A 105,521-nucleotide genomic window follows, 5' to 3' on the forward strand; every position below is an offset into this window, starting at 1 on the left:
ATGGGGACGAGCGGGAGAAGGCTGCTCGGGGAGGCTGAGGGGCCGTGCAGCGTGGTGTGCCTGACCAGGAGGTCGGCCAGCGCCGCGTCGAAGGCCTCCCGGTCCTCGGCGGCCAGGGCGCGCACCGTGCGCAGCGCCGTGCTGTCCGGCCGGTCCAGCAGCGGCTCGCCGGCCTCCTCGGCGCGGATACGGATCCGGTCCAGGGCCGCGTCGACGGCGGCGAGCTTGGCCTGCGCGCTCGGCGGGTAGTCCTCGTCGTCGCCGGTGTCGTCCAGGACCACGGCCGTCAGTCCTGTGGCGAGTTCGCCGACGGGCGTTCCCTGCGCCTGCTCGGCGAACTTCTGCCGGGCGAAGTGGAAGGCCTCGCCGTGCCACTTGGCCTTGTCCCTGAGGAGCGCCAGACACAGCGCGTCGATCCACTCCCCAGGCGTGACGCTCTCCTCGGGAGCATCCTCGCCCGGGTCGTAGCTCATGCCGAAGTTCACGTACTCCAGGAAGACCTGGAAGCTGCAGTGCGGGTGGTAGGCGGCGTAGGCGACGGCGCCGGCCGCGGCCTCGGAGGCGTCCTTGAGGGCGGCCTTGGCCTCCGGGGTGTCGAGGTCGGGTGCCTCGACGGAGAGGGCGCCCAGGTAGTCGAGGAACTCGTCGGCGATCGACTGCCACTCATAGGTGGCCATCCGGCCGGCCCGCGACATGGACCGCACCTGACCCCCGATTCGGTTCGTGAAGTCCTCTCGTGCCGCCGACACGACGGCCCCGCCCACGTGATGACGCTCTATCTGCACTGCCCTGCTCCTTGATCAAGTCCTGGGAACAGCTTAGGCGCCGGGTCTGACAGGGGGGTTCCTACTCGGCGGTGACGGGCTGGCATGGTGAGCGCCGCGCCCGGCCGGGAAGGGATGGGTGCGGCGTTGCGGGGACGATGACCACAAGGAGCTGGTCGCTGTCGAGGTCCATGACGACTCGGGCGTGGGTACGGCGGTTATCAGATGCCGCCGTTTAGCGCAGGTGTCGAACAGGTCACCGATCGCGTCGGGGTGGGTCGGCCTCGCCGACCCAAAGGCCGGAGGAGGTGAACGCCGGCACGGCGTCGCGGTGGGTGTTGAACACGACGACGTAGATGCCGTACCGGCCCAGCCCGAGGTCGTACGGCACGGGGGCCGGCGCGGCTCATGCGACCGCGTCCGCGAACTGGCCTCCAGGTCCGCGCGACCCACGAGGTCGAGGTCGTCGATGCCGTCGCCATGGAGAGTGCAGCCTGCCTGGGCGTACTCCAGTCGACGGGGCGGGCAGTGGGACGTCGAAGCGAAGTCGCCGTCGTCACGTGGCGGCAACGGGCTTTTCGGCAGCGCGATGCTGAAGCGCGGCTTCAAACAGCACACGTTGGCCGACGCGGTGAGCCCCATCTGATCGACAACATGCATGAGGCGCGGTCGGCGACCGCGGTCAGCGGGGCCTGTCCGATGGGTCACGTGAGGTGGCTCTTCTGTGGCCTAGTGTGTGGTGCCGAACGAGGGGGATCGCTTGTCGCGGTATACGGCTGAAGCCGACGCAGGCATGAAGGGGATCACCTTCCCTGCCTGGCAGGGAAGTCGCTATGTGACGCTCGCTGAGCTGCTGGTCCGGCTTGGCAGTTTCGGTCTGGGGCTGCGTTGGCGTGTTGAGTGCGATGAGAAGTGGGATCTCCCTGCGGAGTTGGAGCGCCTTTCCGCGGGCGACGGCATGGACACCCTGATGCTGCTCTCGTTGACAGCTCCTGATGTCCAGCTGATCGACGCTGAGGCCTGTGGGTTCGCTGAGGGCGTGCTGGTTGTGGTCCTGGCCGAGGTGGACAGTTCTTTGTGGGACGTCAGGGCCGCCGACGAGCGCGTGCTCAGCGAACTTCGGGGGCACTACCCGGGCGCTACGGACCTCTGAGCGGGGCCGTCACCCAGTACGGAGCCAGACGCGAGGAAGTGTTCAAGACTTGGGGACGAGGAGTGGTTGCCTGCTGGCAGGCGAAGGGACTTGAGTCTCCAGTAGGGGGAGACACAAAGGTGGGGGCATGGACGGTGACACGGCCCCGTCATTGTTGTGTCCGGACGCGCAGCCGCCCGCCCTCATATGTGTTGATCTCGGCTTCCAGCGCGACAGTGAGCATCCTGCGGGCGCGCTCGATGAAGGCGCCCTGCTCCGCGTTCATGCCGCTCGCGCAGTCGTCTGCACCGAGGTGGCGCCAGATCTCGCAGCAGCGCTCCATGGCGTCGGGGTCGGCGACGTGGCCGAAGGGGGTACCGGACCCTTGCCGCCTACGCGGACCGGCGACCACGATCGGTTCACCTCCGCTCATGGGGAGGGCACTTGGTGTGGGGCTCCTTCTCGGGTCGCTTCGGCAGCGCACGTTGAGTGAGTTGGTTTCTGGGCAGACGGAGACAAGCACCGTGGTCGGTGGAAGGAGAGACAGTGGCGCAGGATCCCTCACTGAGAGCTGTCGGGTGGGCTCGTTCGTTGCCGATCAGCAGCGGCGTGAAGACGGCAAGGGACTGGACGCGTGAGCATCTCGCGAAGCTCGGCTGGGAGCGGACCGCACCGGATCTGATGGACTCCGTCGTGCTGACCGTGTCCGAGCTGGTCACCAACGCCCATATCCACGCCCGCAGCGACGCCCAGCTCATTCTCACCTGGGACGAGGAATGCCTGCACGTGACCGTGCACGACGCGTCGCCGCAGGTGCCCGAACCACGCCACGCCGGTGAAGGAGCCACTGGGGGACGCGGAATGCTGCTCATCGACGCCCTCGCCGACGAATGGCAAACCTACCGCTGCCCCCGCGGCAAGGACGTCACGGCCTGCTTCCAACCACCTCCGCCCACCAGGGCCGACGGTTCGTAGGCTCGCCGTCGACCGCCCGGCGCGTATTCCACTCACTCGGGTACGGGGATCGCCCCCGTAAGGGCGCCCGTGCGGCGTCCTTACGGCTGTCCGCCCCGCCCCTGACAGGGCTGTGCGACCACGTGCGGTGTCCGCCGCTTGTCCGAGCCGGCGCCGACCTTCATACGCGGACGAAGGTGCCGTCGCCCGTGTCGAGGTGGAGTCAGAGGACCGGCGGTGTCGTGAAAGGACGATGTCCTCCCGGGCCAGGACGTGGACCAAGGTCAACAAGGCAGCGCGGGCATTGCCATCGGTGAAGGGGTGGAAGAACGCCACGTCGAGGTATACCCGGGCCGCCAGCGGGATGGCCGGGTCGGTCGTCTCGCGCAGGCAGGAAGCGAAGTCGGCCTGGGTGCGCGGTTCAGGCCGTAGCTCTCGCGGCCGGCCTTCGCGTAGGCGTCGTTCGCGCGGAACGGTACCTCTGCTTCTCCGAGGACCTCGCGCTGCCAGTCGGCCAGCAGGGCGAAGTTCAGTGGGGTGCGGCGTGCGGCATCGGCTCGGGTCAAGGTGTGGGCGGCGAGCAGACGCTCGGCGCGAACGGGGTCGCGCCGGCGCACCGGCCCTTCGCACCACGTCCGGAGCCCGTCGCTCGCAGGCGGAACCTTCCGGAGGACTGGTGCGTGTTGCCCGCAGGCCTCACGGCGCACGCGCAGCCAGATCGAAAGGCTGTCAGTAGCGGTCATGGAGATCCTCCAGGGCCACCCTCTCACGGTGGTCCCGGTAGGGGCGTGAAGGGTGAGGCCGACGGCGAGGTCCTCGCCGACGGATTCGATCAGCGTCCGTCCCGGGGTGACCCAGCTCTCGAACCGGCCGCCGATCGCGCTCTCCACTGCTCGCCCGGCTTCGGCTCGGTCCATCCGGTGGTGGTGAGGAACCAGCCCAGAACGATCGAGGCCTGCCCGTACCAGCCACCCTCCGCTCCCGAGTCCAGCGTGTGCGTCACGAGCCGGACGCAGGCCCGCTCCAGGTGCCAGCTGCGGTCCTCGGGTGAGGCGTCCGGCGGCGGCGCCAGCTCGACGAAGCGCTGAGCCGTCCGCTGCAACCACGCCCGCCACTCCAACAGCGCGGCTACGACGCGTGCTGCGGTTTCGTCAGGGGTCGTCACCGAGCTTGTCCCGCTGACCCAGCTACCGATGGGCCCGCCGTCGCGGTAGCACCAGTTCCATCCCCTGGCCCCGTTGCCGTATCGCTCCGGATGATGGCGTCCACCTGGCTTTCACACCAGCGTTCGCCCTGCCACCAGCCGGCCATACCGGAGAGCACCGGTGGCACCCACTCACGGACCAGCGAGCGGAGGTGGGACTCCTCGTCCTCGTCTCAGGCGAATGGGTGGCGGGTCGGGTCGAGTTCGTCCCAGTTCCGAATGCCGTCGTACGTGATGGGGGGCACGCGGTTCTGGGGGAAGGGCAGGACGTCACGGTTGTACGTCAGCGCTGGCCACTCTTCCTGTCCGATGTGATCGACCCACAAGTCTCGGCTCGAAGACCCCTGGGACGCGAACGGTTCTCCGGACCGCACCCGCACGGCGACGTCGATGACGGCGCGGGCGATGCCCTCCGCCGCGGCAGGCCCTGCCTGCGCCCAAGTCCGCAGGAGGTCACCAGGACACGCCCGAGGGCCTCCAGGGCGAAGGTGTCCTCGCACGGCTCGCCCGCGTCCGGGCCGGGCAGCGCGGTGACGGGGAGGACGATCCGTTCGGCGATGTCGATGAGCAGCTCGGGCATCCGCGGCTCGACGCCGGCAAACTCGCGGGCGGCGGCGGCGTCATCGATGTCGTCGGCTTTGACGGCTGGCTTCGGTCATCGGCGCCGACAGGCACCCGCACGGGACGGTGGACCGCATCATGCTCGAAACCGCGCCTTGCCCCGGCGCCCGTCCGGGCGCCGCTCGGGTCGTCTCGGACAACATCGATCACCGCACCTGACGAACCGCCCCCACCGTCGTACTCCTGCAGGCACGGCCGGACGGTGTAGTCACCGTTCACCATGGTGGTGTACGAGCGGTGGTTCGGCGCCGGAGGGGGCGCGGGACTCCCAAACGTCGCTCTTTACGTCGCCCGGCGTGGCCTTGCCCATGGAGTCATCGGCGGCCTTCTGTGCCTTCCTGGTGCTCATGATGGCGGTCGTCGGAATGATCCACGTCCGCGCATTCGTACGGCAGGCCGCCCGGTGGACCTGGCGTCCGTCAGGGGCGGCCAGCAGGTGCGACGCGACATACCGGCCCACAGGACGTCACCCTCGACGCTGCCTCCAAGGCCCTGAAGGCGCTCTCCGGCGGGCGCTCGGTCGCCCATGACCCCGCGACCGGCCGACTGACGGCGACCCGCCCGGTCCCGGGCGGCCGCAGCTTCGCCCGGCGCTTGGTGGTGCTGGTCTCCGGCGACACCACCCACTCCGTCGTCCACATCCGCAGCGCGCCCCGCTGGAACCTGTCGGCCTGGGACATGGGGCAGAGCACGACGAACGTCGAGGACTTCCTCACCAAGCTGGAGCGGAAGCTCCCCTGACAGACGTGCCCGAAGCGATGGAGGGTCGCCACCCGTGGCCGGGTGGCGGCCCTCCATTGTGGAGACTCCAGCCGCCGCTGGTTCAGCGACCTGTTCGTAGGCGGAGAATGCCCTTGGTGAAGGTCGGCGCCGGCGGGCCCGCCCCGTGTACGGTCGTCTGCTTTCGGCTCAGGGGCGGTGGAACCGCACCTCCGGGTGGGTCGGGTCCGGGCCGTCGAGGAGTGGTTGGTCCCTGTCCCGCAGGTGTTCGTCGAAGAAGGCGGCGACGTACGCGCGGGTGACGGCCACCGCGCGCTCGGCCGGGAGGTCACCGCCCGGGAGGCCGAAATGGCCCAGGATCACGGGCGCGTCGGAGAAGCCGAGGTGGTCGGCGCCGGCGACCGTCAGCCAATGCCTCTCACCGCTCAGGGCCGCCCACGTGGTGTCCCAGGAGGTGTCCTCGCCGCCCGGCCGGTGGAACTCGTCGGTGCCCAGCAGCAGGAACGGACGTCCGCCGAGCCTGTCGGCCGGCAGCGTGTCCCAGAACGTGCCGTCCATGTTCACTCCGGCGTCGATACGCCGGTCTGCGGCCATGGCGCTGACGGCGCTCGCGCCGCCGATCGAGTGGCCGGCCATGCCGATCCGCGTCCGGTCGATGGAGGACGCGTACCGCCAGGCGGGCCGCGGGCCGGTCAGCCGGTCCAGGACGAACCGGGTGTCGGCGGCCCGGGCCGCGGTCACCAGGTGGCCCTTGGACCAGTCGTTCTCCTCCATGACGGTGCAGGCCACGCAGGTCAGGGTGCGCCCGCCCGGCACCGACGTACCGGACGACTCGTAGGCGTGGTCGAGCGAGGCGACGACGTATCCGCGGGAGGCGAGGTCCACGGCGAGGCTGGTGAGGGTGAACCGCGGCATGCCGAAGCCGGGCGAGAGCACCACCAGCGGGTGCCGTCCCGGAGCAGGGCGTACATCCACCGTGCTGTGCGTACGGGCCCGCGCCACCTGCCGTACCGTCACCGGGTCCTCGATCGGCACGCCCTTCAGCAGCAGCCGGGCCTCCTCCTGGGTGGCGTACGGGGCGGGGCGGTCCGGCCTGTGCCGGGCGGTCGCGGGTCGGGCCGCGGGGTAGTGCAGGGTGACCATGAGTTCCCGGCCGTCGGCCTCGGGCACCCAGGGGTCGGTGCGGGAGCGGTCCACGAGGTGGAGGACGGAACTCCCCACCCCGTACGGCCCGGTGGGGGCCGGCAGCCTCATGCGTTCGGCCGGCCGGTCCGGAATGGTCGCGGAAGTGGCAGCGGAAGTTCCGGCTGCGCGGCCGCCACCGGACGCCCGTGACGAACTCCTGAGCCCACCCCTCTCCGGGGGCTCTCCTACGCCCGCTTCCGGGCCGCTTCGTCCGGGAATCGCGCCGCCCTTTTCTCGTATCACGTCGAAAGGCCCCGGGCCGTGCGTACCCACCTTCCCCTCTCCCTGCCCCACTCCCTGAACAGCGTCCGGAACCTGGGCATCCTCGCCCACGTCGACGCCGGCAAGACGACCGTCACCGAGCGGATGCTCTACCTCACCGGCGCCATCCACAAGCGCGGGGAGGTCCACGACGGCACGACCGTCACCGACTTCGACGCCCAGGAGCGCGACCGCGGCATCACCATCTTCGCCGCGGCGGTCAGCTGCGTCTGGGACGACCACCGGATCAACCTCATCGACACGCCCGGACACGTCGACTTCTCCGACGAGGTGGAGCGCTCGCTGCGCGTCCTCGACGGCGCCATCGCGGTCTTCGACGCGGTCGCGGGGGTCGAACCGCAGAGCGAGACGGTCTGGCGACAGGCCGACCGGCACCAGGTGCCGAGGATCGCGTTCGTCAACAAGATGGACCGCGCGGGCGCCGACCTCGACACCGCCGTGGCCTCGATCCGGGACCGCCTGCACACCGTGCCCCTCGTCGTCCAGCTGCCGATCGGTCAGGAGGACGGCTTCACCGGGGTGGTGGACCTCGTCCACCTGCGCGCGCAGGTCTGGGAGCCGGGCAGCGACACTCGTACGGAGGGCCCCGTGCCCGACGCCCTGGTGGAGGAGGCACGGCGGCGCCGCCGTGCCCTTGAAGAGGCGGTGGCCGAGCTCCATCCGGCCGCGCTGGAGGAGTTCTGCGAGCGGTCGGCGCTCGCCGCGCCGACGCTGACCGAGGCACTGCGTGATCTCACGCGGACCGGGGACGGCGTGGTCGTGCTGTGCGGATCGGCCTACCGCAACCGCGGGATGGAGCCGCTCCTCGACGCCGTCGTGTCCTACCTGCCCTCGCCGCTGGACGTACCGCCGGTCCACGGCGCCGTGGACGGCGGCGCGGTGGAGGAGCGGCCCGCCGACCCGGAGGCGCCGTTCGCCGCCCTGGTGTTCAAGGTGAACTCGACCGCCACCGGGCGGCTGACCTACCTGCGGGTGTACGCGGGGACCATCGGAAAGGGAGATGTCGTGCTCGACGTGGCCGCACGGCGCACCGAACGGATCGGGCGCATCCTGCGGGTGCAGGCCGACCGCAACACGGAGGTGGAGCGGGCCCGGGCCGGGGACATCGTCGCCGTCGTCGGCGTGAAGGACGCCCGGACCGGCGCCACCCTGTGCGCACCCTCGGCGCCCCTGCTGCTCGAACCGCCCACCGTCGCCGACCCGGTCGTCTCGGTGGCGGTCGAGGCCCGCAGGAGCCTCGACACCGACCGGCTGGCGTCCGCGCTGGCCCGGCTCGTCGAGGAGGACCCCTCGCTGACGGTCCGGACCGACCCCGAGACCGGCCAGACCGTGCTGTCCGGCATGGGCGAACTGCATCTGGAAGTCGCCGTGGAGAAGATCCGCCGGGCTCAGGGGCTGGACATCGGCGTCGGCAGGCCGCAGGTCGCCTACCGGGAGACCGTCGTCCGCGGCGTCTCGGGCCTGGTCCACCGCCACGTCAAACAGGAGGGAGGCGCGGGCCAGTTCGCCCATGTCGTCATCGACGTGGCGCCGCTGGACGCCGACACCGCTACGGCGGGCGAGTTCGTGTTCTCCTCCACCGTCACCGGTGGCCGCGTACCGCAGGAGTACATCCGCGCGGTCGAAGCCGGCTGCCGCGACGCCCTGGCCGAGGGCCCCCTGGGGGGCCACCCGGTGACCGGCGTGCGGGTGACGCTGACCGACGGCGCCACCCACTCCAAGGACTCCTCGGAGTTGGCGTTCCGTACGGCGGGGCGTCTCGCATTCCGCGAGGCACTGCGCGCCAGCGCGATGACGCTCCTGGAGCCGGTGGTCGAGGTCACGGTCACGGTGCCCGACAGCGCCGTGGGCGGCGTGCTCGGTGACCTGGCGGCACGGCGCGGCCGGGTCTCCGGCTCCACGGCACGGGCCGGTACGGCGGTGATCACCGCCACCGTGCCGCTGGCCGAGCTCTTCGGCTACGCGTCCCGGCTGCGCAGCCGCACCCAGGGCCGGGGCACGTTCACCACCCGGCCCACCGGGTACGCGCCGGTGCCGGCCGGCCTGGCCGCCGGTACGCCGTCCCGGTAGGCGCGCCCGACGGCCCGCCCTCCTCACGGGGGGCGGGCCCGTCCCGTACCCGTGCCTCGACGCGCACGTATCATCCGACGGACACGGAGGGGGAGACGTGACGTCATCGAGAGAGTCCCGGCAGGGCCGTCGCCGCAAGCGGCGCGAGAACGGGGACGAGGGCTGCTGCGCGGGCATGCTCGACACCTGCGTCGGATTCCGGCAGTGCTGCCCCGAGATGTGGCTGACCTTGCTACCGGCGCTGTTCCTGGCCCTGTTGCGCCCGTCGCCGGGCCCGCGCCGCGCGCCCGGCCGACCTCCGGCACCCGGTCGGCCGCCGGGGCGGATGGCCGGAGCGCTGTACACGGCCGTCCAGTACTACCGCGCCGAGATCAGCCCGAGCCGGCCGCCGTGTTGCCCGTACACCCCCAGCTGTTCCACGTACGCCGTGAAGGCGCTGGGCCGACACGGCGCGCTGCGGGGCGGGCGGCTGACGCTCGCTCGCCTGATGCGCTGCAGGCCGACGGCGGCCCGACGCCGGGGCTTCACGGACCCGGTACCGGACTGACCTCCGGATGGCTTCCGGACGACTCCCGGATGGCTTCCCGACGGCTTCCGGATGGCTTCCGGACGGCCTCCCCCGACGCCTCCGGACGCCCCGGACCGGTCTGCGGGCCGGCCAGGGCTGATGCCGGACCGGTCTCCCGACCACCTCGGGACCGATCCCCAGACGGTCTCCGGATCGACCTCCGGACTGGTCTCCGGGCTGGCCTCGGCGCTGTTCCCCGGGCCTGGTCCCGGACGGTCTCCGGATCGGCCTCGGGACTGGTCCCGGGCGGTCTCCGGATCGGCCTCGGGGCTGTTCCCCGGGCCTGGTCCCGGACGGTCTCCGGGCCGTCGGGACCGATCCCCCTCCCGACGGCCCCGCCGGCCGGCCCTCCGGCCGCGCGCCGTCGCCCCGTCGCCCGCGGTCAGCCGGCGTTCTCGCGCACGACGACGAACGCGCCGCGGCCACGGTCCCCGCCCGGACGCTCCCACTCGGCGGTGACCTCACCCCGGCTCCGCCCCCCGTCCTCCGCCGAGCCCTGCGCCCGGAGCACCCGCGTCACGGCGAGGGTCAGCGCGGCCCCGCCATCTGCCGTCCGCACCGCTAGTTCAGTCCCGTGCGGCCCGTCGGCGACGGCGTTCGGTCCGGACACGGGCGTGAGGCCGACCCCGTCGAACCGCCCGGTGACGGAGGGGTCCGGGGTGTCGGTCAGGCTCTGGGCCTGCGGCTCCGCACGACCTTCGAGCAGCGCCAGCAGCCGCTCCACGAAGACCGGGTCATGGATCCCGTCGTACACCCACCGCTTCCCGAGCACACCGTGCTCCGACGTCCCGACGAGGGCCTCATCGGCGCCGTCGAGCGGGGTACCGCGATAGGCCAGCGGCAGGTGGTACGAGACGGCCCGGTCACCGGAGCCGTCCGTGACGACCATGAACTCGATGCCCACCTCTCCCTGCGGATCGTCGAGCCGGAAGCCCCCGGCCTTCGCGAGCTCCGGCGCTCGCCCCGTGGCGACGTACCACGGTCGGGAGGGGAGCCAGGAGGTGAGCAGCTCCAGCTTGGTGGGGTTCATGGTGGTGCGATGAATGACAGCCATACCCCGTGAACTTTCCGCCTCGGTTCACGGTTCCCGTCACGGGAAACACACGGGCACCACCGGCGCCAGGCTCCCGTCGACCGGATACCGATACCCCTCGCGGCACGAGGATCCGGCGCGGACGGCACAATGAGGATCATGGTGCTGTCGTTCCAACCGGTCCTCGAGCGAATCGCCGAGGAGATCGAGGACCTCGTCGGCCGGGGCCGCCCCGCCGACTACATCCCGGCGCTCGCCGCCGGCGACCCGGGCCGGTTCGGGATGGCCGTCGCCGAACTCGACGGAACGGTGTACGGAGTGGGGGAGTGGCAACAGCCCTTCTCCACCCAGTCCGTCACCAAGGTGTTCACCCTCGCGCTCGCCCTCGCCCGGGAGGGCGAGACCCTCTGGGAGCACGTCGGCCGGGAGCCCTCGGGCAACCCCTTCAACTCGCTCGTGCAGCTGGAGTACGAGCACGGTATCCCCCGCAACCCGTTCATCAACGCCGGCGCCCTGGTCGTCACCGACCGGCTGCACAGCCTCACCGGCGACGCCTCGGGCCATCTGCTCGATCTCCTGCGCGCGGAGAGTGGCAACCAGGACCTCGACTTCGACCGGGATGTCGCCGCCTCGGAGACCGCGCACGGCGACCGCAACGCCGCGCTCGCCCACTTCATGGCCTCGTACGAGAACATCGCGAACCCTGTCCCGGTCCTCCTGCGCGAGTACTTCCGGCAGTGCTCGATCGAGGCGTCCTGCGCCGACCTCGCGCTCGCCACCGGCTTCCTGGCCCGCCACGGCATCCGCGCCGACGGCTCACGGCTGCTCACCCGCAGCCAGGCCAAGCAGGTCAACGCCGTCATGCTCACCTGCGGCACCTACGACGCGGCCGGGGACTTCGCCTACCGCGTGGGGCTGCCGGGCAAGAGCGGTGTCGGCGGAGGCATCATCGCCGTCGTCCCGGGTCGCTGCACCCTGTGCGTGTGGAGCCCCGGCCTCGACGCACGCGGAAACTCGGTCGCGGGCGTCGCCGCCCTCGACCGCTTCACCACCATCACCGGACTCTCGGTCTTCTGACCGGCTCGCCGACTCACCGGACTCACCGGCCTCTCCCTCCCTCGACCGGCGCGGCGAGCGGCCCGCGCGATAATGGGACGACACCGCGGGCTGTGAGGTGGGAGGTGCCTGGTGACCAGTACGGTCGGGCCGGCCAGTGTCACCGCGGGGATCGATGCCCTGCTCACGAAGGCGGTCCGACGCACCGGTGCCTCCATCGGCGCCGTCTACCTCCTCGATCGGGAGGCGCAGGTACTCCGCCTCGAGGCGCTCTGCGGGGCTCCGGCGGAATTCGCCGCCCCGTGGGCGAGGGTCTCGGCTGCCGCGCCGGCCCCGGTGGCCGAGGCCGTCCGCGAGGACCGGCTGGTCTGGGTCGGCAGCCAGCAGGAGATGGCCCGCTCCTACCCCCGTACCGCGGTGGCCCTCCCGTACCCCCTTGCCCTGGCAGCCGCCCCGATCACCGGCGCCCGCCCCTGGGGCTCGCTCCTCCTGCTCTGGCCGCCCTCCCGCCCGCCGCGGCTGACCCGGCGCGAGCGGGGCCGGATCACCTCCTGTTGCCGCCGTCTGGCCGAGCTGCTGGAACGGGCCGCCGAGGAGGGCAGACCCTTCTCCTACGCGGACGTGCCCCGCGTCCTTCCCGTGGACGTCCCACGCCCGCCCCCGAGCCCGGCGCAGGCGATCGCGGACTTCGCCGAGCGCCTGCCTGGCGGCAGCTGCGCGCTGGACCTGGACGGCCACATCACCTACCTGAGCTCCGGAGCCGCCGAACTTCTCGGCAGCGATGCCGAGGCCCTGCTGGGGACGCTGCCGTGGCTGTCCCTGCCCTGGCTCGACGACCCCACCTACGAGGACCGCTACCGCGCCGCCGTCATCAGCCGCGAGCCCGTCTCCTTCACGGCCTGCCGCCCGCCGGACCGGTGGCTGGACTTCCACCTCTACCCGGACGCCGGCGGTGTGAGCGTCCGGATCGTGCCCGTCGGCGGAGCGCCCCCCGCGGCCCCCGCCCCAGGGAACCGGACGGCCACCACCACCGCCCCGGCCCGCGCCGGTCAGCTCTACCAGCTCATGCACCTGGCCGCGGGCCTCACCGAGGTCGTCGGGGTGCAGGACGTCGTGGATCTGGTCGCCGACCAGATCATGCCCGCCTTCGGCGCGGAGGGCCTGACGCTGTCCACGGTCGACTCCGGACGCCTGCGGATCACCGGCCACCGCGGCTACCCCACCGAGGTCATCGAGCGCCTGGACGGCCTGCCCGTCGACACCACCTTCACCCCCGCCGGGCAAGCGCTCTCCAGCGGTATCCCCTCGTTCTTCGCCGACCCCGAGGAGATGCGGCGGATCTACCCCGAGGCGGCGCCCCTCAGCGGAAAGAAGGCGTGGGCGTTCCTGCCCCTGATCATCTCCGGCAGGCCCGTGGGCTGCTGCGTCCTGTCGTACAACCGGCCGCACACGTTCTCCGCCGAGGAACGCACCGTCATGACCTCGCTCGCCGGCCTCATCGCGCAGGCCCTCGACCGCGCCCGGCTCTACGACACCAAGCACCAGCTCGCCCACGGACTCCAGCAGGCGCTGCTGCCCCACCGCCTTCCGGCCGTGCCCGGCCTCGACGTCGCCGCCCGCTACCTGCCCGCCACACAGGGCATGGACATCGGCGGCGATTTCTACGACCTGATCCGGCTCGGCGACACGGCCGCCGCGGCCGTCATCGGCGACGTCCAGGGACACAACGTCGCCGCCGCCGCGCTGATGGGCCAGGTCCGCACCGGCGTGCACGCCCACGCGACCCTCGGCGAGCCCCCCGACCAGCTGCTCTCGGCCACCAACCGGCTGCTCACCGACCTGGACCCGGGCCTGTTCACCAGTTGCCTCTATGCCCAGTTCGACTTCGCCCGGCGCCGCGTGAGCCTCGCCAGCGCGGGCCATCCGCCGCCCCTGGTGCGCCACCCCGACGGCCGTACCGCACCGCTCGACGTGACGCCGGGTCCCCTCCTCGGCGTCGTCCCCGGAGCCGAATACCCGGTCACCGAGATTCCGCTCACCGCCGGACTGGTCCTCCTGCTCTACACCGACGGTCTCGTCGAGAGACCGGGCACCGACTTCGACGACTCCCTCGCCGAACTCGCGGGTCGACTCGCCGCGGCGGACGACGAGGACCTGGACCTCCTCCTCGACGCCCTCCTACGGCAGGCCCACCCGGCCGGGCAGCGTACGGACGACATCGCCCTGCTCGTCCTGAGGAGCCGTACCGAACCCGCGGCCTGAGCGAACCACCCGCCTGACCGGCACCCTGACCGCGCCCCTCACCGGCACCCCACCGGCACCCTGCCGACCGAACCCCGACCGGGCCCTGACCGTACCCCTCACCCTGCCCCTGACCCCGCCCCTGACCGGGCCCTGACCGTACCCCCGACCCCGCCCCTGACCGGGCCTTTCACCCGCCGTGGTGGGCCGGTCGGTCGACTCCGGATCCCCGACGAGCCGCGCCGTGAGGCGAGCGGACGGCGCGCGGGTCAGGATGGAACGGCCGTCACGACGAGGAGCCGCCATGTCCGATCGACCGACCCACCAGGACCCCGCCGCCCAGCCGGCCCGCGCACTCGGGGAGAGCGTGTTCCGGGAGAGCGAGGCCGACGCCTCGCCCGGCCAGGGGTACCCCGTCCGCTGCATGACCGCAGGGGACTACTGGTACGACCGCGGCCCGAACGGCGCGGGGTCCACCGCGCCGTTCGGACCGTACGCGCCGCAGGGCTCGGAGTAACCGCACGGTGGGCGTCACACGTGAGCTGCTGATCGGCGGGCGGGAGACGCCCGCCGCCTCCGGACGCACCACGGAGGACCGCGACCCCTACACCGGAGAGGTGTACGCGACCGTGGCCGCCGCCGGCCCCGAGGACGTCACCCGGGCGGTCGACGCCGCCCACGAGGCATTCCCCGCATGGGCGGCGCTCGCCCCCTTCGCCCGCCGCGCGATCTTCCTCAGGGCGGCCGACCTCCTCGACGCCAGGAGCGAGGAGGCCGCCACCCTGATGGCCCACGAGACCGGCGGCACGCGCGCGTGGGCGTACTTCAACGTGGCGCTCGCCGCGAACATCCTGCGCGAGGCCGCCGCCGCGGTCACCGCGCCCCGCGGCGAGGTGCTCAGCGCCCAGCAGGAGGGCACGCTCGGCCTCGCGGTACGCGAACCGCTCGGCGTCGTCGCCGCGTTCGCGCCCTGGAACGCGCCGCTCATCCTCGGCGTACGGGCCGTCGCCGCGCCCCTGGCCGCGGGCAACACGGTCGTGGCCAAACCGAGCGAGAACGCGCCCATCGCCGCCGGGTACTTCGTGGCCGACGTGCTGCGTGAGGCCGGGCTGCCCGACGGCGTCCTCAACGTGGTGACCAACGCGGTCGAGGACGCGGCCGAGATCGCCGAGGCGCTGATCGCCGATCCCCGGGTACGCGCGGTCGACTTCACCGGCTCGACCCGCACGGGCCGTGTCATCGGCGAGCACGCCGCGCGGCACCTCAAGCCCGCGGTCCTCGAACTCGGCGGCAAGAACTCCGTGATCGTCCTCGACGACGCCGACGTGGACTACGCGGTCGAGGCGGCCGCGTTCGGCGTCTTCATGAACGCGGGCCAGATCTGTATGTCCGGCGACCGCGTCCTCGTCCACGAGCGCGTCGCCGAGGAGTTCACGCGACGGTTCACCGCCAAGGCGGCGGCGCTCCCGACCGGTGACCCGGGCCATCCGCACACCGTCGTCGGCCCGTTGGTGAGCACGGCCGCGGCCCGGCGGGTCGCCGCGCTCGTCCAGGACGCGGTCGCCGCGGGCGCCACCGTGCTCACCGGGGGAGGGGAGCCGCGGGGCGCGGTGCACCCGCCGACCGTACTGAGCGGTGTGACCCGGGAGATGGAGCTCTACCACACCGAGATCTTCGGACCCGTGTGCGTGATCGCCACCTTCGCCGACGACGCCACGGCCGTCGCCCTGGCCAACGACACCGAGAACGGCCTGACCTGCGGCATCATCACCGAGAACGCCACTCACGGACTGGCGGTCGCCCGCCGTGTCCACTCCGGCATCGTGCACGTCAACAACCAGTCCGTCGCGGACGAGCCCCACGCGCCCTTCGGTGGCGTCAAGGCATCCGGCTACGGCCGCTTCGGCGGGCGCTGGGGCATCGAGTCCTTCTCCAACACCCGCTGGGTCACCATCGCCGACCGGCAGGCCCGTTACCCCTTCTGAGGGGGCGCGACGAGCGCCTCGGACTGGTGCGCGCGCCGCAGCGCGTCGGCGACGAACCCGCCGGCCTTCAGCTCCTCGACGAGGTCCGACAGGAACCGGACCGTCTCCGGCCGCCGGGACAGAGTCGTTCCCACGGCCTGCCGGATCTCCATGAACCGCTCGTCGATCAGCCGGAGCCCGGGATCGGACGCGACGTACGCCGTCATGGGCTGCCTGATGCCGGCCGCGACCTCCAGGCCCTCAGAGCGGAAGACGTCGACGCCCTCCTCCCCGCGTACGACGGACGCGTGGCGCAGGGTGCGTGAGAGGAAGAGGTCGTAGGCGGACCCTTTCTTCACACCGATCCGGACACCCTCATGGTCGATGTCGGCGACCGTGGTGAAGGCCGAGTCCCGGGGCACCGCGAACACCCCCTCGATCACCACGTACGGCGGGGTGAAGGCGACCTCGGCCTCCCGCGCGGGGTCGACGGCCAGGAAGCAGAGGTCGGCCCGGCCCGTCGCCATCGCCTCGTACGACCTGCGTGCCGCGTCGAAGCAGACGAGCTCGACCGGCACTCCCAGCCGCGCGCCGATCTCCCGCGCGAGGTCGACCGTGACCCCGGCCGGGGAGTCGGGGGTGCCCTGCGCCAGGACCGGATTGCCCAGGTTGACCGACGCCCGCAGTACGCCGGTGGGAGCCAGGTCCTCGGTGATGTCAGCCGTCGCGCTCGTCATGCAGCGGAGTCTAGGTCGTGTCCGGGACGGCTCGCGGCGAGGGCTCGCCCGTCCTTCATCGCCCGGCCATGGCGGCGTCTTCCACGGTTCGCAGGGGTACGACATGACTGATCTGGGCATGTCAATCGCGTCGCCCATCGCGTTACCCCGTTGCCCTGTGTGGCGGTCCGTCAGGAGGACACAAGTGAAGACGAGTTCGCGCATCCGCAGGGTCGCGCTCACTCTGGGCAGCAGCATCGCGCTGGTCGTCGCCGTTCCGGGCAGCGCCCTCGCCGCGCCGCCCACGGCGCTGCCCGCGTCGGCGGACGGGCTGGAGCAGACCTTCCAGCCCGCCTACGACTACGACACCGACGGCTGCTACCCCACGCCGGCCATCGGTTCGGACGGGACGATCAACGGCGGCCTCAACCCGTCCGGGGCCCTCAACGGCCAGTGCCGGGACTCCTGGGACCTGGACAACACCAACGGGTACGCGCGGGCGAAGTGCAACAACGGCTGGTGTGCCGTCCTGTACGGCCTCTACTTCGAGAAGGACCAGGCCGTGGCGGGCAGCGGGCTCGGCGGCCACCGCCACGACTGGGAGCACGTCGTGGTGTGGGTGCAGAACAACGAGGCCCGGTACGTCTCCACCTCCGCGCACGGAAACTTCGACGTCCACGGCCGGGACCGCATCCGGTGGGACGGGACGCATCCCAAGATCGTCTATCACAAGGACGGTCTGGGTACGCACTGCTTCCGGCCCGCCAACTCCCAGGACGAGCCGCCGGAGAACCACGACCGCCAGTGGCAGTTCCCGGCCCTGGTCGGCTGGAACGGATATCCCGGCGGGCTCCGCGACAAGCTCAGTCAGGCCGACTTCGGCAGCGCCGTCTTCGGCCTGAAGGACGGCAACTTCGCCGCCCATCTGCAGAAGGCGAAGCCGGCGGGCATTCCGTTCGACCCCTACGCCTGACCGGCGCCTGCCGCCCGGCACCCGCCGCCCGGCGGAAGGTCATGGCACGGGGACGGCGCGCGCGGGTACGTCGTGGGTCTGGTGGCCGCCACTGGCCAGTATCCGCACATGGCCCTGCTCGTCGATCTCGGCCTGCACGATGCCGGTCTCGTCGGCGTACACGGGGTGCCCGCCGGCGCCCTTGCGGTCCGTACGGGCGACCACGATGGAGTCGCCCGACACCGGGAATGTCAGCTCGTAGCGTTCGACGCTTTCCATGCGCCCTTTATAGGGGAACCGCACGTCCGTCAGCTGTTCCGACACCTCCCACAGGCGGCGGCCGGTCCCGGCGTCCGTCGCCCCGGAGGACAGCCGCACCCGCGTCGGCCCTCCGCGCAGTTCACCGGGGCCGTCGGGTCCGATGAACGCGCCGCCCTCCACGCTCGGGTCGGTCGCCGCGTACAGCTGCGGCAGCGCGCCTCGGTCGGGGTGCTGGGCGAGCGGCTTGAGCAGGCGGCCGAAGACCAGTCGCACCAGCCCGACCGGCACGCTCGTCTGCAGCCCCGTGGCCGTGTAGCCGGGATGGGCGAGCACGCTCCGCACGGGGCTGCCCGCCTCGCCCAGCCGTCGGTGGAGCTCGTGGCCGAAGACGGCGTTGGCGAGCTTCGACTGGTCGTAGAAGGACATGGGCGAGTAGCCGCGCTCGCCGGCCAGGTCGTCGAAGCGGATGCGGGCCTTGCGGTGGTTGACGGAGCTCACCGTCACCACCCGGGGATCGTCGCCGAGGGCCAGCAGGTCGAGCAGCAGTCCGGTCAGCGCGAAGTGGCCGAGGTGGTTGGACGCGAACTGCAGCTCGTGCCCCTGGGCGCTCAGGGTCCGCGGCGGCGCCATCACGCCGGCGTTGTTGACGAGCACGTCCAGACGGGGATGGTCGCCGCGCAGCCGGGTGGCGAACGCGCGGACCGAGTCGAGGTCGGCGAGGTCGAGGCGGCGCACCTCCAGACGCGCGCCCGGATGCTCGGCGGTGATCTCCGCGACCGCCCGGTGGCCCTTCGTCTCGTCCCGTACGCCCAGGATCACATGCCCGCCACGCCGTGCGAGGGCTCGCGTGGTCGCCAGACCGAGGCCGCTGTTGGCTCCGGTGACGAGGAAGACCCGCCCGGTCTGGTCCGGGATCCGGTCGGCGGTCCAGTGCTGATGATCTGTCATACGGCACACGCTGCCTCGTGTGGCACCAAGTGTCAAGACGCGCCTGAGTGTCATGAAGGTCATCGGGTTACCATGGCCGGGTGAGTACCCGCCCTGAAGTGAGCCTGGCCCAGCGCAAACGGCAGCTCGTCGCCGACGAGTTGACCGAAGCGGCACTCCAACTGCTGGCGGTGAAGGGGTTCGACGCGGTGACCGTCGACGAGATCGTCGCCACGGCCGGAGTGTCCAAGCGGACCTTCTTCCGCTACTTCGCGTCCAAAGAGGACGTGGTCGTCCAGTTCCTGGCCGAGATGGGCACCGGCATCCGCACCGAACTGGCCGCCCGCCCCGCCGACGAACCCGCCTCCATCGCCCTCCGGCACGCGGTCTCGGTCCCCGTCCTCGCCTGCACCGACCACCCCGACCACACCGAGCGCGCCCTGCGCGTGGTCCGGCTGATCCTCCGCACCCCCGCCCTGCACGGACGCTTCCTGGAGCGCCGGTCGCAGTGGGCCGACGACCTGACGGAGGAACTGGCCAAGCGCCTGGGGCGCGACCCTGACGCCGACCTCTACCCCCGGCTCGCCGCCGGGATGGCACTCACGGCCTTCGACGTCACCCTCCGCAGATGGAGCGCCGGAGACGACGCCGACGAACCCGCCGAGAACCCCACGGACCTGCTCGACCACGCCTTCGCACTCATCGCCCCCGCATTGGACGCGAAGAAGCCTTGATCGGCTACGGCGCTGGACGCTGGGACGCGCCGTCGCCGGCCAGAGCCGCGACCTGGTCGGTGATCAGGTCCAGGATCGTCGCCGAGGTCTCCGGGTCGTGGCCCAGCACGAGGAAGTTCAGGGTCAGTCCGTCGGTCACGGCGGCCAGGTAGCGGGCCAGGACCGGGACCGGGACCCGGAGTTCGAGGCCCATGACGGCGCTGACCTCCTCGATGAGGCCGTGGTAGATCTCGGCGTACCGCTCGTGCTGACGGCGCGCCAGGGGCTCGAACCCGGGGGTGCGCAGGGCGTACTGGGTGAGTTCGTACGTGAGCATGTGCTCACCGGGGTGGGCGCGGACGTGGTCCCAGTAGGCGTCGAAGCCGGCCCGGATCGTCTCCCGGAACGTGTCCCGCGGGCGCAGCGCCTCCTTCACGACCCCCACGTAATGGTCCGTGATCGTCGTGATCACGGACTCGAGCAGCGCCTGCTTGGAGTCGAAGCAGTAGTGGAACACGCTCAACGACACGCCCGCCTCGGCGGCGATGGACCGGGTCGTCGTCCTCGGGACGCCGTCCCGCGTCATCGCGCGGATCGCGGCCTCGGTCAGCTGCCGGCGCCGTTCGGCGAGCGGCCTGCGGGACATACGGTGCATCCTTTCGGTTCTCCGGTCGGTCGCCCCGGGGGAGCGGCGCGCGGGCCGGGCGGGGTGGATCCGATCGGATCCACCCCGCCCGGCCCGAAGAACGGCCCTGCCTCGTCCGCCGCGTCTCAGCCGCTGTAGACGCCCACCTCGCGGAGCGAGTACCCCCAGTCCGTGGCGCGCTGCACCCCATGGATCCGGACGTACCGGGCGGTGGTGCCGGAGAACCGGGCCGTGTCGAGGCCGCCGTCACCGGCCTCGGTGGACCAGACGGTACGCCACGCGGCGCCGTCGTCGGACACCTCGATGCGGTACGCCCTGCCGTACGCCCGCTCCCAGTCGAGCGTGACCCGCTTGAACAGCCGCGGCGCCCCGAGGTCGATCCGCAGCCACTGTCCCTCCTTCCACTCACTCGCCCAGCGGGTGCCCTGGTCGCCGTCCACCGCCCGGCCGGGCGCGTAGGTGACGAACGGGTTCCACCACTCCGTGGTGGAGGCGGAGGCCGCCGCACCCGAGGCCAGATTCACCCCGGCGCGGTGCCGCTCGGAGGCGCCCCAGGTGTCGAGGTAGGACTCGGCGCCGCGGAACAGGTCGTCCACCACGTCCTGCCCGCCGACCAGCCGGATGTCCTCGATCCAGTCCGGTACGAGGCCGTTGTGCGCCGCGCCGTCGGTGTTGAGGTCCCAGGTCCGCTGCCCCGTCGTCTGCCGGTCGACGACGGAGCCTCCGTCGGCCGTGCGGAACGGGTACCGCACCGGGTTGGGGGTGTCCGTGCCGCGCGGTCCCGGCCAGCCGCCGACGCCGTTCATGTCGGTGCCGTAGCCGTATCCGACGCCGTACTTCTCGCGCAGAGCGTCCGTCCGCCGCGCCTCCGCGCTGAACCCCTCGGCGCCGTGCATGTACTGGGCGATGAACCCGCCGAGCCCGTAGACCCGCTCGGTCCAGTTCAGGTCCATCCAGCTGTGCGAGGAGAGCACGCCCGGGTACGACTCGGACTCCAGGATGTCCAGCGCCCGGCCCGTGGCCTTGACACTCATGTGGTCGATCTCGAGCATCATCTTGCGCTGCATCATGCCGCGCACGGCGTACTCACCGAGTTCGGTGAGCCCCCGGGTGTTGCACCGCGCGTCGGAGGCGTACGCCGGAACCGTCACGCCCGCCGGAAGCTCCTTCTCCGCCGTGGGCGCCGCCGCGAGCCCGATCGGGTTGTCGTGCTGCGGGCCGGTGCACTTCTCCGTCTTCCAGAAGGTCCCGGTCGACAGGAACTGGCCCACGTTGATGGCCGTGCCCAGCGCCCCCTCGTCGAAGCGGACGCCGCACAGGGCGTTGTCGAACTTGTGGCAGAGGAACATGCTGCGGACACCCAGCCGGTGGAGTTCGTCCAGGCCGCGGTCGATGTCGGCCCGGTCGCACTGCGCGACGTCCAGGATCTGCTTGCAGCCGAAGGGCTCCGAGGTCTCGACGCCGAGGACGACGGCCAGCTTGCCCTGCTCGATGACCTCGCGGGCCTGCCCGGCGTCGGTGACGATCCGGAACCAGCCCTTGCCCGGCCCGCCGAACATCGTGTCGATGTAGTCCTGCATCTCGTATGTCTTGCGGGCCTGCAGACGGATGGACGTCATCTCGTCGCAGCCGCGGTCCTTGAAGAAGTAGACCGAGCAGATGACGCCGTTGGTGACCAGGTCGTTCACGAGCACCCGCTGGCCGCCGCGCCAGGCCCGCTCCACCCAGGCGTAGTAGTTCTGCTGGTGGGTCAGCGAGTCATGGGCGGGCCAGTCCTCGAACGTCGGCCAGCCGTCCGGGTCGTGCCGGCCGTCGCCGCCCTTGGTGATGAAGTCGAAAACCGCGAGCGAGCCGTCGGGGTAGTGCTCGGGGCAGTCCTTGAGGGCGTCGGCGATGCCCAGCTCGGAGAAGGTCTTGCCACAGATCAGCCGGCCACCGAAGGCCTCGTTCGACATCAGGTGGTTGTGCGCGTCGACGAAACCGCGCACCTCGCCCCGGGCGTTCGTGCCCTTGAAGGGTTCGCCCGTGACGTTGATCGCGGAGTCGGGCTGTGGTCGGGCGACGGGATTCCACCAACTGTCGTCGGCGGCGGATCCGGGCGCGGGGCCGAGCAGCACGGCCATCGTGGCGAGGAGCAGCGACAGCACGGCCAGGGCCCTGCGCCTGCGAGGTGGGGAGCTGTGTGGGGGGCGCGTCTGGGACATCACTCACGTCCTCGGTCGGCTCGGGCGGCTCGGTGGACTCGGCGGCGAACGGTGTGCCCGCTACTTGTCATGTACCGCACTCAAGGTGTCTCGAGAATCCCGACTGCGGCGAGTGGAGTCAAGAGTCCGGGACACCTGACCTGATGGCTCGTCGGACCGGCGCCCGTCACGCGCCGCCGCGCCGGACCTGACGAATCCGTGACGTCGGCGCGCGCGACCGCACCGGGCGCCGCACGCTCCGTACGGGGGGCGGCATGCGTGTACTTGTGACGGGCGGCGCGGGCTTCATCGAATCGCACATCGTCGAGGCCCTCGTGGCCAGCGGCCATGAACCCGTCGTCCTGGACGGCCTCCTGCCCACCGCCCACGACGGCCCCACCGCCTACGACCGTCCCACCGCCCGGCCCATCGTGGCTGGAGCCGGAGCGGAGTTCCTGCGCGGAGACGTACGGGACGGCCCGGCGGTACGGCGCGCGCTGCGCGGGGTGCGCGCCGTGTGTCACCAGGCATCCATGGTCGGTCTCGGCAAGGACTTCGCCCACACACACCCGGCCGGTTCGGCGCGATGATCCGCGCGGGGAAACCATGGTCGAGGGAGAGTACCTGCCCGTTCAGACGGAGAGCGAGCAGGGTCAGCGGATCCTCCGCGTACGTCGCGCCCATCTCCATCACCCGGTAGGCACCCTCCCGCTCCAGGGACACCACCCGTACCCGCGACCGCGGCGGCGCCCCGGCACGCTCCAGCAGATCCCGGATCCGTACGCCGGTCCAGCGGGCCTCCACGCTCCAGCCCTCCACACAGGCGATCGGCAGCCGCACCTCGACCTGTGGCAGCGCGTGCAGTTCCGCCGGCATCAGCTCGTACGGCTTCGGCCCGGCCACCGTGAGCCGCGCGGCGCGCGCGGACCGCGTGGTCACACCGGCGGCCGCCGCCGTACGGTTGACGGGCAGTCCCTGAACGCCGTGGTCCGGGTGACGCGGCGCCAGCAGGTCGAGTTCCTTCAGCGGCGTGAACGACTGGCCGACCGTGGTCAGGGTGACCGCCCCGACCCCGGCCGCGATGCCCGTGAGCAGGGACCGCCGGTCCGGCTCGTCCTCGGCCGGCAGTTCCAGCGTCCCGGCCGACCGGCGCCCCAGTGGGAGCGGATCTCGGGCCACTTGACGGTGATGTGGAGCAGGAGCGCCCCGATCAGGAGCCAGGCCACGGCGAAGTGCACGGGCACGAAGGAGAACGGCCACGGGTACCACTCGGCGGTGTTCAGCAGCCCGGTGAAGAGCTGGAAGACACCGGCCCCGACGAGGACCGCCACGGAGAGGCGCTCCAGCGCGTGCCGTACCGACCGCAGGGCCGGAGAGACGAACAGCCTCGGGTAGACGGACCACAACTTCGCCATCAGCAGCGGGATCGCCGCGATGCCGCTCGCCACGTGCAGCCCCTGGGTGAGGCGGTAGCCCCAGGTCGGCCGGCTCGGCAGCACATCGACGAGCCAGTCCGGTGACGCTGCAGATAGTGGCTGATCACCCCGGTGACGAAGCAGATCGCGACGGCGAGTCCGAGCCGGCGGCCGATCGAGGTCGCCGTCCTCGCGTCGTGGAGGCGGCCGCGGAAGGAGGGGAGGGGAGGCGGCGCGATGCGCGGTGTCATGCCTCCCATCACACCGCTCGCGGGGCCGCGACGGGTGGAACGACTCCTTACGGAACACGGACGGCCGCCGCGCCGGACCGACGACCGGCCCGGACGGCTGCCACCCTGCGGGATGTGATCAGTCCTCGCACCGCGCTCGCCGGCGGGCTCCTGGCCGCGCTCACCACGGTTCTGGCGGGCACCGTCCGCCACGACGCCGCCGGGCTGTCCTGGTGGTACGCCGCTTCCTGGGCGCTGTTCGCCGCCGCGGCCCTTGCGCTGCGGAAGGTGCCGGGCCGTCAGGTGACGGTCCTGCTCCTCGCGGGCTCCGCCGCGGTCGCGGCCACCGGCCTGGTGGCACCGCCGCGCACCAGCACGGACGCGTACCGGTACGCGTGGGACGGCCGGGTTCAGGCGGCGGGCATCTCGCCCTACGACCACGCGCCCGCCGACCCGGAACTCGCCCCGCTGCGCGTCGACTGGCTGTTCCCGCACGGCGCGACCTGCCAGGACCCGGACCTGACGCGCCTCCCGGCCGCGACACACAGCCCGCTCCCCGCGCGTCCCAGCCGCGATGCACGGCTCGCACTCGACGCGCCTCCCGGCCACATCACACGGCCCGCACTCGGCACCCCGCCCACCACGCCTTCCGCCTCCCTTCCCGGCACGCCTCCCGGACGGTGCAGACCCCCCGCACCCGACCGAGTCGGCGCCCGCGCACGGCCACGCCCCCTGCACCCGGCTCAACCGCCCCGCCGTGCACACCATCTATCCCCCGCTCGCGGAGTCGTACTTCCACGGCGTGTACCTGCTCGCCCCCGAGGGCACGCGCCTGAAGCCGTTTCAGATCGGCGGAGCCCTGCTTTCCGTCGCCGTCACCGCCGCCCTGCTGCTGATCCTGCGCCGCCGCGGCGACCCCCGGACGGCCGTCTGGTGGGCCTGGTGCCCCGCCGTCCCCGTCGAAGCGGTGAACAACGCCCATGCCGACGTGCTCGGCGTCCTGTTCGCCGTCGCCGGACTCGGCCTCGTCGTGCGCCGGCGGGCGGGCGGGAGGCGCGCTCCTCGGCGCCGCCGTCGCCGTCAAACTCATGCCCGCGATCGTGCTCCCCGGAGCGCTCGCGGGCGGCGGTCCTGGTGCCGGCCGCCGCGGTCGTCGCGCTGGCCTATCTCCCGTACATCCTGGACTCGGACGGCTCCGTCCTCGGCTACCTCGGCGGATACGTGGACGAGGAGGGCTACGGCGACGCCGGCTCGGGCAGCCGCTACGCGCTGCTCCGCCTCGTGCTGCCCGGCTCCGGGGCGCTTCCCGTACTCCTCGTCGTACTCCTCGGCGTCTGCGTGTACGTCATCGCGCGAGGCGATCCCGAACGCCCGTGGAGCGGCGCCCTCCTGGTGACCGGCACGGCCTTTCTGCTGCTGACCCCCGGCTATTCCTGGTACGCGCTGCTGCTCGTCGCGCTGGTCGCTCTGGACGGGCGCGGGGAGTGGTTGCTCGCCGCGGCGGCGGTCCTGACCGGAGCGTTGCTGCGCCGTCGAAAATCCTCGGTTCCGGCGGCAACCTCCGGCCCGGCGGCGGCGACAGAGGGGGGCAAGGAATCGAACAGACCCCCCACACCGAAAGCATGGGATTCATGAGCAGACACAAGCGACGGCCCAGGCGCGTCGTCGTCCTCTCCACGCTCGCCGCCACGTTCGGCCTGAGCGCCGCCGTCCTGGCGACCACCCTGATGAGCCCCGCGAGCGCGGCCGGCGCCTGGCCCAAGGCGAAGGGCGACAAGCCCGTCACCGCGACGATCGAGGTCTCGGGGACGTACGACGGCAAGCTGCAGCGCTTCTACGGGAGCGGCGCTCTCGGCGGCGGCGGGCAGGACGAAGGGCAGGCACCGCTCTTCAAGCTGAAGGACGGCGCGGTTCTCAAGAACGTCGTGCTCGGCTCGCCGGCCGCCGACGGCGTCCACTGCATGGGCAGCTGCACGATCCAGAACGTCTGGTGGGAGGACGTCGGCGAGGACGCCGCCACCTTCAAGGGCACCTCCGCGAACTCCGTGTACACGGTGTACGGCGGCGGCGCCCGCAAGGCATCCGACAAGGTCTTCCAGTTCAACGGCGCCGGCAAGCTGGTCGTCACCAAGTTCCAGGTCTCCGAGTTCGGCAAACTGGTGCGCACCTGCGGCAACTGCTCGAAGCAGTACCGCCGCTCGGTCATCGTCGACGACGTGGACGTGACCGCGCCCGGGAAGTCGCTCGTCGGCATCAACGCGAACTACGGGGACACCGCCGCGCTGCGCAACATCCGCGTGCACGGCGACAGCGGCAAGAAGATCAAGCCGTGCGTCCGCTTCCAGGGGAACAACACGGGCAAGGAGCCCGTCGAGCTGGGCAGCGGGCCCGACGGCACGCACTGCAAGTACACCGCTTCGGACGTCAGTTACGACTGAGTGGGGTGCTGCCGCCACCGGCGCTCGCCGCGCCGGTGGCGGCACCGGCAGCCCTGCCGACGTCGCCATCGCGGTCGGCTCAGCATCCCCCGCGGAGAGGGATGTCCGGTCCGCTCGCCCGCGGCGCTTTCACGTCCGCTCCAGCGGGCGCGCACGAGAGGTCAGGCCGGCGATACGTCTCCACCCGCGTTGCGGATCATGCGCTGCAGGGCCTCGTGCACCGGCCGCGCCCCTGCTACAGACGGACCCGGCGCGGGATGCCGTACGGGGGAGGGGCGGGAGAAGTCGGCGCTCGGCGTGTACGGGAGCGGGTCGGCGGCGTCACACCGGTGCTCCGGGGGCCGGGCGTCGGAGCTCGGGTGGGCACGTGCTTGCTTATTGGTCGCGCACTCAATAGCATCGTCGGTATGTCGTCAAACGTCCCGCGCAAACGAGTTCGCAAGTCCCCGGAGGCCCGGCGGGCGGAGATCGTCGAGGCCGCCGCAGGTGTCGCCCTGACCGAGGGACTGGAGTGCGTCACCCTGCGGCGGATCGCCGAGGAACTCGACGTCCGGCCGGGGCTGATCAGCCATTACTTCCCCTCGGTCGAGGATCTGGTCGCCGAGGCGTTCAGTACGGCCGCCACCGGCGAGCTCGACGCGCTCCTGCCTGCCGACAGGTCCGACGGGACCCCCACGCAGTACCTCGCACGTTACTTCGCTCTCTCGGCGGGAGAGGCGTACGACGACATCAGCCGCCTCTGGATCAACGCCCGGCACCTCAGCCGCTACCGCCCCCTGTTGCGCGACCGGGTCGCCGAGCAGGAGCTCGCCTCCGACGACAGACTTGAGGCACTCATTCGGGACGGCGTCGGGACGGGGGAGTTCCGAACGGACGACCCCCGCGCGACGGCCATCCAGATCCTGGTCGTGCTCGACGGCCTCGGCGCCCACGCGAACACGGACCGCAGCAACCGCCCGGACGTCGTGACCCGGATGGCCGTCACGACCGCGGAGCGCGAACTCGGCCTGCCGAGCGGCGCCCTCGACAGCGCCCCCGCACTCCCGGATCCGACGGCCACCGCACCCTCCGACGACGCTTCCCCCGCCGCGGCCGACGGCACCCCCGCCCCCCACTGACCCTGCCCCTCCCTCCCGCTTCTTCCTGGAGCCCCCGTGCGCACCTCTCTCGTCCTGCTCTCCGCCCGCCTGCTCGACCCGGCCACCGGCCACCTCCTCCCGGAGAGCGCCCTGGCCGTGGCCGGAGGGCGCATCTCCGCCCTGGGGGACGACCGCGAGATACGCGCGCTCGCCGACTCCTCGACGACCGTCATCGACCTCAAGGGAGCCGTCGTCACCCCCGGTCTGACCGACGGCCACCTCCACCCCGTCTCCGGCGCCGAACTCACCCACGGCCTCGACCTGTCCGTCTGCACCGACCTCCACTCCGTGCGAGAGGCCCTCGCCCGCGAGGTCAGGTCGCTCGAACCCGGCGCCTGGCTGTTCGGCTGGGGCCTGGACCCCAACGTGTTCGGCGACCGGCCCGTCGAGTCGTCCGCACTCGCACCCGTACTGGACGGCGTTCCGGCCCTCCTCCAGCTGTTCGACGCGCACTCCATGCTCGCCAGCCCCCGCGCCCTCGAACTCGCCGGCGTCGACGGCCCCCGGACCTTCGACCAGGCCGCCGAGGTCGTCTGCGACGACGCGGGCCGGCCCACCGGCCTGCTCCTCGAGGACGCGGCCTGCGAGCTCGTCGAGCGCGCCGCGCCGCAGCCCACGCACGCCGAACGCCGCGACCGGCTCGCCGCCGCCCTGCGCGCCATGGCGGCCGCCGGGCTCACGGGCGGGCACGCCATGGACGCCAACGGCGAGAGCCTCGCCCTCTACGCCGAACTCGACGAGGCCGGGGAGCTTCCCCTGCGCCTGCGCGTCGCCCCCTGGTGCCAGCCGGGTACCGACGCGGACGGACTGCGCGCCCTCATCGAGCAGCAGGGCACCGGCGGCGCGCTCTGGCGGACCGCCGGCGTCAAGCTCTTCATGGACGGCACGATCGACAACGGAACCGCCTGGCTGGAACACCCCGACTGCCACGGCGAGTCCACCCACGCCTTCTGGCCCGACCCCGCCGCCTACACCCACGTCATCGGCGAACTGCACCGTGCGGGCGTGCCCACCGCCACCCACGCCATCGGCGACGCGGCCGTCCGCCACGTCCTCGACTCGGTCGAGAAGGCCCAGGCCGGCGTACGAAGCGGGGTACGGCACCGCATCGAGCACATCGAGAGCGTGCCGGACGACACGCTGCGCCGCTTCGCCGAGCTCGGGGTCATCGCCTCCATGCAGCCCACGCACTGCTGCGACTTCACCCGCGCCGACCACACCGACAACTGGTCCCGCCGGCTCGGCGAGGAGCGCGCCTCCCGCGCTTGGCGCTGCCGCGACCTGCGGGACTCCGGAGCGTCGGTCGTCCTCGGCTCCGACTGGCCCATCGCGCCCTTCCCGCCGCTGGGCGTGATGGCGGGTGCCCGGCACCGCCGCCCGAGCCGCGACCTCACCCAGCCGCCGCACGGCCCCGAGCAGGCGCTCACCGCGCTGGAAGCGCTCCAGGGCATGACCCTGGGCCCCGCGTTCGCGGCGGGCGAGGAGCACGAGGCGGGCCGGCCGGCCGTCGGTCACCGCGCCGACCTCACGGTCCTCGCCGACAACCCGCTCACCACGGCCGCCACCGAACTGTCGGACCTGCCCGTCCTGCTCACGGTGCTCGACGGTCGTCCCACCCACCGCGACGCGAGCCTGTGAGCGGGTGACCAAGTGTCCTGGTGAGCCGTTGGTCGTGACGCGTCGGTGAGCTGCCCTGCCCCGCCACCCAGGCCCGCCCCGCCACCGAGCCCTGCCCCGCCACCGAGGCCCGCCCCGCCCACCGACCGCGCGCCGGCCGAAGACGGAGGGACCACGGCTGGTCAGTCCTCGAAGACGCACCGGCCGCCGACGTACGTGGCCTCCACGCGCAGCTCCGCCAGTTCCCCGGCGGACACCGCGTACGGGTCACGGTCGAGGACGACCAGGTCGGCGAGGTGCCCCGGGCGCAGCGTCCCGGTGCCGTCCAGTCCGTTGACGTACGCGGATCCGGCCGTGTAGGCGGTGAGCGCCGTGGTGAGATCGAGCCGCTGGTTCGGCAGGAAGATACGCCCGGGGTCACCGCCCGGCTCCACCCGGTTGACCGCGACGTGAATGCCCTCCAGGGGAGCGGCGGAGCTGACGGGCCAGTCGCTGCCCGCCGCCAGCCGCGCGCCGCTGCGGTGCAGATCCTGGAAGGGGTACTGCCAGGCCGCACGCTCGGGACCGAGGAACGGAATGGTCAGCTCGTCCATCTGCGGTTCGTGCGCGGCCCACAGAGGCTGCAGATTGGCGACCGCGCCGAGCTGCGCGAAGCGGCCGATGTCGTCGGGGTGCACGACCTGGAGATGGGCGAGGTGATGGCGGTTGCCGCGCTGCCCGTTGGCCTTCCCCGCGGCCTCCACGGCGTCGAGGGCCTCACGGACGGCGCGGTCCCCCAGGGCGTGGAAGTGCACCTGGAAGTCGAGGGCGTCGAGGCGCGTGACGTGCTCGCGCAGTGCGACGGGATCGACGAAGCTCAGGCCGCTGTTGCCCGTGGCGCAGCCGCAGGAGTCGAGGTACGGAGCCGTCATGGCGGCCGTGAAGTTCTCGGCGACGCCGTCCTGCATGATCTTCACCGAGTCGGCGCGGAACCGGCCGTGGCGCAGCGCCTCACGACGCTCCACGAGAGAGGGGATCTGCTCGGCGCCGGCGTCCCGGTCCCACCACAGGGCGCCGTTGACGCGGGCCGTCAGCAGACCGCGTTCGGCGGCTGTCAGATAGACCCCGGAGACGTCAGGATGTCCTCCGTACGAGCCGAGGATGGCGTCCTGCCAGGCGGTGATGCCGTACGAGTGCAGCAGCCGCTGCGCCCGTTCGAGTCCGGCCAGCAGGTCCTGGCCGGTGGGCTCGGGCACCACCCGCCCGACCAGGACGACCGCGCCCTCCTGCAACATCCCCGACGGCGTGCCGTCCGGCTCGCGTTCGATGCGCCCGTCGGCCGGGTCGGGCGTCGAGGCCGTCACGCCCGCCAGCTCCAGGGCCCGGGTGTTGGCCCAGGCGCCGTGGTGGTCCCGGTTGGTCAGCAGAACCGGACGGTCCGGCACCAGTTCGTCGAGCATCTGCCGGGTCGGCAGGCCGCCGGGGAAGCTCTCCATCGACCAGCCGGCGCCGGTGATCCACGGCCGGTCGGGACGGGCGGCGGCGTAGGCGGAGATCAGCCGGCGGTACTCGCCCAGCTCCGTGGTCCCCGAGAGGTCGCAGGCCCCCAACTCCAGCCCCGCGTACACCGGATGCACATGCGCGTCCTGGAAACCGGGCAGCAGCGCGCGCCCGGCCAGGTCCACCACCCGCGTGCCCGGACCGACCAGTTCCCGCACCTCCTCCTCCCCGCCGACCGCGACGATCCGCGCCCCGGAGACCGCCAGGGCCGTGGCACGAGGGGACGAAGGATCCATGGTGAGGACGGCGCCTGAGGTGAAGACGAGATCCGCGTGACGCATCGGGAATGACTCCTTGGAGTGGTCGTTCAGAGGGAAGGGGCGCAGAGGTGATGCACGGCCGGGCGAAGGACGTTCACGGCAGGGCGAAGGACGGTCACGGCCGGGTGAAGTACGCGGCCCGACGTCCGTACTTCGCCCACAGCGCAGCCGGAACACCGGTGATCAGGATGACCACTGGTACGAGTGTCAGGAAGCGGCCGTTGTCGGCGGCGAACGCGAAGTGGTCGGAGGAGGTCCACAGGCTGTAGATCATGTAGCTCCCGAGTCCGAGCAGGGCGAGCCCGCACAGCAGGGGCGTCACCACCGTGATCAGCAGCATGGCGGCGCTCCGCCGGGCCTCCGCGGCGAAGGTGATCGCACAGGCCAGGGCGGCGAAGGCGTAGAAGAGGGAGATCAGGATGCCGACGGAGGTGACCGAGCCGACGACGATGTCCTGCAGACTGCCGAGCCCGGCGGACAGCAGGGCCAGGACGGCGGCGAGCGCCGCGATCCGCAGCGTCGACAGGTGAGGGGTGCGCCGGCGGGGGTGGAGGGCCGCCCAGCCGGAGCCGAGGACGCCGTCCCGGCCCATGGCGAGCGTCTGGCGGGCGGTGCCGATCAGCACGGACTGCGCACAGGCGATGATCGAGAACAGCAGGACGACGGTGGTGACGGCCTGACCGACGTTCCCGGCGGCCAGCTGTCCGAGATACGGCAGGCCCCGCTCGCCGTTGGCCGCGAGCTCCTCCGGCGTCAGCGCCCGCTGGAAGGCGACGGACGCGAACAGGAACAGGCCCGCGACGGCGGCGAGCGACCACATGCCGGCTCGCCCGGAGGTGCGTGCGTCGGTGTTCTCCTCCGTCACCGAGAACGCCGATTCCCACCCCCAGTACATGAAGACCGCCAGCAGGATGCCCATCGCCATCACCGAGGGGGAGGAGAAGACGGTCGGCGAGAACCAGCCGAGGGAGAAGGAGGCCGCGTCGCCCGCCACGACCGCCCACACACAGACCGCCAGCACGACCGCGAACTCGAGGACCAGCAGCACGAGCTGGAAGCGTGCGGCGGCTTCGACCCCGAGGACCGCCAGGGCGGCGAGTCCGGCGAGCAGGAGCAGGCCGATCGCCAGCGAGACGAGGACGGGGGCCTCGGCCAGACGTACGCCGGCCACCTGGCGCAGACCCAGCGAGTCCAGCGACAGCAGCGTGTACTGGCCGGCCAGCGGGACCGCGTACGCCAGGAACAGGACCTGGGTGACGACCGTGACCCAGCCGATCAGGTAGCCGGGCAGCGGCCCCACGGCCCTGCCGACCCATGCGTACGCCGCGCCACAGTTCGGCTCGCGCTGGTTCAGCTTCGTGTAGGCCAGCGCGATCCCCAGGATGGGCACCAAGCCCAGGAGGAAGGCGGCCGGGATGCCCAGGCCCACCGAGGCGCCGATGAGGCCGAGGCCGATGCCGATGCTGAAGGTGGGGCTGATGTTGGACAGCGAGATCACGACACCCTGTCGCACGCCGAGGACGCGGGGTAGGGCGTCGTACGGGGGCGAGGGCGGCGCGGAGGACGGCGACGACGTGGTGGAGGACGCGGGGAACGCGGACGGCTGATCGGGCATGGGTTCTCCTCGGGGGCGAGGGGCGAGGGGCGAGGGGGCGGGTGGCGGCAGCGTGGCAGCTCGCCGACTGTCGAGTCAACAGTGTTGACTACGCTGTTTACCGTGCTGGGGGACACCGGGGGAGACGAGACGGCACAATGAACCGGTCGACGAGGGGAGCAGACCGTGGCGTCACGGGCGGACAAAGGGGCCGCGGGCACGAAGGGAAGCGGAGGTGGCCGTCCGCGCCCGTCACTCAGCCCGCGGCTGATCGTCGAGGCGTGCCTGGAGCTGCTGGACGCCGAGGGCGGAGACGCCCTCACCTTCCGCAGGATCGGCACCCACCTCGGGGCGGACCCCACCGCGCTCTACCGGCACTTCCGCAACAAGGACGAGCTGCTCCTGGCCGTGGCCGACCGCCTGCTCGAGGAGAGCCTCGAGGGGTTCGAGCCCTCCGACGACTGGCGCGACACCTTGCGCGAACTCTTCGTCCGCAGTCACCGGGTCTACCTTGCCCACCCCCACGTCGCCGTCCTGGCCACCGCCCGCATCACCCGCCGCCCCGCGGAGATGCGCGTGATCGACATGATCCTCGGCGCCCTCGCCGACGCCGGCTTCCCGCCCGACGAGGCCGTCCACCACTACCGGGCCCTGGTCGACACCATGCTGGCCTGGTCCTGCATGGGCGCCACGTACATCGCCCTCGACGCGGACACCCGGCACAAGGACGAATCGGCCTGGACCGGTGTCTACGCCACGGCCCCGGCCACCACCCACCCCCACCTCGCGGCCGCGGCCCCCTATCTGGCGGCCGTCGACGACGAGGGAAACTTCCACTTCGCGCTCGACCTCATGCTCGAGGCCATCGCGAACCGAGCACCGTCCTCCGCCCTGCCCCGGCCGGCCGCCGACGAATAGCCGGCCTCCCGCTTCGGACGGACCGTCCCGCTCAGGCGACGGAACGCGCGACGCGGAAGCCCACGTCGTCGACCCGGAACGTCGGGTGGCTGCGGCGGCGCGCGGACGCCCGGCAGCTCCAGTGCTCGTCGAACCAGCCGCCGCCGCGCAGCACCCGGTACGACCCGTAGACCTCGGCGTCGTAGACGTCCCAGCACCAGTCCCAGACGTTGCCGAGCATGTCGTGGAGACCCCACGCGTTGGGCCGCCTGCCACCCACCTCGTGAAGGCGCTCGCCGGAGTTGCCGCGGTACCAGGCGATCTCGGCGAGCGGCCCGTAACGCGGTCCGGGCGAACCGGCCCGGCAGGCGTGTTCCCACTCGGCCTCGGTCGGCAGCCGGTACCCGTCGGCGGACGCGTCCCACACAATGCCGTCGCCGTCGCCGTCGATGCGGTAGGCGGGTGTGAGCCCTTCCCGTCCGGACAGGGCGTTGCAGAACCGGACCGCGTCCCACCAGGACACGCCTTCGACGGGCAGCCGCTCCCCGTGGGCCGTGCTCGGCCGCTGCCCGGTGACCTCCGCGTAGCACGCCTGCGTGACCGGGAACCGCGCGAGCTCGTACGCTGCGACCTCGACCGACCAGCGGCGCTGCGTCCGCCGGTCCGACAGCGTGATCTGCCCCGCCGGCACGGAGACCATCCCGATGCCTTCGCTCGCGTACGTCATGACAGGGTGTCGGCGATGACGGAAGCGGCCTCGGCGATCAGCTTGTTGTCGTGACGAGCCTCCCGATCAAGGCGGTTGGACATGACGGCCATGACGACGGGCGCCCTGCCGGGCGGCCATGCGACGGCGATGTCGTGACGCGTCCCGTACGTACTGCCCGCCCCGGACTTGTCCCCGATCACCCAGCTCTTCGGTGTCCCGGCCCGGATGAGCTCCGCGCCCGTGGTGCTGGTCCTCAGCCATGTCGTCAGCCGGGCCCGCTCGTCGGCGCCGAGGACGTCGCCCACGACCAGCGCACGAAGGTCCTGGGCGAGGGCCCTCGGGGTACTGGTGTCACGGGTGGCGCCCGGTGCCCACTCGTTCAGCTGCGGCTCGCGCCGCTCCATCCGCGTGACGCCGTCACCCCACTCGTCGAGCATCGCGTCGAGCCCCTTAGGACCGCCGAGTTGGTCGAGGAGGAGGTTCGCCGCGGTGTTGTCGCTGTGCCGCACGGCTGCCTCGCACAGGCCGTCCAGGCTCATCCCGGTGCCCACGTGCTTCTCGGTGACGGGGGAGTGGGGCACCAGATCGTCCGGGGAGTACGTGACCGTCCTGCCCATGCCGCTCGACGAGTAGGTGCGCAGCACGGCGCCGGCCGCGAGAGCCTTGAAGGTCGAGGCGTAGGGGAAGCGGGCGTTGTCGTTGTACGTGACCTCGCGACCGCTACCGGTGTCGACGGCGTACACCCCCAACCGCGCCTCGTACGCGCGCTCGAGCTCCTTCAGCCGTGCGTCCAGCGGCTGCGCCACCGCACCGCTCGCGGACGCTCGCGGTGGTGGCGGAGGCGACGACGACGGGGAGGCCGGGGTGCCGGCCCGGCCACAGGCCCCGAGCGGGACCAGCACGAGGACGGCGACCGCGCTGATCAAGCGGTGCCGGGCGCGGATTGACGTACGGGTCCGGACATGGGGCATGAACCCAACCTACCGATCATCCTCGCGGTACGGCTGAGACGGCTCGACACCCCCACGGCTCGACACCCCCACGACGGACGCGTCACCAGCACCAGCACCAGCTCACCAACTCACCGGCTCAGCGGCCGCACGCCATCCGCGCCGCCGACCGCGGCGATCACGCGGTGGCGGACGGAGTCCGGCACCACGGCCTGCATCCAGCCGACCCAGTCGGAAGGCTGCCGCGGGGACCAGTGCTCCACAGCCTCACTCCGCAGCTCGGTGAGGGCCTGCTCCCGGCGGATCGCCGGCGGTACGAACCGTCCGCCCGCGACCCGTACGTGCTCCTCCCAGTCGTCCTGCCAGAACTCGACCGTCCAGCCGGGCCACCGGGACGCCATCTCGCCGGCCACCGGGACGGCGCCGAGCAGCCACCAGCCGACGCGTCGCCGCGCCGGATCGACGTGGATGCCGGAATCCGCGGCAAGCGCGCACACTCCGTGGTCCGGCGCCTCGGCCAGCCGGTCGACGAGGGACGGTCCTTCGACGATCGGATGGTCGTTGACGGCGGAGAGCAGGTGGCAGCGTCCGGCGCCGCCGATCGTGACGACGCGCACCAATGGGTCACGGTCCGCCAGTTCCTCGTCGTCGAGGTCCAGAGCGGACTCCGAATAGATCGACGGAGGGCGGTAACGGACCTCTTCGGGGTCCAGGCCCAGGTACGAGGCGAGCTCGGCAGGCCCGTCGTACGTCCAGCGCAGTTCCCAGCCCGGCCAGGCACGGCGCAGGAGCTCCCAGGTGGCCGCCCGGTGCCGCATCTGCGTGATCGGGCCTTCCGAGGCGAAGAAGACGAGGGTCCTGCTCCGCAGATCGATCAGCGCGGCGGCCTCGCACATACCGTCGTCGCGCCAGCGTCCCCGCACCCGGTCGCGTGCGCGGATGAGCGGCACGACGACATCGGGCCCCGCGAGCAGATCGAGGTCGAGCCCCACCGCCCCGAAGCGCGCCTCGTACACCTCGTGCCCGCCGGAATCGCCGGAATCGCCAGCACCGTCAGAACCGCCGTCCTCCGGAATCACCACGTACGTCGCCCAGTCAGCCATGCCGGGCATGATCCTCCGCGGCTGAGCCCGGAAGCCAGCCCATATGACGACGCGCACGATGCTGGGCCGGCACGTGGCACGACGACCTGCGGCGCGTGATCGAGGAGCTGGATGAGGCGCTGGGTGGGCGACCGGTGGACGTGTTCGCGAGCAGCGGCGGCGCGGTCAACGCGCTCGCCCTGGTGGAGCGTCACGGCCATCTGGTGCGGACGCTCGTCGCGCACGAGCCTCCGACGGCGGGGGTCCTCCCGGACCGGGAAGCCGCACTGGCGGCCTGCGCGGACGTTCACGCCACCTACCTGCGTGAGGGGATGGGACCCGCGATGGCGAAGTTCTTCGCACTGGCGAGCCATCAGGGCCCCTTCCGGGCGGACTGGGCCGAAGGGCCCGCCCCTCCCCGTCCGATGTCGGACTGCCGACCGAGGACGACGGCTCGCGCGACGACCCGCTGCTGGGCCAGAACATGCGCGGCTGCACGAGCCACCGGCCCGATGCCGCCGCGCTTCGAGCCGCGCCGACGCGCATCGTCGTCGCGGCCGGCGAGGAGTCGGAGGGAGAGTTCCCCGCCCGCGCGGCGGCCGCGATCGCCAGCGCGCTCGGCACCGGGCTGACGCTGTTCCCGAGCCACCACGGCGGCTTCCTCGGCGGCGAGTTCGGGCAGCAGGGCGCGCCGGCCGAGTTCGCGAAGACCTTGCGCGAGGTACTCGACACCGACCGCTGAGCCGCTGTCACCGCGTGGGTCGTTCCCCGGACCGGTACCTGTCCGGGGAACGACCCACGCGCGCGGGCGGCCGGTCCGGGTCAGTTCACGAAGACCGGGGCGCCGGCCTGCGTGGTGTCCCGGACGGGACCGTACTTCGCCGAGAAGTAGCCGTTGGCCGGGCAGGTGCTCGGACCGCTGGCCTTGGTGAACAGCTGGTTCGCGAAGGTGAGCGAGTTGTCGGCGTTGGACAGAGAGGCGGTCAGGTTGCCGGCCCGGTAGACGCAGGTCGTCAGGCCCAGGATGGTGTTGATCTTCAGAGTGGTCTGGATCGGGCCGGCGCTGCCCGCGCTCACGGTGAGCGCGCCGCCGGAGGTGACGGACGTGGTGTACGGAAGGTTGTTGACCGTGATGCTCTGCACCCCGGTCGCGCCCGTGATGTTGGTCGTGCAGCTGCTCAACGTGTGGGAGTTGAGCGTCTCGGTGGCGGTGCCGGGCGCCGCCGGGTTGCTCGTGACGGTCGCCGAGAAGGCGGAGGCGTTGCAGGTGATGCCGGTGCTGCCGCCCGAGGTGGTGGCGATCTTCGCGGAGGTGCCGGAGGCCAGCGAGGCGGCGAGGACGTCGCCGACCGCGACGGCGGGGCCGGCCGAACTGCCGGTGGTCAGCACACTGCCGGCAGCCGGCACACCGCCGACGGCGGTGGCCGAGGACGTGGCCGCCAAGACCGCGGCGACGGCTGCGCCGGCGGTGGCTAAGAGGGCTCGCTTGTTCATGGTGGGGGTTCCTTTCGTCCAGCGGTGAGGGTGAGGAACTCGGTGCTGCCCGGAGGGGCGCCGTGACAGCGCCGAGTACGGCTCCCAGCGGCGTCCGCCGCTGGGGGTCGGCGGGCGTGGGTGAAGGGGAGCGGAGCGACGAACGGCGCGACCGCCGCCGGGCCGATCCGGCGCCACGGATCGGCGAAGCGGTGTCGCGGGACACGGAAGAGCGTGATACACGGAAGGGCGTGATACACGGAAGAGCGTGATGCACGGATGAGCGCGATACGCGGTGCCGTGTGCGGTGGAGACGTTCCCGTCCCTTGGAGCCCCTCCACCGGACACACGAGAGGAAAACCCATCAGGGTTGTAAACCTGTCGAGTATGTGACGTCAACAGCCCTGGGAGGATGTGGCCGATGAAGAGCGCTCGCCCGACCGAGGAGAGGCAGATCCTGCCCGGAGCCCGTACGGGCCGCGAACCGGAGCGCTCCCTGCGCCCGGGACCACGCCGGCTGACGCCCGAACAGGTCGCCTCCCGGCAACGCGACCGGTTGCTCGACGGCGTCGCCCGTACCGTCGCGGCCAACGGGTACGGAGGTGCCCGGATCAGCGACATCTGCGCCGCGGCCGGGGTGACCCGGCCGGTGTTCTACGCCCTGTTCACCGGCAAGGAGGACGCCGTCCTCGCCGCGTACCGCGGTGGCACGCGGGTGGTGGTACGGGCCATGCAGGAGGCGTACGACGAGGCGGGCGGCGCCCGGCAATGGCCGTCGGCCGTACGGGCCGGGCTGCGCGTGATGCTGGCACTGCTGGCGCAGACGCCCGCCTTCGCGAGGATGGTCGTCGAGATCGAGTCCACGGGGCCGGCCGGGCGCCGGGCACGCGCCGAACTTCTGGCCGGTTTCCGTCGCTTCTTCGTGGACGCGCCTCCCGCGCCGCCCGGAGTGGACCGGGACGAGCTGGTGGCCACGGTCGTCGGCGCCGTGCACGCGGCGGTGCACCGCGCGGTCGACGAGGGCAGGACCGGAGAGCTTCCGCGGCTGCTGGACATCCTGGTGCACGTCGTCGTGTCGCCGTTCACGCGCCCCTGAAGCCTCGACCGCCTCACCCGCACCGGTCTTTCGCACAGTAGTTGACTGGGTAGTAACGACGGGCGTACGGTCCGAGCGGTTCCCTGCGGCACGCCGCCTCGGCACGAGTCCGAGGAAGACCCAGGCAGGCTGGGGAACCGTCCGCGCCAGGACACCGCCGCCACCAGGTCTGTTTCCTCACTCATGTCAGGAGCACCTCATGGCTCTGTCCGAAGACCCCACCGAGGCCACTACCGCCTTATCCCCATCCCCGGGCGACAGCTCCGAGCGCCGCGGCAGGGTCCGCCTCCGGCGCGCCGCCCTGATGGGCGCACCCGCCTTCGCCCTCGCCGCCGGCCTCGTCGTCCTCACCGCACAGGGCGCGCTCGCCGCCCAGTTCGCGATCTCCGGAATGCCGTTCACCGTGACGGCCGACACCCTCCAGGGCACCGGCTTCGGCCAGTTCGGGGCACTGGACAACATGCCCGAGGGCAGCCCCAACGCCGGAGACACCGGCGGGCAGATACTGGTCATCGTCACCGCCATCCGCGAGGCGCAACTCACCAACCTCTGCCAGAGCGTGGAGCTCGGCGGCACGTACCTGCACATCACGGCGGGCAACAAGGGCACGCCGGTCAAGGCGTCGGGGCTGACGACCGACTCCACCGAGATCTCCGGCAAGCTCGCCGCGTTCGACAACATCGAGATCGGCGGAGACGCCAGCACCTTCGACAAACCCCCGGTCAAGGGCCCGCTCGGCGTCTTCGGCCAGCAGGCGGACACCGTCACCATCAAGGACGTCCGGCAGACGAACTACGCCACCACGGCGACCCGGTTCACTCTGCCCGACCTGCACATGAGCTTCAGCTCGAGGGGCTGCTGACCGTGACGCCCGGCACGGACGGCACCATCGAACACGCCGGCGCAGGCACAGGCGCGAGCGCAGGTACAGGCACAGGGCTGAGCGCAGGCACAGGGCTGAGCACCGGCACAGGCGCGAGCGCAGGCCTCGGCGCAGGTACGGGCACCGGCACCGGAGCCGACACCGGCACCGGCCCGTCGGCGCCGTCCAGCGGTCGACACCCCTGGCAGACGTTCCGCCGGTGGCGCCACCGGCGCCCCTTCGGAGCGGGCCTCGCCGTCGCCCTGGGCGGCGTCGAGATCCTGCTCACCCAGCAGGCGAGCATCTCCGTGATCCTGGCGGCGGGCGCCGACAGCCTCGTCGGCTACGTACTGCCGGTGATCATGATCGTGTGCGGGGTGCTCATCGTCCTCAATCCACGCCAGCGGCTGTTCTACTCGATCGTCGCCGTTCTGGCCTCGCTCGCCACCTGGGTCACCTCGAACCTCGGCGGCTTCTTCGTCGGCATGCTCCTCGGGCTCGTCGGCAGCTCACTCGCCTTCGGCTGGCTCCCGGACCAGCCCAGGCGCCGCCGGCGACGCGCGAGGGCGAGGGCCCGGAAACAGGGGTGACACCCCGTGGGGTGCACGACTCCGGCACCTGCCGGGCGCCGGGCACCGGCTCGTCGGAGCCGGTGCCCGGCGGCACGCCACCTTATGGTCGCTTCACCGGAAGGGGCCGAAGGCCAGGCCAGCGGGCCATCATCTGTCGGCGCATCGCGCCACTCAGACCGATCAGACCGCTCAGACCGCTCAGCCCGCTCGGAGAGGCGTGGCTGGCGGTGAGCCGGCTGACGGCTCCGAGCCGGTGGACGAGCCGCTGCCGGGCCGTCGCGGTGCCCCACTTCCAGTCCTGGTGCGGGATGCGGGCAAGGTGATCGACGCTCTCGCGGTGCGCCCTCTCCACCAGCGCGTCGCCGCGCAGCAGCCAGCCGGCGCAGGCATCGGCGAGATCGCCTTCCGTCTCCGATCCGGTCGCGCTGCGCCACTCCTCGCGATACGCCCTCTCGGCCCGTTCCAGCAGTGGCGCGGTCGCCGCGGTGACGCACCAGCAGGTAGGAAAACTCATGTGCAGATAGGCGAGCTCGGTCAACCCGTTCCCGAGTGACGCCTGTTCGAAGTCGACGAAGCGGATCCCCTCGGTCGTGTGGAGGTCATTGCCCGGGCAGGGATCCCCGTGCAGAAGCGCCTGCCGTCCGGGTGCGCGGCCGAGTCGCTCCACCAGGCGGTGGAGCTCGTCGGCCACACCGGAGGGAACGGGTACGTGGAGCGCGGCGGCCAGCCCGAGAAAGGAGTCGATGTCGGCCTCGCCCGGTCCCTGCCATCGAGGAAGCGACTGCGCGTCCTGGGGGCGGGCGGTGGCGTGCAGCCGGGCCAGCGCGGCGGCGTAGTCGACGATCCAGCTGCTGGGCGGGCGCCGGTGCTCGAGATGTTCCAGGACCAGGACCCGCTCGCGGGGGTCGGTGCCCAGCAATGCGGGCACCACAGGTGTCGGGGCACGGCCGGCGAGCCGTAACGCGGCCACCTCGCGCGCGAATCGGGCGTCGGCGTCGGGGCCACCGACGATCTGTTTCACGACCACCCACGCCTCGGGCAGCCGTACGCGCCACACCCGGGACCGAGGGCTGCTCCCCAGCCGCCGGGACCGCCCGGGCGCCCCGAGCTCGGCCCGTAACTCCTCCCCGAACGGCGGTCGCGACCACATGACGGCATCCTGTCATGCCCGGCGGTCGCGCGTCGGGCGGCGGATCATTTCGGGTGGTGCCGGGCGATCAGAGCGTCGAGGAGCCCGGGGAAGGCTTCTTCGATCTCGTCGCGGCGCAGCGCGTTCATGCGGGACGTGCCCGTGTAGTGCTGCCGGATGAGCCCGGCCTCGCGCAGCACGTGGAAGTGGTGGGTGGCGGTGGACTTGCTGACCGGCAGGTCGATCGTGCCGCAGGCGAGATCCTGGCCGGCGGCGTACAACTCGCCGACGATCCGGCGGCGTACGGGATCCACCAAGGCTTCGAGCACCTGCTGCAGGCCGATCGTGCCGATGTCCGGATGAGCGGGGATGCGCTCGTCCCGGCTCGCCTTTCGCGCTGTCGCCATCGACTGTCGAGCTCCCGTTCCGTATCCGTGTGCCGGTGTCGTACGACACTCCGGAAAGTACCACGCTCATCAAACTTTGACAGTCATCGAACTTTGCGTTTGGGTGGGGGTGCGGCGGAACGGCCGGTTGCCTCCGCCGTCGTCGATCGAAGGGGGATGCGTGATGACCGTGGCGGTGCGGTTCCATGAGTACGGCGGGCCCGAGGTGCTGCGCCTGGAGAGCGTGGAGGTCGGTGAACCGGGCCCCGGTGAGGTGCTGATCCGGGTGGACGCGATCGGCGTCAACCGCGCCGAGGTGTTGTTCCGCGGCGGTCACTACATCGAGCCGGTGAAGGAGTTCCCCGCCCGGCTCGGTCTGGAGGCCGCGGGCGTGGTCGAGGCGATCGGCGCGGGCGTGGCGGGCGTCGAGGTCGGCGGACGGGTCAGCGTCGTGCCCGCGTTCTCGATGAACGACTACGGCGTCTACGCGCAGCGGGCCATCGTCCCCGCGGCCGCGGTCGTGGATCGCCCCGAGGGTGTGGGTGCGGTCGAGGGCGCGGCGGTGTGGATGCCGTACGTGACGGCGTACGGAGCGCTGATCGAGGTGGGCGGGATGGGGGCGGGGGACACGGTCGTGCTCACCGCGGCCTCGAGCAGCGTCGGCCTGGCGGCGATTCAGGTCGCCCGGCGCGTAGGCGCCACACCCATCGCCACGACGCGCAGCCGGGCCAAGAGGGGCGCCTTGCTGGAGGCGGGGGCGGCGGAGGTGATCGTCACCGACGAGGAGGATGTGGCAGACCGCGTGCTCGCCCTGACGGCGGGCCGGGGTGCCGAGTTCGTGTTCGACGCCGTCGCCGGACCCGGCGTGGTGGACCTGGCGAGGGCGGTCGCCCCGGGCGGCACGCTGTTTCTGTACGGGGCGGTGAGCGGTCTGGCGACTCCCTTCCCGGGGTTCGACCTGGGGATGCCCGCGCTGAACATGCGTACGTACACGATGCACGAGACGACCAGGGACCCGGAACGCCTGCGCCGCGCCCAGGCGTTCGTCTCCTCCGGATTGCGTACGGGCGCCTTCCGCCCCGTCGTGGACCGCACCTTCGCCCTGGACGAGATCGCCGCGGCGCACCGGTACATGGAGGCGGGCGCTCAGGTGGGCAAGATCGTGGTCACGGTCGACCACTGACGGGAAACGCGGCGTCGTGATCGGGCGCACGCGAGGCGCGGGTCGTCCGATCACCGTCCGCGCGGCCGGTGGTCATCGTTCGGCATCGAGGAGCGCGGCGGCGCATTGCTCGGCGAGGTCCTCCGCGTACGGCGGCAGGGTGTCACCGGCGCGCAGATGCCGGCGGACGAGGGACAGCGGCAGTTCGACGACGGCCAGGGTGATGCGCTCCTGGTCCTGGGGCCCGGTCGAGCCGAGGGCCGCCGCGAGGTCGGCGAGGGAGCCGAAGACCCGGCGGTTGCCGCGGTCCGCGCGCTCCCTGTGTTCCGGGGACCAGTCGGAGCGGCCGAACTCCTCGGCGCCGTACAGGAGGAGTGAAGCTTCCCGGGTATGGCCGCGGCTCCACGCCACGACGTGCCGGGCGGCCGCGCGGGCCGCCCGGCGGGGGTCGGTGTCGCTGTGGAGCGCGTCGAAGTAGCCCTGCTGGAACCGTTCGACGGTACGCAGCCACACCTCGGCGAGCAGGGCCGACCGCCCGGGGAAGCGGTGGTACATCGAGCCGCTGGGGGCGCCGATCGCCTGGGCGACGGCGGACATGGTCACGCCGCCGGGCCCTGCGGCGCTCAGCCGGACGGCGGCGTCGAGGATCTGGTCGGTGTCGAAGCGGGGTGGTCTCGCCATGAATCAGAGAGTACCCTCCACATTATTAGAGAGTGCTCTCTAATAATCGTGAGGGGAGGACGCATGGGCGTCTACAACGTGCACGAACGACTGCTGGCGGCGAAGGAGAGCGAGGTCGGGGCTCGTTTGGACAGCCTGTCCGCCGGGCCGGCGGACAGGCTCTGGCCGCGCGGGGCTTGGCCGCCGATGACGCTCGATCAGGGTCTGAGCGTCGGCTCGGCCGGCGGACACGGCCCGATCGGCTACACGGTCGCGGCGTACGTGCCGGGCACCTGGGTCCGCTTCACCTTCACCGGCCCCCGCGGCTTCCGCGGCTTCCACGAGTTCGCCGTGCTGCCGGTCGACGAGGACCACACCGTCCTGCGTCACACTCTCGCGATGCGAACCCACGGCCTCGCACGCGTGAGCTGGCCACTCGCGTATCGCCGGCTCCACGACGCCTGCCTGGAGGACAGCCTGGACCGCGCGGAACGCGACTGCACGGGCACCCTCGCCCGCGGCTCCCGTTGGAGCCCGTACGTCCGCTTCCTCCACGCACTGATCCGCCTCGCCGGCCGCAGCTAGACCGCGTTCGAAAGGCCACCCTCCCGGCGACCATGCGGGGCGCCACCTCGGCGCGCCGGGAGGGGCGGGTTGATATTGGTCGGGGAGACCTCGAGGGCCCTACGCTGCGGACTGGCCGGACACCGACGTTCTGGTGATCTTCTCTCCCGAACCGCCTTCCGCCCGGGGCGGGGTGCTCGTCGTGAACGATTGCGGACCCGGCAAAGGCGATGCGTACGCCACCATCCTGGTCGACCTGGAGACTCGGCGTCCCGCTCGACGTGCTGCCCCGGGCGGGACGCGGCGCCGCTGACTGCCTGGCTTCGCGGCCACCCTGAAGTGGAGATCATCTGTCGGGACCGGGCCGGCGCATACGCGGAAGGCGCTCGGGCCCGCGCCCCTCAGGCCGCACAGGTCGCGGACGGATGGCATCTGTGGCGGAACCTCGCCGAGGCAGTGGAGCAGACGGTCGGCACCCGGCGCAGCTGCATCCGTGCAGCGCCCACGGCGCCTGGTGGCGGTTTGGGGAGCCATCAGCGACAGAGCCTGATATCCCAAGGGGACGTTTCCGCGAACAGGGCCGACCCAGTGAGCGTCTGCCGGACAGCCATCTCATCGGGCGTCAGCCCGGAAGCCACCGCCCAGCCGACGGCAGCAGCCGAGACTCTGGCCCGCCCGGGAGTTGCGTCCTGCAGGCGGATCACACCCATAACCCCTTCGCCGCCACCGGCGTCGTCCCATACAGTGCCGAAGGCATGACGGCACTCACATCCTTCACCTTCGTGCGCCACATCGACGGTCTCCGCTACCACTTCGAACGCGACGGCGAGCACAACGGCCGTCCCGCCTACCGTCGGACGGACGGAAACGTGCGGTGTGTCTGGTCGCCGACCGACGGCTGGCACTGCGAGATCGGTGACGGCCTCGTCACCGCCCATCCCGCCCATCCCCTCAACAACCACGCCGACGAACCCGAACCCCCGGCCACCGTCTGGCGCAGCTTCAAAGGCGACCGCTCCTACCTCTACGACCTCCGGGCGCACGAGCCGGAAGCCTGACCATCCGCCGGGCAGTGACTGGGTGGCTCACGTTCTGGAGCACCAGCCCCTTGGGCGATCCGGTGCGGGCCGCCGCGGACAGGCCGGTCAACGAGGGGCCGGCCGACGCCACCGGCGTCGACCACCAACGACCTCGAGTCGATCCCGGGCGACTGCCCGCCGAGAAGGCGACGATCGCCCCCTGTGTGCGGGAGCCGACGAGGGAGGGTCAAGATGGGCGGCTCTGCCTGTGCTGGAGGACGTGCGCCGGGTCGGCGTCGTCACCGGTCGCCAGTTCCTGCGGTTCCCGGACGAGTGGTCATCCGGTGGCAACCGGTGGAGAACGTCGGCAACCTCGGCGAGTTCTGCCGAAGCAGCGAGCCGCCGCCCCTGGGGCTCGCCCTCGTCCGGGCCGAGATCGGCGCCCTCCAGCGTCGATCCGGCGGGAAGCCCCGAAGGCCGTTGCTGTTCAGTCATCCCCTTGACCGACGGGAGCGGACGGTGTGCGCCGGGGGCTAGGGTGCGTTCTGTGCACGCTGCTGAACTCGACCGCCGGGCCCTTTCGTACGACGGCTGGATTCCTCCCCACCTCGTCTCCTGGCTCGTCGAGCACGGCCACCTCCACGAGGTGGAAGCCCAGGCGCGCGGCGGTGACTGGTTCTGCGCCCAGGAGCGGGTGCGCATCCTCGTCGAGCAGGACCGGCGGGACGAGGCCCTGGAGGCGCTCGCCCCGTATCTCGCCACAGGCTGGTGGAAGGCGGCCCGCAGCGTTGCCGAGCTGCTCGACACATGGGCACGCGTGGACGAGGCGATCGCCGTCTTCCGCTCGAACATGGCGGCCGACTGGCGGCTGGCCCTGAAGCACTTCGCGCTCCTGCTCGCCCGGCACGGTCGGGGCGACGAGCTGCGGGAGTACGCGGCCACCGAGGCCCTCGGGGCCGCTGCCCGTTGGCCTGGGCCGGGACGAGGAGGTCGCCGCACTGCTGGCTGCCCGCGTCCCGGCAGGGCGCCGGGGCGACGCTCGGCCTTCGGGGGCCGCCCGGGACTCCGAACCCGACGACGCCATCGACCTGTTGGCCACCGCGCGCGAGCGGCAGGGGCGGGTCGACGAGGCGATCGCCCTGCTACGGACGCGACAGATCACGTGCGTCAACGGCCGTGACCAACTGGCCGATCTGCTGGCCCGACATGACAGATCCTCGCGGAGCTCCTTGCCGACGCCGGGCGTCCGGAGGAGGCCGTCGCGATACTGGATCCGGCCATACCGGCCAACCGCAGCGCCCCCGCGCCCCCGGGCCCGTTCTCCGGCCCGGCGGGGCGACCGCGCGCCCCTCCCTTCCTCGACCAACAGGAGCTCCGCACTGTGTTCGCCCGTATCCCGCGTCCAGTCCGCAGTGCGCTGTCCGCCCTGGCCCTGACCGGCGTCCTCACGGTGGCGGCGGCCGGCTGCGGGGCGTCCGGTGGCCCGAGGGGCGGTGGCGACTCCGCACCTTCCTCCCAGCCCCCGTCGGGAACGGTGGTACGGCCCGAACCCCATGTCGGCTTCGACTACCAGATCGGCGGTCCGTATCCACCCCCGCCCGGTGTGGGGGCGGTCTCCCGCGACCGTACGGTGAAGCCGGCGCCGGGGCTGTACAACGTCTGCTACGTCAATGCCTTCCAGGCGCAGCCCGACGCCACCGACTGGTGGCAGTCCAACCACCCCCACCTCCTCCTCCGCCACGCCTCCGGTGCCGTGGTCATGGACAAGGACTGGGGTGAGGCTCTGCTGGACGTCTCCACGCCCGCCAAGCGCGAGCGGCTCGCCGTGATCGTCGGCGAGTGGATCGCCGGGTGCGCTGCCGGCGGCTTCCAGGCGGTCGAGGCGGACAACCTCGATTCGTACGAGAGGTCCCAGGGCCTTCTCACAGCCGAGGACGACTTGGCGTTCGCGCGGCTCCTCGTGGCCCGCGCTCACGCGGCCGGGCTCGCGATCGGCCAGAAGAACGCCGTCGGCCTCGTGGAGAGAGGGCGGAGCCTGGGCTTCGACTTCGCGGTCGCCGAGGAGTGCGGGCAGTACGAGGAATGCGGCCCGTATGCGAGCGCCTTCGACGATCGCGTGTTCGTCATCGAGTACCAGGCGGCGGGTTTTCACGCGGCGTGCGAGGCCTGGGGTGACAGGCTCTCGATCGTCCTGCGGGACGAGGACGTGCTGCCGGCCGGGCGACCGGGTCACGTCCGCCGGACGTGCTGAGTCCCCCTTCCCTGTCCCCATCCCGTCGAGCCGTACGACGTGCTGCCGCTCGCCGGCGCACGGATCGGGCAGGGGCGGGCGCAGGTGTGTCAGGGGTGGGACCGAGTGTCCGCCGCCGCGGCGGTCCGGGCCCGGTAGCGCCCCGGCGTGGTGCCGAACTCGCGGCTGAAGGCGTGGGAGAGCGCGTACGGGGTTCCGTAGCCGACACGGCCGGCGATGACGGCCAGTGGCGCCTGGGTGTCACGCAGCATGGTGGCGGCCAGCGTGAGTCGCCACCAGGTGAGGTAGGCCATCGGAGGGCGGCCCACGAGGGCGGTGAAACGGCGGGCCAGGGTGGGCCGGGAGACGCCGGCTTCGGCGGCCAGGCGGGCGTTCGTCCACGGGGCGGCGGGCTCCGTGTGCAGCGCCCGTACCGCCGCTGCGGTGACCGCGTCGCCGAGCACGGCCGACCACGCGCCGGCGGTGTCCTGAGCCACCCACGAACGGATCATGTAGACGAGCAGAAGGTCGACGAGGCTGGGGACGGCGATGCCGGAGCCGGCCCGGTGCGCGCCCAGCTCGGTGCCGAGCAGGTCGATCGCGGCGCGCAGTTCGGGGTTGCTGCCGACGCGGTGCGGCAGGTGGACGAGGTGGGGAAGTTCCTCCATGAGGGGGTGCACCCGGCTGCGATCGAGACGGTACTTGCCGCACAGCATCTCCACCGGCCCACCGAGGCCCCCCCGTTCCGCTCCCGCTCCCGCCCCCGCCCCTGTGACCGTCGCTGTTGCCGTCGTGGGGGAGGGGCGGCGCGGCATGCCGGCCTCGGCCCATAGTTCGAAGGGAACTGCCCGAGTCAGGGTCGCCGCGTCGGCGGGGGAGTCGGCGATGACGTGCCCCGTGCCGTGCGGCAGCAGTACCGCATCCCCTGTGCCGAGTCGGATCGGTGAGCCGCCGTCGGGCAGCAGCCAGCAGGAACCCTCCAGGACCACGTGGAAGCCCGCACCGTCATAGGGGGCGAGCCGTGTGCACCACCTTCCGTCGACCCGCACCCGGTCGGAGGAGGGCTGCCCGATGCGTACGGTCGCGATGGCATCGCTCACTACGTCCACCCAGGCAGTGTATGTCCTCCTCTCGCGTGAGACGAACACGTATCCGATCGAGCAGGAGGAGCATTGAGAGACTCACCGCATCCTTCCTAGGATCGGGAGCATGAAGAATGAGAGCCCCCGGAGCATGATGCTCGGAGACGTCGAGGTCATCCGGATCGTGGAGTGGCAGGGCGCCTTCGCGCCCGCCCGCACCCTTGTTCCGCAGTCGGAAGCCGACGTGTGGAAAGCGAACGAAAACTGGCTGGCGCCGGACCACTGGGAGCCGGACACCGACCGGGCGGTGATGGCGCTCCAGACCTGGGTGCTGCGCAGCGGTGGACGGACCGTGCTCGTCGACACGGGCGTGGGCAAGGGGCGCGAGCGCCCCAACTCGCCGCAGTTCCACCACTGGCAGGGCGACTTCCTCGGCCTCCTGGCCGGGGTCGGCATCCAACCCGAAGACGTCGACATCGTGGTCAACACCCACCTCCACGCCGACCACGTCGGCTGGAACACCATCGACGCCGAGGGGGAGTGGATCCCGGCCTTCCCCAACGCCGAGTACCTCATCCCGGCCGCCGACGACTTCCACTTCGGCCCGGACAACGCGTACGGGAAGGGCCGGCAGGAGGACGACCGGCTGGTCTACGAGGACAGCGTCGCGCCCGTGCACCGTGCCGGGCAGTCCGTGCTCTGGGAGGGCGTCCATCGCATCGACGCCCACCTCACCCTGGAACCGGCGCCCGGCCACACACCGGGCTCCAGCGTGCTGCGCCTCGCCTCCGGAACCGACCGGGCGGTCTTCGTCGGCGACCTCCTGCACAGCCCCGTCCAGGTCCTCGACCCCTCGTGCAACAGCTGCTTCTGCCTCGACGCACAGGCGGCGGTGGCCAGTCGGCGCCGAATTCTCGAGCGGGCCTGCGTCGAAAGGGAGTTGGTCGTGCCCGCTCACTTCGGCGGTGAGGGCGTTGTGGAAGTCCGCCGGGAGGGCGGCGGCTTCGCGCTGCACCAACCGTGGAGGTGAACCCACCGGCGGGGTCCGGCAGACCAGCGGGCGGGCGGGCATGTCTAGGGTAGGCATCGAGAGACCACCGTCCACCGCCCACTGTTCGCTCCCGGAGGTGCCGTGACCCTGCAGATGAAGTTGAGCGCGATCACACTCGACTGCCCTGACCCTCTGGCTCTCGCCGCGTTCTACCAGCAGGTCACCGGTCTCGAACCCCACCCGAAATCGAGCGCCGACTTCGCCGGCCTTGACGGCGAGGGCGGACTCCTGATCGGCTTTCAACGGGTCGACGACCACCAGCCCCCGAGCTGGCCCGATCAAGCCGTTCCCCAGCAGCTCCACCTCTGTTTCGACGTCACGGACGTGGACCTGGACGAGGCCGAGGCGCGGCTCCTGGAGCTGGGCGCGGGCAAGCCGACTCAGCAGCCCCACGAGAACAGGTGGCGGGTCCTGACCGATCCGGCCGGCCATCCTTTCTGCGTGGTCGCACGCTGATCGCGCGTACGACGCCTACCGCCCGGCGGAAGGGCCCTCGTAGCCGCGTTTGTCGATCAGGAGCGGTTGTGGCTCGGGCCGCCGTCGAGGACGGCCACGAGGTCCTCCAGCTCGCGGCGCGGAACTGGTCACGCAGGTGGTATTCGGCATCGGTCTCGTCATCGTCGCCCGAGACAAGCCCGCGAACGGCAGAGGCGGCCCTCGCCCGAGCTCACCGCTTTCGCCGACCTCGGCGGCGAACCTCTGCTTGTTCGGTCGGTGGCGTTCGCTCGCACGCCGCCCGCACCGCAGACGTGCACGGCGGTGCATGGGAGCGACGGGCCATGTCACCTGCGCCCATCTGGCCCTCTGACAGGCGGTCAAGTCCGCTTCAGGACGAGTCTCCGTAGCGGGTGGCGATCGCGGCGGCGCGCTCGCGTAGGGAGGCGCGCAATGACTGCGGGGCCAGCGCTTCCGCGTCCATGCCCAGCTGCCACAGCGCCCATTCGGCGTGTCGGAAATCTTGGAAGGTCAACTCCAGCCGTAGCCGGCCGCCGTCCGCGTCGGGTTCTTCTGCGCGGACGGCCAGTGCGGTGTCCAGCAGCTCCTCCCGCCGTGCCGGGTTCACCCGTACCAGCACGGTGATGTGGTCGCCTCCGGAGAGAAACCGCGTGGAGCGCTCCCGCCAGATCCGGTCCAGATCGACCCGGTTCGGTCGCTGTGCCGTTTCGGGGAGCTCCTCGGCGGCCAGCACCCCGTGACAGCCGGTACGTGCGGTCCGCGCCAGATCTCGTGGCCAGCAAGTAGCCCCGGTCGCGTACGGTGACCAGGCCGATCGGGTCCACCGTGCGCCACTGTGGTTCCTGGCCTGTGGCCGCGTAGTGGATCCGCAGCTTGTGTCCAGCGAGCACCGCGCGCCTGACCACGATCATTGTGGTGTCGGGCACCTCCTTGGTGACCAGCCGGCGTGAGAGCAGGTCGGTCTCCGGGTCGACGAGAAATCGCCCGACCCCGTCGCTCGCGGAGGCCCGGTGACCTTCGGGCAGCGCGTCGACCACCTTCCGCATGGCCGAATCGAGCGCCGAGCCGAGGCCGAATACCTGCTCGCCGCGGCCCGACCCGGCGGTCAGCAGGGCAAGGGCCTCGTCGTGGTTCAGTCCGGTGAGCTCGGTCCGAAAACCGGGCAACAACGCGAAACCGCCGTGCCGGCCGCGTTCGGCGTAGACCGGGACGCCGGCCGCGGACAGCGCCTCGATGTCGCACAGCACGGTGCGGGTGGATACCTCCAGCTCGCGAGCCAGCGAGTCCGCTGTCAGCCGACCGCGCTGGCGCAGCAGTAGCACGAGTGAGACCAACCGGTCGGCGCGCATGCGAGAACGCTAACGGAATACATGACTGAGGGTGTCGTGATGTGTTGGGAGGCTCGTTGACGCGACGCCAAAGTCGACGGCTACCGAGTCGAAGCCGATGGACGTCCGTACCCGATGAATCGAATGGAGCTGATGTGGCAGTGGAACGAACGGCGGTCAACCCCGTGACGTGGTCGGAGGAGAGGGGATTCAACCAGGGCGAGGCCGTCTCGGGGCACTCACGGACTCTGTACATCTCGGGGCAGACGGCGATGAACGGCGACGGCAAGCCCCAGCATGACGGTGACATGGCGGCCGTCCTGCTCGGTCGCGGCGGGCAGCAGCGCCTCGTGCGAGGCCGGCGCGTTCTGCTCAAGCCATGAGGGTGATGCGCTGCCACGCCTCGGTCACCTGCCGTGCGGCGATCTGCTCCAGGCGCGGATCGGGGGCCTGGCCGTCGTCGGTATCGCTGGTGGCGGGGAGCGGTCCGATGGCTTCGACGTCACGGATCTGGAGCTGCCCCTCCGTCGTCAGGGGCGGGCCGTAGGCGTAGCGCACGGTCAGGGGGGGCAGTCATCGAAGGTGTCGCCGTCGATCGTCGCAGCGTACAGGCCGACCCTGCCGGTGCGCTTGCCCAGACGGGGGTCGTCGGCCAACTGCCGGGCGAGGACCTTGACCGCGTATGGGACACCGTCTCCGAGGTGGGCGCAGAGGTCGCGTATGTGGTCGGGTATGTCCACGGTCACGGTCACGGTTCCGTCTTCCCTCTGGGCCGTCGAGTGCTGTCTGACAGGATGCCAGCCGTAGGGGCGGCCCTACGAGCACGGCATCGACGAACATGAGGGCGGAGTGGGACGCCGTTCTTGAGCAGCGCGAGGCGGACAGTGGCGAGGTTTGTTCCTTCGCGGTCGGCGATGTCCTGGAGCACCCGCCTGGGGCAGTGGAGCACCTGGTACGAACAGGACCACATGTCGTCTGCTGTCCCAGCACCTCGTCGACTGCCCGGTGTCATCATCGGCGGCTGTGAGGCCGTAGGCGGGGGAAGCTCCCCGGAGCCGTACGCCCTTCTCGTCACCCCTTCGCCGACCTGGGTGTCCCCGCACTGCCGTGCCCGGCCGTGGACCTGCCCGGGGGCGGCGTGCCAGCATGACGCGGTGACGCAGATCATCAAGGGGGAGAACCTGCCGGTCCCCGGGCAGGCGTGGCGGATCGAGGTCGTCCGGCAGGCGCCCGGCGATGGGGTGCCGGAGGTGGCGGCCTCCGCGCTGCTCCTGGACGCCACCGGCAAGGCCGTCTGGCAACTGGTCCTCGAACGGGCCGGCGTCGTGGACGACCGGTTCGCGGACCGGCTGGACCTTGACACCGAAAGGTTCGGACCGGACATCCGGCGCATCGTGATCGTCGCCGTGGGCCAGAACGGCACGCTCGGGCAAGTGCCCGGCCTGTCGGTGCGGACGCTGAGCGCCGTGACCGGGGAGCAACTCGCCCTGTACGAGATCGACGACGCCACCACCGAAACGGCGCTCGTCCTCGGCGAGTACTACCGGCGCGACGGTGGCTGGAAGTTCCGTGCGGTGGGCGAGGGGTACGACGCGGGGCTCAGGGCGCTGGCGGAGGACTTCGGCATCTCGGTGCCGGCACCGGCCCCGGGCGGGCCGGTGCCGGTGGAGCTTCCACGCGGGGCCGTCGGCAAGTCCCCAGGGGCGGCTGCCGATACGGAGCGGAGGCAGGGAACGGGTTCGGCCCAGTGCCAGGGGCACGGTGGCGGCTCGGGACTGACGAAGGGCGAGGCCGAGGCGCTCGGCCCGGGCTCGCGTACACCGCATGCCCTCGCCCAGGCCCAGTCCGAGGCCCAGACCGGAGCCCAGGCCCAGTCCGGAGCGCAGGCCCAGTCCCGGAGCTCGACCCAGAGCTCGCTCCAGACCCCGTCCCGGCGGCCGGGAGCGATCCCGGTGGTCCCCTCGCCGGCCCCGTCACCCGAAGCGGTCGCCGCCGCCGCGACCCTCGGTGGGGAGTTCGAGGACATCGTGTACAGCGGGCGGGGCAGCGCCAAGTTCGCCATGGACACGACTCCACCGCCCGGCTACGTCCTGGTCGACTTCGCCCGGACCGGCAAGGGCTTCTTCGACCTGGACTCCATCGACTGGGACGGCAGGGAGGCCGTCGACCTCGGGAGCTCGGACACGTCCCACCGGTTCGAGCGGCGGGTGATGTGGTGCGACAACCTGTACCCGCTGCGCTTCCGCGTCGACTGCGGCGACAGCGACGAGTGGACGATCGTGATCCGGCCCGTGAGCACGGTGCGCGAGCTCGGCGAGGCGGCCACCGGCCGGGGCTCCGAGGTGCTGCTTCACACCGGGCCCGCCGGCGAGCTGGTCTCCCGTCTGCGTCCGACGGAGGCAACCGGGTCCGTGCGTGTCGAGGGGTACAAGCCCCGTCGCCCCGGTACCCCCGCCACGTACCCGGTCCCGCTGGCGAACGAGTCCGGCCGGAGCCCGAGGGACGCGCGAGTGCTGCCGGAGGGGCCGCTGCTCCTGGCGGTGGTCCAAGGAGCGGGCGACTGGTCACTGGAAGTCCGTCCCCCAAGGAGCGTCCCACCCCAGGAGAAGCGCTCCGGTTTCTGGCGCCGCATCGGCAGGTCCTAGGTCCAACGCCGTTCAGTCAGGGCCGGGGGCTGTTCGTCAAGGCTGGTGAACGAGGGAGCGGAGCTGATGGCTCCGAGGCGTTGCGGACCGCGATGACGGATGTCACCGACCCGTACCGGGCCAGCCCCTGCGACGGGGCGATGGGATAGGGACCCAGGTCTTGCGCCTTGGCTGGTCTTCGACGAAGAGGGGAAGGTCGTGCAGCCGGTCCGCAGGTTCCTTCGCCGGACCGGGACTCAGGCCGCCGCGGCGCGAAACGTGCTGGGGCTCAGGCCCTTGTGGCGTTTGAACGCGGCACTGAAGCCGAAAGCGTCGGCATAGCCGACCGACCTTCCGATCTGGGCGATGCCGAGGTCGGTGTCGGTCAGAAGCGCCTCGGCCTCGTTCATGCGGCATTCGGTGAGGTAAGCGAGGGGCGGGCGGCCCATCAGCTTGGTGAAGCGCTTGGCGAACAGCGCCCGGGAGACGCCGGCTCGCGCGGCCAGCGACGCCACCGTCCACGCCTCGGCCGGCCGGTCGTGGAAGGCCTGCAGGGCGGGGGCGAGGACGGGGTCGGCGAGGCCCCGATACCAGCTGGGCGCGTCGGCGCCGGCCTGGTCGAACCAGCTGCGCAACGTGCACACCAAGGCCCAGTCGAGAAGCCGGTCCATCAGCGCCTGTGAACCGGCCGAGAGTTGGGCGGCGTCGACGGCGGCCGTCTCCAGCCAGGCACAGACCTCGGCGTCCTCCTTGATCACCAAGACGGGCGGCAAGGCACGCAGGAGCCGTTCGTGGCGGTGGCCCGAGGCGCGATAGGCGCCCACGATCAGAGCGGTCGCCTGTTCCGAGTCGGTGCCCCAGTGGATACCGCCGAGTTCCTGGGCGGTGCACTCGGCGTCCGTGGTGAAGCAGGAGATCTCGTACGCGGCATGGGAGCCGTGGACAGTGGCGGGCTGGTCCACGAGATGGAACGGTGCAGGGCCGCTCACGATGGCTGTATCGCCCACGCCGACCGCTCGCTCGGTGCCGTCGGGCAGCATCAGAGTGCCCCCGCCGCGCAGCACGCTGATCATGGTGAGCGGTGCGTCGTCGGCGAAGCGGATGGTCCAGGGCGCCGTCAGTACGGCGTGGCTGACGACCGAGCCCTCGGCCCGGACGCCACTCAGTAGCGAACTCAAAGGATCCACGGAAACACCGTAGACGATCTCCTATGTTCCGGAGCGTTTCTCCCATGGATCATCTACGCCACCGCAGCTGTACTGGATTCATCGCATCGACCAGACCAGCCGGGAGACACCGTGACGCAGCACGACAGCAATGCCAGGACAGCCCTCGTAGTCGTCGCACACCACCGCACCGATTCCCTCACCGCGCACACGGCCCGCCGTGCTGCCGCCCGGCTCGAAGCCGCCGGATACCGCATCGACATGCTCGACCTGCACGCCGAGGGGTTCGACCCACGGATGAACATCTCGGACCAGCCGGACTGGGGCAACAGGGAAAAGCCGTATTCGGACGAAGCACACGCCCATATGCGGCGCATCCTCGACGCCGATGTCGTCGTCGCCGTCTTCCCGGTGTACTGGCAGAGCGTGCCCGCCATCCTCAAGGGCTGGATCGACCGCGTATGGAACTACGGTTTCGCCTACGGCCGCAGCAAGCCTCGCCTCGCCGGCAAGCGCATGCTGTGGCTGGGCCTGGCCGGCGCCACTGCCGACGATCCCGTCGTGCAGGGGATGCAAACCGTCCTCGAAACCAATCTGAGCGAAGGTATCGCCTACTACTGCGGGTTCTCCCATTCCACCGTCGGCCTGCTCACCGACGCGGAGGAGCGCCCGCAGCGCGTCGACGCCGAAGGCAACCTCCTGGTCGGCGCAGCGGTCGCGGGAGCTGAGCGAGAGGCGCAGTACGCGGATCTCGACCGGCGGGCGCGGGAGTTCGTGGAACGGTTCCTTGCCGAGGACCTTGTGGCTGCCTGACCGCCAGGGAGACATAGGCCGCGCGTTTTCCCGGAAGCTCTCCGGGGGCGCGGCGAGACTACCGTCAGGCAGCCGATGAAACTCGCGCCGGCCGACGCGGACCTCGGCCTGGTCCCGCTCGCGATCACGCCGGCCGGAGAGCCCGGCGCCGTGCCGCGCGACTCGGCGCCCACGCCGTACGGAACGGCTGGGCGGAACACCTGTGAACGCGAACGGGGGACGACAGCGGGGCCCGGCCGAGTCGGCCGGGCCCCGCTGTCGTAGGGGAGGTGCGTCATATCACCCGATGGCGAGCTTGTTCTTCCACCCCACGCCGTCGCTGTTGCTGATGATCTCGACCCCGCTGTGCGCCATCTCCCCTCGGGTGCCGGCATAGAAGCGCACCGCACCGTCCACCCGCAGCGTCCAGATGTCGGGGATGCCGTCGCCGTTGGCGTCCGGTGAGCCGTAGAACAGCCGGATGTTGCTGCGTCCCCAGCCCGAGGCGCCGTACTGGGCGTCCACCCCGGTCGCGGAGTTGGCGGCGGACGCCAGGGACATGATGTCCACCCCGCTGCCGTCGGCGTCCTTCTTGCCGGTGCGGAGCAGCAGCCTGGCCGACACGTCGGTGCGGTAGATCATGTCGGACACTCCGTCGCCGGTGATGTCCTGGACGGTGACGATGTCGCGCTCCAGCCAGGCCGAACTCGACAGCTGGACGGCCTTCTCGATGCTCGCGCCGTTGTAGCCGACGAGGGCCCACAGCGCGTCCCCGACCTTCAGGAAGAAGTCCGTCTTGCCGTCGCCGGTGGCGTCTCCCGCGGAGACGATCTGGGTGATGGTGTCCGGCGCCGGGGCGTTCGACGGCAGCAGGATCTCCTGCCGCTTGTCGATGTTCACGCCGCCGTACCCGTCGCCCGGGTACACCCACAGCTTGCCCTCACGGCGCGCGACGAGATCCTGGAGACCGTCCCCGCCGTAGACGTCGCCGAGGTGGGTGATCAGGGTGTCCTTCCAGTAGCCGGACGGTGCCGCGATGTACTGCGGAAGTCCGTCGTCGCCGTTCGGGTCCTTCGCGGGATTGCCGCGGTAGGAGCCCGACATGGAGTAGTCCAGGTCACCCGTGCCCTTCACCAGGTCGGTGGTGGCCTCCGACGGGTAGAGCCGCAGGTTGCCGTTGCCGTCCACCACCATCAGGTCGGGCAGCTTGTCACCGGTGAAGTCGCCGGGATGGTCCGCCTGGTCCCGAGGAGTCACGTAGAAGAGGTACTTCGTCGGCTGGGACGGGTGGCCCGCGTCGTCGACCGCCCGTACGTAGAGCACGTTCGGCCCCGCGAGCGGAGGCTTGACGTTGCTCACGGTGGTCGTCGTGGTGACGGGCGCGCCGTTCGTCCGGGCCACCGAGAACGGGTACGACGCCTGGTTGAAGCCGTACTCGAACTTCACCACGTCCGTCTGGGCCGCCTTGAAGCTGAAGGAACCGGGCGTGCCGAACTTCACCGTGCTCCACTTGGAGTCCTCGGAGTCGTTCCCGAAGCCGTTGTCCTTGGCGTCGGCGTCCGGGAACTGCGCCGAGGTGGCGGTCGGCGACGACGGCTTCGAGTTGTCGAAGACGAAGCGGCACGGGGTCTTCGTGTGCGAGTACGACGAGGTCGCGCCGAACTTGTCGACGGCCTTGGCCCGCCACGAGTAGGTGGTCCCGTTCTTCAGCCCGCTCGTGGAGAAGGGATCGGTGTGGACCTTCGCCGAGCCGGTCTGGCTGCCGACCGACACCTTGCCCTTGCTGCCGAGCAGGTTGGTGGTGCTGCCACCGGTCGGCCACAGTTCGAAGTGGATCGTCTGGAGGTTGCTGTCCTTGTCGGTGCTGTTCGCCCAGAGGGTGATGGCGGAGGCGCCCACGTTGAGGTACGGGGAGGTGGTGTCGCAGCGCACCCCGTTCGGGTCGAGGACCAGGCTGGTGGGGGTGGCCGGCCGACGGTTGTACGACAGATCGACGTACGGGTCGTGGCCGCCGTTCGCCTGGAACTTCTTCCAGGAGTACTGAGACCCCTCGTCCGAGGACTTGAAGCCGATGGTCATCGTCTTCCAGCCGCCGTCGACGGCCTTCTTCGCCGAGGACTTGACGTCGAACGCGACCCATTCGTCAGGGCAGGAGGAGGACTTCCAGCCGTGCGCGAAGCTGCCGCCGCCGATCTTGTTGCCGCTGTTCATGGACGGCGCGCTCTTCCAGTTCGTCTTCGAACTGATCGTGCCGGTCAGATGCACGGTCATGCTGCGCTTGCTGCACGACCACGAGTACGTCTCCAGGGCGCGCAGCTTGGCGCTGTGCACCGTGGAACCCTTCAGGTCGGGGTCCCAGTCGATGCTGAAGTACGACCGTGAGGTGCCCCAGGTGTCGGACTCGTAGCCGACGCGGGCCTCGTGCGTGCCGCCCTTGTTGAAGTTCTTGCCGTTGTAGAAGCTCGCGTTCGGGTGGCGGCTGTACGCCGTCGTCCAGTCGTTCGTGTGCTTCTTGACGGACGGGTCGACGAAGACCGGGTACACGGTGCCGGGGTCGTTCAAGAAGTCCTGGTCCGGGGTCATCACCCAGTCCGAGCCCTCCAGGTCCGTCCCCACCAGCGTGCCCTTGGAGTCGGGCTGAGGGCCGTTGACTCCGGGCAGCGACAGCGTCGCCGCCGCGCCGGTCTGCGACGGCTCGGGAGTCGGCTCCGCGGGCACGGGCGGCGCGGACCCCTCGATCTCACCGATCACGGACGGATCGGCGGCCTCGTCGGTCGCCTCCGGCAGCAGCTCGTTGAACGTGTCGCCCTGGTCACCGTCGTTCATGCCGTCCGTGGGCTCGGCCGACACGGTCGGCGACTCCTCGGGCTCACCGGACGGAACGGGTGACTCGGAGGGGATCACCTCAGGGACGGTGGGGGAGGCGCTGGTGCCGCCTTCGCCGTCGGTGAGTGTGGGCGTGCCCGAGCTGTCCCACATGAGCGGCGTGGGGGACTCGGCGATGTCCTGGCCTCCGGTGTCGGTGGCGGAGACGACGCCCGTGGTCGGGTCCAGCTTGAAGCTGAGGTCCGGCGAGGACAGGCCGTACGCGAGTCGGGCGACGCGCGGGTCGGCCGCGGCCTGACGGTTCTTCACCACCAGGAGCTGGGCGAAGCCTCCGTCATCGGCGGTGAGCACGAGGTCGGCGCCGGGCAGGATCTCCGGATAGAGCGCCCTGGGGCCGTCGATGATCGGGGTGGGCACGGCGTCGGGCCAGGTCACCACGATGTCGTGGCCGTTGACGGTGAGTGTGGCGAGAACGTTGCCCGTAGCGGCCGCGGTCGCCCTGGGGAGGCCGGCCACCGTTCCCGGCAGCAGCGAGACGCGCTGCGCGCCGGCTCGGGAGGCACGGTCGTCCCCCGCGCCCTGCGGGCCCTTGCCCTTCGAGCCGGCCGAGAAGACGACACCCACGTTGGTGGCCTTGGTCGCCCAGCCGGCGTCGACCCGCTTCAGATCGGTGTCGATGGCCTTCCAGACCCCGTCGACCTTGGCGCGGATCGGGCTGGCGTGGATCCGCCGCTGCATCAGGCCGTCCGGCCGGGCCCAGGTGGTCGAGTACGCCGTACGCATGGCGGTGGCCTCGACGGCCTTGCCGGTCTTCCGGGCCAGCGTGCCGGCATCGGACTCGCTCAGGGGAGCGCTGTTCCTGGTGCGCGGACCGGCCGCGTCCCGACGGTCCTCGGGACCGCTGTCGAGACCGACGTACGTGAGGCCGGAGGCCACGACGACGGCGGCCGCCACGGCCGCGACCGGTCGACGCCCGGACATGCGGCGCCATCTGCTCGTCATGAGCGAGGTTCCTTCCCCCTCGAGAACCGGCTTTCGGCAGACCGCCGACCGGGCTCCTGTGGCTGGTCACGCGGGCACGGCGGTTCACGCCTCACGTAACGGATGCCTGCAGATCATGACTTACGGGGGATCAGCCGTCACGCGGCGGCCACGAAACCTCCGCGGGGAGCCGGACGCCGTCTTCCGGGCCGGGCCGATCGGGCCGCCGCGGCAGGGGAGCGGTCGGCGGCAGACGAACCGGATGTTCCGTTTGCTATCGGGATGAAAAGCGCGCCGTATTGCCCTCATTGGGAAGGGATCACTCCCAGTCTGGCTGGCAACGCCGCTTTACCTCGTTTCCCTGGTGATTGAGGGGCACCTAGGTGGGTTGAGGTCGAGCCATGACCCATTCCACCGATGTATGGATGTGATCATCACCACGTGATCACTTTCTGTCTGGTCTTTACGCGCAACTCACACACAGAATTGCCACGTTCATGGCCTCACCTGCGGTCCGCCCAGGCGCCGCTTCTCGTCGTCCGGGGGGACCTCACCCGTGCCTGCCTTCTTGTCCGCGCGCCGAAAGCGCCTGCGTACCGCGGTGGTTCCGGCCGTCGGTGCCGCCCTGCTGCTCACGCTCCTCCCGACCCAGGCCGCCGCCCAGCCGCCCGATCCGGCCAGGGACGAAGTGCCCCGCGAGGAACTCGTCCTGGAGAACCTCCCCGAGGAGAAGCCGGTGGACGGGGCGACCCGCAACGCCGGCCTGGACGCGATCGCGGCCGAGCCTCCGGCCGACCAGGCCGAGGCTCCTGCGGGCACCGCGACGCCGCCGGCCGGCGGCACGGCCGCCGTGACCTTCGGCGACCCCGCCCCGCAGCAGGCCTCCTCCGCCTCCGGGACCACCGCCGTGCGACAGGCCTCGTTCACCACGGGCCGCGCCACCACGGGCCGTGCCGCCGCGGGCTCCACCGCCGTCCCGGCCGCGCTGGAGCCGGTCGGAACGCTTCCCGTGAAGCTCGGCCAGGCCCCCGGCGCCGCGACGCCCACCGGCACCTGGCAGGTCGGCGTCTACCCGCGCACCGCGCCGGAGGCCGACAGCGTCGACGGCGCGGTCGTCACCGTGACCGCGCCCACCACCGGTTCCGTCCCGGTCTCCGTGCAGCTCGACTACCAGGCGTACCAGAACCTCTACGGCGCCGACTGGGCCTCCCGGCTGACGTTCGTCCAGTTCCCGGAGTGCTACCTGACCACCCCGGACGTCGAGGAGTGCCGTACCTACGACGAGCTGGAGACGGTCAACGACACCACGTCCAAGACCATCACGGCGACGGTCGACACCGCCGCCGACGGCACCGTCACCCCGGCCGTCGCCCCGCGCACCACCACCCCGCCGTCCGGCATCTTCCAGGCCTCCTACGTCCGCTCCGCCGACGTCCGGCAGGTCGCCGACGGCGGTGACAGGGCCGTCGTCGGCGCCGTCGACTCCGGCATGGGCGAGGGCGGCTCCTTCCGGGCCACCCCCCTGATCTCCAACGGCAAGTGGGAGGCCGGAACCTCCTCCGGCGCGTTCACGTGGTCGTACCCCGTCGACGTGCCGTCGGCGCCGGCCGGCCCCACGCCGGAGATCTCCTTCAACTACAACTCCCAGGCGGTGGACGGCAGGACCGCCACCTCCTCCCCGCAGGCCTCCTGGATCGGCGAGGGCTGGGACTACGACCCCGGCCACATCGAGCGCCGCTACCGCACCTGCAAGGACGACCGCGAAGCGACCTCGGCCGGTGAGGCGAACAACACGGCCAAGAAGGCCAAGACCTCCGACCTGTGCTGGGTCTCGTACAACGCCGTCATGTCCCACGCCGGCCGGACCGTCGAACTGGTCCGGGAAGGCACCGGCAACACCTACCGCCCGCAGCACGACGACGGCACCCGCGTCGAGTTGAAGACCGGCGGCACCAACGGTGACAACAACGGCGAGTACTGGGTCGTCACCACGACCGACGGCACCAAGTACTTCTACGGCCTGAACAAGATCGGTGACGGTCACGCCGACACCCAGTCGGTCTTCACCGTGCCCGTCTTCGGCAACCACCCCGGTGAGCCGTGCCACGCCGCGACCTTCGCGGCCTCCCGCTGCAACGACGACGCCATGAAGCAGCAGGCCTGGCACTGGGGCCTGGACAAGGTGATCGACGTCCACGGCAACGTGATGATCGTCAACTGGCACAAGTCGACGAACTACTACGCCGTCAACAAGAAGTTCAAGACCCCGGAGAAGTACGACCGCGGCGGTCTCCCCGACTCCATCGAGTACGGTCTGCGCGAAGGCGCCCTGGGCGCGGAGCCGGCGGCCAAGATCGACTTCCTGCTGTGGCAGCGGTGCGTCCAGGACGACACGGTCTGCGCCTCCGAGAAGTTCGACGACACCAAGAACCCCGCCTCCTACCGCCCCTGGTGGGACAGCCCCGGCAACCTCAACTGCAAGTCCGGCTCGAAGCTGTGCCCGGGCTTCCCCTCCTTCTGGAACCGGCTGCGGCTCGGCGGAGTCACCACCTACGCCCACCGCCCCGGCACCACGGGCCTGGCCAAGGTGGACACCTACCGGCTCAACCACTCGTTCCCCCGCGACTGGTACGACACCGCGCCCGGCCTGTGGCTGAACTCCGTCACCCGCTACGGCCACAAGCCCGGCGACACCAGCGGAACCCTGCTGTCGAAGGCCGGCGTCAGCTTCAAGCCGTACGTCGTCGGCACCGGCGCCGCCCATCCGCTGAGCGGCTACCTGAAGGACAAGCAGCTCCCCAACCTCGTACCCCGCAGCAGCTCCGACGCGCGCCCCGGCTTCACCCGCCCGCGCATCGGCACGGTCTCCACCGAGCACGGCGGTGACGTCGAGGTCACGTACAAGGGCGGCTGCAAGATCCAGCCCACCGTCGCGCCCGAGGACAACCACGGCACCTGCTTCCCGCTGCGCTGGTCGCCCGACGGTGAGGTGGAGAAGCCGGCCCTCGCCTGGTTCAACAAGTACGTCGTGCACACGGTGACCGAGACCGACCGCATCACCGGTGTCTCCGACCGGATCACCCACCGCTACGACTACGCCGACGCGGCCTGGGCCAAGAGCGACGACGAGTTCACCAAGCCCGCCCTGCGCACCCACAGCGAATGGCGCGGCTACCGGCAGGTCTCCACGCTCAAGGGCAGCAAGAGCGTCCCCACCACGGGCAGCCCCCAGACACAGTCCCGCTCCGTCATGCGGTACTTCCGCGGCGCGGGCGGCGCGGTCAAGGACTCCACCGGCGCCGTCACCCTCGCGGCCGACGACGCCCCCCAGTACGCCGGCATGCCCGCCGAGACGATCGTGTACGACGGATCCGGCGGCCGCGTCGTCAAGCGCAGCCTGACGTACCCCTGGTCCACGGAGACCGCCTCGCGGACCCGCGACGGCGGCCTGTCCCCGCTCAAGGCGTACCGCGTCGGTGTGAAGCGTTCGGACGCGATCCAGACCGTCGGCACCAGCTGGCAGGCGGTCCGCACCGAGACGGAGGCGGATCCCGACTGGGGCATCCCCGTCCAGATGCAGACGGCCGTCGTCAAGCCGAACGGCACGGGCGAGACGCTCAGCGACTACACCTGCACCAAGACCACGCTGGCCCACAACACCACGGCCCACATCATCGGCGCTCCGACGTCGACCCGTAAGACGGCGACCTCCTGCGCGACCCAGGCGTCCGCCGACCCGAAGACCCAGCTGGTCAGCTCGGTCCGGATGTCGTACGACAACCAGGAGTGGGGAGCCGCCCCTGTCAAGGGCCTCGTCACCTCCACCGCCGAGATCGACGGCGCCGGTACCTCGCACTCCCTCGTCACCACGACGACGTACGACCCCCTGGGCCGGACCCGCAAGGTGACCGAGCCGGAGGTGGGCACCACCGAGACCCAGTACACCCCCGGCGACACGGGCGGTGCGGTGACCAGCGTCAAGGTCATCAACCCCAAGGGGCACGAGACCGTCCGCACCTTCGACCCCGGCCGCGGCTCGGAACTCACCGTCACCGACCCCAACGGCAAGGTCACACGGACCGAGTACGACGCCTTCGGGCGGCTCGTCAAGGGCTGGTCGACGGCCCGCTCCTCCGGTACCCAGACGCCTGATGTCATCATCGGCTACCAGATGGCCGAGAGCACGCCGACGGTGACCAGGCCGACCGCCGTGATCGCCCAGAGCATCAAGGACGACGGCAGCTACGCCAAGCAGATCACCGTCTACGACGGCCTGATGCGCGCCGTCCAGACCCAGCGCGAGGCCCACGGCCCCGGCCGGATCATCACCGACACGCGCTACAACGACCACGGCCTGGTCGCCGAGCAGACCGGTGCGTACGTCGCGAAGGGAGAGCCGGAGGCCGCCCAGTTCAAGCGGGTGTCCGACGCCCTCGTCCCGAGCCTGGTCCGCACGCGCTTCGACGGTCTGGAACGACCGGTCCGGGCGACGACCTACCACAGCGGCGACACCGCGTTCTGGTCGACGACCACCTACGGCGACACCAACACCTACAGCCGTCCCTCCGGCGGCGCCACCCCGGCCACCAACACCTGGACCGACGCCCGAGGCCGGATCACCCTGATCCAGCACTACACGAACACCGCCACCAGCCGCTGGCGCGACACCCGCTACGGCTACGACGCCCGCGGCAACCGCAACAAGGTCACCGACCCGGCGGGCAACGTCTGGACCTATACCCATGACGCCCGCGGCCGGATCACCTCCGCCACGGACCCGGACACCGGCGACATCGCCTACGGCTACGACAACGCCGACCGCCAGACCAGCGCCACCGACCTCCGAGGAGCGATCCACACCTCCTACGACCAGCTGGGCCGCATCGTCGCGGTCCGCGAGGGCACCGCGACCTCGGCGCCCGTCAAGGAGTACACCTACGACGACGTCACCGGCGGCATCGGCCGACGGACCTCGGCGATCCGCCACGACGCCGGCGGCGACTACATCAGCCGCATCACCGGTTTCGACGCGCGCTACCAGCCCACCGGCCGCCAGGTGGTGATCCCCGCCAACTCCATGACCACCGGAGTCTCCGGCACGTACGGCTACGCGTACAGCTACACACCGACGGGCAAGCCGCTGTCGGTGACCCTGCCGGCTGCGGGCGGTCTCGCCCAGGAGAAGGTCATCACCCGCTACAACAGCGACGGGATGGCCGAGTCCACCTCCGGGCACACCTGGTACACCTCCGACATCACCTACTCGCCGTACGGGGAGCCGCTGCGGACGGTCACCGGACCACAGCCCTACCGCGTGTGGACGACCAACTTCGTCGACCAGCACACCGGACGCCTTCAGCGCACGGTGGCCGACCGCGAGACCGCGAACTCCCACCGGATCGCCGACAGCACGTACGCGTACGACATCGCGGGCAATGTGACCGGCTACGCACGCAAGCTGACCGACGGCGCGACCACGACGAGGGACACCCAGTGCTTCACCTATGACGCGATGGGCGAGCTCACCCAGGCCTGGACCTCCAACATCACGCCGCAGGGCAACGGCACGGGCTGCAAGGCGGCGAACGGCGCCGCCTGGGGGCCGCGCACGGACGGCTGGCCCTCCAGCGGCCCGGTGGCCGAGGCCCCCGACCAGACGACCGACGGAGAGAGCCCGGACAGCGTGCTGACGGCCTCCCTCGCCGCCGGAGCGCCGGCCACCGGGACCGTCGACACCGGCACCACCTCCTACTGGCAGTCGTTCCGGTTCGACCTGATCGGCAACCGCGCCTCGCTGGTGGAGCACAACACCAACGACGCCACGAAGGACGTGACGTTCACCTACGGGTACGGCAAGACCGTCACGGGCAACGACACAAGCCCGTCGTACACGGCCCAGCCCCACACCCTGTCCTGGGTGTCGACGGCCCCGACCGGCGGCGGCAGCGCGTACACCAACGACGCGGCCGGCAACACCACCAAGCGCGACCTCGCCCACACCACCCAGGACCTGACGTGGACGCGCGAGAACAAGCTCGCGACGATCACCGAGAACGGTGTCACGACGAAGTACGTCTACGACGCCGACGGCAACCGCATCCTGGAGAACAGCCCCTCCGGCAGCGTGCTGAACGTGGACGGCACCGAACTGACCACCACGGCCGGGAAGATCACCCGCGCGACGCGGGGCTACGCCCAGCAGGGCGCGCCCACGGTCGTCCGGTCCACCGTGAACGGGGCCACCACCGGCCACAAGCTCACCGTGCTGCTCTCCGACCACCTCGGTACCGCCACGACGGCAGTCGAGCAGACCACCAACCAGCCCATCACCCGCAGGGCCTTCAAGCCCTACGGCGAGGTGCGCGGGCCGAAGCCGGCCTGGGTCGACCGACGGTCGTACCTGGGCGTCGGCATCGACGACCCGAGCGGCCTCACCCACATCGGAGCGCGTGAGTACGACGCGGCCACCGGCCGCTTCATCTCCGCGGACCCCGTGGTGGACCTGTCCGACCCGCTTCAGATGAACGGGTACGCGTACAGCAACAACAGCCCGATCACCAACAGCGACCCGACCGGCCTGTTCTTCTTCGGCCTCTTCACGAACATCACGAAGATGTTCATGCAGATCACCGGGATCGGCCTGCACGCCAACCCGGGTCTGAAGAAGCCGGTCGCCAAGCCTCCGGTGGTGAAGCACAAGAACTTCCAGAACATCCTGGACGCCATCTACCTCCGGGAGGTCAGGCCCGGAGCGAAGGTCACCGGTGACGGAAAGGCCGCCACGGCGTTCATCAACGAGCTGAACTACGGCAAGCCCGTCAACGGCAGGTGGCACGTCCCGAAGGTTCCCGACCTGATGACCCGTCTCACCGACCTCCTGGAGGAGGACCGCAAGGCGCGGATGGACGGCGGCAAGGGTGTGCTCACGGATTCCGAACTCAAGCTCGCGAAGGCCGAGTCGAAGGAACTCTGGCACGCCCTGAACCTCAGGGACATCGACGGAAAGATGACGGCGTACACGAAGGCGAACCCGGCGATCGAGAAGAACCTCATCGCCAGCCGCAAGAAAGCCGTGAACGCCGAGGCCCTGTCGGACATCACCGGTCAGAAATTCGAGGTCCATCCCAAGGACCGGTCGCCCAATCCGAAACCGCGAGCAACGGGCACACCGAGCAGACTGGGCGGCTTCTACAAGTCGTTCGGTATCGCCGGCGGCGCCGTGGGCGTGGCCGAGGCGCCCCGGAACATCCAGGAGCACGGAGTGAAGGACGGCCTGATGGAGACGTTCAAGGATATGATCGACCCCCTCGGGGTGGCGGACTCGCTGACCGCCGATCCGTGCGCCAACCCGCATGCCTGTATCGCGTAAGGGAATCGAGTACGTGGTGACGGAACCGATCGCATCGGACACCTTTCTCGGGGAGATGCTGGAGACCTTCCCCGAGATGCGGGAGCCGGTCGCGCAGAAGGTCCGCTCGGCCCTCGATCTCGACGACGATCCGGCGGACGCGGAGGCGGTCCGGACGGACGTGTACGGCCGGCTCTGGGACCTGTTCAACGAGGTGCTGCTCCCGGCGCTGGCGGCGGAGCCGGGCCCCGAGCGGTCGGAGGTGCTGCGGCGCTCCTTCTCCTTCCTGGAGAGGGTCGCCGCCTCACCCGAGCCGGTCGTCCGGGAGTACCTCGGGGGGCTGACCGGTGACTATCTGATCGGCAGGGACGGCCCGCTCTCCTACGCCCACGCAGGGCCGGGGGTCCGCGCCGTCATGGTCCGAGCCTGCGCGGACTGGGGCTTGCCGGTACCCGCGGACTGGACGACGTCGTAAGGTCGTAAGGAAGCCCGTGCCTTCCCCGGGCCACGGACAGCAGGAATGGCAAGGGCCCGCACCTTCACGAGGTGCGGGCCCTTCCCGCTGTTCACCGGTGGTACGCCCCGAGCGGGGGGTGCTCCGCTTCAACCGGTGCGGCGAGACGCCCTCAGCCATGTCACCGCCACGAGGTGGACAGGAGGTCGACGAGCGCGTCACCCCGGGTGGTGCGGGTGACCTGGACGTGCTGGCCGCGTCTTTCGCGGTGGACGAGCCCGGCGGCCTCCAGTTGGCCGCAGTGGTGGGTGACGGTGGAGGGAGCGCAGACGAGGGCCGCCGCGAGCTGGCCCATGGTGCGAGGGCGTGAGAGGCCGCGCAGGATGCGCGCTCTGAGGGTGCCGAGGACGAGTGTCAGGGCATCGCCGACGGTGGGTTCGGGGTACTGCCCGGCCCACAGGGTGCTCAGGCCGGGGACCGGGTAGCCGAACCAGACGGCGTCCGGGCGGTCGAAGCTGAAGACGGACGCGCCGTTGCCGGAGACCATCGGTACCAGCACCACGCGCCGGCCGGCCCGTTCGAACGTCTCCGGGTGGGGATCGGGCAGGCGCAGCGTCTGGCCGGACAGGCGGACGCGGGGGCCTATGCCCGCCAGTACCGGCTCCAGGGCGTCGCTGACCGCCGCGACGCCGATGCGTTCGGTCTCCCGTGCCAGCAGGGGACCGGCCAGGCTCCACGCCGGCGCGTAGCTGTCCCAGACGGCGCGGAGAATACCCGCGTAGGCGGTGATGAACGCTTGTGGCCGGTCCACCACGCTCTGCCACTGCCGGGGAACGGTACCGCGGAAGTCCGCCTCCAGCTCCGCCAGCAGCGCATCCGGCGACACCTCCTGCAGACGGTCGAGTTGGGCCGAGAGGTCGGTCTCCCACAGCGGGGCGGTGGGCGTCAGGCAGTCGGGGACCATGGAGTACTCGGGCGCGAACAGCGGATGCAGGACTCCTGCGGCGCCCGTCGGCACGGCCGCCCGTACGGCCCGTCTCCAGGCAGGGTGGACGCCCTGCGAGCGGCCGCCGAGAACATCGGCGACCAGCGACATCAGAGTGACACCCGGCTGCGGCAACACGGAGACGGCGACCGTCTCCAACGGCCCCAGATGCAGCTGTGAGTAGCCGGACACAGAAGAACCCCCGTTCATCAGTGACTGCGCCGACTGTAACCCCGCGGGTCGCCGATGCCGCTTTTCGAGACCCTTCGAAAAGCTGGAGGACCCCCGAGGCGCTGGGCGAGTCTGGCCTCAGTCCGTCCAACCAGGGGAGGAACTCAGCACCATGCGTCTGAAGATCGCAGGAGCACTCGGCGGGGCACTGGTCCTCGCGGCACTGACGGCCGGTTCGGCCCACGCCGGCTCATGGGGGGCAACGCCTGAGAACCGCGACATGTCCGTCAACGGCGGACCGTACACGTCACACAGCGTCAAGCTCGACGAGACGGCCGAGAACCGGGACATGTCCGTCAACGGCGGACCGTACGTGACCCACAGCGTCGCGCTCGACAATCCGACGCCGATCGGCTGACCCTGCCGTGGTCCGCCTGCCACGGGGGCAGGCGGACCACGCACTCCTCAGGACGCCGTGGACGCGAGCGGTGACGCGGATCCCGCGCCGCCGCACGGGGGCGTGGGCGACAGCCAGGTGCCGAGGGCGGCGGCCGCACGGGCGAGCGGTGTGGTCATGATGCCGGCGACGCTGGTGCGACCGGCGATGTAGTGGTCCAGGCTGCGCCACGCCGGGGGGAGGCGGGTGAGCGCGGTGTGGACGAGGCCGGGGTTGCGGGTGAAGAGGTCCATGAGGGTCCCGCTGGCGCGCATCTCGGTGCCGAGCGTGGCGTCGACCTGCCGTCCGTACCGGTCGATGGCCGCGTCGGCTTCCGCCTCGCCGGCGGCGGTGACGACACCGACCGCGGCAGAGCCCGCGAGCTCGCCGGAGCGCAGAGCGTAGGAAATCCCTTCGCGTGACCAGTGGTCGAGGAGTGCCGCCGCGTCGCCGGCGACCAGGACGCGCCCGCGTGCGAGGGGCGAGTCGGGGTGGCGGCAGCGGGTGAGGTGGCCGGTGTCGTGGAGGGGGCGGGGGCCGAGGAGTCCGTGGCGCTTGAGGAAGTCCTCCTTGTAGGCACGTAGGGCTTGTGGGTTGCCGCGGGCGGCGACCACGCCGGCGGTGCAGATGTCGCCTTTGGGGAAGACCCAGCCGAAGGAGCCGGGCAGGGGGCCCCACTCCATCAGCATGCGGCCCCGCCATCGGTCGGCTGTCCGTTCGTCGACCGGTACCTCGGCTTCCAGCGCCAGGTCGACCTGTGTGCACCGTACCCCTACGTGCCGGGCGACACGGCTGGCGCTGCCGTCGGCGCCGATGACGACGCGTGCGTGCAGGGTTTCGCCGCGGTTCGTCCGGACGGCGACGGTGTCGCCGTCCTGGTCCAGGCTGTTCAAGGCGGTCGAGTCCCGGACCTCTGCGCCCGCCGCGGCAGCGGCTTCGGTCAGCGCCTGGTCGAGTTCACTGCGGTAGACCATGACGCACGTCGGCGATGCGGAGGTGAGGGTGCGTTCCCTGCGTCCGTTGTGGGTGAAGGTGAACCGGCCCGCTGTGTCATAGGTGCGCAGGGGCAGGCCGGGGGGCAGAGCGGCGAGAGAGGCACCGATGAGGCCTCCGCCGCAGGTCTTGTAGCGGGGGATGGCCGCGCGCTCCAGGAGCAGGGTGCGCAGGCCGTGTTCTGCGGAGACGCGGGCGGCGGTGGCGCCGGCGGGGCCGGCACCGACGACGATCACGTCCCAGGCGCCTGGAGCGGGGAGGGGTGTTCGGGACATAGGAGGCTCACCTCGGCGTCGGTAGGGGTACGGGGGCGGGTCAGCCGCGGATGTCGGCGGAGGCGACCGGTGTCGCGCCGGGGAGGCGGTCGTCCTGATCCTGCTCCGGGTGGATACGGGCCAGGAGGTAGCGGGTGAGCGCGGAGGCCGTGGGATGGGTCCACATCACGGTCGTGGGGACGGCCAGGGCCAGATCGCGCTGAAGGCGGTTGCGCAGGGCCATGGCCATGAGGGAGTCCAGGCCGAGCGTGACGAGCGACGTGCCGGCGTCGAACCGGTCGGCCGGCAGGCGCAGGACCGTCGCGATGTGCTCGAGGACCCGGGACTCCAGGAGGTGGTGGCGCTGTCGGGGGCTGTCGGTCTCTCGCAGGGACCGCAGCAGGACGCTGCCGCTGTCGGCCTGGTCCGCCGCCCCGGTGTGCGCGGCGAGTTCGGCGAAGAAGGCCAGGCGGCCGGTGGCCGGGAACGACTCCAGCCAGCGCGGCACGTCGGCCGGGGTGTACGCGGTGCGGTCGCGGTCGTGGGCGAGGACGCGTTCCAGGGCGGCGATGCCTTCCTCGGGCGTGATCATGGCGTAACCGCGCTGCTCCATGACCGCGCCGCGGCCGACCTCCGCCCAGGGTCCCCAGTTGACGCAGGTGGCCGGGAGCCCCTGGGACCGGCGCCAGGAGGTGAACTCGTCGAGCCAGCCGTTGGCGGCCGCGTAGGCGCCCTGTCCGGGGTTGCCGAGGAGGGAGGCGGCGGAGGAGAAGGTGACCCACCAGTCCAACTCCTGGCCGCGCGTGGCGTCGTGCAGCTGCCAGGCCCCGGTCGCCTTGGGGCGCCAGACCTTCTCCAGGAGGGCCGGGGTGAGGTTGGCGACGGTGGCGTCCTCGACGACGGCCGCGGCGTGGACGATGCCGCGCAGCGGGTGGCCCGTGTCCAGGGCGGCCCGGACGAGGGTCTCGGCGACGCCCGGCTCGGCGAGATCCCCCCGCACGACCTCCACGCGGGTGCCGAAGTCGGCGGTGAGGGCGTCGAGAGCGGTGCGGGTGGCCGGGGTGGGAGCGCTGCGGGAGGTGAGCACGACGGCCGCGGCGCCTCGCTCGGCCAGCCACCGGGCCACCAGGAGCCCCAGTCCGCCGAGGCCGCCCGTGACCAGGTAACTGGCTTCGGAGCGTACGACGGGGACGTCCTCCGGTCGCACGGGCAGGGTGTCGGTGCCCTCGGCGGGCCAGGTGAGGACGAGTTTGCCCGTGTGCCGGGCGGAGGCCATGGTGTGGAAGGCCGACGACGCCTCGGTGACGGGGTGCTCGGTGACGGGCAGCAGCGGCAGGGTGCCGTCCGCGAGCATGCCGGACAGCTCGCGGTAGCCCTCGGCGAGGAGTTCCGGGTCCTCCCGCGTCATCATCAGCACGTCGACGCCGGCGAAGGTGACGTTGCGGCGGAAAGGCAGCAGTCCGAGCCGGGTGTTGGCGTAGATGTCCCTCTTGCCGAGTTCGAGGAACCGGCCCCGGTGCGCCAGCAGATCGAGGCTCGCGGACTGCGCCGGGCAGGTGAGGGAGTTGAGGACGACATCGACGCCGCGGCCCTGGGTGAGGTCGCGTACCTGGTCGGCGAAGTCGAGGCCGCGGGAGTCCATGACATGGTCGATGCCGAGGCCGCGCAGGTACTCCCGCTTGGCCTCGCTCCCGGCGGTGGCCAGGACCTCGGCTCCGCAGGCTCGGGCGAGGTTCACCGCGGCCAGGCCGGTGCCGCCGCTCGCCGAGTGGATGAGCACCTTCTCGGCCGGCTTGAGGCGGGCGAGGTGCCGCAGGGTGTACCAGGCGGTCAGGTAGGCGCACGGCAGGGCGGCGGCGTCCTGCGCGCTCACCCCGTCCGGCACGGGCAGAAGGCAGTCGGCCCGGACGGTCGCGAACGAGGACATGAGGGCTGTCTGCCGGGTGTCGACGAACATGGCGGCGACGCGGTCGCCCGGCCGCACGTTCCGCACCCCGTCCCCGACCGCTGTGACGACGCCGGCGCCGTCGAAGGCGGAGACCTCCGCGCTCTCCTCGCCGTCCGCGTCGAAGCGCTGGTAGACGCCCATGGCCTGGAGGACGTTGATGAAGTTGACGCTGGTCGCGTCGAGCCGGACCTCGACCTCGTCGGGTCCGGGCCCGCGGCGGGGCTGGGCGACGAGCTCGAAGGAGTCGAGGTCGCCGGGGCGGGCGAGGTGGAGGGCCACCCGGTCGTGTGCGTGGTCGACGGAGGCGCGGCGGCGCTCGCCCTCGGTGAGGGGGGTGTTGCGCAGCCGGGCGAGGTGGCGGGTGCCTTCGCGGTAGGCGATCTCGTCCTGTTCCGCGGGGCAGGACAGCAGTTCCGCCGCGATGTCCGCGACCGGGGTGCGGGAATCGGTGTCCAGGATGCCGGGGCGCAGTTCGGGGTGCTCGTAGCTCAGCACCCGTACGAGCCCGCGCAGTCCGGCCTGCGCGAGGTCGGGCCGGTCCGTCCCGGTGACGTACTGCGCCGTGGCGGTGACGGTCCACAGCCGTGGCCCGTTCCCGTCGGTGGCATCGTGCGCGAGGCTCCGGGCCGTCTCGGTCAGCCGGGCGACCTGCTGACGCGCCTGGCCGTCGGGCGACGCCGCGGTGGATCCGGTGCCGGAGGCCGGCAGGTACACCACGGCCTGCGGTGCCGGTGTCTGCGCCCCCGGCGCGGCGGGCGTCGCGGACGGAGTGGGTTCGGACGTCAGCGTACGGAGGCCGACCGTGGCGCCGTGCTCCTCCAGGGCTCGCCCGAGGTCGGCGGCGTACGTCTCGCGCCCGGGTTCGGCGAGGAGGATCCAGGTGCCGGGCACGGTGGCCGGCGCGGAGCGTTCGCTGGGCTCCCAGACGGCCCGGAGCAGCCGGTCGGCGAAGCGTTCCTCGGCGCTCTGGGCGGGCACATGGGTGAACTCCACGCCGGTGGCGTCGGCGGCCACCGCCCCGTCGTCGGCCCAGAGGCGGAAGTCGGCCGTGTAGCGGCCGTCGGCGATCTGCCGGAGCGTGACCTGGCAGTGGCCGCTGAGGGGGATGGGGCCGTAGAGGCGGAGCTCTTTGATACGCCGGGGCAGGATGCCTCCGTCAGGGACGTCTCCGGTGCGCAGGACGGCGGCCGCGACGGTCTGGAGGCACGCGTCCAGCATGACGGGGTGGCAGCGCAGGCTCCGCGCACCGGCGCGGCCCTCGTCCGGTACCCGCAGACGGGCCAGCAGGCGGGTGCCGGGTCGGTCCGGCGGTGTGCCGTCCGAGAACAGCGTCCGCAGGCCGCGGAAGGGCGGACCGTGGTGCACTCCGCGCTCGTCGCGCATCTGCCGGTAGACGTCCTCGGTGTCCACGGCGTGCGGGAACGCGGCGGTCAGCTGGGGATCGAGGCCTTGCGGGACGGGGTCGTCGTCGGGCGCGAGGTGCAGCTGCGCCTCCGCGTGCCGTACGGAGGTGCCGTCGCCGTTCGTGCTGGCCACGTGCCAGCGGGCGCTGTCCGGGCCGGTCGTCTCGGCGGTGGCGGTGACGCGGGTGCCGTCGGGGGCGGGCAGCAGGAGCCGTTGCAGGTCGACGCCGGTGAGGCGCACGCGCTGCGGGCCGCACCCGTACAGGTCGGTGGCGGCGGCGACCGCCATCTCGCACAGTGCGGCGCCGGGAACCACCGCGACGTCGTCGACCCGGTGAGTGTCCAGCCAGGGCAGGGTGGACGGGGTGAGGCGGCTCTGCCAGAGGTGGCGGCCCTCACCGTCCGGATCCGCGGTGTGCGGCCCGGTGAGGGGGTGGACGGCGACGGAGGAACGGGCTCCCGACGTCTGCCGCAAAGGGGAGGGGGGAAGGACGTGGCGAGTCCGCTCCCAGGTGGTGGGCGGGAGGTCGACCAGCGCGCCGTCACGGTAGCGGTCGGCCCAGTCGAGGGGGTGGCCCGCGCAGTGCAGCGCCGCGACCTGGGTGTGGAACGCCAGCATGTCGTCGGTGTCACGCAGCAGGGAGGGTACGACCGCGGTGCCGGTGTGGCCGTGGGCGGTGAGGGTCGCCTGCACCGGGTGGACCAGGACCGGGTGCGGGCCGAGCTCGACGAACAGCCGGTGGCCGTCCTCCGCGGCCGCGCGGACCGCGTCGGCGAAGCGGACGACGCGGCGGAGGTTGTCCGACCAGTAGCCGGCGTCGAGGGCGCCGTGGGCGCGGGGGTCGTCGGTGACGGTGCTGTAGAAGGCGGTGTGCGGTGCCCGGCCGGTGACGTCGGCGAGTGCGCGGCCGAGGTCGGGCAGGATCGGGTCCATGTGGGCGGTGTGCGAGGCGACGTCCACCTCGACCACGCGGATGCCGATACCGCTCGCGTCCCATTCCTCGGCGAGCCGGCGGATACGGTCCGCGTCGCCGCCGATGACGGTGTTGTCGGGTGAGGCGACGACCGCGACGGTCACTCCGGCGACGGCCTGCTCGGCGAGGAGCCGTTCCACCTCGGCCCGGCCGAGGGCCACCGACGCCATGAGGCCCTGGCCGGCGGCCCGCAGGATCAGCCGCGAGCGGCGGCAGATGACCCGTACCCCGTCGTGGACGCTGAGCGCGCCCGCGGTCACGGCGGCGGCGACCTCACCCATGGAGTGGCCGATCACGGCCGCCGGTTCGACGCCGTGGGACCGCCACATCGCCGCCAGGCCGAGCTGGACGGCGAAGATCACCGGCTGCACGCGGTCGAAGCCCGTCACCACCTCGGGGCACAACAGGGTCCGGCGCAGGGAGAAACCGGACTCCTCGGCGACGAGGGGTTCGAGCTCGTCGATGACCCGGGTGAACTCGGGATTCCGGTCCAGCAGGTGCCGGCACATGCCGGCCCACTGGGAGCCGTGTCCGGAGAAGACCCACACCACACGCTGCCCGGCCTCGGGCAGCGCCCGGCCGGTCGCCGTCCCGGCCGACGACGCGGTACCCGCCGCCAACTCCTCCAGGCGCGCGACGAGTTCGGAACGGTCGACGGCTACGACGGCGGCCCGTTCGCGGGCGGGCGAGCGGCGTACGGCCAGGGTGTGCGCGACATCTGCCAGCGGGGTCCGCGCTCCCTCCTCCTTCAGCCAGCGGGCCAGGCCGTCGGCGGCGGACCGCAGGGCGCCGGGTGTGCCGGCGGAGAGGGGGAAGACCCGCGGGATCTCCTCCTCGGCTCCTTCCCGGGCCGATCCGCGGGGCGGGGCTGGGCGGACGGCGCTCCGTGCGGGGGAGGACGTCGGCGGTTGTTCCAGGATGACGTGGACGTTGGTGCCGCTGATGCCGAAGGAGGACACAGCGGCCAGCCGGGCGCCGTCCCGGACCGGCCACTCGGTGGTGTCCGTGGGGACGAACAGCCGGGTGCCACGGGGGTCGATCTGCGGGTTCCAGTTGTTGAAGTGCAGGCTGGCGGGGACCAGACCGTGGCGCAGGGAGGCGATGGCCTTGAGCATGCCCGCCACGCCCGACACCGGTTCGGTGTGGCCGATGTTCGTCTTCACCGAGCCCAGGGCGCACCGGTCACGGCCTTTTCCGTAGACCGCGGCCACGGCGGCGAACTCGATCGGGTCGCCCACCGCCGTTCCCGGGCCATGGGCCTCGATCATGCCGACGTCGGCGGCTTCGACGCCCGCGCGACGCAGTGCCAGGTGGTACAGGTCGATCTGCGCCGGCTCGGAAGGGGCGCTCAGCCGGGTGCCGCGGCCGTTCTGGTTGACGGCGGTCCCGCGCACCACGGCCAGGACCCGGTCCCCGTCGCGTACGGCGTCGGAGAGACGCTTGAGGACGACCACGCCGCAGCCTTCTCCCCGGACGTAGCCGTCGGCGGCGGCGTCGAAGGCGTGACAGCGGCCGGTGGGGGAGAACACGCCCCACAGGGCGGGGGCGATGACGCCTTCGGGCCCCAGGGTCAGCATGGCGGCCCCGGCCAGGGCGACATCGGACTCGCCGGTACGCAGGCTCTGGCAGGCGGTGTGCACGGCGGCGAGCCCGGAGGCGCAGGCGGACTCCACGACCAGCTGAGGGCCCTTCAGGTCGAGCATGAACCCGACGCGGCCCGGCCCGATGCTGTCGAACCCGGTGTACATCGCATAGGCGTTGGTCTCCTCCAACGACCGCTGGACGCGCAGCATGTAGTCCTTCTGGTAGATCCCGAAGAACATGCCGGTGGCTGTCCCCGCCAGCCGCTGGGTGGGGATGCCGGAATGCTCGACGGCCTCCCAGACGACCTCGGAGAGCAGGCGGTGCTCAGGGTCCACCCAGGGGGCCTCCTGCGCGTTGATGCCGAAGAACTCCGGCTCGTAGGCGTAGACATCGTCGTCGAGGAAGCAGCCGTACCGCAGGCGGGCGGCGACCTCGGCGGGCAGACCTGCCAGTTCCGCTTGTCCCCACCGCTCCGCGGGCACCTCCCGCATCGTCTCCCGCCGTGCCAGCAGCAGCCGCCACAGCGAGGTGAGGGAGCGGACCTGACCGGGGAACCGGCAAGCGGCTCCGATGACGGCGATCGGTACGTCCTGTCCTGCTCCGGGATCCTCGACGGTGGGGTGTGCACGCATGCGCTGTCCGTTCTCTGCCGCGAGGGCGCGAGGCGGATGCCGGGTGCCGGCATGCCCTCCATGACGCCCTGAGTCGATCTTGGTTACACCGGCTATCTCGGCACACCGCGGGACGTTCTTCAGGGACAGGCAGGGGTGCACGGGAGCGCGTCGGTGGGTGAGCGCACCTCCCCACGCAGCGAGTTCAGCCGTACGGCCGGGCTCTTGAAAGATCATCGGACGCGCACGCCGTACGCGCCGGACCGGCGTCGCTGGGCATGGTCAACGGCACACACGCGACCTTCTGACGGGGCACGACGGCGTGGCCCGGACGGTCGGCCGTCCGGACCACGCCGTTCGGGCGTCTCGGGGCGCTCCCGATCACGTGGGGGCGCGGAGCCGCGCCGGTGCCCGCCGGATCCTCACACCGAGCCGCGCCACGCGCCCGTCTCCTGGCCGCCGCGCTCTTCGATGAACGACTTGAACCGCTTGAGATCGCCCCCCAGCCGCGCACCGGTGTGGCCCCCACGGCGGCGGGGGAGGTGATCCTGTACGTCGACGACGACGACGCACCGCCCGGTCCCATCCGGCCCTCTATCGGTTCGGGCCGCGGAAGAGGGCGAGTGTCTTCGTGAGGGTTTTCAGCGGTGAGGTGTCCTGCTCGGCCGCAGCCGGCGTGGGCGTCCGGGACGCGTCGTTGCCGCTGGTTGCCTCGGCGAGCGCGGCGAGCGCCGACTCGGCCGCCTCACGGTACAGGTCACAGGATGCCGTCATGGCCTCGAGCGCCTTGGCATACTTGGTGACCATGGCCCGTGCGTGGACAAGCTCCTCGTCCGGGGTGAGCAGGTGCCAGCCTTGGCGCAGCCGTGTCAGGACCTGCTCGGCGTCGGCCGGCAGAGGTCGCGGCAGTGAGGCGAACTCCGCGATCCTCTGGAGGAGTTCGGTCGGTTCCGTACCGTCCAGGAAGACATCGCGTACGGTGAAGCGCTCCGCGTCGTAGCCCGGGACCTGGGGCGTCGGGGGCAGGACGACGGCCCCACCGCGCGGCAGCCCCACGCCCAGCTCACGCTTCATCGCGAAGTCGGCGATCAGCGCCTGCTCGGGCGTGGCCCGGTGCTCGACCACCTGGTGCCGCAGGCTCGGCGGCAGGAACGCCGTGATCGGCCGCCGCCCCCGCGCGTCCGGCGTCATCGCCTCGTGCACCACGACATGGATGAACCAGCTCTGCCGGGCGCAGCCCCGCAGCAGGCGCCGCAACTCGCCGTCGTCCTTCGGCAGGTGGTTCGTCGTCCGCAGACGCACGCCTGGCACCGTCTCGTGATCCCAGGCGACCTGGTCGCTGTCGGGCCAGAACACGGTGGCGGGTGAGGGCCAGCTCGCTTCCCACGCCCGCTCCGCCTCGGCGGCGAGCACCCAGGTGACACCCTCGCTCTCGACGCGGCGGGACTCCGGCTCGTACGTGGTCAGTTGGGCGCGCACTGTGACACCGTCGGCCACGCGCCAGCGGGCCTCGAAGAGCCGGCGGGCAGACGGGCCGGGGTCGGCGGACTCATCCCGAGGGAAAAGATCGGTCGAGCGGGCCGCCTCGATCGGGTCGAGGTCCAGGAAACCGTCGATCACCCCGGCCGCCTTGAGGGCGATCAGGTTGCGCCGGACGTCCCGCTCGGCCGCGGGCCCGAGGTGACGCCCACGCCCGAGCCACACGGTGTCGGGGACAGTGGTCGATGAAGAGCTGCTCTTGGCCATGGAACCGTCCAGTGAGTGATCAGGGCTCAACCAGTATGGTCCGCGACCCGAGCGGCGGAGTCCATCCACCCTGTCCTGGACGCGGCCGAGGAGCCGCTTTCGCCGACCTGGGGGCGGGGACTGGCTCACCGACCACTACACCGAGGCGCTCGTCGAGCTCATCGCCGTGAAGGCCGAGCATCGGACGGCCGCCAAGAAAACCACGCGGAAGCGAGCGGCCCAGGCTCCGGCAGGCGGCTGGCCGGCCTACGCCTCCTACGGCCGGGGCTCGCGCACGCGTCAGGGGCCGGGCCTGCGGCCCTGCGGGCCGACTGCCACGGTGACCTCGGTTGACGATCATGTCGAGCCCCGGCCGGCACGCCGGGCGGGCCGTGCCGGCCGGGCAGGAACAGCCTGCCCTTCGCGGGCCCCCGTATCGACCGGGTCACACCTGGACCAGGCGGCCCACCCCTGGTCTTCCGGCCACCGGAGCGGGAGTTGTCGGCCGAGGAGGTGGTCGACCCGGCCCCGGGCAAGCGGAAGTAGCTCGAACACCCCGTATCAGCACTGTCACACCCCTACCGCCCGCACCCCGCCCAGGCAGACAATCGCTCATCCATCCACGCACACAAGGACAGCCCATGACGAACCCGTACCAGCAGCCGCAACAGCAGAGCCCGTACGTCACCGCGCCTGTCATGCCGACGATGCGGCCGCGCATGTTCAACTCCACGGTGGCGAAGGTGATCTGGACACTTGTCCCGATCATCACGATCAGCATCGGCTCGGCGATCCCGTTCGTCGTCGCCGCAGTGAAGGGTGTCGTCAAGCCGTGGGTGGCCGTCGTGTACGTCGTTGTCGAGGTGCTCATCCTGGGTATCTCGACCGCTGCGGCCCCGGAGGGCGAGAGCCCGTTCATCGGGCTGTTGCTGATCCTGCTGATCGCTACCTCGGCGACGCACACGGCGCTGCTCGACAGTGACAAGGTCACCATCGGTAAGTAGCAGCGAAGGACCGCTGTTCGTCACTGGCGCGCCCTGGCGTGGACGCATCCCATTCGCGCTTCATGGCTGCCGCGCGCTACCGGAACGGAGACCCCCGCCGACAAGCACGGCGGGGGTCTCGCGCGTTCGTGCCGGCTACGGCGCGCCGGCACAACGGCACGCACGCCCAGATCCGCTGCCTCGGCGAGCAGATCATGGCCATTCTGATGGGCCGGCGCCTCCTACGGAAGCTCCGCTGCAGCACCAACCGCATCACAGCGATCGTTCAGGCCGTCCTCGCCCTTCATCACGCGTCAGCGTTGCGGCAGGACCGGGTAAGACGGCGCCGCAAGATCGGGTTGTGGGCAGGGGCGGGGGTGTTCCTGGCCAGTGGGTTCGCGTTGTGGTTGTTCGACGTCACGGCTGGTGAGCGGCTTGCGAACGAGCCGTTCGCACCGGGGCTCCTTGAGGAGGCGTTGTGGCCCGACACCTGGCCACTCACCACCGGACTGCCTTTCCGGGGCTCTCCTGCGGCCGGCTGGGACAGGACCGACGTGGCGAGCAGCATGCTGCCCCCCGCCCTGGTCCGCCCCGTCGGCGGGCTCAGCGCAGATCAGGTCACCACCGGCTTGGACACGGTGCGCGACTTCGTGAGAGTGGCCAATGTCTCCGACGAGGTACTGACCGGCGAGCGAGCGCCCTGAGAGGGCTCTCGCTCTTCTCGCCCCCGGCGATCCCGCCCGCCGCGAACGGGAAGCCGCCCTCGCTCACCCTTCGCAGAGCCGCAGCCCCCTGGAGACGTTCACCCGCTTCGATCCCGGCGAGGTTCTCGTCCTGGAGGACACCAGGGCCCAGGGCTCGATGACCTACGAGGCCACGCCGGCCGGGGAACTTCTCGTGCATGCCGACTACCCTTTCGTCTACGCCGTCATCAAGACCGAGGGCGGCTGGGAGGTCCGCCCCGGCCGCGACGAAGTGTCCAGGGTGGTCGTACGGCGACAGCTGAGCGCGACGGTGCGGGACGGGAAGCTCGTACTGGGCCCCTCCAGGCACGTGATCGCCAACGATGCCTATGCCGCGCCGGAGGACGGCTTCATCCATCCGCTCTTCTCCAAGGAGGCGGCCAAGGTGAAGGGCGGCAAGCGGTTCGACCCGTACGCCGCCCATGCGTTTCTCGCCGGCGCGCCCCCTGGCACCTGTCTGACTCCCACCCGCACCTGACACCTCCCTTGCCTCGGACACCCCCGCATCCCCTCAGGGGCTCCTGACCCCCAGCGTTGAGCTTGGCCGTCCCCGGTGACCTGCCGGGGAGGCTTCTGCTTCACCTGATCGCGATGACCGACGGAAGCGCACCAACCAAGGCAGAAGGCCGTGCGCCGCTGGGAACACCTGGGCTCGCTCGCGTACCGCGGACGCCGTCACGCCTTCGGCTACCGCATCTTCGACTCCCCGGCAGGGAGTGTTGAATCCACGGTGTTCGTCCGCGCGCTGCTCGACATCGAGCCGGGCGACGCGACAGGGCTGGTCGCCGACGAGCTCGTGGCGAGCCCTCCGAGACCGGGCAACCCCAGGCCGCGCCTGGCCTGTCGGGTCAGTGGAGCTTGAGCCCGCACGCTCGGAAGACTGTACGAACCCGCGTGCCGTGGGACTGCTCCGGCGACGTCCCCGAAGGGCACCTCGAAGGCGCCTCCTCCCGGCGGTACGCCGAGCCACTCCCCGCGGCTGGTGCCGCGCAGAGTCCCCCATACGGCGATGACGTCGTTCCCGAGGGAGCACTCACGACGAAGCGGGATCACCGCCCGCGTCCGCCGCCGACTCCTCGCCTACCGAGCGATCGAGTTCTCGTCCACGCACCTCCTGGGCGACCCCGGCCCCGGCGAGGAATGCCTGCTCCTCGTCCACATCCGCCAGGTCGTCGGCCAGGTCCGCTACCGGATGTGCCCTGAGTGCGCCCAGGGCGTCATCACCGCCGTCACCATCGACGAGCGCTTCCACAGCACCGGTCTGGGCACCCGGGCGCTTTCTCACCTGCGTTCCCGCCACCCGGGAATCACCTGGCGCAGCACTCTGAGCAGGCGCGTCCCACGTGATCTCCTGCGCCGCATGCGCATTCCCGATCTGACCGGCCCGTCCGCCGCCCCGACGTGCTTGTGAAGCACCGTGGTTTACGCGAGAGCAAGGCGGCTGGAGGCGGCACAACTTCCAGACTCCGGTCATTGAACCCGGTGGGCTACCGGCGAACCGCCCCCTCACCGCCGCGCATCGGAGCACAAGGTCCGCGGGGTCCCATCCCTGCCCCCGCGCCCGCCCTTACAGATGAGACAGGGCGAACGCGGACAAGAATCCGACGACGGTGACCAGCCCGGTCAGCAGGTGCACCTTGCTGTAAGCCTCGGGAATCATCGTGTCCGCGATCATCGCCAGGATCGCGCCACCGGCTACGGCCGTGATCACCGCCATCACCGCCGCGGACGTCCCGCCCAGCAAGGCGTACCCGGCCAGCGCAGCCAGACCGCTGATCACAGCGATGCTTCCCCACAAAGCGAACACGTACCTGTGGCTGCGACCGGCACTGCGCATCCCGGCGGCACTGGCCAGGCCCTCGGGGAGGTTACTGATGAACACGGCCCCCACCGTCGCCACTCCCAACTGTCCGCCGCCCAGCAGACTGGTGCCGATGACCACGGACTCCGGGATCCCGTCCAGCAGTGCCCCCAGGGCGATGGCGTTGCCCGACCCCGGCGCCTCCGCCTCGGACGGCTGCTGATCCCCGGAGCGTTTCCGGTGCTGGGCACCGCGCCGCGCCAACAGGGCGTTGGCTCCCGAGTACACGGCCGCACCGCCGACCGCCCCGGCCACCACCGGCCACATCCCGGAGCGTTCGTACGCCTCGGCGATCAGCTCGAACGACACCGCGGCCATCAGCACACCGCTGCCGAAGGCCATGACCAGGGCGATCAGCCGGGGCGGGACCCGCACGAGCGAGCCGACAGTGGCCCCCACCAGCAGAGCCGCGCCCGCGAACAGGCCCCACCCACCCGCAACCAACGCTCCCGCCACAACCGCTCCTTCCCACGCCGCCGACAGATGCACCCCGCCTACCCGCCAGACAAGAGAACACCAAGGTGTCTTCGGACGGCTGCACGGGTGCGCTGGACGGTGGAGCTGTCGGCCATTCGCACCGCGAGTGTCACGCCGCGGTCGATCTGGCCGCGGATCCGGCCGGCGAGGGTGACGGCCAGGTCGAGGAGCGCGGCCAGGCACTTGTCGAGCTCTCCGCCTTTGTACGCCCCGGCGTTCTGCTTCTGCCAGCCGTCACCGCCCGGCGTGCTGTGGGCCCAGGCACCGGAACCACCAGTGAGGACCATGACACGCGGCTTGAGGGGTGCCCGCGGCTTCGTGCTGCCCCACGGTTGTTTCCGTCGATTTGGTACTGGGGGTGCCGATGAGTTTTGTGGCGCCTGGCTGTCTACCTCTTTGCAAGTTCGAGAAGCCCAGCAGCCGCCCCGGAAGGGTGAGGAAAATGAAGTACATGATCCAGATGAATGTGCCTGCCGACGAGTGGGACGCCATCATGTCGTCGTACTCCAAGGAGGACATGGAGGCCATGTTTGCCCACATGGGCGCTCTCAACGACGACCTCACTGCCGCTGGGGAATGGGTGGAGGGACAGGGCCTCGGCGGCCCCTCACTGGTCAAGACGGTACGGGCCGGAAGCGACGGGCGGCCGCAGGTCACCGACGGGCCGGCCCAGGCGGGACATATTCTGGCTGGGTATTGGGTGGTCGACGTCAAGAACGAGGACCGGGCCCTGGAGATCGCCGCACGGGCGTCGGCGTGCCCCGGCCCGGGCGGGAAGCCCGGCAGCGACCCGGTCGAAGTGCACCCGATCCCCGAGGACCCGACCCGGGCCTGAGCCGAGGAGGCCGTGTCCAGCTGGGGCGTCGTGACACCGGCGAAGCCCTCGACACGACCTTGGCGTGGCCCGGCCTTGTCGCGGAGATCGGCGACCGCGACGGGCCGGGACAGCATCTGCCGGCATCCGCTTGGCACGGGAGTGCCCCGCCCGCGTGGAGTGGCATCCCGGGGCCGGCCCACGGCGAGCCCCCGCCGGGGTGTGCTTGGCGGGGAACTGGGCGTTGCTGGCCCTGAGGTTCCCGCTCCCGATGCGACGACGCTCAAACGGGCTGCGGCGGCGGCCGCGGACGACCCCGGCCTACGGCCGCTCGTCGTCTCCGCCCGCATGGCGGTTTCCGCCCGGACGTCGAGGCCCGGCTCGCCCAGATCGACCGGGCCGCCACCCGGCACGTGCTCGCGAGGCGCCCGGAGAACACCAGCAAGTCGTACCGCGGCGACTGGAGTGTGTGGCTGCGGTATGCGCGGAGACCGCGCTGTTGCCGTTGTCAGCTACCCGTGTAGTCGCACCTCGCTTTTTGCGCCCGGTCCGGCCATGGTGACACCGAGGCCGACCGTCGGGATGGTGCGTTCGATGTTCCAGCGATGACGGCCGAACCGCTGTGAGGAGTCGACGCCCGCATCCCGGTGCCGTCCTGATCGCAGGTGGCCCGCAGCTGTTGGAGGTGGCCGCCGACCTGGTGGCTCTATAGACGACAAGTGACTCCAGCCGGAAGGTGACTTCTGACTCCACTTGGTGTGGGTGGAGTTCGTGTTGATGAGTTTCGACTCCAGTGGAGGGCTGGTGGTGGGAGGCAACGAACTCGTCGAAGCCGCCGATGAGAAACTCCTCGCCAAGACCATCGCCCGCTACGGCCGCGTCGACCTTCTCTGTATTGACGAGCTGGGCTACATGGAACTGGACCGGCGTGGTGCCGAACTCCTCTTCCAGGTTTTGACCGAGCGTGAGGAGAAGAGCTCTGTGGCGATAGCCTCCAACGAATCGTTTGGAGGCTGGACCAAGACCTTCACCGATCCCCGGCTCTGCGCGGCCATCGTGGACCGGCTCACCTTCGGCGGCAACATCATCGAGACCGGCACCGAGTCATACCGCCTCGCCCACACCAAGGCCCAGCAGCAGCTCAAGGCCATCTGAACCAGGGCCGCCAGCGTCAGCCGTTCGGGGCCTCGAACGTATTCACCGCAGTGCGGAAGGTTCCGTGACCGGGCTGAGCGGCGTTGATCAGCACCACAAAGTCCGGCAGGGCTCCCGGAACGGGCCGTCCCCCCTTGTCCTGGCTGCCAGCCTCAGCCTGCCAGTCGAGCAGGTGGACAACCACGGCACAGTTTCCCTCGGGAACGGGGTGCTCAAGCACGCCGTCCGAGACGTCGGCGCTGACGTTTTCGATGCCACCTACGAGTGCACGACCGCGGGAGACGAAAAGGTAAGGCTGAGAAGCAACCAGCTGGTGGGCTGTCTCTCGCCCGGTCAACTTGGCCGGCGCGGCCGCAGTGCCCGCACGGACCAGAACACCGAACGCGCCATCTCCGCCGACGTTGAGCGGAACAAGAGAACCCGCCTGGATATGGCCGGCGATGTCCTCGTCCTCCAGGAGCTCGTCCTCCCAGGTGTCGTAATCGACGACGGCCTCGAACCGCTGCGGATCCCACAAGACGAGCATTCCCGAGTCCGTGGCCACCGTCGCCGAAACCTCATGCAAGGGCTGCTGAGCAGTCACTCGCTCCTCCGGTCATCTCGCTCGCTGCATTCGAATCGGCTGATTCTCCCAGCAAAGAGCCACGACCTACCTGGCGGGGCCGCGTCACGCCAAAACCAGGGACCACTCCAGGTAGCCACCACCACCGGATACGGCGCCCGCCGGCGCCGCTTCGGACCGCCCAGCCGAGGCCGCCTCAAACCGTCACGGCCAACGGAATCCCGGTCTCCCCGCAGTGGCGAGGAGGACAGCAGACCCGAGATGCCTCAAATGTCCACTGAGGAGTCGCTGACTATGGAGTCATATCTCGCATGCAAAACTTGCTCTGGACGCCCCTAAACGGAGTCAGAACTGACCTACCACTGGAGTGGGTTGTCACTGACGCAGCCAACCTGGCGTGCGTGCCAGGCCGGCAGGACGGTTTCGACGTCGGAGAAGTACGTGTAGAGCGTGGCCCGCCCGATGCCGGTCTGCCCGGTGGTCAGCTCGATCTCATCCTTGCGTGTGGAGATCGCTGCTCTTCGGCGCCGCGATCGCGGCGCCGCGTGGGTACCCGGCGCTGTACGCCATCTGGTGGCTGTCGAGAGTGCATCCAGGGGGAGCTCCACCCGCCGCAGTCATGCTCGAGCACGGAAGTCAGAACGGCATGCGGCCTCGGGCGCGTCGGCCGGCGGAGCCGCTGTGGCCCACCGCCTTGGAGCTGCTGCGGAAGGGCTTGCTGAAGATCCGGCCCAGTATTCCGGGGGCTTTGCCGCCGGCCCGTGAACCGGCTCCCAGGGTGCGCTGGGTGCCGCGTTCGGGGTGCCGGGACAGGCGGGGCAGGAAGAAGCCAAGAACGGCCAGAACGATACAGACGGCAACGATGCCGACAACCATCATGAGGGACTCCCTGGGGTGAGGTGTGTGTGCCGCCTGCCCCGGCGACCAGAGCTCATGCGCCCGCACCTACGCCGGACAGCTTGTCGACTGGGCGAAGAAGTACCTGAACCTGACGCTGAAGACCGTCAGCCCACCGAAGAACGCGGTCGGGTTCGTCGTCCTGCCCCGCCGCTGGGTGGTCGAGAGGTCGATCGCCTGGGTAATGCGCGCCCGCAGACACTCCCGCGACTACGAACGTCTCATCCAGCACTCCGAATCCCTGATCACCTGGGCCGCTATCACCCCGATGACCAGACGAATCACCCGCCGACAGTCCCGCCGGGCCAGCCAGCCGCCCTCCCGCGAACACACACGGGACTGACCGCGCTCCACCTGTGGACCGCCAACTCCACTCCAGAACGTCTGTCATGCCGGCTCGGGAGCAGGCGCCCAGTACTTGGAGCTCAGACCCCATTGCCCCAACCGAAGGTGATGTTGTACGCGCGCTGGAGTGCGTGTCGGCCATGGTCCCCGTCGGCGTAGGCCCATGCGAGGGCTGCGGCGAACCAGAGCAGGAAGATTCCGCTGACGATACCTAGAGCGACCAGCTTGCCGTACCAGCTGAGGAGGACCACGGCGACGGTCACGATGACCGCGCCGACGTGGGCTCCCCACAGGTCGAGCGACGCAGCCTTGCGTGCCGCTCTGCTTTGGGCCCGTTCTGCGGCGAAGCGCTCCTCGCGAACAGACTGCGGTTCGCTTTCGTCGAAGTTCATCTATCCCCCCTGGTCCTGACGCTACCTGGACCCGGACCACGTCGGCAGAGAAGCACCGTAGGGATATGGATCAGGTACTCACCGTAGGGTCGGCAGGATGTGAATACCCCCGACTTCGTGCACTGGGACCGGGTCTCACGGCCCATACCGTTCCGGTACCTCCCGCCACGGGGCATCAAGCCGGGTCCGCCACCGGTATGCCGTCTATCAGCTGCCGCCGCGTCCACACCTGCGGCTGACCCGGCTTGATGCCCCGCGGCAGTAACGGCTCAAGCCGGGCCCACTGGCCATTCGTCAGATCTCCACGTCCCTCGAGACGCGATCATGAACGAACAAGATTCACTTTCACAGCCCCTGGGCCGACGGCGCCCGTCGGGCGACATGTGGCCGGCACTGCTTAATCGAGGGCAGTGCCGGCCGCCTCGTTTCCGCGTTCAGGACACGTGCAACTCCCGGTCCTGGACGGCTGCCGGCCGGTCCTCCTTCCGTGCCGCCAGCGCGATGAGCACTCCGGAGACGGCGCCGACGAAGAACGGGGACGGCACAAGAAGCACGCCGCCCAGCACGCACCACAGCGCGATGCCCAAGCCGGTCCAGGCCGGCACGCTCACCCCGCGGCCGGCGAAGTGCCATATCAGGCACCCCAGCAGAATCATGGGCACGGCGAAGCTCCCCGGACCCGCCCAGAAAGTGACGGAGTTCGTGAGGGACTCCACTGTCTGCGGCGCCCCCTCCGAGAGGTCGAGGGGGACAGCCGCCCACATCCCCCGCTCCACCCAGCCGGTGACGTCGTCCCAGGCGCCGAGCGCCAGCAGGATCAGGTGTCCCGCTCCCAGCACGAGCATGATCCCGCTCGCCCAACGGAGCAGTCGTTTCCTGGAGTTCAAGGGGGCCTCTCATGTATACGGTGCCGTACAGTTGGTGTGTACGGTAGCGTACAAATGAAACTGACAGCCAGTGACGGAAAAAGTCATGGACCCGGTCCCACGGCCCATACCGTTCCGGTACCTCCCGCCACGGGGCATCAAGCCGGGTCCGCCACCGGTATGCCATCTATCAGCTGCCGCCGCGTCCACACCTGCGGTCGACCCGGCTTGATGCCCCGCAGTAACGGTTCAAGCCGGGCCCACTGGCTATTCGTCAGATCTCCACGTTCCACGAGACGCGATCACGAACAAACAAGATCCACTTTCGCGACAGCCCCTAACGGCAACCTCAATGGCCGTCACGCGCACCCTGCTCCTCAACCCTCGGTTGGGCCGAACCGGGGGAGGTGCCCCTAATGTGTTTGGGCAAGTGCCAGGCCGACCACGCCCACGAGACCATGAACCGCTACGTCGGCCGAGAGGACACCGCCGCACCACACCCGATGCGCGACCAGCGCGCGCCGCCCGCAGCAGCTGGACCGACACCGCAGGCCAGAAGTCAGCCGCTGAGCGCACCAGTGGGGTGCACTCGATGTGGCCGATGCCCACCGACGATTCCGTGCACTCTCCGGACGGATGCACGACATCGTCCAGGAGCGCACGACATCGCCGGTGACTTCTCTGAAGGCGAAACGATGACGCCAGCGCCGCCAGACCCGACCCCACTCCCGCCCACGACCGTCCGGAACTGCCCGCCCTGCGACAAGCCCGTCCCATCGTCACCCTGCTGGCCACTCCCCAGGCCGCGCGACCCACCATCCCAGCAGCAAGCCGGGACGCGATCCCCATGCGCAGAAGCTGACACCATCCGACGGAAATCGGCAGGGCACGATCAGTCGCCGTTCACTACTGTCACATGGGAAAGGATGTGGACATGGCACTGGTCACAAAGGGATCGCGGCTCATCAACGTGGACGGCACCGCCTACCGGTGGCGACTTCGCGGAAGGCCGACCTATGACCTGGGACTGGCCCGATCACCCCTCGCCTACGCGGTCGAACACGCCGACACTCCCGGCACCACACTAATGATCAGCACCAACCAGCCGCATCCGAGCAACTGGTTCGGAACCCGAGGCAGCCCGATCCTGCCCGCTCAGGTCGCTGACAGCATCCGCGCCGCTCTCACCGACGGCTGGACGCACGAGAGCCCCGGTCACCATTCCACCTCGACGAGTCAGCGGGCTTCGTCTCGTCTCACTGACTCGCCACACGCTCAAGGGCTCACCGACCCAGCGATCGGTGAGCCCTTCTGCTTCCCACTCCCCACTTTCCCAGTTGGTTCACCTCGTGCACCAACTGGGGCGAAGAGCAGCAGTGGGGAATCGGGCTCTGGCCGGAGTTCCGTGAAATCCCAATGCAGGACGGACGGCTACGGGGTCGGCCACGGCTGGCCGTCAGGTGCCGTGGCTGGACGGCTGGCCACCACGTAGTCGACGTACTCGTCGCCTGACATGGACTGGTTTACCCAGTGTTCGCGTACGGCTAAGAGCGGCGTGCAGATAGACCTCGTAGGTCCCTCGAATCGGCCGTATCCCCACCCAGTGGATACCCAGCCGCTCGGGACTTCCAGACGGTCCGAGGAACTGATCGACACAACGGCCCCGCTTGAGGGCGCCAAGGATGAATGGTTCTGCCAGATAGCGCACGGCGGACGACTACGGCGTGATGAGGATTCGGGTCCGAAGGAGATCGAAGGAGGCCCTTCCGTACATCGTCCTCTTGAGGGTTTTGACTCTGTTGACGTGGCCTTCGACGATGCCTGAGCCGGTAGTGAAGGGTGAGTCCGGCAGTGACGGCATCGAGTCCTGTCGGAGGACGCCTGCGAAGCCGCCTGGGGCATCTCGGCCCCGATGAGGCTGAAGCCGGGGTCGGCGAACAGGCGCCCGGTGAGTACGGCCTCACCGCCGCCGCCGACAACGACGACGCGACGGCCGTCTCGTACCGCTGCGGCACACCCGCCCGCCGCTTCCGCCCGCCGGGCTCAGTGCTCGCGGGACGGGTCGAAGGAGTGCACCGGCACCCCGGGCGCGAGCTCCCCGTGCTCGAACTGCAGGCTGAAGTCCTCGGCCAGTTGGGAGATCGCCGTCCGGCCCTCCGTCAGCAGCAGCCACTGCGGCGGCAGTCGGACGTCACCCACCGCGGCGCCCAGCAGGTTCCCGCAGATCGAGCCGGTGGAGTCGCTGTCCCCGGAGTGGTTGACCGAGAGCAGCAGGGCGTCCGCCACCGAGGCGGTCGGGGCGAGGAAGCAGTGGACGGCGATGGCCAGCGCCTCCTCGGCGACCCAGCCGGCGCCCAGGGTCTCCACCCGTTCGGCGCTCGGCGCGCCAGGCTCGTCCGCCAGGTCCACGGCGGCGCGCAGCGCGGCCGTGGTCTCCTTGTGCCCGGTGTGCCGGCGCAGCAGCTCCATCGCCCGCAGCACCGCGCCCGTCCTGGACTCGCCCCGGAGCAGGTACGCCACGATCGCCGCGAACGCGCCGGAGGAGAGGGCGGCGGTCGGGTGGCCGTGCGTGATCCGGGACGCGGCGGCCGCCAGCGCGAACGCCCTGGACGGGCTCCCCCCGGTCAGCCCGAACGGCGCGGACCGCATCACCGTGCCGCACCCCTTGGACTGCGGGTTGACCGGCCCGGGCTCCCCCGGCGGGGCGCAGGGGTCGGGTACGTGCCCGGCGGTGACCCCGGTCAGGCAGGCGTTGCCGGGCGCGCGGCGGGCGTACAGCCAGGGCAGCGTGCGCAGCCAGCCGGTACGGACCGAGTCGCCGCGGGCGGGCGCGGGCGGCGACGGGTAGTTCTGGGTGTCGAGCCAGCGCTGGTACGCCTGCTGGACGCAGCCGACCTCCGCTCCACCGATGCCCTTGGCGAAGGCCCGGGCGTGCGCCCTCATCAGACCCTCAGCCGTGAACAGCGTCATCTGCGTGTCGTCGGTGACACGGCCGGTCACGCCTTCCTCGTCCGGCACCATGCCGGTGACGCCGAGGTCGCCGTACGTGCGCCGGATCGCGGCCAGGGAGAGGAACTCGATGGGGTTACCGAGCGCGTCGCCGATCGCGCCGCCCAGCAGGCAGCCGCGGATTCGGGAACGGCGTACCGCGATCTCCTGCCAGCCGGCTCCCTGCGTGTCCGCGTCCCGGCCGTTCATATGCGCCCCCATGTCGATGTCCGCCCAGCCCCTGTCGATCCGTCCCGGTGAACGGCGGCGGTGCGGGTGCATCCTCTGTAGGCCGAGGTGGCCTCGCGAGGAGATGCGACCGTCATGCGTACCGGGAATCAGCCCCGGACCGCACGCAGTCCCGTGCGGATGCGGTTCTGGCTGAGTCTATGGGGTCCGATCCGGGCCGGTCTCGGCACGGCCCTGTTCGCGGCGGCCGGCCGCCCGGGCTGGGCGGCGTCCTGCGGGGTGCTGTTCCTGGTGGTGGCCGCCGGCATGGTGATGGTTCTGCGCGATCTGCGGTAGGGCCCGCAGTACCAGCCGGGCCGTGACGTCCCGCCGTACGAGCCGGACCACGCACCTCATGCGGAGCCGCCGCCCATCTGCAGCGCCAGGAGGTAGTCGAAGCCCCGCTCCACCTGCTCGGGCGTCAGCGGTGTACGGACGGCATCAGGTACGGCATGGAGGTCTCCTCAACTGTCGGTCGCCGCGCGGATCACGACGACTCCCAGCAGTCTCGGGCGGTCGCCCGTGGACAGAGGCAAGAGATTTGGCCCTGCTCCATGGGATGGGGTGAACCGTGTGACATTGCCTCGTAGTTGGCCTCTTTGATCGCCAGTTGGCCAGTGACACCCGGTGACCAATCTCGCTTCGGGAGTCGGCACAGCACCTGACGGCCGCTCCGGCGAAGCCGGTCCTTGACCTGAACCTTGGTTGATGTACGAGAGTCGTGTCATCGAACGGCGAGACGAGGAGGTTCCGATGACACAGCCCAGGATCCTGGTGACCGGCGCGACAGGAAACGTCGGCGGCGCGGTGGTGACCCAACTGCACGCGGCGGGCGTGCCCGTGCGGGCGCTGGTGAGAGGGGAGGCGGACTTCCCGGAGGGTGTGCAGGCGGTACGCGGCGATCTCGCTGATCCCGCGTCGCTGGACACGGCTCTGGAGGGCGTCGATTCTGTCTTCCTGGTGTGGCCGTTCCTGACTGCCGAGGGCGCGTCGGACGTGATCGACGCGATCGGGAAGCGCGCCCGGCGGGTGGTGCACCTGTCATCCGCCGGGGTCGGGAGCGAGAAGGAGGAGCCGGGCGAGGCGATCACCATGTTCCACACCGAGCTGGAGCGGCTGATCGAGGCATCGGGTCTTGAGTGGACGGCGCTGCGGCCCACCGGGTTCGCGAGCAACACGCTGGGCTGGGCGGAGGAGGTCCGCACGACCGGTGCGGTGCGGGCGCCGCTGGCAAGACTGGCCCGCCCGCTGATCCATGAGGCGGACATAGCTGCCGTCGCCGTTCAGGCGCTGACGACCGACGCCCTACTCGGCGCCCGCCCTCTGATCACCGGCCTCGAACTGATCACCCAGGAACGGCAGGTGGCGCTGATCAGCGAGGCGATCGGGCGGCCAGTGCGGTTCGAGGAGGTTGCACTGGAGGAGGCCATCGAGCGGATGAAGGCCGCAGGCTACCCGGCAGAGCTGGTGGAGGCCGTGTTGCCGGCCCAGGCGGAGATGCTCGACAATCCGGAGCCGGTCAACGATGAGGTGGAGCGGATCACGGGCACCCCGGCCCGATCCTTCCGGGAGTGGGCGGTGGACCACGCGGCGGACTTCCGCTGAGAGGGACGCCAATGCACGTTGACATAGGCGTCCGAAGCACCGGATCTCGGCTCCGCAGCCCAGATGCTTGACGCAGAGGTGGGGCCGCCTGCTCAGGGAAGCCCCGAGTGGTTGAACCGAGCAGGTCGGGAGGCTATATCGCGGCAATGGCGTGCCGTCACTCAGAAGGATCCGCACCTTGACCGCGAAAGCACCCTGAGTGACCACACCGTCTCCGCGCTGGCCAACTACCCGTCAACGAAATGGCCAACTACGAAGCAGCGCCATCCCGTGAGTCGCTCTGTTCACCGGCCCCCTGGCCAACAATGCAAGCAAGTCACAAATCGGGCCGCAAGGGTCAAGCCTGGCCCCCTTGTCCAGCTGATGGCCCGAAGGCCGGCCCCGGCAGCCGACCCCTTGCCCGGGTGCGTCACCCGGCCGCGCACGCCACGTTTCTCCTTGACCTGCCTCGCTGGCGGCGGCCGTCAGACTGCGGTCAAGGTGTGCTCCTGCACGCTGCTCCTTCGAAACGACCGCCCCGACCGGGGCAGCGAAGGAGACGAGACGATGACGACCACCCACCCGAAGGCCGGCAGCCACAACGCTCGGGCCGATCACACCGGAAGGCCGGCCCGTGGCGGGCAAGCCGAAGTGGGCTCCTTGGGCGCCCACTGATTCTCACCGGGCAGGGCGAGCCTGTGAACGTGCGGGTGCCCGTCGGTGCCGTCGAAGCCGACATGCCGCTCCTCGTCTGACCGGTGAGGTTCCGGGGGAACCTGAGCCAGCCGGCACGGCCGCTCCGCTGACGGTCAGCGCCCACGGAGCGCGCTGCCGAAAGCGGCGAGGAACCCAACCGTGACGACGGTAACGATGAGTCCGAAATGGGCGCCGCTGGTACTCGTACGCAGCATCTCGTGCCTGATACGACGGTCTTCCGCGAGGACCCGCTCGTACGCGTTCCGTTCTCGCCCCTCACCGTCCTGCTTCTGCGGACCTGGCTCCACAAGTCCCCCACACAGGTCCCGGCCCAGGCTCTCATCCCCACAGACGGCAAGCCTCGCCGGACCATTGTCTTTCAGCGACTGAGGAACACGCTCTAGTCCACGCTGGGCGGCACGCGTGTGGCCTGGTGGTAGTACATCCGCCAGCCTGCGGCTCCGTCCCCTCGGCGCCAGATCGAACTGTGCCTGGTCTTGCGCTCACCGAGTAGGGTCTCGAACGTCAGATGCACCAGGCCTGGGGCGAGCAGCACACCCGACACGTCTGAGGGCTCGAAGCGGGGAGGGTCCAGCGAACTGCCTGGGCGATCGGGCAGTTCGGCGAGCATCGCCTCGTACGTCCACCGCCGCCCAGACCCGCCCACCTCCACGAATTCCGGGTCGAGGAGTTCCCCGGCGCGTTTCCGTGAGGCACGGACATGCGGATCCATGAGCTGCAATTCACCCGCGATCGCCTGGTTCACATCGTCTGTTGCATCGTCCATGAACGCATCCTCACTGAGCCCACCAGCCCCGCCGCAACCGAATTCACCTGCCGACACGTGGGGTCCGACGTCATCCAGAGGACACCCCTGTCTGTCACCGATACCTGGAGGCCGGACCTGAGGGTCGGCGGTCCCTCAAGAGTGCTCCTACTCCTCACCTCCCCACACCGTCCAAATCGGATCGAGTGAGGAAGAGAAGCAGCTCCGGTCGATTTCAAGGCTCTGGCCGCAGTTTCGTGAGCGGCCGTACTTGATGGGGCTGCCTGCGAGGCCTGCACGAGCTGACGGGATACCTGCCGCTCGAGACCGTCATCGGCGCCGCCAGCCACCTGCACGGGACCGTCGGCCGCATCATGCTGGAAACCGGCCTGGCCCACCTGCCCGAACTGGACCCTGACCGGGCGGGCCCCGCTGCGACAGAATTGACCGGGCGGGTTTGCCGGTTGAGTACGCTGAGCGCCCGCAGCGGCGGACGATGAGGTGGGCATGACGCCGAGACCGTCGGTGGACGAGGCCGTGGGACTGCTTGAGGACTGGTGGCCGGGCGGCGGGCGCTTGCTGACCTTGACACGGAAGACGTCTGGCTTGCCTACCTGCACGGCGCCACGCGCACGGCCAGACAGCCAGGTCGCCGCCTCGCTGGACCAGGTCGAAGGCCACGAAGTGCGCCGGCCACTCCCGCGCCGCCTGAGCGGCAGCTGCCCCGCGGCGGGCGAGCCGCTGCTGCAGCTGCTCGAACGCGAGCTGTCCCGCTCCCACGCCACCAGCTCGCCATCGATCGCGGTGCCCGCCGGCAGCTGCGCCAGGGCCGCTGCCCGGATCTAGAGCCTATCTCTTTGATGCTCTGAGGAGTGTGGCGCCTGGCTCGGCTGGGTGTTGAACAAGTGCCCCGCGGTCAGGCGTCCCAGGCACGAGGACGGTTCAGCTTTTCCCACTCGGGGCGGAGTAGCGAGAACACGGCGAGGTCGTGGCGGCGGCCGCGGTGGAGGCAGGCGGCGCGGCTGACTCCTTCCTGGGTGAAGCCGGACTTGGCAAGGACGGCGAGCGCGGGGGTGTTGTCGGTGTGCGTTTCCGCCGTGAGCCGATACATCGGAAGTTCGCCGAAGGCTAGGTCCACCACGGCGTCCAGAGCAGCGGTGCCGTGGCCTTGCCCGCGATGTCGAGCAGCGAGCATCAGCTCAACCTGGGCTGTGCCGTTGACGATGTTCTGGCTGGTCAGTGCGACATAGCCGACAGGGGTGCTGCCGGAAGGGTAGATGAGGAAGTCGTCGCGATCGTCGTCCTCGATGTCGCGCTCGATGCGCTCGCGCACAGCGGTGAGTGAGCGTGGCCAGATGCCTATGTGGTGGGCGGCTACGGGATCGGATCTCCAGCTGTGTATGAGCTCGGCGTCGTCGATGTCGAGCGCTACAAGGCCGACGGACTTGGCCCGCCAGGAAAGCTCCCTTTCGGCCTCTGCGTCATGCTCGTCGCCTGCAATCCTGATGTTTTCGGTCATAGGCGGATGCTATGGGTACCTTCGGGCCGGGACCACCGCGTTTCTCCGCTCAGTGGCGCGTCGTCATGCCTGGTCAGCGACGAGCCCAGATAAGGATGGCAGCCAGGTGGAGTGCAGCCTGATACGCGATGGCAAGCTTGTCGGTTCGCATAGCCAGGCCGCGCCACTGCTTGAGCCGGGCGATGCACCGTTCAACGGTGTTGCGCTCCTTGTACGTCTCGGCGTCGAAGCCAGGCGGGCGGCCTTCGGCGCGGCCTCGGCGTAAGCGGTGGCCGACCTGGTCCGCGGGCTGCGGAATGACGGCCCGAATACCTCGGCGACGGAGATGCCCACGGATCGCGCGGGAAGAAAAGGCGCGATCAGCGAGGACAACCGCGGGCCGGGTTCTTGGTCTGCCGGCCCCGCTTCGTGGAATCCGGATCCCGACCATGACCGCCTCGAAGGCCGGCGCGTCACCGGCCTGGCCCGCAGTGACATGGATGGACAGAGGTCGTGCCCGCGGCTGTCACTGGCCAGGTGGACCTTCGTGTTCAAGCCGCCACGTGAGCGTCCGAGGGCGTGGTCCTCGGGCTCGGACCGGCCAGGCGCCCCCTTTTCCTAGCACCGGCGGAATGCTGGTGGGCCCTGCAGACGGTGGAGTCCACCGAGACCGTCCAGCCCACCTCGTTATCGGCATCCGCCACTGCAAGTAACGCCGCCAGGACCCGTGCCCATGTGCCATCCATGGCCCACCTGATCAGGCGTTTGTGTGCAGTCTGAAAGGGGCCGAGCTCTTCTGGCAGGTCGCGCCAGGGTGAGCTGGTGCGGTACTTCCACGCGATGGCTTCCAGGTTCGGCGGTGGTTGGCCCACCGTCGTCCACGGACCGGATCGGCCGGCATCAGCGGCTCGATCCGGTCCCACATCGCATCAGTGATCACTAACCGTACGAACACATCCGATCAACTGATCAGTTGATCAAAGAGACACGCTCTAGGGGAACGCGGCCGTCACGTCCGTGCCGCGCCGTGAGCGCAGCAGCACCCGCCCGCCCGCGTACACGGCGAGCTGAGCGCGGTAGCCATCGCACTTCGGCTCACCCGCCCACCCCCCCCCGGCAGCAGCGCAGGGTCGGACACAGGGGCGACGAGCATCGGCTCCGGCAGTGTCCAGTCACAGCCCATGCCTTCCACCCAGCCCGCCCGTCGGCAAACCGAGTGCCCGTACGCACCCGACTACCGGCCCAACCACGGCAGGTCAGCGCACTACAACACCTCGCCGCGGGCTGTGTGCTGAGCTCCTTGCCTACGTCCAGGCAGCGCAGCCGGACAATGAGCTGCCCCGGATCCCGTGTCGTACGGTCCGACGTCGCGGTCGCCTACCGTCCGCAACGGATCTCACCGAATCCGGCGGTGCCGCCGGTTCGGCCGAAAGATCTGAACCAATACGGTGATTCAGGCCGCGACGAGCTCCTGCTCGCGGTCCAGCGTCTTGACCTTGGGCTTCTTGTTCGGCAGCGAGAGCCGGAAGACCTTGCGCCACGCGGAGAACACCTGCTTGGGCAGCGGCCCGGTGACGTACTCCAGCTCGTACTTTTCGAACAGCGCGCGCACCTTCACCGCGACCTCGGCGTACCGGTTGCTCGGCAGGTCCGGGAACAGGTGGTGCTCGATCTGGTGCGACAGGTTGCCGGTCATGAAGTGCATGGCCTTGCTGCCGCTGATGTTCGCCGAGCCCATCATCTGGCGCAGGTACCACTGGCCGCGCGTCTCGCCCTTGATCGACCGGCGCTCGAAGACCTGTACGCCCTCGGGGAAGTGCCCGCACATGATCACCGAGTGGGTCCAGATGTTGCGGACCAGGTTCGCGGTGAACGTGGCGGCGAGCGTGGTGAGGAATGACGGGCCCGACAGCAGCGGGTGGATCACGTAGTCCTTGAGCACCTGCTTGCGGATCTTGCGGCCCACGGCCTTGGCCCGCGCGCGGAACTCCGGGCTCGTGCGGCGGCGCTTGGACAGGTTCTTGCCGAGCTCCAGGTCGTACGCTGCGATGCCGTATTCGAAGAAGCAGGCGTTGATGAAGTTCCATAGCGGCTGGCCGAGGTGGAACGGGTGCCACTTCTGGTCCTCGTCGACGCGCATGATGCCGTAGCCGAGGTCGTTGTCCTTGCCGATCACGTTGGTGTACGTGTGGTGCAGCTCGTTGTGCGAGTGCTTCCACTGCTCGGACGGCGAGACGTGATCCCACTCCCAGGTGGTGGAGTGGATCTTCGGGTCCCGCATCCAGTCCCACTGGCCGTGCAGGACGTTGTGGCCGATCTCCATGTTGTCCATGATCTTCGCCACGGACAGACCGGCGGTGCCGAGCAGCCACGCCGGCGGGAAGATCGAGAACAGCAGCACACCCCTGCTGACCAGCTCGAGCTTGCGCTGCGCCGAGATGACCTTACGGATGTAGGCGGCGTCTTTTTCGCCGCGGCTGGCGATCACCTCGTCGCGGATCGCGTCCAGCTCGCGGCCAAGCTCCTCGATCTGCTCCGCGGTCAGGTGGGCGGTGGGGTCGATGGCGGTCAAGGTGCTCCTACCGTTCGATGTCGCAGGGGCCCGCCGCGGCGGACACGCAGGTCTGGATGAGGACGCCCGGCTCGGCCTCGGTGATCTCGCCGGTGCGCAGGTCGCGGACGGCGCCCGCCTTGAGCGGCGTGATGCAGCCGAAGCAGATGCCCATGCGGCACCCGGAGGGCATGAGCACGCCGGCCTCCTCGCCGATGTCCAGCAACGGCGTGGCGCCGTCCGCGTCGACGGTCTTGCCGCTGGCGCTGAACGTGACCTCGCCGCCGGCGCCGGCGACGACGATGCTGGGGCGGAAGCGTTCGGTGTGCAGGCGCTCTTGTACGCCGTAATCGGTCCAGTGCTCTTCGGCGGCGTCGAGCAGGCCCGCGGGCCCGCAAGCCCAGGTCTCGCGCTCGGCCCAGTCGGGCACGAGTTCGTCGAGACGGGCGATGTCGAGCATGCCGTCTGTGTCGGTGTGCACCTCGGTGAGCCGCAGCTTGTTGTCCGCGACCAGGTCGTGCAGTTCGTTGCGGAAGATCACGTCCTGCGGCTGTGGCGCGCAGTGGACCATGACGACGTCGTCGAACTCGATGTCGCGCAGCATGCCCATCACGGGCGTGATGCCGCTGCCGGCCGTCAGGTAGAGCACCTTGGCGGGCTTGGCCTGCGGCAGCACGAAGTCACCGGTCGGCTGGTCGAGCTGGATCAGCGTGCCCGGTTTCGCTCTGCGGACCAGGTGGTTGCTGACCTTGCCGTCCGGGATCGCCTTCACGGTGATCGTGACGCGGCCGTCCTGGCGGTTCGTCGGCGAGGTGATGGAGTAGGCACGCCACAGGCGCACCCCGTCGACGTCGACCCCGATCCGCACGTACTGACCGGCTGTGTGGCCGCGCCAGCCCCGTCCCGGCCTGATCACGATAGTCGCGGCGTCACCCGTCTCGGGGTGCACGGCCTCGATGCGCCCACGCAGGTCAGCGCCCGCGCGCAGCGGGCTGACCAGGTCGAGGTAGTCCGACGGCAGCAGCGGCGTCGTGACCATCTCCAGCAGTTTCCACGCCCTGCTGCGGAGGGCTGCACTCGTCATGACTCCAGCCTGCTACGCCTCAAGGGGTAAAGTCCTGACCGCAGGACGTAAATCTGGTCGGTTGAATTGTTCGCAGGGAACAAAACGTGAGCCATGCAATCCGGAGGGCCAGCGAACTGGCCCTGGATGAGACGACGGTCACCGCACTTCGGGCCGCGCTGAAGACCACCGCCGACGAGGTCGTCCAGGCGATCATCGATGAGGTCCCTTCCTACGCCAACGCCCTTTCGGGCCGCATGGGCGGCACCATCCGCCGAGCCGTCCGTACCGCCCTGGGGCACTACCTGGACCTCGCGAGCGGGAACGCCACAGCCGGCGACGCCGGAGACGCCGCCTACGAGCTGGGCCGCGGCGAGGTGCGCTCCGGCCGTTCGATGGATGCCCTTCTCAGCGCATACCGCGTCGGCGCCCGCGTGGCCTGGCGAGGCCTGGCAGCGGGTGCCGTACCCGCAGGTCTGCCCGCCGCCGAGGTCGCCAAGTTTGCCGAGCTGACCTTCGCCTACATCGACGAGCTCTCCGCCGCGAGCGCCGCGGGCCACGCCGACGAACTGGCCGCCCGGGGCAGGGCGCACGAGCGCCACCTGGAACACCTGGCCCGCGACCTCCTCGCCGGCGCGAGCCCGGACGTGCTGCTGGCCTCTGTTCAACGGGCCGGGTGGCAACCTCCGGTTTCGCTGACCGCGGTCCTGCTGCCCGCCGCCCAGGCCCGGCCTGCCTACCGCGCGCTCGACCCGAGCACCCTCGTCCTCGACGATCTGCCGGACGCCACCGGTGTGCTGCTCGTCCCCGATGCGGACCGATCACATCTCTTGCGGCAGCTGACCGGCCGCACCGCCGTGGTCGGCCCGGCCCGGCCATGGACTCGTGCGTCCGCCTCGTACGCACGAGCCGTACGCGCGCGCTCCCTCTCCTCTGATATCCGCGACACCGAGGACCACCTGCCCGAGCTCGTGCTGAGCGCCGACGCGGACGCGTTCGCAGACCTGCGTGCCCGAGCCCTCGCACCGCTGCGGACCTTGCCTGTGGCGACCGCACGGCGGCTGGAGGAGACGTTGCGCGCGTGGCTGCTGCACCAGGGCAGGCGGGACGAGGTGGCGGCGGCGTTGTTCGTCCATCCCCAGACGGTCCGGTACCGGATGTCGCAGCTGCGGGAGCTGTTTCCGGATCTCGCATCGCCACACCGGGTCCTTGAACTGACGCTGGCGGTCGGTCTTCGGGTCAGCTGACGAGTACTGCCTCATTCTCGGTGCCATCAGCTGACCGATGTGGCCCCGCCAGGCCGGCGGCCACGGGTACTTCGCGCACCGCTGGTTGGGCAGGTGTCGGGAGGGCGGGCTGAGAAGTGCGCCGGTCGGGATACACCGCCGTGTGAAGGAAACCGTTGATGATTCAGAGTGCGGAATCCGTGAGTGCGGGCCCATGACGTCGTCGACGTCGGTGGCCACAAGATCGGCGTGCTGGAGGCCGTCTACGTGGACACCAGCAGCGACGAGCCGGCCATGGCCACCGTCCAGGTCGGGATGCCCACGCGCCGCCACCTGGTTTTCGACCCGCTGACCGACGCGGCCCGGCCGGGGGGGGCGCGGGGCGGGTGTCTGTGCCGGGCTGTGTGGTTCCGGGATGCGGTCGTTCCCTGGGCGTGTGGTCGTTCCCCGGGCGCGGCCGCGCCTGGGGTGTGGTTGTTTGTGGGTGTCAGTGGAGGTCGCGGTGGTCGTCTTCGGTGACTGTGGGGGCGACTGGCGGTACGACCATCCGGCGGCGGCGCAGGATGCTGGTGTATACGGCTGTCCCGATGATCCCGACGGCCATCAGGATCAGCCCGACCAGGTCGAGGTTCACCCCGTCGAGCTGCCAGTCGGACGCGAAGGTGAGGATGGCTCCCACGGCGATCAGGATGATGCAGGCTCCCAGACCCATGAATTCCTCCTGGTGGGGTCGGATGGATCTCGCGTACCCCGCTGTCCGCCCGTCATCCCCTGTGCGGGGCAGGGAGCTGGGCCCCGCCCTGCCGGCCGGCGTCCCCTGCCGGCCGGCCCCGCCCCCTGCCTCGCTTCGTTCCGCCGCCTTGCAGGGTCTGCGGGCCCGGGTCCGGGGTCTCCGTGGGCAGAGCCCGCAGGAGTCGCTGCGACGGGTCTTCGGCGGGCAGGTCGCCGGCCAGGCCCTGGTGGCGGCCGGGCGCACCACGGGACACACACACCAGTGGCAGCGGCGAGAACAACCGCCGACACACACCGGCTTCAAGGCCTCACCGGCCGCACGGCCATCCCGCACCACCCGCTCCACCTGGCAGACGATCGGCACACCGGGCCGTCCCGGCCGCAGGAAGCAACGGTGGGTGTTGTCGTTGTTCGGCCGGTGCTGGGTGGTGGGGTGTGGGTGTGTCAGGGGTTAGCGTCGGACGCGGGCGAGGAGGAGGGCGACGTCGTCGTGGTCGCCGGGGTGGCGTAGTGCGGCCAGGAGGTGATCGCAGGTGTATTCCAGGCCGCGGTGTGGTCCGTCGAGCAGTGTGAGAAGGGCTTCCAGGCGTTGGTCGATGTCTTCGTCGCGGGTTTCGACCAGGCCGTCGGTGTAGAGGAGCAGTTGGTCGCCCGGGTCCAGGTCGACGGTGGTGGTGCGGAAGGGGACGCCGCCGACTCCGAGGGGGGCGCCGGTGGGCAGGTCGAGCAGTTCGGGTCGGTGTCCGGGCCGCATGCGTACGGGGGGCAGGTGTCCGGCGGTGGAGATGTGGCACTGTGCGCCGTGGGGGTCGTAGAGCACGTAGGTGCAGGTGGCGATGTAGGGGTCGAGTCCTGTGGTGATCCGGTCGAGGTTGCGCAGTACCTCCGCCGGTGCCATGTCCAGTCCGGCCAGGGTCTGGGTGGCGGTTCGCAGTCGTCCCATGGTGGTGGCGGCGTTGATGCCGCTGCCCATGACGTCACCGACCACGAGCGCGGTCCGGTCGCCGCTCAGCGGGAGGATGTCGTACCAGTCGCCGCCGACCTCGACCGCCGCGCCGGCGGGCTGGTACCGGGAGGCGACTTCGAGGCCGAAGGCGTGTGTGGGCGCGTCGGACAGCAGGCTGCGCTGGAGGGTGAGTGCGGTGTCGCGCTGGCGCTGGTACCAGCGGGCGTTGTCGATGCACACGGCGGCGCGGGCGGCCAGTTCACCGGCCAGGGTGGCGTCGTCGTCGGTGAAGGGCAGCGGGTTGCGGGCGCGTACGAGATCGAGCGCTCCGAGCACCTCACCGCGGGCGATCAGCGGGACGGCGAGGTAGGAGTGCACGCCCGCCCGGGCCAGCAGGGCCGCGGCTCTGGGGTCGCGGGCGATCAGCGACAGGTCCGCCTCGTCCACGTGGGGCACCATGACGGGCCGGCTGGTGTTCACGCACCGGGTGACCAGGCGGTCGGCCTCGTAGAGGGCCACCTGGCCGGGCGGGTCGGCCGCGGCGGTCGCCGCGCTGGGGTAGGCGGCGGCGACCGCCAGGGCCCTGAAGACCGCCGGCCCGTCGGCCGGGGCGGGGGTGCGGTGGCCGGCCAGGGCGGAGTCGAGGACGTCGACGGCGGCGATGTCGGCCAGTTCCGGCACGGCGACATCGGCCAGCTCGCGGGCGGTCTGCTCCAGGTCCATGGTGGTGCCGATGCGCACGGAGGCGTCGGCGACGACGGCGAGCCGGTGCCGGGCCCGGTCCGCGTCCGTGGCCGCCCGGTGCCGGTCGGTGACGTCCACCACGGAGATGGCCACCCCCAGTACCTTTCCGCCGGTGTCCTCCAGGCGGTAGAAGGACACCGACCAGGCGTGTTCGGTGTCCGGGTCGGCCTGCGTACGGCCCAGGGTGTACCGGTCGAGCAGCGGTGTGCCGGTGGCCAGGACCTGCCGCATCGCCGACTCGACGGCGCCGGTGTCGAGGAACGGCAGCATCTCCGCCACGCTCCGGCCCAGATGCTCCTCGGCGGGCACGCCGTTGATCCGCTCGAGGGCGGGGTTGACCCTGACGTACCGCAGATCGGTGTCCATGACGGCCAGCCCGATGGGGGACTGGTCCACCAGCCGTACCGACAGCGCCAGATCGCGCTCCACGCGCCGCAGGAGCGCCTGGTCGGTGGCCAGCCCCAGCGCGTACATGTCGCCGAGGTCGTCCTCCAGGCGCATGTTGCGGAACTCCAGCAGCCGCGTCCGGCCGTCCTTGTGCCGTACGGGGAAGGTGCCCGCCCAGCTGCCCTCCCCGCCCATCACCTCGGCGAACAGCCGCAGCACAAGACCGACGTGCTCCTCGGCGACCAGAAGCTGGGCGGCGTGCCGGCCCAGCGCCTCCGAGGCGCTGTAACCGATCAGCGCCTCGGCCTGCGGGCTCCAGAACACGATCCGTCCCTGCGCGTCCAGGACGATCGCCGCCACACCCAGCACGTCCAGCAGCCCGCCCCGCGGCCCCCCGCTCAGCTCCGCGCGCCCCGCATCGCCCAGATCGGCCTGAAACCCGTCCGTGTCCATCGACCAGCCGCTCCTCCCACCCCCCGGGGCACGGTCACGATCAGTTACTCCTCCATCCAGCAGGCGGCACCGTGACCACCATCGTCTCCCCGCGCCCTCGCTCCCGCAGCCGCTGAGCGACCGGGCCCTCGCTCCCGCAGCCGCTGAGCGACCGGGCCCTCGCTCCCGCAGCCGCTGAGCGACCGGGCCCTCGCTCCCGCAGCCGCTGAGCGAGCGGCATGCCGCCTGCGCCTCCCGCCGGGCCGGAACCGCGTCCTTGACCTCACCTTTGCTTGAGGTACGGCAGTCGGCGCATGACGATCACCAGCAGCGGCACCGTTGTCTTCCGCGACATCATGCGCATGACCGGCGGCCACCTCGGCGGCTTCCGGCACGCCATCGCGCAGGCGGTCGCCTTCGCCGAGGAACACGGCCCCCAGCTCATGGTGGACGTTTTTCATCGACGAGGAGCGGACCCCGCTGGCGCACAGCTTCCTGCTCTACCGCGACTGCGACGCCGTCCCTAACCCACTGGCGGCTCTCGGGCCGTACATCCGCGACGTGATGGAGTACTGCACCGTCCAGCACTTCGAGGTGTTCGGTGAACCGGACCACGACATCGTGGCGGCCCTGAAGACCCCCGGCGGCGCATCCTTCCGCTTCGTCGTCGTCCCCCGCCTCGCCGGCTTGCCCCGCCTCGAGCGGCCGGCGAGGTGAGGGGGCTTGCCACCTCCGGCGGCTCGGGACCAGGTGTCCGGCCGTCTGCCGGTCGATGCATGAGACGGTCGTGAGGGGAAAGCCGCCGGGCATGGCACGCACACCGAAACAACAGCCCGGTGACAACGGCGAGGCCGCCCCCGGTCCTGGTTCTGCCCCTGGCCCCGGCCCCGGCCCCGGCCCCGGTCCTGCCCCAGGCCCCGGTCCTGGTTCTGCCCCTGGCCCGGGCCCCGGTCCTGGTCCTGGTTCTGCCCCAGGCCCCGGTCCTGGTCCTGGTTCTGCCCCTGGCCCGGGTCCGGGCCCCGGCCCAGGCCCCGGTCCCGGCCCTGGTCCTGCCCCCGGCTCTGGCTCTGGCGGGGCCGGGGGGCCGGGTTTGGACGAGCAGGTGGAGGAGCGGGCGCCGGATCGGCTCTCGGACCTGCCGAAACGGTCGTGGAAGGCGGTGCTGCGCGGCACGCTGAAGGAGTTCAAGGACGACGAGCTGGCGGACCGGGCGGCGGCGCTGACCTACTACGGTGTGCTGGCGCTCTTCCCGGCTCTTCTGGTGCTGGTGTCGCTGCTGGGGATCGCGGGCGAGTCGGCGACCAGGCAGGTGCTGGACAACCTTCAGAAGCTGGCCCCCGGCTCGGCCCGCGATGTGATCAGCAATGCGGTCCAGCAGCTGCAGGGCAACGCCGGTATCGGCTCGCTCATGGCGATCGTGGGTCTGGCCGTCGCGATCTGGTCCGCCTCGGGGTATGTCGCCGCGTTCATCCGCACCTCCAACGCCGTCTACGACATGCCGGAGGGCCGCCCGGTGTGGAAGGTGCTGCCGCTGCGCCTGGCCCTGACCATCACGCTGATGGTCCTCGCGGTGGTCAGCGCGCTGATCGTGGTGTTCAGCGGCGGCCTGGCCCGGCAGGCCGGTACGGCGCTCGGGGTGGGTGACACGGCGCTGACGGTGTGGTCGATCGCGAAGTGGCCGGTCCTGGTCCTGCTCGTCATGGTCATGATCGCGATCCTGTACTGGGCCGCCCCCAACGCCAAGGGCCGCGGCTTCAGGTGGGTCACCCCCGGCAGTTTCCTGGCCCTGGTGATCTGGATGATCGCCTCGGCCGGCTTCGCGTTCTACGTCGCGAACTTCGGCTCCTACAACAAGACGTACGGCACCCTCGCCGGAGTGATCATCTTCCTGGTGTGGCTGTGGATCACGAACCTGGCCATCCTGCTGGGTCTGGAGTTCGACGCCGAGCTGGTCCGCCGGCGTGCCATCGCCGGTGGGCTCCCGCAGGACGAGGAGCCTTATGTGGAGCCCCGGGACACCCGTACGTGGAGTGACGAGGACCGCCGCCGCCTGGAATGACCCCCCGTCCCGCGCCGGCCTCCGTCCCGCGCCGGCCTCCGTCCCGCGCCGGCCTCCGTCCCGCGCCGGCCTCCGTCCCGCGCCGGCCTCCGTCCCGCGCCGGCCTCCGTCCCGCGCCG

At 70.9% G+C, this 105,521-nt stretch carries 85 protein-coding genes and 12 pseudogenes (1 of these 97 running past the window's edge); 51 read left to right on the forward strand and 46 right to left on the reverse strand.

What is annotated here, in order from left to right:
* On the reverse strand, window positions 1-764 hold the 5' portion of the coding sequence (locus ACFYV5_RS30730) for an immunity 49 family protein (RefSeq protein ID WP_389174012.1). The gene continues 973 nt to the left of window position 1, outside the view; only the first 764 of its 1,737 coding nucleotides appear in the window; it begins with the start codon at window positions 762-764; its stop codon lies beyond the left edge, outside the window.
* 256 nt (window positions 765-1,020) lie between these two features.
* A complete protein-coding gene (locus tag ACFYV5_RS30735; RefSeq protein ID WP_355112876.1) occupies window positions 1,021-1,155 on the reverse strand; it encodes a hypothetical protein in 135 nt (44 codons plus the stop codon).
* A gap of 444 nt (window positions 1,156-1,599) precedes the next feature.
* Here ACFYV5_RS30735 and ACFYV5_RS30740 point away from each other — a divergent pair, with 444 nt between their 5' ends.
* Window positions 1,600-1,917 (forward strand): hypothetical protein, encoded by a 318-nt coding sequence (locus ACFYV5_RS30740; protein ID WP_389173742.1) that lies wholly within the window; start codon window positions 1,600-1,602, stop codon window positions 1,915-1,917.
* Window positions 1,918-2,065: 148 nt separating this feature from the next.
* On the opposite strand, the gene ACFYV5_RS30745 is transcribed toward ACFYV5_RS30740, so the two are convergent.
* Window positions 2,066-2,329 carry a hypothetical protein gene (locus ACFYV5_RS30745; protein WP_389173743.1) on the reverse strand — a complete coding sequence of 88 codons (264 nt, stop codon included), beginning with the start codon at window positions 2,327-2,329 and terminating at the stop codon, window positions 2,066-2,068.
* A gap of 113 nt (window positions 2,330-2,442) precedes the next feature.
* Here ACFYV5_RS30745 and ACFYV5_RS30750 point away from each other — a divergent pair, with 113 nt between their 5' ends.
* Window positions 2,443-2,871, forward strand: coding sequence for an ATP-binding protein (locus tag ACFYV5_RS30750; RefSeq protein WP_389173744.1), 429 nt, complete (start codon window positions 2,443-2,445; stop codon window positions 2,869-2,871).
* Window positions 2,872-3,177: 306 nt separating this feature from the next.
* Here ACFYV5_RS30750 and ACFYV5_RS30755 read toward each other — a convergent pair.
* Both ACFYV5_RS30755 and ACFYV5_RS30760 read right to left on the reverse strand, forming a co-directional pair.
* Window positions 3,178-3,483 (reverse strand): annotated as a pseudogene (locus ACFYV5_RS30755) (hypothetical protein); the annotation flags it as partial.
* A gap of 199 nt (window positions 3,484-3,682) precedes the next feature.
* Window positions 3,683-4,015: a hypothetical protein gene (locus tag ACFYV5_RS30760; RefSeq protein WP_389173745.1), complete on the reverse strand. Its 333-nt coding sequence runs from the start codon at window positions 4,013-4,015 to the stop codon at window positions 3,683-3,685.
* 1,254 nt (window positions 4,016-5,269) lie between these two features.
* Here ACFYV5_RS30760 and ACFYV5_RS30765 point away from each other — a divergent pair.
* Complete coding sequence (locus ACFYV5_RS30765) at window positions 5,270-5,416, forward strand: hypothetical protein (RefSeq protein WP_389173747.1); 147 nt, start codon at window positions 5,270-5,272, stop codon at window positions 5,414-5,416.
* Between the two features lie 168 nt (window positions 5,417-5,584).
* On the opposite strand, the gene ACFYV5_RS30770 is transcribed toward ACFYV5_RS30765, so the two are convergent.
* Window positions 5,585-6,649 carry an alpha/beta hydrolase family protein gene (locus ACFYV5_RS30770; RefSeq protein ID WP_389173749.1) on the reverse strand — a complete coding sequence of 355 codons (1,065 nt, stop codon included), beginning with the start codon at window positions 6,647-6,649 and terminating at the stop codon, window positions 5,585-5,587.
* Between the two features lie 192 nt (window positions 6,650-6,841).
* Here ACFYV5_RS30770 and fusA point away from each other — a divergent pair, with 192 nt between their 5' ends.
* Both fusA and yidD read left to right on the forward strand, forming a co-directional pair.
* Entirely contained in the window at window positions 6,842-8,932 is a 2,091-nt protein-coding gene (gene fusA / locus ACFYV5_RS30775) for an elongation factor G (protein ID WP_389173751.1), read from the forward strand.
* A 97-nt stretch (window positions 8,933-9,029) separates the two neighbouring features.
* Window positions 9,030-9,479: a membrane protein insertion efficiency factor YidD gene (gene yidD / locus ACFYV5_RS30780; protein WP_389173753.1), complete on the forward strand. Its 450-nt coding sequence runs from the start codon at window positions 9,030-9,032 to the stop codon at window positions 9,477-9,479.
* A gap of 403 nt (window positions 9,480-9,882) precedes the next feature.
* On the opposite strand, the gene ACFYV5_RS30785 is transcribed toward yidD, so the two are convergent.
* Window positions 9,883-10,554 (reverse strand): 1,4-alpha-glucan branching protein, encoded by a 672-nt coding sequence (locus ACFYV5_RS30785; RefSeq protein ID WP_389173755.1) that lies wholly within the window; start codon window positions 10,552-10,554, stop codon window positions 9,883-9,885.
* A 129-nt stretch (window positions 10,555-10,683) separates the two neighbouring features.
* On the opposite strand from ACFYV5_RS30785, the gene ACFYV5_RS30790 reads away from it, so the two are divergent.
* The 4 genes from ACFYV5_RS30790 to ACFYV5_RS30805 all read left to right on the forward strand — a co-directional run bounded on the left by ACFYV5_RS30790 (window position 10,684) and on the right by ACFYV5_RS30805 (window position 15,815).
* Entirely contained in the window at window positions 10,684-11,610 is a 927-nt protein-coding gene (locus ACFYV5_RS30790; protein ID WP_355112889.1) for a glutaminase, read from the forward strand.
* A 111-nt stretch (window positions 11,611-11,721) separates the two neighbouring features.
* On the forward strand, window positions 11,722-13,851 hold the full coding sequence (locus ACFYV5_RS30795; RefSeq protein ID WP_389173758.1) for a SpoIIE family protein phosphatase: 2,130 nt from the start codon (window positions 11,722-11,724) through the stop codon (window positions 13,849-13,851).
* Window positions 13,852-14,134: 283 nt separating this feature from the next.
* Entirely contained in the window at window positions 14,135-14,347 is a 213-nt protein-coding gene (locus ACFYV5_RS30800; RefSeq protein ID WP_355112893.1) for a hypothetical protein, read from the forward strand.
* 7 nt (window positions 14,348-14,354) lie between these two features.
* Window positions 14,355-15,815 carry an aldehyde dehydrogenase family protein gene (locus ACFYV5_RS30805; protein WP_389173760.1) on the forward strand — a complete coding sequence of 487 codons (1,461 nt, stop codon included), beginning with the start codon at window positions 14,355-14,357 and terminating at the stop codon, window positions 15,813-15,815.
* On the opposite strand, the gene ACFYV5_RS30810 is transcribed toward ACFYV5_RS30805, so the two are convergent.
* Window positions 15,803-16,531 carry a transporter substrate-binding domain-containing protein gene (locus ACFYV5_RS30810; RefSeq protein WP_389173762.1) on the reverse strand — a complete coding sequence of 243 codons (729 nt, stop codon included), beginning with the start codon at window positions 16,529-16,531 and terminating at the stop codon, window positions 15,803-15,805. The two genes, ACFYV5_RS30805 and ACFYV5_RS30810, sit on opposite strands and share 13 nt — an antisense overlap.
* A 184-nt stretch (window positions 16,532-16,715) precedes the next feature.
* Here ACFYV5_RS30810 and ACFYV5_RS30815 point away from each other — a divergent pair, with 184 nt between their 5' ends.
* A complete protein-coding gene (locus ACFYV5_RS30815; RefSeq protein ID WP_389173764.1) occupies window positions 16,716-17,483 on the forward strand; it encodes an NPP1 family protein in 768 nt (255 codons plus the stop codon).
* A gap of 39 nt (window positions 17,484-17,522) precedes the next feature.
* On the opposite strand, the gene ACFYV5_RS30820 is transcribed toward ACFYV5_RS30815, so the two are convergent.
* Both ACFYV5_RS30820 and ACFYV5_RS30825 read right to left on the reverse strand, forming a co-directional pair.
* Window positions 17,523-17,741 (reverse strand): DUF6296 family protein, encoded by a 219-nt coding sequence (locus ACFYV5_RS30820; RefSeq protein ID WP_355113023.1) that lies wholly within the window; start codon window positions 17,739-17,741, stop codon window positions 17,523-17,525.
* 9 nt (window positions 17,742-17,750) lie between these two features.
* A pseudogene (locus ACFYV5_RS30825) lies at window positions 17,751-18,671 on the reverse strand (oxidoreductase); the annotation flags it as partial.
* Window positions 18,672-18,751: 80 nt separating this feature from the next.
* On the opposite strand from ACFYV5_RS30825, the gene ACFYV5_RS30830 reads away from it, so the two are divergent.
* A complete protein-coding gene (locus ACFYV5_RS30830) occupies window positions 18,752-19,384 on the forward strand; it encodes a TetR family transcriptional regulator (RefSeq protein WP_389173766.1) in 633 nt (210 codons plus the stop codon).
* Between the two features lie 4 nt (window positions 19,385-19,388).
* On the opposite strand, the gene ACFYV5_RS30835 is transcribed toward ACFYV5_RS30830, so the two are convergent.
* Entirely contained in the window at window positions 19,389-20,009 is a 621-nt protein-coding gene (locus tag ACFYV5_RS30835) for a TetR/AcrR family transcriptional regulator (protein WP_389173768.1), read from the reverse strand.
* Between the two features lie 125 nt (window positions 20,010-20,134).
* On the reverse strand, window positions 20,135-22,213 hold the full coding sequence (locus ACFYV5_RS30840) for a discoidin domain-containing protein (protein ID WP_389173770.1): 2,079 nt from the start codon (window positions 22,211-22,213) through the stop codon (window positions 20,135-20,137).
* Window positions 22,214-22,467: 254 nt separating this feature from the next.
* Here ACFYV5_RS30840 and ACFYV5_RS30845 point away from each other — a divergent pair.
* Window positions 22,468-22,752, forward strand: a pseudogene (locus tag ACFYV5_RS30845) (NAD-dependent epimerase/dehydratase family protein); the annotation flags it as partial.
* A gap of 4 nt (window positions 22,753-22,756) precedes the next feature.
* Here ACFYV5_RS30845 and ACFYV5_RS30850 read toward each other — a convergent pair.
* Window positions 22,757-23,867: pseudogene (locus ACFYV5_RS30850) on the reverse strand (molybdopterin-dependent oxidoreductase); the annotation flags it as partial.
* Window positions 23,868-24,971: 1,104 nt separating this feature from the next.
* Here ACFYV5_RS30850 and ACFYV5_RS30855 point away from each other — a divergent pair.
* From ACFYV5_RS30855 to ACFYV5_RS30870, 4 genes are all read left to right on the forward strand, one after another.
* Window positions 24,972-25,472, forward strand: a complete 501-nt coding sequence (locus tag ACFYV5_RS30855; RefSeq protein ID WP_389173772.1) for a hypothetical protein — start codon at window positions 24,972-24,974, stop codon at window positions 25,470-25,472.
* Window positions 25,469-26,275, forward strand: coding sequence for a pectate lyase (locus tag ACFYV5_RS30860; protein ID WP_389173774.1), 807 nt, complete (start codon window positions 25,469-25,471; stop codon window positions 26,273-26,275). Before ACFYV5_RS30855 ends, ACFYV5_RS30860 begins: the two co-directional genes overlap by 4 nt.
* A 407-nt stretch (window positions 26,276-26,682) precedes the next feature.
* Window positions 26,683-27,393, forward strand: coding sequence for a TetR/AcrR family transcriptional regulator (locus tag ACFYV5_RS30865; protein ID WP_389173776.1), 711 nt, complete (start codon window positions 26,683-26,685; stop codon window positions 27,391-27,393).
* Between the two features lie 36 nt (window positions 27,394-27,429).
* A complete protein-coding gene (locus tag ACFYV5_RS30870; RefSeq protein WP_389173779.1) occupies window positions 27,430-29,052 on the forward strand; it encodes an amidohydrolase in 1,623 nt (540 codons plus the stop codon).
* A gap of 161 nt (window positions 29,053-29,213) precedes the next feature.
* On the opposite strand, the gene ACFYV5_RS30875 is transcribed toward ACFYV5_RS30870, so the two are convergent.
* Window positions 29,214-30,851: an amidohydrolase gene (locus tag ACFYV5_RS30875; RefSeq protein WP_389173782.1), complete on the reverse strand. Its 1,638-nt coding sequence runs from the start codon at window positions 30,849-30,851 to the stop codon at window positions 29,214-29,216.
* Window positions 30,852-30,945: 94 nt separating this feature from the next.
* Window positions 30,946-32,445 carry an APC family permease gene (locus ACFYV5_RS30880; protein ID WP_389173785.1) on the reverse strand — a complete coding sequence of 500 codons (1,500 nt, stop codon included), beginning with the start codon at window positions 32,443-32,445 and terminating at the stop codon, window positions 30,946-30,948.
* A gap of 165 nt (window positions 32,446-32,610) precedes the next feature.
* Between ACFYV5_RS30880 and ACFYV5_RS30885 the strand changes: the two genes are divergently transcribed.
* Window positions 32,611-33,342 carry a TetR/AcrR family transcriptional regulator gene (locus ACFYV5_RS30885; protein WP_389173788.1) on the forward strand — a complete coding sequence of 244 codons (732 nt, stop codon included), beginning with the start codon at window positions 32,611-32,613 and terminating at the stop codon, window positions 33,340-33,342.
* A gap of 31 nt (window positions 33,343-33,373) precedes the next feature.
* Here ACFYV5_RS30885 and ACFYV5_RS30890 read toward each other — a convergent pair whose 3' ends face one another.
* From ACFYV5_RS30890 to ACFYV5_RS30900, 3 genes are all read right to left on the reverse strand, one after another.
* On the reverse strand, window positions 33,374-34,048 hold the full coding sequence (locus tag ACFYV5_RS30890; RefSeq protein WP_389173791.1) for a formylglycine-generating enzyme family protein: 675 nt from the start codon (window positions 34,046-34,048) through the stop codon (window positions 33,374-33,376).
* Window positions 34,045-35,001 carry a class A beta-lactamase gene (bla, locus tag ACFYV5_RS30895; RefSeq protein ID WP_389173794.1) on the reverse strand — a complete coding sequence of 319 codons (957 nt, stop codon included), beginning with the start codon at window positions 34,999-35,001 and terminating at the stop codon, window positions 34,045-34,047. Before bla ends, ACFYV5_RS30890 begins: the two co-directional genes overlap by 4 nt.
* 110 nt (window positions 35,002-35,111) lie before the next feature.
* Window positions 35,112-36,083: a hypothetical protein gene (locus tag ACFYV5_RS30900; RefSeq protein ID WP_389173796.1), complete on the reverse strand. Its 972-nt coding sequence runs from the start codon at window positions 36,081-36,083 to the stop codon at window positions 35,112-35,114.
* A 463-nt stretch (window positions 36,084-36,546) separates the two neighbouring features.
* Between ACFYV5_RS30900 and ACFYV5_RS30905 the strand changes: the two genes are divergently transcribed.
* Window positions 36,547-36,804, forward strand: coding sequence for a hypothetical protein (locus ACFYV5_RS30905; protein WP_389173799.1), 258 nt, complete (start codon window positions 36,547-36,549; stop codon window positions 36,802-36,804).
* A gap of 80 nt (window positions 36,805-36,884) precedes the next feature.
* Here the strand turns inward: ACFYV5_RS30905 and ACFYV5_RS30910 are convergent, their stop codons facing one another.
* The gene (locus ACFYV5_RS30910; RefSeq protein ID WP_389173802.1) at window positions 36,885-37,556 is read right to left on the reverse strand and encodes a Tat pathway signal sequence domain protein; all 672 of its coding nucleotides are present in this window, start codon (window positions 37,554-37,556) and stop codon (window positions 36,885-36,887) included.
* A 400-nt stretch (window positions 37,557-37,956) separates the two neighbouring features.
* Here ACFYV5_RS30910 and ACFYV5_RS30915 point away from each other — a divergent pair, with 400 nt between their 5' ends.
* The 3 genes from ACFYV5_RS30915 to ACFYV5_RS30925 all read left to right on the forward strand — a co-directional run bounded on the left by ACFYV5_RS30915 (window position 37,957) and on the right by ACFYV5_RS30925 (window position 40,083).
* Entirely contained in the window at window positions 37,957-38,631 is a 675-nt protein-coding gene (locus ACFYV5_RS30915) for a TetR/AcrR family transcriptional regulator (protein ID WP_355112927.1), read from the forward strand.
* Between the two features lie 199 nt (window positions 38,632-38,830).
* Window positions 38,831-39,493: a DUF6230 family protein gene (locus ACFYV5_RS30920; RefSeq protein WP_389173805.1), complete on the forward strand. Its 663-nt coding sequence runs from the start codon at window positions 38,831-38,833 to the stop codon at window positions 39,491-39,493.
* A gap of 2 nt (window positions 39,494-39,495) precedes the next feature.
* Window positions 39,496-40,083, forward strand: coding sequence for a DUF6114 domain-containing protein (locus tag ACFYV5_RS30925; RefSeq protein WP_389173808.1), 588 nt, complete (start codon window positions 39,496-39,498; stop codon window positions 40,081-40,083).
* Window positions 40,084-40,165: 82 nt separating this feature from the next.
* On the opposite strand, the gene ACFYV5_RS30930 is transcribed toward ACFYV5_RS30925, so the two are convergent.
* Entirely contained in the window at window positions 40,166-41,215 is a 1,050-nt protein-coding gene (locus ACFYV5_RS30930; protein WP_389173810.1) for a phosphotransferase family protein, read from the reverse strand.
* A 44-nt stretch (window positions 41,216-41,259) separates the two neighbouring features.
* On the reverse strand, window positions 41,260-41,601 hold the full coding sequence (locus tag ACFYV5_RS30935) for an ArsR/SmtB family transcription factor (protein ID WP_389173813.1): 342 nt from the start codon (window positions 41,599-41,601) through the stop codon (window positions 41,260-41,262).
* Window positions 41,602-41,764: 163 nt separating this feature from the next.
* Between ACFYV5_RS30935 and ACFYV5_RS30940 the strand changes: the two genes are divergently transcribed.
* A complete protein-coding gene (locus ACFYV5_RS30940) occupies window positions 41,765-42,763 on the forward strand; it encodes a zinc-dependent alcohol dehydrogenase family protein (protein WP_389173816.1) in 999 nt (332 codons plus the stop codon).
* Window positions 42,764-42,835: 72 nt separating this feature from the next.
* Here ACFYV5_RS30940 and ACFYV5_RS30945 read toward each other — a convergent pair whose 3' ends face one another.
* The gene (locus ACFYV5_RS30945; protein ID WP_355112936.1) at window positions 42,836-43,423 is read right to left on the reverse strand and encodes a TetR/AcrR family transcriptional regulator; all 588 of its coding nucleotides are present in this window, start codon (window positions 43,421-43,423) and stop codon (window positions 42,836-42,838) included.
* A gap of 63 nt (window positions 43,424-43,486) precedes the next feature.
* Here ACFYV5_RS30945 and ACFYV5_RS30950 point away from each other — a divergent pair, with 63 nt between their 5' ends.
* From ACFYV5_RS30950 to ACFYV5_RS30970, 5 genes are all read left to right on the forward strand, one after another.
* Complete coding sequence (locus ACFYV5_RS30950; RefSeq protein ID WP_389173820.1) at window positions 43,487-43,987, forward strand: SRPBCC family protein; 501 nt, start codon at window positions 43,487-43,489, stop codon at window positions 43,985-43,987.
* Window positions 43,988-44,176: 189 nt separating this feature from the next.
* Window positions 44,177-44,725 (forward strand): transposase, encoded by a 549-nt coding sequence (locus tag ACFYV5_RS30955; RefSeq protein ID WP_389173823.1) that lies wholly within the window; start codon window positions 44,177-44,179, stop codon window positions 44,723-44,725.
* Window positions 44,722-45,024, forward strand: a complete 303-nt coding sequence (locus tag ACFYV5_RS30960; protein WP_389173826.1) for a hypothetical protein — start codon at window positions 44,722-44,724, stop codon at window positions 45,022-45,024. Before ACFYV5_RS30955 ends, ACFYV5_RS30960 begins: the two co-directional genes overlap by 4 nt.
* 508 nt (window positions 45,025-45,532) lie before the next feature.
* The gene (locus ACFYV5_RS30965; protein WP_389173829.1) at window positions 45,533-46,165 is read left to right on the forward strand and encodes a hypothetical protein; all 633 of its coding nucleotides are present in this window, start codon (window positions 45,533-45,535) and stop codon (window positions 46,163-46,165) included.
* A 201-nt stretch (window positions 46,166-46,366) separates the two neighbouring features.
* Window positions 46,367-47,236: an endo alpha-1,4 polygalactosaminidase gene (locus ACFYV5_RS30970; protein WP_389173832.1), complete on the forward strand. Its 870-nt coding sequence runs from the start codon at window positions 46,367-46,369 to the stop codon at window positions 47,234-47,236.
* 89 nt (window positions 47,237-47,325) lie between these two features.
* Here ACFYV5_RS30970 and ACFYV5_RS30975 read toward each other — a convergent pair whose 3' ends face one another.
* Window positions 47,326-48,324: an AraC family transcriptional regulator gene (locus ACFYV5_RS30975; RefSeq protein ID WP_389173835.1), complete on the reverse strand. Its 999-nt coding sequence runs from the start codon at window positions 48,322-48,324 to the stop codon at window positions 47,326-47,328.
* Between the two features lie 100 nt (window positions 48,325-48,424).
* Here ACFYV5_RS30975 and ACFYV5_RS30980 point away from each other — a divergent pair, with 100 nt between their 5' ends.
* On the forward strand, window positions 48,425-49,327 hold the full coding sequence (locus ACFYV5_RS30980) for an MBL fold metallo-hydrolase (RefSeq protein ID WP_389173838.1): 903 nt from the start codon (window positions 48,425-48,427) through the stop codon (window positions 49,325-49,327).
* Window positions 49,328-49,429: 102 nt separating this feature from the next.
* Complete coding sequence (locus ACFYV5_RS30985) at window positions 49,430-49,804, forward strand: VOC family protein (protein ID WP_355112948.1); 375 nt, start codon at window positions 49,430-49,432, stop codon at window positions 49,802-49,804.
* A gap of 370 nt (window positions 49,805-50,174) precedes the next feature.
* Here the strand turns inward: ACFYV5_RS30985 and ACFYV5_RS30990 are convergent.
* Window positions 50,175-51,153, reverse strand: a pseudogene (locus tag ACFYV5_RS30990) (helix-turn-helix transcriptional regulator).
* Window positions 51,154-51,293: 140 nt separating this feature from the next.
* Between ACFYV5_RS30990 and ACFYV5_RS30995 the strand changes: the two are divergent.
* Window positions 51,294-51,449: pseudogene (locus ACFYV5_RS30995) on the forward strand (RidA family protein); the annotation flags it as partial.
* A 55-nt stretch (window positions 51,450-51,504) separates the two neighbouring features.
* Here the strand turns inward: ACFYV5_RS30995 and ACFYV5_RS31000 are convergent.
* The gene (locus tag ACFYV5_RS31000; RefSeq protein ID WP_389173842.1) at window positions 51,505-51,690 is read right to left on the reverse strand and encodes a hypothetical protein; all 186 of its coding nucleotides are present in this window, start codon (window positions 51,688-51,690) and stop codon (window positions 51,505-51,507) included.
* A 2-nt stretch (window positions 51,691-51,692) separates the two neighbouring features.
* The gene (locus ACFYV5_RS31005; protein WP_389173845.1) at window positions 51,693-51,884 is read right to left on the reverse strand and encodes a hypothetical protein; all 192 of its coding nucleotides are present in this window, start codon (window positions 51,882-51,884) and stop codon (window positions 51,693-51,695) included.
* Between the two features lie 402 nt (window positions 51,885-52,286).
* On the opposite strand from ACFYV5_RS31005, the gene ACFYV5_RS31010 reads away from it, so the two are divergent.
* Window positions 52,287-53,777, forward strand: coding sequence for a TerD family protein (locus ACFYV5_RS31010; RefSeq protein ID WP_389173848.1), 1,491 nt, complete (start codon window positions 52,287-52,289; stop codon window positions 53,775-53,777).
* Between the two features lie 236 nt (window positions 53,778-54,013).
* On the opposite strand, the gene ACFYV5_RS31015 is transcribed toward ACFYV5_RS31010, so the two are convergent.
* Complete coding sequence (locus ACFYV5_RS31015; protein WP_389173851.1) at window positions 54,014-54,943, reverse strand: AraC family transcriptional regulator; 930 nt, start codon at window positions 54,941-54,943, stop codon at window positions 54,014-54,016.
* A gap of 111 nt (window positions 54,944-55,054) precedes the next feature.
* Between ACFYV5_RS31015 and ACFYV5_RS31020 the strand changes: the two genes are divergently transcribed.
* Complete coding sequence (locus ACFYV5_RS31020; RefSeq protein WP_389173854.1) at window positions 55,055-55,735, forward strand: NAD(P)H oxidoreductase; 681 nt, start codon at window positions 55,055-55,057, stop codon at window positions 55,733-55,735.
* 279 nt (window positions 55,736-56,014) lie between these two features.
* Here the strand turns inward: ACFYV5_RS31020 and ACFYV5_RS31025 are convergent, their stop codons facing one another.
* Window positions 56,015-59,542 carry a DNRLRE domain-containing protein gene (locus ACFYV5_RS31025; RefSeq protein WP_389173857.1) on the reverse strand — a complete coding sequence of 1,176 codons (3,528 nt, stop codon included), beginning with the start codon at window positions 59,540-59,542 and terminating at the stop codon, window positions 56,015-56,017.
* A 547-nt stretch (window positions 59,543-60,089) separates the two neighbouring features.
* Between ACFYV5_RS31025 and ACFYV5_RS31030 the strand changes: the two genes are divergently transcribed.
* Both ACFYV5_RS31030 and ACFYV5_RS31035 read left to right on the forward strand, forming a co-directional pair.
* Window positions 60,090-66,890, forward strand: coding sequence for an RHS repeat-associated core domain-containing protein (locus ACFYV5_RS31030; RefSeq protein WP_389173860.1), 6,801 nt, complete (start codon window positions 60,090-60,092; stop codon window positions 66,888-66,890).
* Between the two features lie 16 nt (window positions 66,891-66,906).
* Entirely contained in the window at window positions 66,907-67,344 is a 438-nt protein-coding gene (locus ACFYV5_RS31035; protein WP_355112962.1) for a hypothetical protein, read from the forward strand.
* 160 nt (window positions 67,345-67,504) lie between these two features.
* Here ACFYV5_RS31035 and ACFYV5_RS31040 read toward each other — a convergent pair whose 3' ends face one another.
* Complete coding sequence (locus ACFYV5_RS31040) at window positions 67,505-68,500, reverse strand: ArsR/SmtB family transcription factor (protein WP_389173863.1); 996 nt, start codon at window positions 68,498-68,500, stop codon at window positions 67,505-67,507.
* 151 nt (window positions 68,501-68,651) lie between these two features.
* Between ACFYV5_RS31040 and ACFYV5_RS31045 the strand changes: the two genes are divergently transcribed.
* Window positions 68,652-68,897: a hypothetical protein gene (locus tag ACFYV5_RS31045; RefSeq protein ID WP_389173866.1), complete on the forward strand. Its 246-nt coding sequence runs from the start codon at window positions 68,652-68,654 to the stop codon at window positions 68,895-68,897.
* A gap of 47 nt (window positions 68,898-68,944) precedes the next feature.
* Here the strand turns inward: ACFYV5_RS31045 and ACFYV5_RS31050 are convergent, their stop codons facing one another.
* The 3 genes from ACFYV5_RS31050 to ACFYV5_RS31060 form a co-directional block, all read right to left on the reverse strand.
* Window positions 68,945-70,183, reverse strand: coding sequence for a geranylgeranyl reductase family protein (locus ACFYV5_RS31050; RefSeq protein WP_389173869.1), 1,239 nt, complete (start codon window positions 70,181-70,183; stop codon window positions 68,945-68,947).
* A gap of 40 nt (window positions 70,184-70,223) precedes the next feature.
* Window positions 70,224-76,703: an SDR family NAD(P)-dependent oxidoreductase gene (locus tag ACFYV5_RS31055; RefSeq protein ID WP_389173872.1), complete on the reverse strand. Its 6,480-nt coding sequence runs from the start codon at window positions 76,701-76,703 to the stop codon at window positions 70,224-70,226.
* A 573-nt stretch (window positions 76,704-77,276) separates the two neighbouring features.
* Entirely contained in the window at window positions 77,277-78,428 is a 1,152-nt protein-coding gene (locus tag ACFYV5_RS31060) for a hypothetical protein (protein WP_355112969.1), read from the reverse strand.
* Between the two features lie 620 nt (window positions 78,429-79,048).
* Between ACFYV5_RS31060 and ACFYV5_RS31065 the strand changes: the two genes are divergently transcribed.
* From ACFYV5_RS31065 to ACFYV5_RS31085, 5 genes and pseudogenes are all read left to right on the forward strand, one after another.
* Window positions 79,049-79,411, forward strand: a complete 363-nt coding sequence (locus tag ACFYV5_RS31065) for a hypothetical protein (RefSeq protein WP_389173876.1) — start codon at window positions 79,049-79,051, stop codon at window positions 79,409-79,411.
* Between the two features lie 152 nt (window positions 79,412-79,563).
* A pseudogene (locus ACFYV5_RS31070) lies at window positions 79,564-79,716 on the forward strand (IS5/IS1182 family transposase); the annotation flags it as partial.
* A gap of 571 nt (window positions 79,717-80,287) precedes the next feature.
* Complete coding sequence (locus tag ACFYV5_RS31075; RefSeq protein WP_389173879.1) at window positions 80,288-80,611, forward strand: hypothetical protein; 324 nt, start codon at window positions 80,288-80,290, stop codon at window positions 80,609-80,611.
* Between the two features lie 150 nt (window positions 80,612-80,761).
* The gene (locus tag ACFYV5_RS31080; RefSeq protein ID WP_389173882.1) at window positions 80,762-80,995 is read left to right on the forward strand and encodes a hypothetical protein; all 234 of its coding nucleotides are present in this window, start codon (window positions 80,762-80,764) and stop codon (window positions 80,993-80,995) included.
* A gap of 147 nt (window positions 80,996-81,142) precedes the next feature.
* The gene (locus ACFYV5_RS31085; protein WP_389173885.1) at window positions 81,143-81,544 is read left to right on the forward strand and encodes a hypothetical protein; all 402 of its coding nucleotides are present in this window, start codon (window positions 81,143-81,145) and stop codon (window positions 81,542-81,544) included.
* Between the two features lie 156 nt (window positions 81,545-81,700).
* Here ACFYV5_RS31085 and ACFYV5_RS31090 read toward each other — a convergent pair whose 3' ends face one another.
* A complete protein-coding gene (locus tag ACFYV5_RS31090) occupies window positions 81,701-82,450 on the reverse strand; it encodes a ZIP family zinc transporter (protein ID WP_355112980.1) in 750 nt (249 codons plus the stop codon).
* Between the two features lie 38 nt (window positions 82,451-82,488).
* Window positions 82,489-82,758, reverse strand: coding sequence for a hypothetical protein (locus tag ACFYV5_RS31095; RefSeq protein ID WP_389173888.1), 270 nt, complete (start codon window positions 82,756-82,758; stop codon window positions 82,489-82,491).
* A 164-nt stretch (window positions 82,759-82,922) separates the two neighbouring features.
* Between ACFYV5_RS31095 and ACFYV5_RS31100 the strand changes: the two genes are divergently transcribed.
* Window positions 82,923-83,306 carry a YciI family protein gene (locus tag ACFYV5_RS31100; protein ID WP_389173891.1) on the forward strand — a complete coding sequence of 128 codons (384 nt, stop codon included), beginning with the start codon at window positions 82,923-82,925 and terminating at the stop codon, window positions 83,304-83,306.
* Window positions 83,307-84,101: 795 nt separating this feature from the next.
* Window positions 84,102-84,440 (forward strand): annotated as a pseudogene (locus ACFYV5_RS31105) (ATP-binding protein); the annotation flags it as partial.
* Between the two features lie 16 nt (window positions 84,441-84,456).
* Here ACFYV5_RS31105 and ACFYV5_RS31110 read toward each other — a convergent pair.
* Both ACFYV5_RS31110 and ACFYV5_RS31115 read right to left on the reverse strand, forming a co-directional pair.
* Window positions 84,457-85,023: a hypothetical protein gene (locus ACFYV5_RS31110; protein WP_389173893.1), complete on the reverse strand. Its 567-nt coding sequence runs from the start codon at window positions 85,021-85,023 to the stop codon at window positions 84,457-84,459.
* A gap of 615 nt (window positions 85,024-85,638) precedes the next feature.
* A complete protein-coding gene (locus ACFYV5_RS31115) occupies window positions 85,639-85,881 on the reverse strand; it encodes a DUF6411 family protein (protein WP_389173895.1) in 243 nt (80 codons plus the stop codon).
* Window positions 85,882-85,948: 67 nt separating this feature from the next.
* On the opposite strand from ACFYV5_RS31115, the pseudogene ACFYV5_RS31120 reads away from it, so the two are divergent.
* Window positions 85,949-86,218 (forward strand): annotated as a pseudogene (locus ACFYV5_RS31120) (transposase); the annotation flags it as partial.
* Window positions 86,219-86,324: 106 nt separating this feature from the next.
* Here ACFYV5_RS31120 and ACFYV5_RS31125 read toward each other — a convergent pair.
* The 3 genes from ACFYV5_RS31125 to ACFYV5_RS31135 all read right to left on the reverse strand — a co-directional run bounded on the left by ACFYV5_RS31125 (window position 86,325) and on the right by ACFYV5_RS31135 (window position 90,712).
* The gene (locus ACFYV5_RS31125) at window positions 86,325-86,636 is read right to left on the reverse strand and encodes a hypothetical protein (protein WP_389173898.1); all 312 of its coding nucleotides are present in this window, start codon (window positions 86,634-86,636) and stop codon (window positions 86,325-86,327) included.
* A gap of 434 nt (window positions 86,637-87,070) precedes the next feature.
* On the reverse strand, window positions 87,071-87,523 hold the full coding sequence (locus tag ACFYV5_RS31130) for a hypothetical protein (protein ID WP_389173901.1): 453 nt from the start codon (window positions 87,521-87,523) through the stop codon (window positions 87,071-87,073).
* 2,022 nt (window positions 87,524-89,545) lie between these two features.
* The gene (locus tag ACFYV5_RS31135) at window positions 89,546-90,712 is read right to left on the reverse strand and encodes an ADP-ribosylglycohydrolase family protein (RefSeq protein WP_389173904.1); all 1,167 of its coding nucleotides are present in this window, start codon (window positions 90,710-90,712) and stop codon (window positions 89,546-89,548) included.
* Between the two features lie 102 nt (window positions 90,713-90,814).
* Between ACFYV5_RS31135 and ACFYV5_RS31140 the strand changes: the two are divergent.
* Window positions 90,815-91,012: pseudogene (locus ACFYV5_RS31140) on the forward strand (DUF6343 family protein); the annotation flags it as partial.
* A 480-nt stretch (window positions 91,013-91,492) separates the two neighbouring features.
* Window positions 91,493-92,323: an NAD(P)H-binding protein gene (locus ACFYV5_RS31145; protein ID WP_389173906.1), complete on the forward strand. Its 831-nt coding sequence runs from the start codon at window positions 91,493-91,495 to the stop codon at window positions 92,321-92,323.
* Between the two features lie 1,075 nt (window positions 92,324-93,398).
* Here ACFYV5_RS31145 and ACFYV5_RS31150 read toward each other — a convergent pair.
* Window positions 93,399-93,785: a DUF4440 domain-containing protein gene (locus ACFYV5_RS31150; RefSeq protein WP_389173909.1), complete on the reverse strand. Its 387-nt coding sequence runs from the start codon at window positions 93,783-93,785 to the stop codon at window positions 93,399-93,401.
* Between the two features lie 585 nt (window positions 93,786-94,370).
* Between ACFYV5_RS31150 and ACFYV5_RS31155 the strand changes: the two genes are divergently transcribed.
* The gene (locus ACFYV5_RS31155) at window positions 94,371-94,610 is read left to right on the forward strand and encodes a hypothetical protein (protein ID WP_389173912.1); all 240 of its coding nucleotides are present in this window, start codon (window positions 94,371-94,373) and stop codon (window positions 94,608-94,610) included.
* A gap of 70 nt (window positions 94,611-94,680) precedes the next feature.
* On the opposite strand, the gene ACFYV5_RS31160 is transcribed toward ACFYV5_RS31155, so the two are convergent.
* The 4 genes and pseudogenes from ACFYV5_RS31160 to ACFYV5_RS31175 all read right to left on the reverse strand — a co-directional run bounded on the left by ACFYV5_RS31160 (window position 94,681) and on the right by ACFYV5_RS31175 (window position 98,897).
* Window positions 94,681-95,283 carry a GNAT family protein gene (locus ACFYV5_RS31160; RefSeq protein WP_355113000.1) on the reverse strand — a complete coding sequence of 201 codons (603 nt, stop codon included), beginning with the start codon at window positions 95,281-95,283 and terminating at the stop codon, window positions 94,681-94,683.
* Window positions 95,284-95,356: 73 nt separating this feature from the next.
* Window positions 95,357-96,217, reverse strand: a pseudogene (locus ACFYV5_RS31165) (IS5 family transposase).
* Window positions 96,218-96,715: 498 nt separating this feature from the next.
* Window positions 96,716-97,834 (reverse strand): fatty acid desaturase family protein, encoded by a 1,119-nt coding sequence (locus ACFYV5_RS31170; protein WP_389173914.1) that lies wholly within the window; start codon window positions 97,832-97,834, stop codon window positions 96,716-96,718.
* Between the two features lie 7 nt (window positions 97,835-97,841).
* Window positions 97,842-98,897 carry a ferredoxin reductase gene (locus tag ACFYV5_RS31175; protein ID WP_389173917.1) on the reverse strand — a complete coding sequence of 352 codons (1,056 nt, stop codon included), beginning with the start codon at window positions 98,895-98,897 and terminating at the stop codon, window positions 97,842-97,844.
* Between the two features lie 86 nt (window positions 98,898-98,983).
* Between ACFYV5_RS31175 and ACFYV5_RS31180 the strand changes: the two genes are divergently transcribed.
* Window positions 98,984-100,123 carry a PucR family transcriptional regulator gene (locus ACFYV5_RS31180; protein ID WP_389173919.1) on the forward strand — a complete coding sequence of 380 codons (1,140 nt, stop codon included), beginning with the start codon at window positions 98,984-98,986 and terminating at the stop codon, window positions 100,121-100,123.
* Window positions 100,124-100,589: 466 nt separating this feature from the next.
* Here ACFYV5_RS31180 and ACFYV5_RS31185 read toward each other — a convergent pair whose 3' ends face one another.
* Window positions 100,590-100,814 carry a DUF6458 family protein gene (locus ACFYV5_RS31185; RefSeq protein ID WP_389173922.1) on the reverse strand — a complete coding sequence of 75 codons (225 nt, stop codon included), beginning with the start codon at window positions 100,812-100,814 and terminating at the stop codon, window positions 100,590-100,592.
* A gap of 148 nt (window positions 100,815-100,962) precedes the next feature.
* Between ACFYV5_RS31185 and ACFYV5_RS31190 the strand changes: the two are divergent.
* Window positions 100,963-101,082 (forward strand): annotated as a pseudogene (locus ACFYV5_RS31190) (acyl-CoA thioesterase II); the annotation flags it as partial.
* Window positions 101,083-101,285: 203 nt separating this feature from the next.
* On the opposite strand, the gene ACFYV5_RS31195 reads toward ACFYV5_RS31190, so the two are convergent.
* Window positions 101,286-103,364, reverse strand: a complete 2,079-nt coding sequence (locus ACFYV5_RS31195; RefSeq protein WP_389173925.1) for a SpoIIE family protein phosphatase — start codon at window positions 103,362-103,364, stop codon at window positions 101,286-101,288.
* A gap of 293 nt (window positions 103,365-103,657) precedes the next feature.
* Here ACFYV5_RS31195 and ACFYV5_RS31200 point away from each other — a divergent pair, with 293 nt between their 5' ends.
* From ACFYV5_RS31200 to ACFYV5_RS31210, 3 genes are all read left to right on the forward strand, one after another.
* The gene (locus ACFYV5_RS31200) at window positions 103,658-103,870 is read left to right on the forward strand and encodes a hypothetical protein (protein WP_389173928.1); all 213 of its coding nucleotides are present in this window, start codon (window positions 103,658-103,660) and stop codon (window positions 103,868-103,870) included.
* 34 nt (window positions 103,871-103,904) lie between these two features.
* Window positions 103,905-104,060, forward strand: a complete 156-nt coding sequence (locus ACFYV5_RS31205) for a hypothetical protein (protein ID WP_389173931.1) — start codon at window positions 103,905-103,907, stop codon at window positions 104,058-104,060.
* A gap of 373 nt (window positions 104,061-104,433) precedes the next feature.
* Window positions 104,434-105,402 (forward strand): YihY/virulence factor BrkB family protein, encoded by a 969-nt coding sequence (locus ACFYV5_RS31210; protein WP_389173934.1) that lies wholly within the window; start codon window positions 104,434-104,436, stop codon window positions 105,400-105,402.
* Window positions 105,403-105,521 lie beyond the last annotated feature (119 nt).

Origin of the sequence: Streptomyces sp. NPDC003035, from assembly GCF_042888285.1 — a bacterium.
Lineage (GTDB): Bacteria > Actinomycetota > Actinomycetes > Streptomycetales > Streptomycetaceae > Streptomyces.

What these genes read in the sequence shown, in the direction of transcription:
- ACFYV5_RS30745 (WP_389173743.1), bottom strand. Translation starts at nt 2,329, where the DNA reads ATGAGCGGAGGTGAACCGATCGTGGTCGCCGGTCCGCGTAGGCGGCAA.
- ACFYV5_RS30770 (WP_389173749.1), bottom strand. Translation starts at nt 6,649, where the DNA reads ATGAGGCTGCCGGCCCCCACCGGGCCGTACGGGGTGGGGAGTTCCGTC.
- ACFYV5_RS30785 (WP_389173755.1), bottom strand. Translation starts at nt 10,554, where the DNA reads ATGGCTGTCATTCATCGCACCACCATGAACCCCACCAAGCTGGAGCTG.
- ACFYV5_RS30790 (WP_355112889.1), top strand. Translation starts at nt 10,684, where the DNA reads ATGAGGATCATGGTGCTGTCGTTCCAACCGGTCCTCGAGCGAATCGCC.
- ACFYV5_RS30800 (WP_355112893.1), top strand. Translation starts at nt 14,135, where the DNA reads ATGTCCGATCGACCGACCCACCAGGACCCCGCCGCCCAGCCGGCCCGC.
- ACFYV5_RS30810 (WP_389173762.1), bottom strand. Translation starts at nt 16,531, where the DNA reads ATGACGAGCGCGACGGCTGACATCACCGAGGACCTGGCTCCCACCGGC.
- ACFYV5_RS30820 (WP_355113023.1), bottom strand. Translation starts at nt 17,741, where the DNA reads ATGGAAAGCGTCGAACGCTACGAGCTGACATTCCCGGTGTCGGGCGAC.
- ACFYV5_RS30835 (WP_389173768.1), bottom strand. Translation starts at nt 20,009, where the DNA reads ATGTCCCGCAGGCCGCTCGCCGAACGGCGCCGGCAGCTGACCGAGGCC.
- ACFYV5_RS30840 (WP_389173770.1), bottom strand. Translation starts at nt 22,213, where the DNA reads ATGTCCCAGACGCGCCCCCCACACAGCTCCCCACCTCGCAGGCGCAGG.
- ACFYV5_RS30860 (WP_389173774.1), top strand. Translation starts at nt 25,469, where the DNA reads ATGAGCAGACACAAGCGACGGCCCAGGCGCGTCGTCGTCCTCTCCACG.
- ACFYV5_RS30865 (WP_389173776.1), top strand. Translation starts at nt 26,683, where the DNA reads ATGTCGTCAAACGTCCCGCGCAAACGAGTTCGCAAGTCCCCGGAGGCC.
- ACFYV5_RS30875 (WP_389173782.1), bottom strand. Translation starts at nt 30,851, where the DNA reads ATGCGTCACGCGGATCTCGTCTTCACCTCAGGCGCCGTCCTCACCATG.
- ACFYV5_RS30880 (WP_389173785.1), bottom strand. Translation starts at nt 32,445, where the DNA reads ATGCCCGATCAGCCGTCCGCGTTCCCCGCGTCCTCCACCACGTCGTCG.
- ACFYV5_RS30890 (WP_389173791.1), bottom strand. Translation starts at nt 34,048, where the DNA reads ATGACGTACGCGAGCGAAGGCATCGGGATGGTCTCCGTGCCGGCGGGG.
- bla (WP_389173794.1), bottom strand. Translation starts at nt 35,001, where the DNA reads ATGCCCCATGTCCGGACCCGTACGTCAATCCGCGCCCGGCACCGCTTG.
- ACFYV5_RS30900 (WP_389173796.1), bottom strand. Translation starts at nt 36,083, where the DNA reads ATGGCTGACTGGGCGACGTACGTGGTGATTCCGGAGGACGGCGGTTCT.
- ACFYV5_RS30905 (WP_389173799.1), top strand. Translation starts at nt 36,547, where the DNA reads ATGCGCGGCTGCACGAGCCACCGGCCCGATGCCGCCGCGCTTCGAGCC.
- ACFYV5_RS30910 (WP_389173802.1), bottom strand. Translation starts at nt 37,556, where the DNA reads ATGAACAAGCGAGCCCTCTTAGCCACCGCCGGCGCAGCCGTCGCCGCG.
- ACFYV5_RS30915 (WP_355112927.1), top strand. Translation starts at nt 37,957, where the DNA reads ATGAAGAGCGCTCGCCCGACCGAGGAGAGGCAGATCCTGCCCGGAGCC.
- ACFYV5_RS30920 (WP_389173805.1), top strand. Translation starts at nt 38,831, where the DNA reads ATGGCTCTGTCCGAAGACCCCACCGAGGCCACTACCGCCTTATCCCCA.
- ACFYV5_RS30930 (WP_389173810.1), bottom strand. Translation starts at nt 41,215, where the DNA reads ATGTGGTCGCGACCGCCGTTCGGGGAGGAGTTACGGGCCGAGCTCGGG.
- ACFYV5_RS30935 (WP_389173813.1), bottom strand. Translation starts at nt 41,601, where the DNA reads ATGGCGACAGCGCGAAAGGCGAGCCGGGACGAGCGCATCCCCGCTCAT.
- ACFYV5_RS30940 (WP_389173816.1), top strand. Translation starts at nt 41,765, where the DNA reads ATGACCGTGGCGGTGCGGTTCCATGAGTACGGCGGGCCCGAGGTGCTG.
- ACFYV5_RS30945 (WP_355112936.1), bottom strand. Translation starts at nt 43,423, where the DNA reads ATGGCGAGACCACCCCGCTTCGACACCGACCAGATCCTCGACGCCGCC.
- ACFYV5_RS30950 (WP_389173820.1), top strand. Translation starts at nt 43,487, where the DNA reads ATGGGCGTCTACAACGTGCACGAACGACTGCTGGCGGCGAAGGAGAGC.
- ACFYV5_RS30960 (WP_389173826.1), top strand. Translation starts at nt 44,722, where the DNA reads ATGACGGCACTCACATCCTTCACCTTCGTGCGCCACATCGACGGTCTC.
- ACFYV5_RS30980 (WP_389173838.1), top strand. Translation starts at nt 48,425, where the DNA reads ATGAAGAATGAGAGCCCCCGGAGCATGATGCTCGGAGACGTCGAGGTC.
- ACFYV5_RS31025 (WP_389173857.1), bottom strand. Translation starts at nt 59,542, where the DNA reads ATGACGAGCAGATGGCGCCGCATGTCCGGGCGTCGACCGGTCGCGGCC.
- ACFYV5_RS31045 (WP_389173866.1), top strand. Translation starts at nt 68,652, where the DNA reads ATGCGTCTGAAGATCGCAGGAGCACTCGGCGGGGCACTGGTCCTCGCG.
- ACFYV5_RS31050 (WP_389173869.1), bottom strand. Translation starts at nt 70,183, where the DNA reads ATGTCCCGAACACCCCTCCCCGCTCCAGGCGCCTGGGACGTGATCGTC.
- ACFYV5_RS31055 (WP_389173872.1), bottom strand. Translation starts at nt 76,703, where the DNA reads ATGCGTGCACACCCCACCGTCGAGGATCCCGGAGCAGGACAGGACGTA.
- ACFYV5_RS31060 (WP_355112969.1), bottom strand. Translation starts at nt 78,428, where the DNA reads ATGGCCAAGAGCAGCTCTTCATCGACCACTGTCCCCGACACCGTGTGG.
- ACFYV5_RS31065 (WP_389173876.1), top strand. Translation starts at nt 79,049, where the DNA reads ATGACGAACCCGTACCAGCAGCCGCAACAGCAGAGCCCGTACGTCACC.
- ACFYV5_RS31085 (WP_389173885.1), top strand. Translation starts at nt 81,143, where the DNA reads ATGACGTCGTTCCCGAGGGAGCACTCACGACGAAGCGGGATCACCGCC.
- ACFYV5_RS31095 (WP_389173888.1), bottom strand. Translation starts at nt 82,758, where the DNA reads ATGGTCCTCACTGGTGGTTCCGGTGCCTGGGCCCACAGCACGCCGGGC.
- ACFYV5_RS31100 (WP_389173891.1), top strand. Translation starts at nt 82,923, where the DNA reads ATGATCCAGATGAATGTGCCTGCCGACGAGTGGGACGCCATCATGTCG.
- ACFYV5_RS31115 (WP_389173895.1), bottom strand. Translation starts at nt 85,881, where the DNA reads ATGATGGTTGTCGGCATCGTTGCCGTCTGTATCGTTCTGGCCGTTCTT.
- ACFYV5_RS31125 (WP_389173898.1), bottom strand. Translation starts at nt 86,636, where the DNA reads ATGAACTTCGACGAAAGCGAACCGCAGTCTGTTCGCGAGGAGCGCTTC.
- ACFYV5_RS31135 (WP_389173904.1), bottom strand. Translation starts at nt 90,712, where the DNA reads ATGGGGGCGCATATGAACGGCCGGGACGCGGACACGCAGGGAGCCGGC.
- ACFYV5_RS31150 (WP_389173909.1), bottom strand. Translation starts at nt 93,785, where the DNA reads ATGGACGATGCAACAGACGATGTGAACCAGGCGATCGCGGGTGAATTG.
- ACFYV5_RS31160 (WP_355113000.1), bottom strand. Translation starts at nt 95,283, where the DNA reads ATGACCGAAAACATCAGGATTGCAGGCGACGAGCATGACGCAGAGGCC.
- ACFYV5_RS31175 (WP_389173917.1), bottom strand. Translation starts at nt 98,897, where the DNA reads ATGACGAGTGCAGCCCTCCGCAGCAGGGCGTGGAAACTGCTGGAGATG.
- ACFYV5_RS31185 (WP_389173922.1), bottom strand. Translation starts at nt 100,814, where the DNA reads ATGGGTCTGGGAGCCTGCATCATCCTGATCGCCGTGGGAGCCATCCTC.
- ACFYV5_RS31195 (WP_389173925.1), bottom strand. Translation starts at nt 103,364, where the DNA reads ATGGACACGGACGGGTTTCAGGCCGATCTGGGCGATGCGGGGCGCGCG.
- ACFYV5_RS31200 (WP_389173928.1), top strand. Translation starts at nt 103,658, where the DNA reads ATGACGATCACCAGCAGCGGCACCGTTGTCTTCCGCGACATCATGCGC.